This window comes from Mycobacterium sp. IEC1808 (assembly GCF_002101935.1).
Lineage (GTDB): Bacteria > Actinomycetota > Actinomycetes > Mycobacteriales > Mycobacteriaceae > Mycobacterium.
Genome location: NZ_LQPV01000031.1, coordinates 1 through 113656, shown reverse-complemented (window position 1 = coordinate 113656; position 113656 = coordinate 1). Strand labels below are relative to the sequence as shown.

Here is a 113656-nt window from a genome sequence, read left to right as displayed (position 1 = left end):
CGGCGGACGTCACCATGTTCGATCTGGCACCGGAGGCGGTGGCGGGTATTTTGGGCGACCGGCTGCCGCGTCGAGTCTCGCGCGCCTTCACCAGGTTTCGCCGCGGGCCGGGCGCGTTCAAGGTCGACTTCGCCGTCGAGGGCGGCGTGCCATGGACCAACCCCGACGCCCGTCGGGCGGGCACCGTCCACCTCGTCGGCACCTACGCCGAACTGGCGGCGACCGAGCGGGACATCCATGCCGGACGCATGCCCGAGCGGCCGTTCGTGTTGGTGGGCCAGCAGTACCTGGCGGATCCGCAACGCTCGGTGGGCAATACGCATCCCGTGTGGAGCTACGCCCACGTGCCCAACGGCTATGCGGGCGACGCGACCGAGGCGATCATCGCCCAGATCGAGCGCTTCGCACCCGGCTTCCGGGAGCGCATCGTCGGCCAGGCGGTGCGCTCGACGACGCAGATGGCGTCCTACAACGCAAACTATGCCGGCGGCGACATCATGACCGGGGCCAAGGACATTCGCCAGCTGACGTTCGGGCCGCGAATAACGTTGTCTCCCTATACTATTGGCGTACCCGGCATGTACATCTGCTCGGCCGCCACCCCACCGGGGCCCGGAGCGCACGGAATGTGCGGCGCCAACGCCGCCGCGCAGGCCCTCGGCTACGTGCGCGCCGTCGCCTGATCGCCGCCCCGCCAGACGAGCTGTCGCCGGGCGACAAACGCGGCGGCATTCTTCGTCGATCCGCGACGATGGAATCGACGGGCCGCGACCTTAACGTCGTCACGACGTTTCATTCCTCTCCCAACGAAGGGACCTCGCCATGGCATCGCCCGGCAAATCGGATTTCGAGCTGTTCAAGCTTCCCGACGAGCACCACGAGCTGCGCGTCGCGCTGAGGGACATCTGCGAGGCCGAGATCGCGCCGTATGCGGCCGACGTCGACGAGCACGCGCGTTTCCCGGAGGAGGCGCTCAAAGTTCTGAACGACACCGGCTTTTCGGCGGTCCACGTCCCGGAGGCCTACGGCGGGCCGGGCGCCGACTCGGTCGCCACCTGCATCGTGATCGAAGAGGTTGCCCGCGTGTGCGTCTCGTCGTCGCTGATCCCCGGGGTCAACAAGCTCGGCACCATCGGGCTGATCCTGAACGGCTCGGAGGAACTGAAGCAGCAGGTGCTGCCGACGCTGGCATCGGGCGACGCGATGGCGTCGTACGCGCTTTCCGAGCGGGAGGCCGGCAGTGACCCGGCGTCGATGCGCACCCGTGCGCGCGCCGCCGGCGACGACTGGGTGCTCAACGGCACCAAGTGCTGGATTACCAACGGCGGCAAGTCAACCTGGTACACCGTCATGGCGGTAACCGACCCGGACAAGGGCGCGAACGGGATCTCGGCGTTCGTCGTGCACAAGGACGATCCCGGTTTCACCGTCGGCCCCTCCGAACGAAAGATGGGCATCAAGGGGTCACCGACCACCGAACTCTACTTCGAGGACTGCCGCATCCCGGGTGACCGGATCATCGGCGAGCCCGGCACCGGCCTGAAGACCGCGTTCGCCAGCCTCGACCACACACGGCCGACGATCGGCGCGCAGGCCGTCGGTATCGCCCAGGGCGCCCTCGATGCCGCCATCGCGTACACGAAGGAGCGCAAGCAGTTTCGCCGCGCGATCAGCGACTTCCAGGGCGTGCAATTCATGCTCGCGGACATGGCCATGCGGGTGGAAGCCGCGCGGCTGCTGGTCTACACGGCCGCCGCGCGGGCGGAACGCGGCGAAAAGGGTTTGGGATTCATCTCATCGGCCGCCAAGTGCTTCGCCTCCGACGTTGCCATGGAAGTCACCACCAACGCCGTGCAACTGTTCGGCGGCGCGGGCTACACCCGCGATTTCCCGGTCGAACGGATGATGCGCGACGCCAAGATCACCCAGATCTACGAGGGCACCAACCAAATTCAGCGCGTCGTCATGGCGCGCGCGTTGCTGGCGTGACGCTTCATCGGGCGGACCCTTGCGCTACTGTAGTCGATTGACTACAGTAGCGCAATACGGTGCCATCTGAGGCATCACAGGAGGATTCGATGGATACGTTTGTCAATGCGGCCGCCAAGATGGTCGCCGCGGGCGTGCTGGCTTTCGCGGGTTTGATGACGGTCGGCGTCGGTGTCGGCTACGCGGACACCATCCAGACCGAGGGCAGCTATCCGACCCGGGAGGCCTGCCAGGACGCCGGCCCGGGCGTGAAGGCCTCGACGCCGGGGAACTGGAACAACTTCTGGTGCGTCCCGGACCATACGGCCGCCGGCCAGTGGCGCTTGGTGCTGAGCAACTGACGTCACGCGGCCATTCTCAGGGATCGCCCGGGCGGCTCGTCGTGCTGACCGGGCCGCCCGGAGCTGGGAAGACGACCGTCGCCGCGCTCCTCGTCCAGCGCCACCCCCTTGCCGTGCACTTGCACGCCGACGACTTTTGGCACTTCATCCGTAGCGGTGCCATCCCGCCGTATCTTCCGGAGGCACACGGGCAAAACACCGTTGTCATCACGGCGCTTGCGCGCGCGGCAGCCGAGTATGCCGCCGGGGGTTACCACGTAATCGTGGACGGCATCGTCGGCCCCTGGTTCATCGAACGCTTTTGCGCCGCCTTGGATCCCGCGCTCGCCCAAATCCACTACGTGGTCCTGCGCCCGGACGAGTCCACCACCTTGCAGCGCGCGGTAAACCGCGGTCCTGATGCGCTAACCGCCTCCGAACCGATCCGGAGCATGTATCGCCAATTCACCGACCTCGAACGCTACGAGCGCCACGTCATCGACACGACCGACCTCGATCCGACGACGACCGCCGATCGTATCGAGCAGGCTTTGGATACAAGACAATTCATCGTCGGCACTACGAATACCGATAGAAGCCCTCACCGGTCTTGAGGCCGAGCTTGCCGGCGTCGACATAGGACTGCAGCAACTCGCGCACGTGCTTCGGTAGGTGCGGAAACTCTTGGGCGTAATGGTTTTCGATGTCGAGCACCACGTCGAGCCCCACCAGGTCCATCATCTGGAACGGCCCGGCGGGCACGCCCCAGTTGACCCGAAACATCCCGTCGACGTCCTCCGGCCGGGCGACGCCCTCGGCGACCACGGCCAGCGACTCGCGCTTGATGGCCGCCCAGATCCGGTTGAAGATGAAGCCGGTGGACTCCTTGCGCGCCTCGAAGGGGAAGACGCCGAATTCCGGCAGCACGGCCAGCAGCGTGTCGAGGAGCCCGCGGTCGGTCTGACCGTCGGACATCAGGTCGACCGCGTTGACCTCCGGTGGCATGTAGAAGTGCACGTTGCACAACCGGGTTTTGTCGCGGACGCCGGCGGCCATCAGGCGCGAGGGGTACGACGAGGAATTGGTGCCGAAGATGGTGTCGGGGGGGGCCGCTTGATCAATCTGGTCCCATGTCGCGATTTTGATCTCGAGCTTCTCCGGGACGGATTCGATGACGAGCCAGGCGTCGGCCAATGCCTCCTCGAGCGATCCCGCGCCGGCCGCGCTGCCCACTTCGCCGAAGCCCCGGTCGGCCACTACCTTCGGCACCGTCTCGGTCACGTATTGCACGGCGGCGGCGCGCTGTTCGGCGCGGGGCGCGAAGATCCGAACGGTGCCGCCGCGGGTGGCGAACATCAGCGCGATGCGCCGGCCCAATGTTCCGGCTCCGATCACCGCGACCGGGCGGTGCTGGATGTCCTCGAACGTGTACGTGTACGAACCACTCACACGAACACACTAAGCCGCGCTCGCACGCGAAGCTCCGTCGCCGAAACACAAACGATGCGCCGAGGATTGTCGCGCGAAGACAGCCGATTACTACAGCACGATCCCGGCGGCGTTGCCCAGGATGATCTGCTGGCCGCCGGGCGGCAGGTAGCCGCCGGTCGGCCCGTAGACGCCGTAGATCGGGTCGGTGGGGCCGGCCCCGGCGTAGATGTCGTTGATCCAGCCGGTGGCCAGGGTGTACACGGCCGCGGTGTTTCCGGGCGGGGAGAACCGGGTGATCAGCTGGGCGGCGAAGTCGACAAGGGGATGTCCGCCGATCATCGAATCGACGTGCGAGCCGTTGACGAGCTCGACGCCGACGAACTGCCCCGGATACAGGCTGATCAGTTGGTTGGTGGTGGCGCCGAACGCGTTCCACGGCTGGGGCGGCGCGGCCACCACGTAGTCGGGAATGTGCAACGCCTGCAGGTTGGCCACCGACGTGGCGAAGGCCGAGGAATCCATCGCGACGCCGTCGAACATGATCACGCCGAGGAGGTGATTGTTGGCGGTGTTGGTCCCGAGGTCGGCGATGTAGTCGCCGGCGGCGATGGTGGCGAGGCCCCCGCCGGCCGAGTGTCCGGTGAGGATGAAGTCCGCCGGCAGCGTGCCCTGATAACCGGCGTGGTTGGCGCTGATGTTCAGCGCCGTCTCGCTGCCGAGGAACAGCGAGGCGACGCCCTGCTGCAGCTGCGGGCCGCCCAACCAGGCGCCGAACGGCAACGGCAGCGACGGCACGGTGGGCACCACCACGATGCTGTCGGTTTGCTGGGCCAGCTGCATGGCCAGCGGGTCGTAGAACCACCCGATCGCCCCGAAGCCGTGCTGCAGGTAGATGACGCCGTTGGCGTGCACGGAGCCGTCGGCCTGGGTCGGGAAGTACCAGTGCGCCGGGGCGGGCAGGCTGAGCTGACCAAGCGGAATTCCGAAGATCGAGGCTTCACCAAGCGGAATCTGCAGGAAGGAGAACCCCGTCTTGACCCCGGTCACCCCGTTGGTGGTCGGCGCGGTGGTCACCGCCCCGCCGGTGGGCGTCGTGGCGAGCAGCGACTCGGTTTGACCGGTGCCGGTGGCGCTGGCGAACAGCGGGTGCCCGAGCAGCCGTTCGATGGGCGACAGGACTCCCAGGCTCTCCACCTGTTGCTCCAGCGCCTGCAGCGGCGGCACGTTCGCGGCCTCGGCCGCCGCATACGCGGCGCCGGCCGCGCTCAACGCCCGCACGAACTGGGTCTGCAATGCCATCGTCCGCGCGGTCAACGTCTGAAACTCTTTGGCGCAGCTGCCGAAAACGTTCGCGACGGCCGCCGACACCTCGTCGCCGGCCGCGGCGACGATCCCCGTCGTCGGCGGCGCCGCCCCGGCGGCGGCCCCCTTGACCGCCTCCACGATCCCGGTCAGGTCCTGCGACGCGTCGACGAGGGCCACGGGCGCTGCGATCACGTACGACATCGGTGGCTCCCATCTCCTGCGGCGCGCCAGGCTCAGGACTGCAGCAGATGGTAGCGAGGTCGCGCGCTACAGGAGCTTCATTTGCTCCGACTGCTCTTCGACCGGATCCAGCAGCTGCGGCCCGTTGTTGCGCACGCTGTTGACCAGCGTCGACACCTCGCGCATGCGGATGTCCCGCACGTCGGGTGGTCGGGTGAGCAGCTCCTCGTCGATGGGGGCGTCCGGGTCCAGCCAGCGGTCCCAGTCGCGTTCGGGCAGCGCCAGCGGCATGCGGTCGTGGATCTCGGCGAGTTCGCCCGGCGCGTCGGTGGTGATGATCGTGCAGCTCAGCAGCGGCGAGCCGTCTTTGGCCGGTTTCCAAACCGACCACAACCCCGCCATGAACAGCGGCTCGCCGTCTTCGCGGAACATGAAGAACGGCGTCTTGGCCGACTTCTTGCCGGTGCCGTCGGAGTTGACGCGCCACTCGTAGTAGCCGTCCATCGGGATCAGGCAACGCTTCGACTTGGCGCTCGAGCGAAAGGCGGGCGAGCTGGTCACCTTGTCGGCGCGGGCGTTGATCAGCAGCGGGCCCTTGCTCTCCGGCGCCCCGTCGGGGCCGGCCTTAGCCCACGGCGGGATCAGGCCCCAGCGCATCAGCCGGACCCGCCGCGTGGGGTCGTCGTCGGGCTCGGTGTGCCGGGTGACGACGGTCGCGATGGTCGCGGTCGGGGCCACGTTGTAGTTGGGCTCGCCCGCGCGTTCAGACGCCCCGGTCGCCTCGTCGATCGCCTTGATCTTCTCGGCCAGCTTGGCCGGATCGGTCGTCACGGCAAAACGTCCGCACATAACACCCATGGTGCCCGGTACGGCAGGATGAAGCACGTGAGCTCGTGGACGGCCCCCCAGGCGACCGCACCGGTGCGCGCGACCGTCACGGTTCCGGGCTCGAAGTCGCAGACCAACCGGGCGCTGGTGCTGGCGGGACTGGCGGCCGCGCAGGGGCAGGGCACCTCGACGATCACGGGCGCGCTGCGCAGCCGCGACACCGACCTGATGATCGGGGCGCTGCGCACGCTGGGCCTGCGCGTCGACGGGCCCGGCTCCGAGCTGACGGTGAGCGGTGCGATCGCCCCGGTGCCCGGCGCCACGGTGGATTGCGGCCTGGCGGGCACGGTCCTGCGCTTCGTTCCGCCGCTCGCGGCGCTGGCCGATTCGGTCGTCGAGTTCGACGGCGACGAGCAGGCCCGCGCCCGGCCCATCGCGCCGCTGCTCGACGCCCTGCGGGGCCTGGGCGTGAAGATCGACGGGAACGGTCTGCCCTTCCGGGTCCACGGCGGCGGGTCCGTCGCGGGCGGCACCGTGGCCATCGACGCCTCAGCGTCCTCGCAGTTCGTTTCGGGCCTGCTGTTGTCCGCGGCGTCGTTCACCGACGGCCTGACCGTCCAGCACACCGGGGCGGCGGTGCCGTCCGCCCCGCACATCGCGATGACGATCGTGATGCTGCGCCAGGCCGGGGTCGACGTCGACGACTCCGTCGCCAACCGCTGGCGGGTAGCCGCAGGCGCGGTCGCGGCCCGGCACTGGGAAGTGGAACCCGACCTGACCAACGCCGTCCCGTTCCTGGCGGCGGCCGTGGTGAGCGGCGGAACGGTGCGCATCACCGGCTGGCCGTCGACCAGCGTGCAACCCGCCGGCGACATCCTGAGTGTCCTGGGCAAGATGAATGCCGTTGTGACGCAAACAGATTCGTTTCTCGAGGTGAGCGGGTCGGCCGATTACGCCGGCTTTGACGTCGACCTGCGCGCGGTCGGGGAGCTGACGCCGTCGGTGGCGGCGCTGGCCGCCCTGGCCACCCCGGGATCGGTGTCACGCCTGTCCGGCATCGCCCATCTGCGCGGCCACGAGACCGACCGGCTGGCCGCGCTGAGCGCCGAGATCAACCGCCTGGGCGGCGACTGCGCCGAGACGCCCGACGGTCTGGTGATCACCGCGAAACCGCTGCACGCCGGGACCTGGCGCGCCTACGCCGACCACCGGATGGCGATGGCCGGCGCGATCGTCGGGCTGCGCGTCACCGGGGTGGAGGTGGACGACATCGGCTCGACCGGCAAGACGCTGCCGGAGTTCCCACAGCTGTGGGCGCGCATGTTGGAGCCCGGTGACGATGCGGGCCGCAACGGGGGCCCGAGGAGGAGGCGGGCAATCGAGCCGGAGCCCGGCGGTTGAGGCCCGGCGACTACGACGAGTCCGACGTCAAGGTCCGCTCCGGCAGGGGCTCGCGACCGCGAACGAAGACCCGTCCGGAGCACGCCGACGCCGAGGCCGCGATGGTGGTCAGCGTCGACCGCGGACGCTGGGGGTGCGTGCTGGGGGGCCGGCCCGATCGCCGGGTCACGGCCATGCGGGCGCGCGAGCTGGGCCGCACCCCGATCGTCGTCGGCGACGACGTCGACCTGGTCGGCGACCTGTCCGGGCGAACCGACACCCTGGCCCGCATCGTGCGGCGCGGCGAGCGGCGAACGGTGTTGCGGCGCACCGCCGATGACACCGATCCCACCGAACGCGTGGTGGTCGCCAACGCCGACCAGCTGCTGATCGTCGTCGCGCTCGCCGACCCGCCGCCGCGCACCGGGCTGGTCGACCGGGCGCTGATCGCTGCCTACGCCGGCGGTCTCACGCCGATCCTGTGCCTGACCAAGACCGACCTCGCGCCGCCGGGGCCGTTCGCCGAGCAGTTCGTGGACCTGGACCTGACGGTGGTCGCCGCCGGCGTCGACGATCCGCTCCTGGCGGTGGCCGGCCTGATCGCCGGGAAGATCACCGTGCTGCTCGGGCATTCCGGCGTCGGCAAGTCGACGCTGGTGAATCGCCTTGTGCCGGAAGCGGATCGGGCCGTCGGAGAGGTCACCGAGATCGGCAGGGGCCGGCACACGTCCACCCAGTCGGTCGCCCTGCCGCTGGAAGGCTCCGGGTGGGTGATCGACACGCCGGGGATCCGCTCCTTCGGCCTGGCCCACATCCGGCCAGACGACGTGCTGGACGCGTTTTCGGATCTGGCCGAGGCGATCGACGACTGCCCACGGGGCTGCGGGCACATGGGGCCGCCGGCCGACCCGGAATGCGCACTGGACACCCTGTCCGGGCCGGCGCTGCGCCGCGTGGCCGCGGCCCGCCGGCTGCTCGCGGTGCTCAGGGAGACCTGACGGCCTATCGAGCGCGCGTGTTTGTACGGCGACACGCCGCGAAAGCCGCACGCTTGCGGACCCTCGCTGCTCGCGATGCTCAACCAGACTTAGCCAGCCGCATGCCGAGCTCGCCCGGCGGCACCAGATGCCCCTCGGCGCAGCGGATTTCGACGCTCACCTCGGCGCCGCAGCCCACGTGCGTGAGCCGCAGCCGGTGACGGCCCGGCAGATGACGCCGGCCCCACTCGAACATCGCCCAGACCACGGGCATGAAATCGACGCCGGCCTGGGTCAGCACGTACTCTTCTCGGGCGCGCTGCCCGGGCTCGCGGTAGGGCCGCCGCTCCAGTAGGCCGAGTTCGACGAGTTCGGCAAGCCGCGCCGACGTGGCCGCCTTGGTGATGCCGACCCGGCGGGCGAAGTCGTCGAAGCGGGTGGTGCCGTAATACGCCTCGCGCATGATCAGCATCGCGGACTTGGTGCCGACCACGGCCATGGTCTTCTCGATCGCGCATTCACCGACCGGCGACCACTTCTCGCGGTCCGCCAGAGCGCCTTGAAGGAATGTCATGTAGATCACCTCCCGGTCTGGGTTGATTTTAGTGTACCCAGATGTTTACCTGGGTACAGCTAGCAATACCTAGCTATTAGGCCTCAAGGAGGAGCCATGGTTCAAGGTCGCGACGCCGTCATCGTCGGTGCCGTACGCACCCCGATCGGCAAGGGCAAGGCCAGCGGCGCGCTGCACGACGTGCTGCCCGCCGACCTGCTGGCACACAGCCTGCGCGAACTGGTAGCCCGCACGGGCGTCGACCCGGAGCGCATCGACGACGTCATCGCCGGCGCCGTCACGCAGGTCGGCGACCAGGCCGTCAACATCGCGCGCAACGCGCTGCTGGGCGCGGGATTCCCTGAGTCGGTTCCCGGCGTCACCATCGACCGGCAATGCGGCAGTAGCCAGCAGGCGATCAGTTTCGCCGCGCAGGGCGTGCTCGCCGGCGCCTACGACCTCGTCGTCGCGGGTGGCGTCGAGTCGATGAGCCGCGTCCCGATGGGTAGCTCGGTGCTGCCCGGCAGCAACCCGTTCGGTCACGACATGGCGCAGCGCTACCCCGACGGGCTTGTCCCGCAGGGCATCAGCGCCGAGCTGATCGCCGCGAAGTGGGGCTTCTCGCGCACCCAGCTCGACGAGTTCTCCGCCGGCAGCCACGACAAGGCCGCCCGCGCCACCAAGGACGGGCTGTTCGACAACGAGCTGATCCCGATCGCGGGGTTGGCCACCGACGAGATCATCCGGCCCGGCACCACGGTCGAGACGCTGGCCGCGCTGCAGCCGGCGTTCTACAGCGACGCGATGAACGAGCGCTTCCCGCAGATCAAGTGGGAGATCACGCCCGGCAACTCGTCGCCGCTGTCCGACGGCAGCGCCGCAGTGCTGATCACCACGAGCGAGGTCGCCAAGCAACTCGGGCTGCGTCCGCTGGCGCGCATCCACACCACCACCGTGGTGGGCTCCGACCCGCTGTACATGCTGACCGGGGTCATCCCGGCCACCGAGAAGGTGCTGCGTCGCGCCGGGCTGACGCTGGCCGACATCGACCTGTTCGAGGTGAACGAGGCGTTCGCGCCCGTCGTCCTCGCCTGGGCGCACGACACGGGGGCCGACCTGGCCAAGACCAACGTCAACGGCGGCGCCATCGCGATCGGCCACCCGCTGGGCGCCAGCGGCGCGCGCATCATGACCACGCTGGTCAACGCGCTCGAGCAGCGCGGCGGACGGTACGGGCTGCAGACGATGTGCGAGGGCGGCGGCATGGCCAACGCCACCATCATCGAGCGGCTAGGCTAGGCCGGTGACCGAGGCCCGGTTCGACGGCGTGCGCGTGCGGTACGACAGCTCCAAGAGCTACGACGAGGTGCTCGCCGCGCTGCTGGCCGACATCGGTGACAAGTCGGTGCCGGTCAACGACATCGCGACCACGTCCGGCGAGTGGGATTCCTTCCGGGAGCGGATCGAATCCCACGTCGGCCCAAGCGGATTCATGCTTTTCGGTTTGTTCGACCATGGGGCGTGGATCACCAAGACCGGCATCGACCGCAGAGTGCTGCGCGTGATCCTCGGCAACCCGCTGATCGCCATCACGATGCTGCGCCACGACGTGAGCGCCGGGTTGTTCGCCCCGGTCGAGCTGCTCCTGACCGACGAAGGCGAGGGAAGCAGCCTGACCTACGTCAAGCCGTCATCGCTGATGGTCGTCGAACCCAACGCCGAATTACTGAGCGCGGCAGAAGAACTCGACGCCAAGCTGGCGGCACTGGCCGAGAAGGTGACCCAATAGACGTTGAATTTGCCCGAGTTCAGCGAGTGAACATGCCGCGGACATAGGGCAGCGTCGTCGACAAGTAGTACTGCAGGCCCGTCTGTAGGTCACGTTCCCATTGGCGATAGACCGCCTCGGGAAATTCAGCGATCCAGAAGGTGTCCGGTATCGCATCAGGCTCGTCCGATACGGGACCGAGCTTGACTTCGGCGGTGATGACGCCCTCGCCTTCTTCGCGAGACATCCGCGCGAGAATGCGGCCGTTACCGTCGACGATCTGAGCCTCGCCCAGGTAACGAGACGGGTAGCTCTCGGCCGAATCGGGCCAAGACCGCCCCACAAATCGTCCCGCGTGCGCGGCGTGAACCACCGGCACCCCAAGCATTTTCGCGAATCGGCTCGGCGCGGCTTTCATAACTTCAAGGCCGAACTCGGCCGAAGGGCCGTCTGCCGGTCCGGTGTCCTTTCCGCCCCACCATCCCGAACCGCCGACCACGATGTCCACTTTTCCCTTTAACCGCGCGGCCGTCCTGGATCGGATGAACTCCCAACACAGCGCCGCGCCTATGTTGCCTTGCGGGGTGGAGAGCACTCCGTCGTCGTTTCCTCCGACGTAGTAGCAATTCTCCCAGAACGTCGGGTCGTCCTTGTCATGTCGGTGGGTGCGTCCGTCCGGCAGCGCCAGCACAAAGGTGTTATAGACGTGGCCTTCGCGCCATGCCAGAAACGAGCCGCCGACAACGGCATTGCCTTCGCGCGCCAAGTCCAAGAGCAGCCGGGCCGGAGGTCCGTCGATCGCCCGAGTCGTCGACGCCATATCGGGGGAGAACGCATTGCCGGACGCAAACAGCTCGGGCAGGATGACCAACTTTGCGCCGCGTTCGAAAGCCACCCGCACGAGGCGTCGCGCCATCGCCAGGTTGACGTCGACATTCCCCAATTCGGCGAGCATCTGAATCGCCGCGACACGAATCGTCGGCTTGGGGACGGTGGCGGCCTCGTCCTTCGCCATCGCCCGGATATTACTCGTGCTGCATGCTCCCGACCAGGGTAAGGGCTTGCCGGACGGCCCTGCATGGCAGGAACGCTTGGTCCAGCCGCGAAACCGAGTCGAGCTTCCTTGCGCCCCTTACGGTGTGCCTTGCCAATGTTTGGCAAGCGGGCTACCGGAATACTTTTCGAGCATCAGACGGGAGAAGGACAGCAACGCACTGCGAGGCCGGTGGTTCACGACGACTTGCCGCGTCTGTCCCGCCGCGTTGAAGGTGACCCAGACGATAACGTTGGTGCGCACGCCGCGGATCTCCGTCGTGTAGTCCTCGACGAAGCCATAATCGCCAACGGGCCCGGCGAAGTTGAACTCCTGGTTGTCGTACACCTCGCGCGCCGTCACCACGATTGAGCGAACGTCTTCCGCGCCGTGCGCAGCGCCGTCCATTGCCGCGGCTTCCAAGGTGACGTCCTCGGCGAGGTTGTCCAGCCATACCGGGTAATAGGGCTTGCCCATGTAGGTCACGGTGCGTCTCCCTCGAAACCCGGTCAGCCGGAAGGCCGCTAACGGCCTGGGGAATCAGTCGAACTTGCTGGAGTACTGCGGGCAGTAAACGCCGGTCGCCGCACCCATGATCTTGGCCAGCGAGGTGTCCTGCAACTGCGGGAGCCCCTGTTTCGCATCGGCGAAGGTCTGCTCGAAGGTGAACCCGTGAGACCAGTCCGTGCAAACGGCGTGCCCGATCTGGACCATCGTCTGGTCCCCGCTGCTCGGCCAGGTGATTCCCTTGTCCTTCAGCGTTTGCAGGTAGGCGTCATCCATTGAGTCGGCGCTCGCGATCGCGGCGGTCAAGATTACGACACCGCCCAGGACGGCAGCGAGCGGGGCGGTCAATCGTGCGGCCTTCTTCATTCGTCGACTCCTCGGTGTGGCCCCCCTGGTGCCTACGCGGCAGCAAATAGATTATCTGCATCCCGCCGGCTGGCAAATCGGGGCGGTGCACCGCGCCGAAGTGATCTGCGATGACCTTGAATGTGCGTGTTCAGCTCGGTTGGGCCAGACCACAAACCCGGTACACCGCACCCAGCCCTTGTGGCGTGCCAGGCCAATGTTTTTGCAGCATCTGCGGGCCGGCGGTACGCACGACGATGCGCAGCATGACCGCGACGACAACGGCGTCGTCAAGGAACCCGATGACTGGGATGAAATCCGGTATCAGATCGATGGGCGAGATCAGATACCCCAGCAACAGCATCAGCTCGACGCGGACCATCCGCGGCACCGCGCCGTCGGTGGCCACGCGCTTGAACAGCCGCAGTAGGTCGGGCAGCAACCGGATCATGTCGCCGACGCCGAGGTCGTCGGGTTTGGTCAGCCAGATTGCGGCAATAAGGACGAACCAGGCCAGCACGATGCCGCTGAGGACACCGATCAGAATCGACCACACCGCCGAACCCCAGAAGCCTCTAGCGCTTTGCCGAGCGTCCCGCGCGTGATCTTGCTGCCGTGCGTGGCCGCCTCGATGGCCGGGAGCCGGTGCGCCCTTTGGCTCCGGAGCGCGACGCGACGCGCCGCGTCGGCCCGCCATCGGAGCGATGCGTCAGATAGTGCACACCCAAAAGCGTTCCGCCGACTGGCAATAACAGCGGCCACTCCACCAGACCAGCCGCTCCGACGGCGGCCACCGTGAGTGCCGCCGCGGGAATGGACCGACTGCCGGTGCTCAGGCCACTTTGGACACCGCCGACCACACCCTGGACACCACCGACCACTCCATTGACGGCCGCACCACCAATTGCGCCGGCCGCGGCAACGCTGGCGTCAACAGTGCGACTGGCCGCGCGCAGCGTGCCCCTCAAGACGTCCATCTCTGCTCCTTTGTACTTTCAATTCAGCAGCCCCCCAACGGGATTCGCTACTGGTATGGAGCTGAATCGCCTACCGGCCCGATGTCGACCTCGCCAGTTCTTCCCCCGCGCGGCGCTCGACTAGCAGTGGAACGAAATTGCGCAGAGTGCACTGGTCAAACCGCCCATAGGTGTGTTCGACGACCGCCGCAACGTGAGTGTGCGGAAGTTGCGCGTACTTCTGGGCAAGACGACGCTGAACCGCCTCGATCTGTGCCCGCTCTTCTTGAGGCACGCCAGCAACCCCATACACCGAAGAAGCTTAACCTAGTGGTCGCCGCAAATAAACGCGGTGTTCACCAAGCCCGGCGGCTCGTTTTCGGTTGCCGCCAAAGGGCAGCGCAGAGTTGCGGCCGCGCACCGGGAAAAAGCCCGCAGGTGCGGAAGCCGCAGCGTGCCGCACCTGGCTGCGGGTCATTTTCCGAATTTTTATCGCCATAAGCTGCCAGGCAGCGAGTGGCGCGGGGGAAGATCACTCGGTGGATAGGTGGCAGGTTGCACAGGCTGTCGAGTTCGTCCGAGCCTTGCGCGTCCAGCTGGGCGAGATGACGAGCCAGCTATCTTGGGTAGAACGCCAGGATCTCACGGCCACCAACGCCCGATCGTGCGCACTCCGGGCGGAAGCGGCCACGTTGCGCCGAGACATCAAAGAGGCACAATCGATCGTCGATCGACTCGAACGGCGCTACCTCGAGCGGCATGTCGCCCCCAGGATTGCGCGGGCCGCGCCAAGGCCCGTTCCGCGTTAAGAGCGCAGCCGCAGATTTCCAACAAAGGTTCTGCCTCAGAGCCAGCCGGTGCGGGCGGCGGCAACCGGCTCGGCGGGGGCGGGGGCCAGCGTCCCGTCCCGCACGCCGTCGAGCATCCGTTTCACCGCGGCGACGATCTCCGGGGCCGCCGCGACGAGCCCCGCCAGATCGGCCTCGCTGACCTCGTCCAGGGCGACGCCCGCCCGCTCCAGCACAGTGGCCGGGTCGGCCAGCTGGCCGGCCAGCCAGGCCACCGGGTCGGCCGACAGCTCGGGGACGAAGTGCCGGCGACCCGGCTCCCAGCCGTCGAAACGGGGGTGGTGATGGGCCCGATCCAGCGTCCCGGGCGGGCTCTCGGTGGACCCAAAAAGGTCCACCCGCCAAACCGGGCGGGCAAAGGCGATCGGGACGCCGGCGTAGATCGATCCCTGCGGCTCGGCCTTGTCGACGAGCCGCAGTTCCACCCGCACTCCCCGTTCCGGGGTTTCCTGACCGGCTAGCGGACTCGGGTCGACGAAATACATGTCGCCGACGACGACACCCAGGTTTTCAAACCCGAACGCTGCGAACATTCCTCGAGCGTAGACCTAAGCCGGTGGCCCGCGCCGAACGTGAAGCCAGCGCGAAATCTCGCAACCAGTTCACGCTCGGCGCAGGCGGAGAGCTACGCGGCCTCGCGGTACCCCTGCTTCGCCTGCTTCTTCGCGCGCCGCCAATCCCGCACGGTGGCGATGGCGGTCTTCAGGCCGCGCCGGCGTCCGGTCGCCGGATCGGTGCCGGCGAAACCGGGCTCCAGTTCGGCGAACATCCGCTCGCTGCGCGTCTCCGGCGCGTTGTCGGCGTCGTCGCGCAGGTACTTGTTCGGCAGCGACAGCTTGGCCAGCGTGCGCCACGTCTTGGCGTACTGCACCAGGAAAGAGCCCGTGGTGTAAGGCAAGTCGTACTTGTCGCACAGCGCGCGCACCCGCACCGAGATCTCGTGCAGCCGATTGCTCGGCAGATCGGGATACAGGTGGTGCTCGATCTGGTGGCACAGGTTGCCGCTCATGAACCGCAGCGCGGGGCCGGCCTCGAAGTTGGCGCTGCCCAGCATCTGGCGCAGGTACCACTGGCCCTTGGTCTCGCCGATCATGTCGGTCTTGGTGAATTTCTCTGCGCCATCGGGGAAGTGGCCGCAGAAGATCACGGCGTTCGCCCAGACGTTGCGGATGATGTTGGCGACCGCGTTGGCCGTCAGCGTGGACCGATAGGTCGCGCCGGGCGACAGCGCGGTCAGCGCCGGGAACGCGACGTAATCCTTGACGACCTGCCGGCCGGCCTTGGCGAGAAACTCGTCGATGCGTTGCCGGGCGTCATCGTTGTCCATCCGCTTCTTGACGATCTTGCCCAATTCCACGTGCTGCAGGCCGACGCCCCATTCGAAGAGCAGCGCCAGCATGGTGTTGTAGAACAGGTTCAAGACGTTGAAGCGCTTCCAGCGCTGATCCCGGGTGACGCGCAGCAAGCCGTAGCCGACGTCGTCGTCCATCCCGAGGATGTTGGTGTACTTGTGGTGCACGAAGTTGTGTGTGTAGCGCCAGTGCTTGGACGACCCGCTCATGTCCCACTCCCACGTCGAGGAGTGGATCTCCGGGTCGTTCATCCAGTCCCACTGGCCGTGCATGACGTTGTGGCCGATCTCCATGTTCTCGACGATCTTGGCCACGCCCAAGGTCACGGTGCCGGCCCACCACGCCGAGCGGCGCGAACTGGCGGCCAGCAGCACGCGGCCGGCCACCTCCAGCGCGCGCTGCGCGGCGATGGTGCGACGGATGTAGCGGGCGTCGCGCGCCCCTCGAGAGTCTTCGATGTCCTGGCGGATGGCATCCAGCTCAACGGCCAGGCTTTCGATGTCAGCGTCCGTCAGATGGGCGAATACGTCGACGTCTGTGATTGCCACTCGTCGTCATCTCCCTGCGGTCGTCTCGTCGGTGCAATACCTACGCTATCGTAACCTACGAATCCGTAGGTTACCTGTGAGTAGCCTTTAGATGTCGACCACGCAATCGCCGGAGGCGGCCGACACACAGGTCTGGATCCGGGTTCCGGGTTCGTGCTCGGCCCCGGTTCGCAGATCGCGGACGTGCCCATCCACCAGGCTAACCACGCAGGACTGGCAGATGCCCATCCGGCAGCCGAAGGGCATCTGCACGCCGGCGCCTTCGCCGGCATCCATCAACGGCGTCGCCGCGTCGGCCGCGACGGAGCGCCCGGTGCGCGCGAACGTGACCGTCCCGCCGGCCCCGGCGGGCGCGGCCTTCGACACGGCGAACCGCTCCAGGTGCAGCCGGTCGCCGACGCCCGCCGACGACCACACCTTCTGCGCCTGGTTGAGCATGCCCTCCGGCCCGCACGCCCAGGTCTGGCGCTCGCGCCAGTCCGCGACCTGTTGATCCAGGGCGGCCAGGTCGAGCCGGCCCTGCTTGCGGGTCTCTCGCACCTGCAAGCGGTAGCCCGGCTGGTTGGCGGCCAGCGCGGCCAGCTCGGCGCGGAACATCACGTCGGATTCGGTGGGCGCCGAATGCAAATGCGTGACGTCGCCAATCTGGTTGCGGCGCACCAACGTTCGCAGCATCGACATCACCGGAGTTATCCCCGAACCGGCGGTCAGGAACAGGATCGACGACGGCGCCGGGTCCGGAAGGACGAAGTTGCCCTGGGGTGCGGCCAGCCGCACGATGGTCCCGGGCTCGACGCCGGCCACCAGGTGGGTGGACAGGAAACCCTCGGGCATCGCCTTGACGGTGATGGTCACCGTGCGGGGCGAGCCGCTGGTCTCGGCCGGGCTCGAGGTCAGCGAATACGACCGCCACCGCCAGCGCCCGTCGACGAGCAACCCGATCCCTATGTACTGGCCGGGCTGATAGTCGAAGCTGAATCCCCAGCCCGGTTTGATCACCAGGGTCGCGGAATCCTCGGTCTCGCGGCGGACCTCGAGGACGCGGCCCCGCAGTTCCCGCGCGGACCACAGCGGGTTGGCCAGATGCAGGTAGTCATCGGGCAACAGCGGCGTCGTGATCCGCGCCGCGAGCTTGCGTAGCGCGTGCCAGCCGGGGTGCCGCTCGGCGCCGGCCACAACGGGTCGCTTGGTGTCGACGACGTTGCCCCTGATCGATGGGTTACGTCTGCCCAGCGGAAGCTCCTGCTCACTAGCCGGCGTCTGGCTTACGCCCAACATTGTCGCCGATTCTGTGCGCTCCACGAAACCTACGGTAGCGTAACCTACGGTGTCGTAGCTAGTCGGAATCCGTCACATTCGGCGCGTCAGAGCAGGTCAAGCAGGAACGGCAACTCCTGGTTCGCATACCAGGCCAGGTCGTGGTCCAGCGCGTCGCCGACGATCAGCTCGGCGTCCTCGTCGCCCAGGTCGGCGGCGTCGATGATCTCGATGGCCCGGATGACGTCCGGCTCGGCGGCGGCGTTGTCGACGTAGGCGGCGACGACCTGGTCGAGCGTGACCGGGGCGCCGAGGCGCACGACGGCGTCGTCGAGATCGGGACGGAACTTGGCCTCCTCAACCTCGGCGGCCAACACCGCGCGCCGGGGCGGCAGGCCGGTGTCGGCCCCGGCCGCGAGCAGTCGCAGCGACCCCAGCGCCGCCTCGCGCAGCGCCACGTCGGCGAGCTCGTCGTCGTCGCCCTCGGCGTAGGCCTCACGCAACGTCGGCGTCACCGCGAACGCGGTGCCGTTGACCGGCCAGAGGGACCCCTCGGCGACGAGCCGCCGCAACATCTCCAGCGTGGCCGGGATGTAGACCTGAATCATCAGCCCCCGACCAACGTGGCCGCGTAGTCGTCGACGTAGTTCGACAGCTCGCGCGGCGGGCGCTGGTAGTTCTCGGCCACCACCGGCTCCTTGGGCAGCTTGACCTTGGGCCGGCCCACGTCGTAGTACTCGATGGTGGACAGCAGGTGAGCCATCATGTTCAGCCGCGCGTGCTTCTTGATGTCGGATTCCACTATGTACCAAGGGCTTACCGGGGTGTCGGTGTGGACCATCATCTCGTCCTTGGCGCGCGAATAGTCCTCCCACCGATACAGCGATTCCATGTCCATTGGGCTGAGTTTCCATTGGCGGACAGGGTCATTCAGTCGCGCCCTAAACCGGTGCAGCTGTTCGGCCTCGGACACGGAGAACCAGTACTTGCGCAACAGGATCCCGTCGTCGATCAGCATCTGCTCGAAGATGGGCGTCTGGCGCAAGAAGAGCACATACTCCTGCGGCGTGCAGAACCCCATGACCCGTTCCACGCCGGCGCGGTTGTACCACGACCGGTCGAAGAGCACGATTTCGCCCCTGGCGGGCAGGTGCGCGATGTAGCGCTGGTAGTACCACTGGCCCCGCTCCCGGTCGCTCGGCGCGGGTAGTGCCGCGATCCGCGCGACGCGCGGGTTCAGGTATTCGGTGATGCGTTTGATCGTTCCGCCCTTGCCGGCCCCGTCCCGGCCCTCGAAAATGATCACTATGCGCGCGCCGACGTGGCGCGCCCACTCCTGCAACTTCACGAATTCCGTTTGCAGCCGGTATATTTCGTTTCGGTAGACATCATCGGAGATTTTGCGCACGGACGCGGTGCTCGATTTCTTCCCGCTCGCCTTCGCCGATGCCCCGTCATTTATCGCGGTGCTCACAATTACGAATCATAGAACCACGCACCGATTTTCACCCCGACTAATCAGCGGGAAGCTTCGAGTAATTCCTCGAGGGATTGGGCCAACAGCCCCGGCAGCAAGTCGACGTCGCTCATCGCCTCGCGGTCGGCGTTGATCCCGAAATACAACATGCCGTTGTAGGACGTCACGCTGATCGCCAGCGCCTGATTGTGCAGCAGCGGTGGGACGGCGTAGGTCTCCAGCAGCTTGGCGCCGGCGATGTACATCTGCGACTGGGCGCCCGGGGCGTTGGTGATCAAGAGGTTGAACGTCCGCTTGGAAAAGCTCGGGAAGCCGGTCGCGACTCGGATGCCCATGGCGTGCAGCGTCGGTGGCGCGAAACCCGACAGGGTCACGATGGTCCGGGCATCCACCAGGCTGCCGGCGGTCGGGTTGGACTCGGTGGCGTGGGCGATCTGCGACAGCCGCACCACCGGGTTGGCCTCCCCCACCGGCAGATCCACCAGGAACGGCGTCACCTGACTGATCGTCTGGCCCGGGCCGGTCGAGTCGAGGTCGTCGTCGGCGTAGATGGACAGCGGCGCCATCGCGCGGATCGTCGCGGTCGGAGACACCGCCACGCCGCGGGACAACAGCCAGTTGCCCAGCGCGCCGGCCACGACGGCGAGCACCACGTCGTTGATGTCGCAGTCGTAGCGCGCGCGCACGGCGCGGTAGTCCTCGAGGTTGCCGCGGGCGACGGTGAACCTGCGGTGCCGCGAAACGGTCGCGTTCAGCGGGCTGCTGGGCGCGGTGCCCCGCGCCACGGCTCGCGCGATGTCGACGGCGCGGCGGCCCGCTTCGAGCAGCTCGTCATAGTTCGTGACCAGTCCGGCCACCGCGGACCCGACGGCCTGCAGCTGCGCACCCGGCCTCGCGATCCAGTCGCCGATCGCGCCCAAGGCCAACCGCGTGTTACCGGGGTCGCGTTCCGGTATCCAGATGTCTTCGGGGAACGGCGGCGGGCGGCGCGTCCGGTCGGCGATCACGTGGCCGATCTCCACCGCCGTCATACCGTTGATCAGCGCCTGATGCGACTTCGTGTACAGCGCAATCCGGTTCTTGGACAGGCCCTCGACCAGGTACATCTCCCACAGCGGCCGCGACTTGTCCAGCGGCCGCGCGGCCAGTCGCGCGATCAGCTCGTGCAGCTGCTCGTCACTGCCCGGGGACGGGAGCGCCGACCGCCGCACGTGATAGGTGATGTCGAAGTCGTTGTCGTCCAGCCACACCGGCCTGGCCGTGCCGATCCGCACCTCCCGGACCTTCTGCCGGTACCGCGGTATCTGGGCCAGTCGCTGTTCGATGGTGGCCAGCAGCGTCTCGTAGCTCAACCCCGCGCGCGGACGCTGCAGGATGGACAGCGATCCCACATACATGGGGGTGGCGGTGTTCTCCAGCCGATAGAAGGACGCGTCCGTGGGGGACAACCGGGTCACCATTACGGCGCGTCCCTCCTGGTCAACTCGTCCTCGGTTCCTTGGGTGAACGGATGTACCCGCCCACGGTAATCGAGCGGATACGCGCCGGATCGAGCTGTGCCATGATGACCACTTACCAGCCCCCGTCTGCCACTCTCCAGCAGGCCAATCCATGGAGAGTGCCCGTTGACCGTTTTCGCCGTGACACCCGTCGTCGACTACGAGCCGCCCAGGCGGGATGTCCCGCAGTGCTGCCAGCCACCCCATCCGACGCCGCGCCGCCGAGCGCGTGCGCCCCGCCGCCCCCTGGCCGGCCAGCCCGTCAGACCACCCAATCCGTCCGCGCCGATGCGCCAGGCGGCCGCCTTCGCCGACGCCGCGCTGCGCCGGGTGCTGGAGGTCGTCGACCGCCGCCGTCCCGCGGCGCAGCTGCGCCCGATGCTGGCGCCCGGCCTGGTGGACTCGGTGGTCGCGATCGGCGCTTCGGCGGCCGGCCGCGCGCGCGGGCGGGAGGGGACGGCGGTGCTGCGCCGGATGCGGCTGCAGCCCTCCGGGCGCCATGACCCCGAGGCCGCGGCCGAGGTCTTCGGGTCCTACAGCCGCGGCGACCGGATCCACGCCATCGCGTGCCGCGTGGAACGGATGCCCTCCAGCGGCCGCTGGCAGATGGTGGCCCTGCACATCGGTTAGTTGGCGGTTAGTTGGGGGCCGCGACCCCCCGCGTACCGGGCCGCCACCGGGCCCATGATCGCCATGACGAAGACGTAGGACGTTGCCAGCGCGGCGACGGCGGGGATCGAGCTGCCCACCAGGCCGATGATGATCAGCGAGAACTCGCCCCTGGCGATGAGCGCGGCGCCCGCGCGCAGCTGGCCGCGCCGCGCCACGCCGTCGCGACGGGCGGCGAGCATTCCGGTGGCCACCTTCGTGGCCGCGGTGACGGCGGCCAGGGCCAGCGCCGCCGGGAGCATCGGCAAGAGCTCGTGCGGGTCGACGGAGAGGCCGATCGCGAGGAAGAAGATCGCGGCGAACAGGTCTCGGAGCGGGCCGAGCACCTGGCGGGCCCGGTCGGCCGTCGCGCCAGTCAGGGTCAGGCCCACCAGGAAGGCGCCGACGGCGGCCGACGCGTGCAGGACCTCCGCCACCGCCGCCACCATCAGGGTGATGCCCAAGACCCGCAGCAACAGCTGCTCGGAATCGGGGTGTTCGACCAGCCGGCCGACGTGGTGGCCCCAGCGGTAGGAGGCGGCGAACGCTGCCAGCAGCGCGCCGACCGCCGCGGCCATGCCGACGACGGCGTGCACCCAGCCCCCACCCGACGCCAGCACCGCGAACAGCGGCAGGTAGGCCGCCATCGCGAAGTCCTCGAGCACGAGCACCGAGAGCACCGCCGGCGTTTCCCGGTTGCCGAGCCGGCCCAGGTCGACCAGCACGCGCGCGATGACGCCCGACGACGAGATGTAGGTGACCCCGGCCAGGGCCAGGATGGCGACGCCGTCCAACCCCAGCAGCCAGCCGGCCACCGCGCCGGGAGTGGCGTTGAGGACGATGTCGACACCGGCGGACGGCAGGTGGTGCCGCAGGCTGGCCGCGAATTCGGTCGCCGAGAATTCCAGGCCCAGGGTCAGCAGCAACAGCACGATGCCGATGGGCGCGGCCGTCGCGATGAACTCGCCGGCCGCGGCCACCGGCAGCAAGCCACCCTTGCCCAGCGACAGACCCGCCAACAGGTAGACCGGTATGGGGGACAACGCGAAACGCCTTGCCAGGGCGCCCAATACGGCAAGTGTGGCCAGGAGGGCGCCGAGTTGAAACAGCAGCGCCCCCGAAACCTGCATCGGCTCAACCCTTGTCGATGATCCGCTCGACACCGGCGATGCCGTCTTCGGTGCCGATCACGATCAAAACGTCTCGCGCGCGCAGCATTTCGGCCGGGCCGGGCGAGGCGAGCACTTCCTCGTTGCGCACGATGGCGACGATCGATGCCCCGGTGCGGGTGCGGGCGTGGGTGTCGCCCAGCGGATGTCCGACGAACGGGCTGCCGGCCACGATGTGGACCTGTCCCGTCTCGATGCCCGGCAGCCCCCGGGAAAGCTCGGTGAACCGCTCGGCGATGCGGGGCGCGCCCAGGATCTGGGCCACCGCCTCGGCCTCGGCGTCGGTCAGGTGCAGGACGGGTCTGGCCTGGTCGGGATCGTCGGGGCCATACAGGACGACGTCGAAATCGCCGCCGCGGCGGGCGATGATCCCGATGCGGTCACCGGTGTGGCTGGTGAATTCGTACCGAAGACCGACCCCGGGCAGCAACACCTCCTTGACATCCATGCCGTCCATCCTTCCAGCCGGACGGCCCCTGCCACATCCGAGTTACACCTGAATCCGCGCGCCCATGACCACCGTCCGGTCGATGGGCAGGCCGAAGTATTCGGCGGCGTCGGCGGCGATGTAGGCGGTGGCGATGAAGAGGCGCTTGCGCCACGGCGCCATGGTCGGCGCGGGCCCGGCCCTCAGCTCCAGCTTCGACAGGAAATACGAGGCCTCGTCGACGGCGATCCGACCCTCGGTCTGCTTCGGGTCGAGCAGGCGCAGCGCGGCCGGGATGTTGGGCCGTTCCATGTAGCCGAACTTCGCGGTGACGTGCACGACCCCGTCTTCGGCATAGCCCAGGGAATCGACCTCGATTCGATCCTCGTCCGCCACCCGGGGCGCCGGCAGCGTCTCGATCGACATGAGCACCGAATGCTCGTGCAGCACCCGGTTGTGTTCGACGTTGGCGCGCATCGCCAGTGGCGCGGTCTCCTTGCCGCGGTTGAGGAACACAGCGGTCCCGGGCGTCCGCACCAGCGGTGGCTTGCAGCCGGCCAGCTGGTCGACAAATTCGCGCAGCGGTCCCTCCGCTTTCGCCCGCGCTTGAGTGACGAGATCGCTGCCCCGCTGCCATGTCGTCATCACGGTGAAAGCCGTGGCCGCGATCAGAAGCGGCAGCCAGGCCCCGTGCACCAGCTTGGTCAGGTTCGCCGCCAAGAACAGGAGGTCGACCGTCAACAACGCGCCGGCGCCTGTCACGATCAGCCACAGGGGGGTCTTCCACCGTTCGCGGGCGACGAAGAAAAAGAGCAGGGTTGTAATGGTGATCGTCCCGGTCACTGCCATGCCGTATGCGAACGCGAGTGCCGCCGAACTGCGGAACGCGAAAACGAGGATGAGCACCGCGACCATCAGCAGCCCGTTGATCCACGGCACGTAGATCTGGCCGATCGTCGACTCGGACGTGTGGACGACCCGCACCCGGGGCAGGTAGCCAAGCTGAGCGGCCTGCGACGCCACCGAGTAGGCCCCGGTGATCACCGCCTGGGAGGCGATCACCGTTGCCGCGGTCGCAAGCAGCACCATCGGCAACCGCGCCCAGCCCGGTGCGAGGAGGAAGAAGGGCGCATCGGTGACACTGTTGTTGCCCAGCAACAGCGCGGCCTGGCCAAAGTAACTGAGCATGCACGCTGGAAGGACTACAAGCAGCCACGCCCGGGTGATTGCCGGTCGGCCGAAGTGGCCCATGTCCGCGTAGAGCGCTTCGGCGCCCGTCACCGCCAGCACGACCGCGGCCAGCGCAAAAAATGCCGTGCGGGGGTAGGTGACCATGAACGTCAGCGCATATTCGGGTGACAATGCCTTGAGGATTACCGGATGCGTGGATATGCCCTCGATGCCGCAAACCCCGATCGCGATGAACCACACGACCATGACCGGCCCGAACAAGCGTCCGATGGCGGCGGTGCCGCGGCTCTGAAAGGCGAAGAGAATAACGATGATCACCGCGGTGATCGGCACGACCCAGTCACCCAGTCGCGGCTCGACAACCTTGAGACCCTCCACCGACGAGATCACCGAGATGGCTGGAGTAATCATGCTGTCGCCGAAAAACAGTGAGGCGCCGAAGATGCCGAGCGCCGCCAGAATCACGACCATGCGACGACTCCGGTTGACGCCCAGCCGGCGCACGAGGGTGATGAGCGCCATGATGCCGCCCTCGCCGTCGTTGTCGGCACGCATCACCAGGGTGACGTAAGTGAGGGTGACGATGACCATCACCGACCAAAAGACCAGGGACACAACGCCGTACAGATTGGCCGTGGTGATCGGTATCGGGTGCGGGTCGCGCGGGTCGAAGATCGTCTGGATCGTGTAGATCGGGCTGGTCCCGAGGTCGCCGAACACGACCCCGAGCGCGCCGATCACGAGCGACGAGCGGGCCTTCTCGGTGCCGAAGACGGCGCGAAGCGGCGACGCGGGCTTGGCTTGCGTGGGCATGGCGCGGTTCCTCCACCGAGGGCTAGCCGGAGGTTGATCGTAAGGCCGTCAACGGCGGAAGACCACCCATCGCATCGCGCAGTACATGTACACGGCTTCGCAGACACCCGCCAGCACTCGGGACAGCTGGTATTGCACCCCGATCGCGGTCAGCGCGCTGGAGACCCCGAGGATCAGCGCCAGGTAGTTGACGACGACCACCACGACGTACACAGCGACCTGCTTCCCGACCGGCGCGTGGGACTGAAAGTTGAAGGTGCGGTTGAGCACGTAGCTGAGCGCGAAGGCGCACGAGTAGGCCACGGTGACGGCGATCGGCACCGGAAGACCGAGACCGCCGCGCAGGCCCGTGAGGATCGCCAGATCGAGGCCGAAGGTGAGCCCGTTGATCAGGCAGAAGCCGAGAAACGTGGGCGCAACGACCGATCCGAGCCCGAACGGAAGCCGATTGACCACCGCCTCGCACCACTGGTGGAATCGGTCCACCCAGCGCGATTGGACGACCCGCGACCCGGTTTGCACACCGGTACGGTGGCATGTCCAGGTATCCGGCACGTGATCAATTGGCCAACGCCGGGCAGAGCGTTGAGATGACCTCTCAACGCCCTGCCGCGAGAGCTAGTGCTGGCCAAGCGCTTCCGCCGCGCGCCGGCGCGGCCGGTGCTTGATCGGGACCAGCATCGGGACCTCGCGACGGTACTGGCGATAGTCGCTGCCCAGCGCCGCGACGAGGCCGCGCTCTTCGATGTGCACGGCGATCAGGATGTATGTCGTCATCGCGATCGAGAAGAGCAGGTGCCCGGCCGTCATGGTGGGGGCCGCCCAGAACGAGATGAGGAAGCCCAGCATGAGCGGGTGACGCACCAACCGATAGAACAAATGAGTGCGGAAATGCAGCTCGGTGTAAGGCTTTTGGCGCCACGCCAAATACGCCTGCCGCAGCCCGAACAGGTCGAAGTGGTTGATCATGAACGTCGCGCCCAGCGCGATCACCCAACCCAGCCAGAACAATCCCCAGAGCAGCACGCGCGCCGCCGGCTGCCGCACGTCCCAAACGACCGCCGGCACCGTGCGCCACTGCCAATAGAGCAGCAGCAGCACGGCGCTCGACAGCACCACGTAGGTGCTGCGCTCTATCGACGGCGGCACGAACCGGGTCCACCACGCCTTGAACGCCGGGCGCGCCATGACGCTGTGCTGGATTCCGAACGCCCCGACCAGCAACACGTTGACCACGATGGCCTCAACGATGGGCGACGACAGCCCGTGATCGACCGTCCGCGGCACCCACAGGTTCGCCACGAACGCAACGAGATAGAGAAAGGCGACGAGGAACAGCAGGTAAGCCGCCGCGCCGTAGGCAAGAGTCAAGTAACGCTTCATGGCCCAAGTGTCGACCGCATCGGCAGCCGGGTATATAGGTCATCTGCCTCATCTTTGCGCGGCGGCGCCCTAGTTATTTCTGACTAGTCGGCCCCCGCTTGACGATTTGAGGCAAACGCCTCATGCGGCCGGCGCAGCGGCGGACCGATGATCGCCCGTGACAAGGCCACTTCGAGAAAGCACGGAGCCCAGATCATGAGCGAATCGACATGTGACACATCAGCCATCGAGTTACTCGGTACTCGGGACGCCGAACCGCCGGGCGGCGCACGGATCGACGCGATCGATGTCAGCAGGCGCGTCGGCGGCCGGCAGATCCTCGACAAGCTATCGCTCTCAGTGGAACCCGGCGAATTGGTCGCGATCGCCGGCGGCAGCGGAGCCGGCAAGACCACATTGCTGGAGATCCTTGCGGGGCTGCGAGCGCCGTCCGCCGGTGAGGTTCGGCACGACGGCGTCGTTCGTCGCGGCAAAGCGCTCGGGGGCAGCGCCGACGCGAAAGTCGGCTTCGTGCCCCAGGACGACATCATTCACCTCGAGATGCCCCTGCGCCGGACGCTGCGCTACGCCGCGCGGCTTCGGCTCCCGGCGGGCACGCCCGCGGTCGAAGCGGAGCGGATCGTCGAGGAGACCATGCGCGACCTCGACTTGGCCGATCGGGCCGACGTGCCGGTGCGTTCCCTGTCCGGCGGCCAGCGCAAGCGGGCCAGCATCGCCGTGGAGCTCCTGACCCGGCCCCGCCTTTTCTTCCTCGACGAACCCACCTCCGGGCTCGACCCGTCGACTGCGGCCGACGTGATGCGCCTGCTGCGCCGGCTCAGCCAGCGCGGGGTCACCGTCGTTCTCACCACCCACGAGCCGGCCGGCATCGACTTGTGCGACCGGGTCGTCTTCCTGGCCCGCGACGGCCACCTGGCCTTCACCGGCAGTCCGGCCGCCGCGCGGCACTACTTCGGCGTGGCGAACCTCACCGAGGTCTACGAGCGCCTGGCCGCCGAGCACACGCCGCGGATCTGGGCCGAGCGGTTCACGCAGAGCCGCGCGAAGTCAAACGCCCGGCCCGGCTTCAGCCGCCAGGCCGTCTCGGCAACCAAATCCGACGTCAGGCGAACCGGCATGGTCCGGCAATGGTGGCTGCTCACCCGCCGCAACGTCGACGTACTCGCCCGCAACCGGCTGACCCTTGCGATCCTGCTGGGATCACCGGTGCTTGTGACGGCGATGATGGCGACGCTGTTCAGGCGCGGCGCGTTCGATCCCGGTGGCGCGGCGGGCGTCGGCCCGGCCCAGATCGTCTTCTGGATCGCTTTCGACGGCTTCTTCTTCGGGCTGACGTACGGCCTGCTGCAGATCGTCGGCGAGATGGCCGTCTTCCGGCGCGAACGCCTGGCCGGGCTCAGCGTGGGCGCGTACGTGGCGTCAAAGGTGACGGCGCTGCTTCCGGTTCTGGCGGGCGTGAGCGCGGTGTTGCTGCTTGTGTTGCGGGCGCTCGGGCGGCTGCCCGCGGCGGGATGGGACGTCTACGCCTCGCTGTTCGCGACGATTGTGATCGAAGCGATCTCGGCGCTGGCCCTGGGCCTGTTCGCCTCGGCGGCCGTTTCCAACGCCGCGCAGGCGGCCCTCGCCCTGCCGATGTTGTGCTTCCCTCAGGTGCTATTCGGTGGTGCGATCGTGCCGACCGACCAGATGGCCACCCCCGGGCGCCTGATGAGCCTGGCGCTGTCCAACCGCCACGCCTTCGATGCGTTGGGGCGCGACCTGGGACTCGACCGCTACACCGCCACGCTGCCGGCCATGTCCGTATACCGCGAGACCTTCCAGGGCGGGAACGCCGCCAGTCTCATCGCGCTCGCCTCGTTCGCAATCGCCCTCACGGTGGCCACCGCCTGGCTGTTGGACCGGCGATCCCGGCCCGGCGCGTCCATGCGGTGACGGGAGCGAGCCGAACGAACGCTCAAAACTTGTGGACGAAGACGTTGATCGGCTCATCCTGCCCCCGCAGAATCAGCGTGCGCCGCTGCATGCCGGCCGTCAGTTCGTCGGCGACCCCACTGGCGACGAGCAACTCCCCGCCCGCGGCGCGTTGTTGCATCCGGGCCGCGGCGTTGACCGGGCGGCCCAGGGCGGTGAAGTCGACGACGGCGCCGCCGACGTTGCCGACGTATGCGACGCCCGCGTGCACGGCGACGCCGGCGTCCAGCCAAGGTCCGTTCGGCGTGCCGTAGCCGACGGCCCGGAGCAACTCGATTCCCGCCTCGACGGCTCGTTGCCGATACCGCGGGCCGCTGATGCCCCGCACGAAAAACGCCATCACCTCGTCACCGATGAGCTTGTCGATCACGGCGTCATGGCGCAGCAGGGTCTGCGTCGCGGCGCCGTAGAACCGGTTGAGCAACGCGGCGAAGTCGGCGGCGGCCTGACGGTGACCCAACGCCGTGGAGCCTCGAACGTCGACGAACAGCACCGCGATATCGACCTCAGCGCCTCCGCGCGGCAGCGCATCGCAACATCGCGTGCACAGGTTGGGGTTCTTGCGGGACCGGCGGAAGCCGGCAACGGCAAAGAGCCGGCCGACGGGGCCGCCGAACGGGTTGTTGCACAGCTTGCATCGCGGCGCCGACGGTAGGTAGCGGAAAGCGTGCCGCGCCCGGACCAGCGATGAGTGGCCCTCGGTCAGCACCGCGTCCCACAACCGCGGCGAGAGCCCCGGGTGCGATTCGTAGAGTTGGCTTCGCCCAGTGCTAAACATGCAGAAATGGTCGCCTCGATTTCCCGCGTGCACATGAGGCATTCGCCCCAAACATTCGAACCAAGGGGCTGGGTTTTCAGCCGGGCGCGCCGCCGGTCAGGCCGTGCCGGGTCGCATACAGGCTGGCCCCGATCCGGTTCGAGACCCCGATCTTGGCATAGATGTGCTCAACATGATTGCGCACGGTCTTCTCGGAAATCCAAAGCGCCGAGGCGATTTCGCGGTTGGACCGCCCCTGGGCCACATGGAGCAAGACCTCGGCCTCGCGCCGGGTCAGGCCCGACGGCCTGGTGGCTCTGCGCGACGGCTGGTGACCCGCGGCCTCCAGCACGGCTTCAACCGCGTCGCCGTCCAGGCGACCCCGCGCGGCTTCGCTACGCAATCGCGTGGCCGCGGCGGCCCCATCCAGCGCATCGCGATACGGTCGCGGCTCGGTTGAGCCGCAATAGCTTTCGGCCGCGGCGAGTACCCGCTCGCGCATCGACAGATCGTCGCCACGGAGCCCGTTCGGGTACCCCGACCCGTCCAGCCGTTCGTGGTGGTTGACCGCGACCTCCCGGACGGCCTTGAGCCCACCGACGCGGGCCAAGATCCTGCCGGTCAGATACGGATGCAAGTGCACACGCTCGCGTTCGGCGGGGGTCAACCCGCGCGGCTTTTCCCACACCCGGTTGGACACACCGATCCGGCCGAGATCGTGAACGTAGCCGGCCCGGCGCAGCGTGTCGATCTCGTCCGTCGCCAGCCCGGCGCACTTGCCTGCTTTCTCCGCCAGGTCGGCCACTGCTCGCGAATGGCCAAGGGTGAAGGGGCATTTCAGGTCCACGAAATCGCCCATCGCACACAAGAGCCGGTCCAGCGACGAACCACTCAGCGTTTCCCCGGGATCCGGCGCCAAGCCGGCGGCCGTCTCCCACGCGTCTTCGTCGTCGCGCAGCAGCTCGTCGGCGACGTCGCAAAACACCGCGACTATGTCGGGGTCGAACTGTTTGCCGCTGCGACGGCGAACCTCCGCGATCGCGCGGCTCGCGCCGAAGGCGCGATAGTGCACTTCGGCGATGTCGGTGAGCTGCGCCACCCGCATGGTCACGGGTATCTGGCTCCCCGCGGCACCAGTGGGAAGGCCGCTGCCGTCCCACCGCTCGTATGCGAAGGGCAGGGCTTCGCACACGTCCTCGCCGAGGCCGATCTCCTCGGCGAGCAGCGCGGCCGACAGGCAATGTGAGTGCATCAACGTGCCGAGGTTGCCGCGTGCGTCCAAAAACAGCTTCGCCGCCAGCTGGGCCCGTTTCGGCAACGTCGACCCGCGACCCAGGTTGCTGACAAGGAATCGCCGGAACTCAGCGCCGGACCAGTCGATGAAGTGGCTGTCATGTCGCGCCGCGATGTCGTCGCCGAACCACCGCGCGTACTCGTGCGAGTCGGCATGACACCCGATCCACATCACCAGGCCCGTGTAGAAAACCGTCCCGCGCTCACGCTCGCCGAGGCCGAGGCGCTCGGCAAGCCTCGTTCCCATCGCCGCCGACCGCAGCATGTGATCCATGGGCTGGCCGAGCCCGAGGTCGATCGCCAAAGACAGCGCCGCCAATACCTCGGTCCGCGACACCGCTCCGTCGAAGGGCATAAATTCGCCCCTTCCCGGCCCGTCACGGTGGCGACGCCGGTGTAGCCAGACAGAAGCCGACGCCTGATAAGCCTATGGCATCGGCGTTGCCAGGTGGCCGATTGTGCGGCTAGCCGCACACTGGCTACCGAGCGTGCGGCCAGCCGCACACTCGGCGCCAGGGCTAGCGGCGCTTGACCGACTTCGGCGGCTTGGCGCCGCGCCCCTGCTGGCGCGCGGCCGCACGACGCTCGCGGCGGCTGCCGCCGCCGGGTACACCGGCCGGCGCCTTCTGGGCGCCACCGCCATTGCGCTGCACTTGCGCCGAACCGTCCTCGGACGGGCCGGAATACGTGAGTGCGGGCGCCTCGTCATCAATGCCCTTGGCGCGCAACACGCTTGGGGCCTCCTCGCGAGCCGCGGCGGGCGCTTCGCCTTGGTCATCGGGCTGCCCGCCGGCGCCGGTCCCCAGTTCCGCCAGGCCCTCGGGCGTCGGCTGCGGGGCGACCTGCGGGGTCGGCACCGCTTCCACGGTGACGTTGAACAGGAAGCCGACCGACTCCTCCTTCATGCCGTCGAGCATGGCCATGAACATGTCGTAGCCCTCGCGCTGGTACTCCACCAGCGGATCGCGCTGCGCCATCGCCCGCAGCCCGATGCCCTCCTTGAGGTAGTCCATCTCGTAGAGGTGCTCACGCCACTTGCGGTCGATGACGTTGAGCAACACGTTGCGTTCCAGCTGACGCATCGCGCCCTCGCCGGCGATCTCCTCGAGCTCGGCTTCCCTTGCGGCGTAAGCCCTTTCGGCGTCCTTGATCAGCGCGTCGAGCAGCTCGTCGCGAGTGAGGTCGTCGCGGTCGGAGTCGGCGTCGGGGTGGGTCAGCGTCTCGTGCGCAATGCCGACCGGGTACAGCGTCTTCAGCGCCGTCCACAGCGCGTCCAGGTCCCAGTCCTCGGCGTAGCCCTCGGCGGTCGCGCCGTCGACGTAGGCGGTGATGACGTCGCGGACCATGTCCAGCGCCTGGTCCTTGAGGTTCTCACCCTCCAGGATGCGGCGGCGCTCGGCGTAGACCACCTTGCGCTGCTGGTTCATCACCTCGTCGTACTTGAGGACGTTCTTTCTGACCTCGAAGTTCTGCTGCTCGACCTGGGTCTGGGCGCTCTTGATGGCGCGGGTCACCATCTTGTTCTCGATCGGCACGTCGTCGGGCAGGTTCAGCCGGTTGAGCATCGCCTCCAGCGCGGCGCCGTTGAAGCGGCGCATCAGCTCGTCGCTCAGCGACAGGTAGAAGCGCGACTCCCCCGGGTCGCCCTGCCGGCCGGACCGGCCGCGCAGCTGGTTGTCGATGCGCCGCGACTCGTGGCGCTCGGTGCCCAGCACGTACAGGCCGCCGGCCTCGATCACCTCTTCGGCCTCCGCGCTGGCCTCCTCCTTGACGATGGGCAGCTCCTCGTGCCAGGCCGCCTCGTACTCGTCGGGCGTCTCGACAGGGTCGAGGCCGCGGGCCCGCAGCCGCTGGTCGGTGAGGAAGTCGACGTTGCCGCCCAGCACGATGTCGGTGCCGCGGCCGGCCATGTTGGTGGCGACGGTGATGCCGCCGCGGCGGCCCGCCACGGCGATGATGCCCGCCTCCTGCTCGTGGTACTTGGCGTTGAGCACGTTGTGCGGGATGCGGCGCTTCTGGAACTGCCGCGATAGGTACTCCGAGCGCTCGACGCTGGTGGTGCCGATCAGGACCGGCTGGCCCTTCTCATAGCGCTCCTCGACGTCGTCGACCACCGCGATGTACTTGGCCTCCTCGGTCTTGTAGATGAGGTCGGACTGGTCGGTGCGGATCATCGGCTTGTTGGTCGGGATCGAGACCACGCCCAGCTTGTAGATCTCGTGCAGCTCGGCCGCCTCGGTCTGGGCGGTACCGGTCATGCCGGCCAGCTTGTCGTAGAGACGGAAGTAGTTCTGCAGCGTGATGGTGGCCAGCGTCTGGTTCTCGGCCTTGATCTCGACGTGCTCCTTGGCCTCGATGGCCTGGTGCATGCCCTCGTTGTAGCGGCGGCCGATCAGCACGCGGCCGGTGAACTCGTCGACGATGAGCACCTCGCCGTCGCGCACGATGTAGTCCTTGTCGCGGTTGAACAGCTCCTTGGCCTTCAGCGCGTTGTTGAGGTAGCTGACCAGCGGCGAGTTGGCCGCCTCGTAGAGGTTGTCGATGCCGAGCTGGTCCTCGACGAACTCGACGCCTTTCTCGTGCACGCCGACGGTCCGTTTGCGCAGGTCGACCTCGTAGTGGACGTCCTTTTGCATCAGCGGCGCGATGCGGGCGAACTCGGTGTACCAGTTGGAGGCGCCGTCGGCCGGGCCGGAGATGATCAGCGGGGTGCGGGCCTCGTCGATGAGGATGGAGTCGACCTCGTCGACGATGGCGAAGTTGTGCCCGCGCTGCACCAGGTCGTCGAGCGAATGCGCCATGTTGTCGCGCAGGTAGTCGAAGCCGAACTCGTTGTTGGTGCCGTAGGTGATGTCGGCGTTGTAGGCCACCCGCCGCTCGTCGGGCGTCATCTGCGCCAGGATCACGCCGACGTCCAGGCCGAGGAAGCGGTGCACGCGGCCCATCCACTCGCTGTCGCGTTTGGCCAGGTAGTCGTTGACCGTGACGACGTGCACGCCCTTGCCGGCCAGCGCGTTGAGGTAGGCGGGCAACACGCAGGTCAGGGTCTTGCCTTCACCGGTCTTCATCTCGGCGACGTTGCCCAGGTGCAGCGCGGCCGCGCCCATCACCTGCACGTCGAAGGGGCGCTGGTCCAGGACCCGCCACGCGGCCTCGCGGGCCACGGCGAACGCCTCGGGCAGCAGGTCGTCCAGGGTTTCGGGGTTTTTCTCGTCGTTGAGGCGCTGCCGGAACTCGTCGGTCTTGGCCCTCAGCTCGGCGTCGGTGAGCTTCTCGACGTCGTCGGACAACGTGTTGACATAGTCGGCCACCCGCTTGAGGCGCTTGACCATGCGACCTTCACCAAGGCGCAGCAACTTCGACAGCACAGCTATATCCCCTGTGGGTTGGAGTCTTCCTCTTTTTGCGAGGCGGCATCCATCCTAGGTGAAGAGGCAGTTAAGCCCCTCAAACGTCGCTGAACGTCAGGCCAGCCTGATCAGCCCGTAGTCGTACGCGTGCCGGCGGTACACGACGGACGGCCGTTCGGTCTCCTTGTCGTAGAACAAGAAGAAGTTGTGCCCGACCAGCTCCATCTCGTAGAGCGCCTCGTCGACCGTCATGGGCGTGGCCTGGTGTTCCTTGGTGCGGACCACCCGGCCCGGCTCGTGGTCTTGCAGCTCGCCGTGGTCGACCCCCGCGCCGTCGTGTTGATGCGGCTCGACGGGTTCGGAGTTGAAGGCCTTCGCGGGAAGCGGCGCCACCGCGGTGGCGGCGGCCAGCGACACCGGCGTCTTGTCGCCGTAGTGCACCTTGCGGCGGTCTTTGGCGCGGCGCAGCCGGTTCTCCAGCTTGTCGACCGCGGACTCGAAGGCGGCGTAGAAGCTGTCGGCGCAGGCCTCCGCGCGGCTGACCGGGCCGCGCCCGCGCGCGGTGATCTCGACGCGCTGACAGGACTTGCGCTGACGGCGGTTGGGCGCGTGTTTGAGCTCGACGTCGAAGAGATAGATGGACCGATCGAATCGTTCGAGGCGGGCGAGTTTTTGCGAGACGTAGAAGCGGTAATGATCGGGGATTTCGACGTTGCGGCCCTTGAACACGACTTCGGCGTTGAGGGTCGGCTCGGCCGGCTCGCTGCTTTCCGCCGGCGCTTGGTCGAGAGTCTGACCGGAATCCACGGTAAGCCTTGACATACGTGTCAACTCGTTTCCTTTTCCACGTCGCACGCTGTGCGTGCCGGCTTCCTACATGAGCGCCGACGGGGGGTTGGGAGCGGTTTCTTCAGGTCACCGCCGCAGGCTGCCCGCCGATGCAAGGTGTCGGATTCTCACCCCCTTCCACATGTGGCGTATCAACCCGGAAATCGACGACTGCGTTGCGCCGGGTCAAAGATGTTCCTGAAGGTTGTCCTCGACGTTAGCTCGTGTTCGCCTTGGGATGCCACCAATTCCGGGCAGCTGTTGCGAGTTCTTCACATGCGCTTGGCGCCGCGCGGCTTCACGCGGCCGCGATCGCCAGCACCGCGGCCACGCGGACCCCGGCGGCGCGCAGCGTCCGCACCGACTCGCGGGCCGTCGCCCCGGTGGTGACGACGTCGTCGACGACGATGACTTCTGTTTTCGGCCGCCCGCGCAGCACCACCCGGCCGGCGATGTTGCGCTCGCGCGCCGAGGTGCCGAGGCCGACGGAGTCGCGGGCCAGGGCCTTCATCCGCAGCACCGGCGCGACGGCGATGTCGGGGTGCCCGGCCACCGCGGCCCGCGCCAGCCGGGTGACGGGGTCGCCGCCGCGTGCCCGCGCCGCCGAACGCCTCGTCGGCGCGGGCACGATCGTCAGCGGCGTCTCGACCATCCCCCAGGTCAACAGCCGGTGGATCCCGACGGCCAGCGCCCGGGCCAGCGGGCTGACCAGGTCGCCGCGCCCGTTCTCCTTCAGCGCGAGGATCGCCGCGCGCCGCGCGCCGGCGTAGCGACCCAGCGCGAACACCGGCGCCTCGGGTTCGATGTGGGGGCTGACGACGTGCGGCTCGTCGGCCCTGACGTCAAGTTCCGCCGCGCAGGCGTCGCACCAGCGGGTCGACGGCGCCCCGCAGCCGCCGCATTCCAGCGGCAGGATGAGATCGAGCACGGAGTCAGTGTGGCGGGCACGGCCGACAACTACTACTGGCCGGCGCTCACGACGGCGCTCGGTGCGGCTTCGACGAATCGCCGACGCGCCGGCTTCAACACGAAGACGGCCAGCGCCGCGGTTCCCAGATCGAGCGCAATCGCACACCCGAACACCGGAATCCAGCTCCCGGCGTGCTGATGCAGCAGCGCCGCGAGCGGACCACCGAAGACCGAACCGATCCCGAACGAGATGTAGAGCCAGCCGTAGTTCGCTGTCGCGTAACGGGCCCCGAAAGTATCGGTCAAGGTGGATGGGAACAGCGAGAAGATCTCACCCCACCCGAAGAACACCAAACCGGACAGGAGGACGAACAGCGTGGCGTCGTGTCGCGTCAGCAACCAGAGCGTCATGGCAACAGCCTCCAGCGCGAAGGCAAACGCCATGGTGTTTTCCCGGCCCAGTCGGTCCGATACCCAACCGAAAAACGGCCGCGTCAGCCCGTTCGTGAAGCGGTCGATGGTCAAGGCCAGCGGCAGCGCGGCGAGCCCGAACACCAGCACCTTGCTCACACCGAAGTCGGTCGCGAATGTAGCCATCTGCGACGTGACCATCAGGCCCGAAGTGGCCATCATGGTCATCATGAAGAACATCAGCCAGAAGAGCGGCCGCTTGAGCATCTCGGCGGGCCGGTAATCACGCCGAGCGGCGGACGGCCGGGCGCTCGGTAGGTTCAACCCGAGATCCGCCGGCGGCACCCGCAACCCCTGCGCGGCAACGAAACCGACTGCGGCGAACACGATGCCGAAGAGCCACAACGTCGACTCGACGCCATGCGCGGCCAGCGACGAGGCGATCGGAAAAGTCGTCAAAATCGCGCCCATCCCGTAGCCGGCCGCCACCACACCGGCGGCGAATCCGCGTCGATCGGGAAACCACCGGACCACCAGCCCCACGACGCCGACATACACAATCCCCGTGCCTAGACCACCGACGCCGCCATAGGTGAGATACAGCATCGACACGGTGTGCGCGTAAGAAGCGAGCACCCAGCTCGCGCCCGCCAGCAGCGTGCCGATCGAGATCAACCGGCGGGGCCCGAAGCGGTCGACCAGCGCACCCTGGAACGGCGAGAAAAACGCCTGTAACAGCACCAGAATCGAGAACGTAACCTGCAATTCGGGCAAGGCAATCCCGAGTTTGGTGGCGAGTGGCTTGGTCATCAGCGTCCACACATACTGGGGACTCGATATCGCCATCATGCACACCAGCCCAAGGCCGAGCTGAAGCCAGCGAGTCTGCGCCACGGTCGGCGCACTGGGTACAGCCGTGCCGCCCATGGTGTCCGCGTGAACAATCAACGTGTTCCTCCGTTTCGATTGCGTCGCGGCCCGCCCACCATTGAGCCACTCGCGAACCTACATTGCCCGCACCAATCCGCCCGACGAAAAATCGGAAACCGGCTTCCTGCAGGAGTTTTCAACTGAAATCGATTAATGCGACGCCAATGTGCGGTCCTGACAGTAATTTTCGCTTGTTACCCAGGCGTTACTCCCAGTAGCGGGCTTATCAACATCCACTCACAGAAAGCAACAGCCTGGAGTGCGAAACATGAACAGTATTGTCAGATAACGACATACATTGATAAATCTTACATATCCGACGATAAGCGGTGTGTATCAGCCCCGCAGAATAGCGGGTCACCAATTAACCCTTTCGTCGCTGTGGGGCCGCGCGAACAAGCTCGGGTGTGAGCTGGCGTGGGGCTGGTCAGCACTGACACGTCGAGGCGCGCTTACGATCCGATCAGCACGGCGCTGGACGTCAGCGTCTTCCGAAACGATATGTGGCACAAGGCATGAGCCACGGCAGACGTCGCTAGCCCGGCAGCACCGGCAGTGCGCCGGGCACCAACAGCCCGGATACCTCCGACCAGCTCTGCTGGCTTTCGGGGGCCGACGCCGAATACTGCAGCACCCCTTCGGGGGCCGCGACGTAGACGGCCGACGGGTTGGCCGCGACCGTCGTGACCGGCATCTGCAGGCCGCGAGCCGGCGCATCGGAGTTCACCCCGTCGAGGTTGACGTAGGACACCGGGTGGCTGGCGTCGGTGCGGGTCACCACGATGTCATCGCCGGTCCGCCACGACAGCGAGACCACCGAGTTGCCGAGGCCGAAACCCAGCCGCCGCGGGTAGGTCAGCGCGTACTGCCCGGCCTGGGTCTGCTCCACACCGGCGAGGATCACCTGGCCGTTGATCACCATCGCGGCGCGCGTGCTGTCGCGAGACAGCTGCAGGTCGGTGATCGGCCCGGGGAAGGTGGAGGCCACCACCGCGGAATCCACCGGGATGCGCGCGGGCTGCCCCGACGCCGGTTCCTGAATCGCGCGCAGCACGTTGTTGTTGTCGACCACCACCCACACCGCGTCGTCCAGCGACCAGCTGGGCCGCGTCAGGCTGTGCCCGTCGGCGGCCTGGACCGCCTCGCCGCCGAGGTCGCCGATCCACAGCGACGCCGCCTGGTCCGGGGCGCCGCGGCGCAGTGTCACCACCGACGCCACCTGCCGCCCGCTGCGCGACAGCGCGGCGCCGGTCTGGTCGCCCACCCGCCCGAACGCCCCGGGGACGGTGTTGGCGTGCTGGCCGTCCAGCCCGACCAGCGACCCGTTGACCAGGGCGTGCAAGCCCGCCCCCGCGCCGTCGGCCACACCGGGGTCGGTGGCGGCGACGTCGGAGGTGGTCCACCCTTCGGCGAACCGGTCGTCCAGCGGCGCGCCGTCGGCGTTGATCACGTACGGGCCCCGGATGTCGGCCCGGGCCAGCGTCCAGATGATCTGTGCCGCAAGCAATTGCCTGCTGTGCGGATCGGTGGTGGACAACTTCTCCAGCTCGATGCGGGCGCCGCCGTAGCCCTTGCCGATGCCGTTCTTGCCGCCGTCGGCCCGGGTCACCGGGCCGCGCAGCCGCAGCGGCGGGGCCAGCAGGTTGCGCACGGTGTGGGCCATCTCGGGCCGCGGCCCGGCCAGCATCTTGGACACCAGCTCGGTGGCCAGCTGGTCGTGGTCGGACACCGCGACGTAGCGGGGATCGGGCACCACGGTCTTGCCGGTGGGGTCGGCGAAGTACAGCGTGTTGCGTTTGTAGGTGGACTGGAACTGCTGCCAGTCCAGGAACACGCCGTTGGGCAGCCGGTCGATGCGCCAGCCCCCCGACGTCTTGACCAGCTCGATCGGACCCGGGTCGGGCAGCACGCCCTCGGCGGTTTCGAACACGCCCACGTCGGACAGCGAGCCCAGGATGTCGGCGCGCATGGTCGCCGAAACCCGTTCGGCGCCACGGGTTTCCACGAACACCACGTGGTCGATCAGCAGGGCGCTACCGGCGTCGTCCCACGCGTTGGATGCCGACTGGGTGAGAAATTGCCGGGCCGCCAGGTGCCGGTTCGCGGGATCGGCTGTGGCCTTGAGGAATTCGCGCAGCAACACGTCGGGGTCCATGCCCGGGGTTGGCTTGGGCAGGTTGGACGGCGCCGGCCGCTCGACCGTGCCGATGGCCTGCGGGGCCGACGAGCTGGGCACCCCCGCGCAGCCGGCGAGGACGAACGCCGTCGACGACACGGCCAACAAAGCGAGCAGCCGTCGCATCAGACGCTCCGCTCGGCGTGCTCGCGTGGGCGCTGCGGGTCGGGGCGCGGCGGCGCGGGCGGCTCCGGGATCGGCTTCAGCGGCAGCGGGCTGGTGGTGACCTTGTGACCTCGAATCAGGGGCAGCGTCAGCCGGAAGCACGCGCCCTCGCCGGGCTCGCCCCACGCCTCCAGCCGGCCCTGGTGCAGCCTCGCGTCCTCGACGCTGATCGCCAGACCCAGCCCGGTGCCGCCGGAGCGACGCACCCGCGACGGGTCCGAGCGCCAGAACCGGCTGAACACCAGTTTCTCCTCGCCGGGCCGCAGGCCCACCCCGTAGTCGCGGACGGTGACGGCGACGGTGTCCTCGTCGACGCCCATCCGGATCTGCACCGGCTTGCGCTCGGCGTGGTCGATGGCGTTGGCGATCAGGTTGCGCAGGATCCGCTCCACGCGGCGCGGGTCGACCTCGGCGATCACCTCCTCGTCGGGCAGGTCGACGAGCAGCTCGATGCCGGCGTCCTCGGCCAGGTGTCCCACGTTGCCCAGCGCGCTTTGCACGGTGGTGCGCAGGTCCACCGCCTCGACGGACAGCTCGGCCACGCCGGCGTCGTGCCGGGAGATCTCGAGCAGGTCGTTGAGCAGCGTCTCGAACCGGTCCAGCTCGTTGACCATCAGCTCGGTGGACCGGGCCAGCGTGGGGTCGAGGTCGGCGCTGTGGTCGTAGATCAGATCGGCGGCCATCCGCACCGTGGTCAGCGGGGTGCGAAGTTCGTGGCTGACGTCGGAGGTGAACCGGCGCTGCAGGTTGCCGAACTCCTCGAGCTGGGTGATCTGCCGGGACAGGCTCTCGGCCATGTCGTTGAACGACACGGCCAGCCGCGCCATGTCGTCCTCGCCGCGCACCGGCATCCGTTCGGACAGATGCCCCTCGGCGAATCGCTCGGCGATCCGCGACGCCGACCGGACCGGCACCACCACCTGGCGGGACACCAGCAGCGCGATCCCCGCGAGCAGCACCAGCAGCACCGCGCCGCCGGTGATCATCGTGCCGCGCACCAGCTGGATGGTGGCCTGCTCGTTCTTCAACGGGAAGATCAGGTAGAGCTCGAGGTTGGCCACCTGCGACGACGTCGGCGTGCCGATGACCAGCGCCGGCCCGGAGAACCCGTCGGTGTGCACGGTGGCGTACTGATACGCCGCCTGCCCGGCCTTGACGAAGCCGCGCAATGCGTTGGGCACCTGGTCGACGGGTCCGGCCGTGGTGGCGGCGCGCGGACCGTCGCCCGGCACCATCAGCGCCGCGTCGAACGCGCCGGCCAGCCCGGCGCCCGAGGCGGGGTCGGTCTTGGACGTCAGCGTGTTGCGGGCCAGCTGGAGGCTGCTGTCCAGCGAGCGGGTCTCCTCGCCGTTGACGATCCCGGCGACGGTGGTGCGCGCGCGCTCGATCTGCTCCATGGCGGCCCGGACCTTCACGTCCAGCACCCGGTTGGTCACCTGGCTGGTCAGCACGAAGCCGAGCGCGAGGATGACGGCGAGCGACAGGCCCAGGGTCAGTGCGACTACCCGCAATTGCAGCGATCGGCGCCAGGCAGCGCCGACGGCCCGACTCACCGCACCCATGCCCCGCGTCATGGGGCCGGAGCGCCCCCAGCGACTTCTAGTGCGTTGCCGAGACCCCCAGATCAATGACGCCGCTCCTCAGCACTGGCGCCGCTCATGCGGCGCACTGGCCGGTCGCCGGCGTGGCAACGAACCTCCCGGATCACGGAGGTCCGGCCTTGTATCCCACTCCTCGAACGGTCAACACCACGGTCGGGTTCTCAGGGTCTTTCTCGACCTTGGCCCGCAGACGCTGGACGTGCACGTTCACCAGGCGGGTGTCCGCCGGGTGCCGATACCCCCACACCTGTTCGAGCAGCACATCACGAGTAAACACCTGGCGCGGTTTGCGTGCCAGCGCGACCAACAGGTCGAACTCCAGCGGTGTGAGGGAGATCTGCTCGCCGTTGCGGGTGACCTTGTGCGCCGGCACGTCGATGTCGACGTCGGCGATGGAAAGCATCTCGGCGGGCTCGTCGTCGTTGCGCCGCAGCCGCGCGCGCACCCGGGCGACCAGCTCCTTGGGCTTGAACGGCTTCATGATGTAGTCGTCGGCGCCCGACTCCAGGCCGAGCACCACGTCCACGGTGTCGGTCTTGGCGGTCAGCATCACGATGGGCACGCCGGAGTCGGCGCGCAGCACCCGGCACACGTCGATGCCGTTCATGCCCGGCAGCATCAGGTCCAGCAGCACCAGATCCGGGCGCAACTCGCGCACCGCGGTCAGCGCCTGAGTGCCGTCGCCGATGACCGCGGTGTCGAAGCCCTCCCCACGCAGCACGATGGTGAGCATCTCGGCCAGCGAAGCGTCGTCGTCGACGACCAAAATCCTTTGCCTCATGGAGTCCATGGTGTCACCAGATCGGGACAAATTCGGCGCACCACACGGGCGTTTCTTATTCGATACGGCCAAATCGTGACAATTTTGTGCTAGCCGGCGGTCAAAGACGCCGCCAACCGCCCCGGATCGACGTCGGCGTCGACGACCAGCCACCGCCCGCCCCAGCCCGCCGCGGCCAGCTCGGCGTAGACCGCGCCGGTGCGCTGCTGCAGCCCGTCGTCGCGCTCATAACTGTCCCGCGCGCGGCCCGGCTCGTGCTCGGCCCGGTGCCGGGCCCGCCGCGCGGCGAGTTCGGAGGGCACCGCGAGCAGCACCTGCCAGTCGGGCGCGGGCAGCCTTAACCGCTCGTATTCGAGCCGGTGCACCCACGCCGCCGCCTCCCCTGCCGCGTCCTGGTGCAGGCGCGCCGCGCTGTAGGCCGCGTTGGAGGCGACGTAGCGATCCAGGATCACCACGTCGTGGTCGCGGCCCAGCGCCGCGATCTGCCCGATCGCCCCGGCGCGGTCGAGCGCGAACAGCGTGGCCATCGCGTATACCGACGACGCCAGGTCGCCGTGCCCGCCGTGCAACGCTTCGGCCGCGATGTCGGCGGTCACCGACTGCCCGTAACGCGGGAACGCCAGGGTGGCAACCGACTTCCCGGCGGCTTCGAAGGCCTTGCGCAGGCCGTCGGACAGCGTCCGCTTGCCGGAGCCGTCGACCCCTTCGATCGCGATCAGCACGGCGCGAGCCTATCCCGGCCCTCGAGCGCCACGCTGGCGTGACGCTCGAGGCCGAACGCCGCGCTGGCGCGACGCTCGGCGATTCAGCGCCTCAGTAGCGGTAGTGGTCGGCCTTGTACGGGCCGTCGACGTCGACGCCAATGTACTCGGCCTGCTCCTTGGTCAGCTTGGTCAGCTGGCCACCGAGCGCCTCGACGTGGATGCGAGCCACCTTCTCGTCGAGGTGCTTGGGCAGCCGGTACACCTCGTTGTCGTACTCGTCGTTCTTGGTCCACAGCTCGATCTGGGCGATCACCTGGTTGGAGAAGCTGTTGCTCATCACGAACGACGGGTGCCCGGTGGCGTTGCCCAGGTTCAGCAGCCGGCCCTCGGAGAGCAGGATGATCGACTTGCCGCTGTCCGGGAACGTCCACACGTCGACCTGCGGGCGGATGTTCACCTTGGTGGCGCCGGACTTCTCCAGCTGGGCGACCTGGATCTCGTTGTCGAAGTGCCCGATGTTGCCCAGCACGGCGTGGTCTTTCATCGCCTTCATGTGCTCGAGCGTGATGATGTCCTTGTTGCCGGTGGCGGTGATGACGATGTCGGCCTCGCCGATCGCGTCCTCGACCGTCTTGACGTCGTAGCCCTCCATCAGCGCCTGCAGCGCGTTGATCGGGTCGATCTCGGTGACGACGACGCGCGCGCCCTGGCCCTTGACCGACTCGGCGCAGCCCTTGCCGACGTCGCCGTAGCCGCAGATCAGCACCTTCTTGCCGCCGATCAGCACGTCGGTGCCGCGGTTGATGCCGTCGATCAGGGAGTGCCGGCAGCCGTACTTGTTGTCGAACTTGGACTTGGTGACCGAGTCGTTGACGTTGATCGCCGGGAAGGCCAGGTCACCGGCCGCGGCGAACTGGTACAGCCGCAGCACGCCGGTGGTGGTCTCCTCTGTGACGCCCTTGACCGACTCGGAGATCTTCGTCCACTTGTCCTTGTCGGTCTCGAAGCGGTTGCGCAGCAGCTCCAGGAAGACCTTCCACTCGGTGGGGTCGTCGTCCTCGGCGGGCGGCACCACGCCAGCCTTCTCGTACTGCGCGCCGCGCAGCACCAGCATGGTGGCATCCCCGCCGTCGTCGAGGATCATGTTGGCCGGCTCGTCGGGCCAGGTCAGCATCTGCTCGGCGGCCCACCAGTACTCCTCCAGCGTCTCGCCCTTCCAGGCGAACACCGGCACACCCTTGGGCTCCTCCGGGGTGCCGTACGGGCCGACGACCACCGCGGCGGCGGCGTGGTCCTGGGTGGAGAAGATGTTGCACGACGCCCACCGCACCTGCGCGCCCAGCGAGACCAGGGTTTCGATCAGCACGGCGGTCTGCACGGTCATGTGCAGCGAGCCCGAGATCCGTGCCCCCTTGAGCGGTTGCACGTCGGCGTACTCGCGGCGCAGCGACATCAGGCCCGGCATCTCCTGCTCGGAGAGCTCGATGTCGCGGCGGCCGTAATCGGCCAACGACAGGTCGGCGACCTTGAAATCGATGCCGTTGCGGACGTCGGCGGTCAGGGAGCTTTCGGTCGTCGTCATAGCGTGGTCTTCCTTCTTCGACGTTTGGGGGGCTCGCTCGAGCCAAGCGGTACTTAGCTTAGGTATGTTCTTCCGCCACTGTAGCCGCGACCCCATGACGCTCCGCGAACGGCGTCATCAGCCGGGCCAGGTCCGCCGCCACGTCGTGATCGGCCTCCGGCGGCATGGACACGTAGCTCAGCGCCAGCCGCACGATGGCGCGGGCGAGCACCCCGGCGTCCTCGTCGCTGGTCGCCACCCAGCTCTGGGTCAGCGCCGTGGTCAGCCGCGCCGACGCCCGGTTGATGATGGGCCCGCTGTCGGTGGTGATGATCTGCAGCAGGTCGGGCTTGGCGACGCCGGTGAGCAACGAGATCACCAGCGGGTCGGCGGCCGACTCCGCGAAGAAGGAGCGAAAACCCTGCAGGAACGCCTCGTGTATGTTGCCGACGTTTGCGTCGATCGCGGATCCGACCGCGTCGACCAGCCGATCGGCCAGGCGCAGGGCGTACCCCTGCGCCAGGCCCTGGCGCGAGCCGAACTCGTTATAGATGGTCTGCCGGCTGATGCCCGCGGCGCGGGCCACATCCGACAGCGTGATCGCCGACCAGTCCCGGGCCAGCAGCAGGTCGCGCATCGCGTCGAGCACCGAGTCGCGCAACAGGACGCGTGACGCCTCGGCATACGGCATCCGCTTCACAGGCGCGACAGTAGTAGTCGAGGCGTTCACGGTCTGGCCACTTCCACCATTTCGAAGTCGGATTTCGCGGCGCCGCAGTCCGGGCAGCTCCAGTCGTCGGGGATGTCGTCCCAGCGGGTGCCGGGCGCGATGCCGTCCTCCGGCCAACCCAGCGCCTCGTCGTACTCGAAGCCGCACTGGATGCAGCGGAACAGCTTGTAGTCGCTCATGCCGTCACACCTTCCTTCTCGAAGTCCGCCTTCTCGCGCACCGCGCAATCGGGGCAGCACCAGTCGTCGGGGATGTCGCTGAAGGGCGTGCCCGCGGGAAAGCCTTCCCGCGGAGCGCCTTTGGCCTCGTCATAAAGGTAGCCGCAACCCGGGCAGCGGTAGGCGATCATGCCGCCACCTCGTAGCGGGCCAGCAGCTTTTCGCGCAGTCGCGGCTGGACATTGACGCGGGTGATGTCGCCGTCGTAGTGCGCCAGCACGCGGTGGTCCATCACCCGGCGCCACAGCGGCGGGAAGTAGGTCAGCGAGATCATCGACGCGTACCCGCTCGGCAGGTTGGGCGAGCCCTGCAGGCTGCGCAGCGTCTGGTAGCGGCGGGTCGGGTTGGCGTGGTGATCGCTGTGCCGCTGCAGGTGATACAGGAACAGGTTGGTCACCACGTGATCGGAGTTCCAGCTGTGCACCGGCGCGCAGCGCTCGTAGCGACCGTTCGTGCCCTTTTGCCGCAGCAGCCCGTAGTGCTCGAGGTAGTTGACCGCCTCGAGCAGGCTGAACCCGAAGACCGCCTGGATGACCACGAACGGGATCAGGCCCGGGCCGAAGACCGCGATCAGCGCGCCCCACAGCACCACCGACATCAGCCACGCGTTGAGCACGTCGTTGGACAGGTAGGTCCGGGGGTCCCACGGGCTCTTGCCGAGCCGGCGCAGCCGCTGCGCCTCCAGCCCCAGCGCCGAGCGCAGGCTGCCGAACACGCTGCGCGGCAAGAACTCCCAGAAGGTCTCGCCGAAGCGCGCCGACGCCGGGTCTTCCGGGGTCGAGACGCGCACGTGGTGGCCGCGGTTGTGCTCGATGTAGAAGTGGCCGTAGCAGGACTGCGCCAGGGTGACCTTGGAAAGCCAGCGCTCCAGGGAGTCCTTCTTGTGCCCCATCTCGTGGGCCGTGTTGATCCCCACCCCGCCGAGGACCCCGACCGACAGCGCCACACCCAGCTTGCCCGCCCAGCCCAAGCCGCCGTCAAAGCCGAGCCAGCCCAGGTTCGACGCGGTGAACAGGTAGGCCCCCAGGACCACACTGAGGTACTGGAACGGGATATAGACGTAGGTGCAGTAGCGGTAGTACTTGTCGTTCTCCAGCCGTTCCATCACCTCGTCGGGCGGGTTCTGCCCGTCGGGCCCAAACCGCAGGTCGAGGATCGGCAGCAGCACGTAGAGCAGGATCGGCCCGATCCACAGCGGTACCTGCGCGGCGGCGTGCCAGCCGAGCCGGTTGAGCGCCCAGATGATCGGCAGCATCACGAACAGCGCCGTCGGGGCGATCAGCCCCATCAGCCACAGGTGGCGCTTCTTGTCCCGCCAGACCGGCGATTCCTCGGGCCGCAGTGTGGTCATATGCCAAACCTCCTTGATGTCATGGACATTCGCCGAGCCTGTAAATCTGCAGACAAAGTGCGAGTAAAGACCTGCGGAATTACAGGCTCGGCGAACCGGTCGCATCTCGAGGTTGGACAATACGGAAGTTTGCGTCTTGTGTCTAGACAAAAACCGCTATTTTGTAAACCACGAAGATCAGCCGGGCGGGCCCGCCTCCGCCGGGGCCACCGAGGCGAGCTCCCCGGATTGCCGGCGCCCCTGAACGGAGTGCCGGTACCCGTAGCCCACGTATATCGCCGTGCCCACCACCAGCCAGACGCCGAACCGCACCCAGGTCAGGGCGCTGAGGTTCAGCATCAGCCACGCGCAGGCGACGATCGACGCGATGGGCAGCAGCGGCACCCACGGCGCCCGGAAGCCCCGCTCCAGGTCCGGACGGGTGCGCCGCAGGACCATGACGCCCGCCGACACCAGGACGAACGCGAACAGCGTGCCGACGTTGACCATCTCCTCGAGCTTGGCGATCGGAAAGACCGAGGCCGTCGCCGCGATCACGACGGCGACCAGCACGGTGATCCGGACCGGGGTCCCGCGCGCGCCGGTCTTGGCCAGCGACCGCGGCAGCAGCCCGTCGCGCGCCATCGCGAACAGCACCCGGCACTGTCCGAGCACCAGCACCATCACCACCGTGGTCAACCCGGCCAGCGCGCCGACGGCGATGATCTTGCTGGCCCAGTCGATCCCGTTGGCCGCGAAGGCCGTGGCGAGGTTGGCCGGCTTGTGGCCGGGCACGGTCTTGAGCTCGGTGTAGGAGACCATGCCGGACAGCACGACCGACACCGCGACGTAGAGGACGGTCACGATCGCCAGCGACGCAAGGATGCCCCTGGGCACGTCGCGCTGCGGCTTCTTGGTTTCCTCGGCCATGGTGGCCACGATGTCGAATCCGATGAACGCGAAGAACACGATCGAGGCCCCCGCCAGCACGCCGTAGAGGCCGTAGTGGCTGCTGTGCGCCCCGGTCAGCAGCGAGAGCACGGACTGGTTGATGCCCGACGACTCGTGCCCGGCCTCCGGCTTCGGGATGAACGGCGAGTAGTTGGAGCCCTTGATGTAGAAGACCCCGACCAGCACGACGAAAATCACCACCGACACCTTGATGCCGGTGACCAGGGCGGAGAATCGGGACGACAGCTTGGTGCCCAGGCCGACCAGGGTCGCGACCACCGCGACGATCAGCAGGGCGCCCCAGTCGAGGTTGACCGATCCGAGTTGGACTGTGCCACCGGCGAATCCGAACACGTTACCCAGGTAGCTCGACCAGCCCTTGGACACCACGGCGGCCCCGATCGCCAACTCCAGCACCAGGTTCCAGCCGATGATCCAGGCCAGGAACTCACCGAAGGTGGCATAGGAGAACGTGTAGGCGCTGCCCGCCACCGGCAGGGTCGAGGCGAATTCGGCGTAGCACAGGGCCGCCAGCGCGCAGGTGACCGCGGCGATCACGAACGAGATCCAGATGGCCGGTCCGGTGATGTCACCGGTGGTCGACGCGGTGACCGTGAAGATGCCGGCGCCGATCACCACCGCGACGCCGAACACGACCAGGTCCCACCAGGTCAACTCCCTGCGCAGCCGGGTCTCCGGCTCGTCGGTGTCGGCGATCGATTGCTCGACCGATTTCGTGCGCCATCGATTTGCCATTCGTCCGCCTTCTGGGCTTGCTGGGACCTGCTGGGGCCCTTGGACCGCACAGTACTGGGTAGTCTGCGGGCATAGCGGAGAGCGGGGGAAACATGCGCGACCATGCCGTGGTCATCGGGGGGAGCATCGCCGGGCTGTGCGCCGCGCGGGTGCTGTCGGACTTCTACGCGCGGGTAAGCGTGTACGAGCGCGACGAGTTGCCGAGCGCGCCGGCGAACCGCGCGACGGTCCCCCAGGACCGGCACCTGCACATGCTGATGGCGCGCGGCGCGGCGGAGTTCGAGGACCTGTTCCCCGGCCTGCTCGACGACATGGTCGACGCGGGCGTGCCCATCCTGGAGAACCGGCCGGATTGCATTCACCTGGGCGCCGCGGGCCACGTCCTGGGAACGGGGCACACGCTGCGCGACGAGTTCACCGCCTACGTGCCCAGCCGCCCACACCTGGAGTGGCAGGTGCGCCGGCGCGTCCAGGACATCGAGAACGTCGAGATCATCCGCCGCTCGGTGGCCGAGCCGCGGTTCGACCGCGCGCACCAGCGCGTGACCGGCGTGCTGCTCGACCCACAGGGGGACGCGGAGCCGGAGTTCGTGCCGGCCGATCTCGTCGTCGACGCCGCCGGCCGGGGCACCCGCCTGCCGGTGTGGTTGGAGCAGTGGGGATTCGAGCGCCCGGTCGAGGCCACCATCGACATCGGCATCAACTACGCCACCCAGCAGTTCCGGATGCCGGAGGGCCTGATCGCCGAGAAGGTGGTGGTGGCCGGGGCGTCCCACGACGAGTCGCTGGGTCTGGGCATGCTGCACTATGAGGACCGGGTTTGGGTGCTGACCACGTTCGGGGTGGCGGGCGCCAAGCCGCCCGCGACGTTCCCGGAGATGCTGGCGCTGGCCGGCAAGCTGCTGCCCGCGCACTTCAATTCCGCTCTGGCGCAGGCCGAACCCGTCGGCGAGCCGGCGTATCACGCGTTTCCGGCCAGCCGGTGGCGCCGCTACCACAGGCTGGACCGCTTCCCGGACGGCATCGTCCCGCTCGGTGACGCCGTCGCGAGCTTCAACCCGACCTTCGGGCAGGGCATGACGATGACGGTGCTGCAGGCCGGTCATCTGCGCCGGGCACTGCAATCGAATGACCTTGCCCGCGAACTGAATCGGGCCACCGCCCGGACGACCTACCCGGTATGGATGATGAACGCGATCGGCGACATCACCTTCCACCACGCCCGGCCCAAAGGGCGGGTGCCCTGGTGGTGGCGGCCGTCCGGCGCGCTGTTCGACCAGTTCCTCGGGGCGGCCGAGACGGATCCCGTTCTGGCCGAATGGTTTTTGCGCCGGTTCTCGCTGCTGGACAGCCTGTACATGGTCCCGCCCCCGCGGATCGTGGGCCGCGCCATGGCGCACAACATGCGGCTGTGGCTGCGCGAGCGCCGGGAAGCCCGGCAGCGCCCGCTCACAGCCCTACGGTCGCCCTGAACAGTTTGGAGGGCTCGCGCGCGACGAGGCGGATCGGTCCGTCGTCGGCTGCCACCCAGGCCGCCATTCCGCGCTCCAGCGTGAGCGATCCGGACTTCGCGTGCACCGTCGTGCAGCCCTGGGTGCTCAGCAGGATCTGCGGGCCCTCGTGCGCGCAGCCCGCGTCGACCTCGTGGCCGAGGTACTCGCCGTCGAGTCCCAGCAGCGCGACGGCGAACTCGTCGGTCGGCGTCTGGTAGATCTGGCCGAACCCCTCGCGGCGGATGGGCGGGCGCAGCTGCGCCTCGGTGGTGGGCGTGAAGTCCAGCACCCGCAGCAGCTCGGGCACGTCGACGTGCTTGGGGGTGAGCCCGCCGCGTAACACGTTGTCGGAGTTGGCCATCACCTCGACGGCGAAGCCGCGCAGATAGGTGTGCAGGTTGCCGGCCGACACGAAGATGGCCTCCCCCGGGGCCAGGGTGATCCGGTTGAGCAACAACGCCGCCAGCACACCGGCGTCACCGGGATAGCGTTCGCCCAGTTCCAGCACCGTCTTGGCCTCGGCCGCGAATTCCGTTGCCCCGGAACTGACGTACTGGATCGCGCCGTCCAGCACGGCGGGCACCAGCACGTCGATGTCGGGCTGCGGAGCGGTGATCCAGGTGGTGAACAGCGCGCGCAGGCCGTCGGCGTCGGACTGGTCGTTCAGCAGGTCGATGTACGGGTCGAGGTCGGAGACGTTCAGCGCGCGGAGCAGCTCGACGGTCCGCGACGCCTGGCGAAACCCTGCCAGCGCCTCGAACGACTGCAGCGCCACCAACAGCTCCGGTTTGTGGGAAGTGTCGCGGTAGTTGCGGACCGGCGAGTTGACCGGGATGCCCAGGCGCTCCTCGCGCAGGTACCCCTCGACCGCCTGCTCCGTGCTCGGGTGCGCCTGCAGCGACAGCGGCTCGTCGGCGGCGAGCACCTTCACCAGGAACGGCAACACGTCCCCGAACCGGGCGCGCGACCCCGGGCCGAGCTGTCCCTCCGGGTCGGCGACGACGGCCTCCAGCAACGACACCTCGCCCTTGTCGGTCTCCAGCCAGGCCGGGTCGCCGGGATGGGCCCCGAACCACAGCTCGGCCTCCGGATGAGCCGCCGGAACCGCCCGCCCGGTGAATTCCGCCAGGGCGGTGCGCGATCCCCAGGCGTACGTCCTCAAGGCCCCGCGAAGCAGTTCCACTTGTCTATTTATCCCCGCACCAGTCGCATGTAAACCGCGGCCATCTCCAGCCGAACGGCCAATACTGCCAGTTGCTGCTCGGCGCTGACGGCGCCCCCCAACGCCGGCGCAACCGTGGAGCCGGCCGAGCCACCCGGCCCGTCCGGCACGTCCTCGGCGGCCAGCAAGTACACGTTTTCCAGGCCCGCGGTCCGCGCGGCCACCACCGTCTGCTCGTCGCGCAGCGTCAGGGCCAGCACCCGAAGCCGGTCGGGCCGGGGCCCGTCGATCTCCTCATCGTGAAACAGGTCCTCGACCGAGGACGCGGCGCCCCCGGGGCCATCGGTCGCCGTCCGCAACGCCACCACCGCGTCAGCCAGCCCGGTGGCGGCGACGACCTCGTGGGCGAGCCGCAGCAGCACCGAACTGCCGTGCCGGGCCAGCGCCAGCGTCGCGGCGCAGTCGCCGGCCAGCACCGCCCGGCGACCGACCAGCCGCTCGGCGATGTGCTTGGCCGGGTTGGTGAACAGCTCGCGGCCGGCGCTGTTGCGCAGCGCCTCGGCGTCCAACTCGTCGGCCAGCGGCCCCAGCTCGACACCGGGTCGCGGGTCGACGGCTTGCAGCACGGCCAGTCCGGCGGCCAGGTATCGGCACAGGCCGAACTCGGCGGGTACCCGGACCCGCGGTTCGAGGACCGCGGCCCGCCCCGCCGTCGAGTCGCGCAGCGGACCCTCGTACGGCGCCGCGACGACGACGCGCGAGCCCCGGCGCACCCCGGTCGCGGCGGCGCTCACCAGCGCGGGATCGCCGGGGTCGTCGCCGGCGACGATCAGCACGTCCAGCGGGCCGACCCACGGCGGCGCCTCGCCGACGACCGTGATCGGCTGGGAGGCCGCCCCGCCCAGCGTCGCGGCGAGCAGCGCCCCGGCCGTCTCGGCGGTCCCGCGGCTCGCCACCCAGATCACGCTGCGCGCGCGGTCGTCGGTCCGCAGCGCGTCCAGCGCGCCCTCGTCGGCCGCGGCGCCGATCGCGCGCACCTGCGCGCCGGCCGACGACGCCGCCCGCAGCAGACCCTGCCGGTCGGCTTCCAGCAGGCCGTCGGTGTCTTCCAGGTCGATCGCCCGGGTGGTGCTCACGGGGCGGCCTCTTGGGCCGCGATCTGGGTGCTGATCGCGGCGACCAGCGCGTCGACGTCGTCGACAGTGCGGCCCTCCACGTTGAGCCGCAACAGCGGCTCGGTGTTGGAGCTGCGCAGGTTGAACCAGCTGCCGTCGCCCAAGTCGACCGTCACCCCGTCCAGATGATCGATGGACTGAATCCGGGTGCCGAACGACTTCAGCACCGCGTCCACACAATACGACGCGTCGGCGACCTTGAAGTTGATCTCGCCGGACGATTCGTAGCGCTGGTAGTCGGCGGTCAGTTCCGAGAGCGGCCGGTCCTGTTCGCCGAGGGCGGCCAGCACGTAGAGCGCCGCCAGCATCCCCGAGTCCGCGCCCCAGAAGTCGCGGAAGTAGTAGTGCGCGGAATGCTCACCCCCGAAGATCGCGCCGGTGTCGGCCATCAGCCCCTTGATATAGGAGTGGCCGACCCGCGAGCGCAGCGGAGTGCCGCCGCGCTCGGTGACCAGCTCGGGCACCGCCCGCGAGGTGATCACGTTGTGGATGATCGTGGCGCCGATCTCGCGGCCCAGCTCGCGCGCGGCCACCAAACTCGTCACCGTCGACGGCGAGACCACGTGGCCGCCCTCGTCGACCACGAAGCAGCGGTCGGCGTCGCCGTCGAAGGCCAGCCCGATATCGGCCCCGCTGTCGCGGACGAACTTCTGCAGGTCCACCAGGTTGGCCGGGTCCAGCGGGTTGGCCTCGTGATTGGGGAACGAGCCGTCGAGTTCGAAGTACAACGGCAACACGGTGATCGAGTCGATCGGTCCGAGGACCGCCGGGGCGGTGTGGCCGGCCATGCCGTTGCCGGCGTCCACCGCCACCCGCAGCGGGCGCAGCCCGGCGGTGTTCACCAGCGAACGCAGGAACGTCCCGTAGTCCGCGAGCACGTCCTGATCGGTGACCGTTCCGGGCGGCCCGTCGTACGCCGCGACCCCGGCGATCAGGTCCTCGGTGATGACGCCCAGCCCGGTGTCGGCGCCCACCGGTTTGGCGCCGGCGCGGCACAGCTTGACGCCGTTATAGGCCGCCGGGTTGTGGCTCGCGGTGAACATCGCGCCGGGGCAGTCCAACAACCCCGAGGCGAAATAGAGCTGGTCGGTGGACGCCAGGCCGATCCGCACCACGTCCAGTCCCTGGCTGCGCACCCCGTCCGCGAACGCGGCGGCCAGCGCCGGCGAACTGTCCCGCATGTCGTGGCCGATCGCCACCCGCCCGGCACCCTCGCCGCGCATCAGCCTGGCGAACGCCGCGCCCAGGTCGGTGACGAGCGACTCGTCGAGCTCCTCGCCGACCAGCCCGCGCACGTCGTACGCCTTGACGACCCGGTGAACGGTCGCAGCGGACCGGGGCATGCGAAACTCCTGACGCTCCTGACTGTGGACTCTTGGCGCCAGCCTATCGGCCCGAGGAAAAGCTGTGGCGCGTTAGACCTGGGTGGACCGGCCTAGTCCCGGCCTAGTCTGAGGGGTCGGGCAACACCCGCAGATGCCCGCGGCGCCGACCGGAACGATGCTCGGGAGGCGCGAGCAGCCCGCTGCTCGGCGCGGTGGCATGGGCCCCCGCGTGCTGGATGTGCGGATCGGCAAACCCGTTGACCGGCGTGGCCCCGTAGGGCACGGCCGCGTCGCCCGGGCGGCCCTCACGCACCGCGTCGGCCAGGGCGACCAGGTCGTCCTCGTCGGGATGGACGGGCTCGGCGAGCAGCGGTCCGGCATGGCGCACCAGCTCCCAGCCGCGGGGAGCGGTGATCCGGCCGGCATGGCCGACGCACAGGTCCCAGGAGTGCGGTTCCCGCGCGGTGGCCAACGGGCCCACCACTGCCGTCGAGTCCGAGTAGACGAACGTCAAGGTCGCCACGGCATAGTGCGGACACCCGGGCCGGCAACAGCGACGGGGAACGTTCACGACCGAAAGGCTATCGTGCGCAAACGCCACGGAAGCGCCGGACACGCGCATCCGCCGGACCCGCGATTCCCAACCGTTACCATCGGCCCGATGAGTGATTCCCGCGGCTCCCCGCAAAGCGATCGGTCGCGGCGTCGTTCGGCTTCCTACCGTGCGACGCGCCGGGGCCGCGACATGCGCGGCCCGTTGCTGCCGCCGACGGTGCCGGGGTGGCGCAGTCGGGCCGAGCGGTTCGACATGGCGGTGCTGGAGGCCTACGAACCGATCGAGCGGCGCTGGCAAGAGCGGGTGTCCGAGCTCGACGTGGCGGTCGACGAAATCCCGCGCATCGCAGCCAAGGACCCCGACAGCGTGCAGTGGCCGCCCGAGGTGATCGCCGACGGGCCGATCGCGCTCGCCCGCCTGATTCCGGCCGGCGTCGACGTCCGAGGCAACTCCACGCGGGCACGAATTGTCTTGTTCCGCAAGCCGATTGAGAGGCGGGCCAAGGACACGGAAGAACTTGGCGAGTTGCTGCACGAAATCCTCGTGGCCCAGGTCGCCATCTACTTGGACGTCGAGCCCTCGGTCATCGACCCCACGATCGACGACGAATGAGGTTGCGCGGGCGTCAGATGATGCCGCGCTTGAGGCGGCGGCGCTCGCGCTCCGAGAGGCCGCCCCAGATGCCGAAGCGCTCGTCATGGGCCAGGGCGTACTCGAGGCACTCGTGGCGCACCTCGCAGCCGAGGCAGATCTTCTTGGCCTCGCGGGTCGAGCCGCCCTTCTCCGGGAAGAAGGCTTCGGGATCGGTCTGCGCGCACAGCGCGCGGTCCTGCCACTGATCCGGCGTCGGCAGCGGCTCGGGCTCGGGCTCGAAAGCGACTGGGGCATCGGGAACCACAGTCAGATGCGGGCGGACGGATGCCGCCGGCAACGAGCCGATGGTGTTGTGCGGTGTGCTTGTCATGACGCCCCGAAGGTGCTCATAAGACATGCTTCGTCCGCCTCCTCAGGTTTGATTTGAGAGAGTGAGTGAGTTCCCACTGTTCTGATGTACAGACAATTCGAACATGTGATCGAATCTCGGTCTGCGACACCGGAATCGGCCGGCCAACCGGGAAATGACACTGATGTGATTAGACACTCGTTAACCTGCCTGGTCAAGCGTAATGGCGAATTTCCATATCATCTCGTGACCAAATTCCGGCGTTTCCGTTGTTTTGCGCGTTCCGGCGTGTCGATCACAGTCCCGACACGGGCAGTACTGTCGAGCCCTGTGAAGGTCAAGTGAAGGTCACCGTTCTGGTCGGTGGGGTTGGCGGCGCCCGGTTCCTGCTGGGTGTTCAACAGCTGCTCGGGCTGGGTCAGTTTTCGCAACAGGGCCAAGCCGCCAACGAACACGAACTGACCGCGGTCGTCAACATCGGCGACGATGCGTGGATCCACGGGGTGCGCGTCTGTCCGGATTTGGACACCTGCATGTACACCTTAGGTGGAGGTGTCGACCCGGAGCGAGGGTGGGGTCATCGCGACGAAACCTGGCACGCCAAAGAGGAATTGGCGCGCTACGGCGTGCAGCCGGACTGGTTCGGACTCGGCGACCGCGACCTGGGCACCCACCTGGTGCGCACCCAGATGCTGAACGCGGGCTACCCGCTGTCGCAGATCACCACCGCGCTGTGCGACCGCTGGCAACCGGGCGCGCGGTTGCTGCCGGCGAGCGACGACCGCTGCGAGACGCACGTGGTCATCACCGATCCCGCCGACGACAGCCGCCGCGCCATTCACTTCCAGGAGTGGTGGGTGCGCTACCGGGCCCGGGTGCCCACGCACAGCTTCGCGTTCGTCGGCGCCGAAAAAGCCAGCGCCACAGCCGAAGCGGTGGCGGCCATCGGCGAAGCCGACGTGATCCTGCTGGCGCCGTCCAACCCGGTGGTCAGCGTCGGCGCCATCCTGGCGGTCCCCGGCATTCGCGGGGCGCTGCGCGCGGCCAAGGCCCCGGTCGTCGGCTACTCCCCGATCATCGGCGGAAAGCCGTTGCGCGGCATGGCCGATGCGTGTCTCTCGGTGATCGGGGTCGAGTCCACCGCGGAGGCGGTCGGCCGGCATTTCGGGGCACGACGCGCCACCGGGATCCTGGATTGCTGGCTGATCCACGAGGGCGATGGGGCCGACATCGAGGGGGTGGCGGTGCGCGCGGTGCCGCTCATCATGCGCGACCCCAAGGCGACGGCCGAGATGGTCGCCGCGGGGCTGGAGCTCGCGGGCGTGACGGCGTGACCGACCCTTCGACCGAGCACGGCACCGGCTCGGCGATCGAGATCATTCCCGTCACCGGGCTCCCTGAGTTCCGGCCCGGCGACGACCTCGCCGCCGCCGTCGCCGCGGCCGCCCCCTGGCTGCGCGACGGCGACGTCGTGGTGGTGACCAGCAAGGTGGTGTCCAAGTGCGAGGGGCGCCTGGTGCCCGCCCCGCGGGATGCCGAGGAGCGCGACCGGCTGCGCCGCAAGCTGGTCGACGACGAGGCGGTGCGCGTGCTGGCACGCAAGGGCCAGACCCTGATCACCGAGAACCGGCTCGGCCTCGTCCAGGCGGCCGCCGGGGTGGACGGCTCCAACGTCGACCACGACGAGCTGGCGCTGCTGCCGGTCGACCCCGACGCCAGCGCCGCAGCGCTGCGCTCCGCCCTGCGCGAGCGGCTCGACGTCCGCGTGGCCGTGGTCATCACCGACACGATGGGCCGCGCCTGGCGCAACGGTCAGACCGACGCGGCCATCGGCGCGGCGGGTCTTCGTGTGCTGCACAGCTATTCGGGGGCCGTCGACCAGCACGGCAACGAGCTGCTCGTCACCGAGATCGCCGTCGCCGACGAGGTCGCGGCCGCCGCCGATCTGGTCAAGGGCAAGCTCACCGCGATGCCGGTGGCCGTGGTGCGCGGCCTGCCGGTGACCGACGATGGCTCCACCGCGCGGCAGCTGCTGCGGCCCGGCGAGGAGGACCTGTTCTGGCTCGGCACCGCCGAAGCCCTCGACCAGGGCCGCCGGGAGGCGCAACTGCTGCGCCGGTCGGTGCGCCGGTTCAGCGCCGAGCCGGTGCCGCCCGAGCTGATCGAGGCCGCCGTCGCCGAGGCGCTCACCGCGCCGGCCCCCCACCACACCCGGCCCGTCCGGTTCGTATGGCTGCGCACCGCGGGCACCCGCACCCGGCTGCTGGACCGGATGAAGGACAAGTGGCGCGCGGACCTGGCCGGCGACGGCCGGCCCGCCGACTCGGTCGAGCGGCGGGTGGCGCGCGGCCAGATCCTCTACGACGCGCCGGAGGTCGTCATCCCGTTCCTGGTCCCCGAGGGCGCCCACGCCTACCCCGACGCCGCCCGCACCGCCGCCGAGCGCACCATGTTCACGGTCGCGGTCGGGGCGGCCGTGCAGGCGCTGCTGGTCGCGCTGGCGGTGCGCGGCGTGGGCAGCTGCTGGATCGGCTCGACGATCTTCGCCGCCGACCTGGTCCGCGCCGAGCTGGAGCTCCCGGCCGACTGGGAGCCGTTGGGCGCCATCGCGATCGGCTACGCCTCCGACGCCGCCGGGGTGCCGCCCGGGCCGCGCGCCGCGCCGGACCCCGGGGATTTGCTCCTCCGCAAGTAATACTGGGCCCATGCATTTCGCGGGCAAGCCGGCTGCGTCGGCCGACAAGGTCCGCGGCGGCTACTACACCCCCGCCCCCGTCGCGCGGTTTCTGGCCCGCTGGGTCCGCGAGGCCGGCCCGCGGATCGTCGAACCGTCCTGCGGCGACGGCGCGATCCTGCGCGAGCTGGCCAGCCTCGGCGGTCGGGTGCGCGGGGTGGAGCTCATCGCCGACGAGGCGGCCAAGGCCCGGCGATTCGGCCCCGTGGACGCCGAGAGCCTGTTCACCTGGCTGGCCGGCGTCGAGGCCGGCGGGTGGGACGGCGTCGCCGGCAATCCGCCCTACATCCGCTTCGGCAACTGGGCATCCGACGAGCGCGACCCGGCGCTGGAGCTGATGCGCCGCCAGGGGCTGCGGCCCAGCCGGCTGACCAACGCCTGGGTCCCGTTCGTCGTCGCCGCCACGGTCCTGGTGCGCGACGGCGGGCGGGTGGGCCTGGTGCTGCCCGCAGAGCTGCTGCAGGTCGGCTACGCCGCGCAGCTGCGTGAGTTTCTGCTCGGCCGGTTTTCCGAGATCACGTTGGTGACGTTCGAGCGGTTGGTGTTCGACGGCGTCCTGCAGGAGGTCGTCTTGTTCTGCGGCGTGGCCGGGCGGGGCCCGGCGCGCATGCGCACGGTCCACCTGGCCGACGCCGCCGCGCTGGCGCACGCCGACCTCGACACCGACTGGGCGCCCGCGCTGCTGCACGAGAACGAGAAGTGGACCAAGTACTTCCTGGACCCCGCCGCGATCGAGTTGTTGCGCGCGCTCAAGGCGTCGCCGGCCATGACCCGGCTCGGGTCGCTCGCCGACGTGGACGTCGGGATCGTGACGGGCCGCAACAGCTTCTTCACCTTCACCGACGAGCGGGCCCGCGAACTGGCGCTGACGCCGCACTGTGTCCCGCTCGTCTCGCGTAGCGCGCAGTTGACCGGGCTGGTATACGACAGTGACTGCCGCGCAACCGATCTCGCCGCCGGACACCGGACCTGGCTGCTCGACGCGCCGCCCGAGCCGGCCGACGCCGCGCTGCTCGCGCACGTGCGGGCCGGCGAGGCCGCCGGCGTGCACCGCGGCTACAAGTGCTCGATCCGCACCCCGTGGTGGATCACCCCGTCGCTGTGGATGCCCGACCTGTTCCTGCTGCGCCAGATTCACCGGGCGCCACGGCTGACCGTCAACGCCGCCGCGGCGACGAGCACCGACACCGTGCACCGGGTCCGGCTGGTGCCCGGTGTCGACGCGAGCTCGCTGGCCGCGGTGTTTCACAACAGCGTGACGTTCGCGTTCGCCGAGATCGTGGGCCGCAGCTACGGTGGGGGCATCTTGGAGCTGGAACCGAGGGAAGCCGAGCAGCTGCCCATTCCCCCACCCGCGTATGCCGGAGCCGACCTCGCCTGCGACGTCGACCTGTTGTTGAAGGCGGGCGAGGTCGACAAGGCGCTCGACGTCGTCGACCGCCAGGTGCTGATCGACGGGCTCGGCCTGTCCCCCGACGTCGCGACACAGTGCCGCGCGGCCTGGGCCTCGCTGCGGGATCGCCGAACCGGGCGGGCCCGTTGAGCCTTCGCGAGTCGGCGATCTCAATCCTCGGCGACTGGCGCGCCCCCGACCCGGCGCAGGACTCGCTGCGGCACGCGGTGCTGGCCTTCGTGCACGGCCGCCCCGACGCCTGCCGCCGGGAGTGCGCCGCGGGCCACGTCACCGCGTCCGCGCTGGTGCTCGACCACACCGGCGCGCAGGTGCTGCTGACCCTGCACCCGCGGTTGGGCCGCTGGGTACAACTCGGCGGGCACTGCGACGAGGACGACGCCGACGTCGTCGCCGCCGCGCTGCGCGAGGCCACGGAGGAATCCGGGATCGACGGCCTGCGCATCGAGCCCGAGCTGGCCGCCGTGCACGTGCACCCGGTCACCTGCTCGCTGGGCGTGCCGACCCGCCACCTCGACCTGCAATTCGTCGCGCACGCGCCGGCCGCCGCGCAGATCGCGATCAGCGACGAGTCGGACGATTTGCGGTGGTGGCCCGCCGACGCGCTGCCGGACGGCACCGATCACGCGCTCGCGTATTTGGTCTCGCGAGCGTCGCGCTAGCGTGGCCGCCGGCGTCGAGCGCCACGCTGGCGTGACGCTCGGCGCAAACAGCGCCCTCAGACGTCGGACGAGTAGCGGATCCCGCCGTCGGGAATAGCGACGCCGGGCCACACCCGCGCGCCGCGCAGCAACTCGCAGCGGGCGCCGATGTCGGCGCCGTCGCCGATCACCCCGTCGCGGATCAGCGCACGCGGGCCGATGCGGACGCCGAAGCCCAGGATCGAGCGCTCGATCACGCTGCCCGCCTCCACCTTGACCCCATCGAAGATCACCGCGCCGTCCAGCCGGACACCGGGGCCGATCTCGGCGCCGCGCCCGACGACCGTGCCGCCGATCAGCACCGCACCGGGGGACACTGCCGCGCCGTCATGCACCAGCTGCTCGCCGCGGTGGCCGCGCAGGGCCGGCGACGGCGCGATCCCGCGGACCAGGTCGGCCGAGCCGCGCACGAAGTCCTCCGGGGTGCCCATGTCCCGCCAATAAGTGGCGTCGACGTAGCCGCACACCTTGACTCCCGCGTCGGACAGCAGCGCCGGGAACACCTCGCGTTCGACCGAAACCTGGCGGCCGCGCGGGATCCGGTCGATGATGGCGCGCTTGAAGACATACGTTCCGGCGTTGATCTGGTCGGTCGGCGGGTCCTGCGTCTTTTCGAGGAAGGCGACGACGCGGTTGTGCTCGTCGGTGGTCACGCAGCCGAACGCCCGCGGATCGCCCACCCGCACCAGGTGCAGCGTGACGTCGGCCTCGTTGGTCTGGTGGAAGTCCAGCAGCTGGCCCAGATCGGCGCCGGACAGCACGTCGCCGTTGAACACCATGACGGTGTCGTTGCGCAGGTGGTCGGCGACGTTGCCGATGCCGCCGCCCGTTCCCAGCGGCTGCTCCTCGGTGACGTATTCCAGCTGCAGACCCAGTTTGGAGCCGTCGCCGAACTCGGCCTCGAAGACCTGGGCCTGATACGACGTGCTCAGGATGACGTGCTCGATGCCGGCCGCGGCGATCCGCGACAGCAGGTGGTTCAGAAACGGCAACCCGGCGGTGGGCAGCATGGGCTTGGGCGCGGACAGCGTCAGCGGGCGCAGCCGGGTGCCCTTGCCGCCGACCAGCACCACCGCATCGACCTGAGATGTTCCCATTTCAGCGCCGCCCTTCCACCACATTCCGTCTACTCAGGCGCCGCGCACTGCGCACCATCAGCCGCGAACGCACCACCAGCGAAACCCGCAGCGTCCAGCGCAGTGGCGCCCGCCACCATCCAGGATGCCGATCGGCAAGGAACATGTAGGTGCTTTTGTGATGAGCGGCCAGGTGGAGTCCCGGGTCGTGGCCGGTGGAGTGGCCCTTGTCGTGCAGCACTTCGGCCGTCGGCACATAGACGTTCAGCCAGCCGGCCTTGCCCAGCCGGTCACCGAGGTCGACGTCCTCCATGTACATGAAGTAGCGCTCGTCGAACCCGCCGACCTGGTCGAAGGCCGACCGACGCACCAGCAGGCAGGACCCCGAGAGCCAGCCCACCGCCCGCTCGCTGGGCTCCAGCCGTTCCTGGCGATAGGCCGCCGTCCACGGGTTGCGCTTCCAGAACGGGCCGACCACCGCGTGCATGCTCCCGCGGATCAGGCTCGGCAGGTGCCGCGCCGATGGGTACACCGAGCCGTCGGGGTCGCGGATGAGCGGCCCCAGGGCGCCGGCATGCGGCCAGCGGGTGGCGGCGTCCAGCAGGGCGTCGATGCTGCCCGGGCCCCACTGCACGTCGGGGTTGGCCACGATCAACCAGTCCCCGTTCTCGTCGTCGTCCAGCCGCGCGACCGCGCGATTCACCGCAGTCCCGTATCCGAGGTTGGCGCCGGTGTCGATGAGCCGGACGTTCGGGTAGCGCTCGACGGCCTCCTGCGGGGCCCCGTCGGTGGAGCCGTTGTCGGCCAGCAGCACACTGACCGGGCGCTCGGTGGCGATCGACAGGGAGGCCAAAAACCTCTCAAGGTGGGGGCCCGGTGAGTAGGTCACCGTCACGACCGGCAGGACGTCAGTCACGCGTCGAGGGTAACGGTCGATCGCCGGTTGACGCGGCCAGCGCCGCGACAAGCGCAGGGCGCCAGGGCCTTAACGGTGTCAGGCCCGCCGCCGCGGACTCGCGGCTGCCCAGCGCGGAATAGCTCGGGCGCGGCGCCGGGCGCGGGAAGTCGTCGGTCTTGACGGGTCGCACCCGGTCCGGGTCGGCGCCGCATTCACTGAACACCGCGCGGGCCTGCTCGAAGCGCGACACCGCACCCTCGTTGGCGGCGTGCAGGATGGGCCCGGCCACCCGCTCGTCGGCGACCTGCAGCAGCGCGACGGCCAGGTCGGCGACGTACGTCGGCGACCCGACCTGGTCGTCGACGACGTTTACCGGGCCGTCCCCGCCGGCCAGGCGGCGCATGACGGCGACGAAGTCCTTGCCGGTTCCGCCGGTGTAGAGCCAGGCGGTCCTGACCACGACCGCCTCCGGCAGCGCGGACAAGACCTCCTCCTCGCCGGCCAGCTTGCTGCGCGCGTACACGCCGCGCGCGTCGGTCTTGTCGCTGGGCTCATACGGGTGCGGCCCGGTTTCCGGGGGAGGGCCGGTGAACATGTAGTCGGTGGAGACGTGGATCAGCCGGGCGCCGACCTTCGCGCAAGCCCGCGCCAGGTGGCCCGGGCCGGTCGCGTTGACGGCGTAGGCCGCGGCCTCGTCGCTCTCCGCGCCGTCGACGTTGGTGTACGCGGCGCAGTTGACCACCACGTCGCCGGCCCGGATGATCCGTTCCGCCGCGGCGGGGTCGGTGATGTCCCATTGCGACGACGTGAACGCCAGCACGTCGCGGCCCCTGTCGGCGGCCAGCGCCGTCAGAGAAGTGCCCAATTGCCCGCCCCCGCCGCTGATCACAAGCCTTTCCGACATGCGTCGAGTCTGGCATGGCCCGGGCACGCCGCTTTCAGCTACCCGCGAAACGGCTGTGTCACAAGTAATCTGTTGTGATGCCTGTGCAACGTGTGGTTCGTGTGGTTGCCACTGTGCTGGCCGTCGCGGTCGTTTTCGGCACCGGAATCGCCTGGAGCAACGTCCGGTCCTTCGAGGACGGCATCTTCCACATGTCCGCCCCGTCGCTGGGCAAGGGCGGCGACGACGGCGCCATCGACATCCTGCTCGTCGGCCTGGACAGCCGCACGGACGCGCACGGCAACCCGCTGTCGGCCGAGGAGCTCGCGACGCTGCGGGCCGGCGACGAAGAGGCCACCAACACCGACACGATCATCCTGGTCCGGATACCGAACAACGGAAAGTCGGCGACCGCGATCTCGATCCCGCGGGACTCTTACGTCGCGGCCCCGGGGCTGGGCAAGACGAAGATCAACGGCGTCTACGGCCAGACCCGGGAGGCGAAGCGGGCCAGCCTGGTCAAGGCCGGCGCGTCGGCCGCCGAGGCCGAGGCGGCTGGCACCGAGGCCGGCCGCGAGGCCCTCATCAAGACGGTCGCCGACCTGACCGGGGTCACCGTCGACCACTACGCCGAGATCGGGTTGCTGGGCTTCGCGCTGATCACCGACGCGCTCGGCGGCGTCGAGGTCTGCCTCAAAGAGCCGGTGTACGAACCGCTTTCGGGCGCCGACTTCCCGGCCGGCCGGCAGAAGCTCGACGGCCCGCAGGCGCTCAGCTTCGTCCGCCAGCGCCACGACCTGCCGCGCGGCGACCTGGACCGGGTGGTGCGCCAGCAAGCGGTGATGGCCTCGTTGGCCCACCGGGTCATCTCAGGCAAGACGCTGTCCAGTCCTTCCACGCTGGGCCGGTTAGAGGCGGCCGTCCAGCGCTCGATGGTGATCTCCTCGGGATGGGACGTGATGGATTTTCTGCAGCAGCTGCAAAAGCTGGCCGGCGGTAAGGTCGCGTTCGCAACCATCCCGGTGCTCGACGGGGCCGGCTGGAGCGACGACGGGATGCAGAGCGTGGTCCGGGTGGACCCGCACCAGGTGGCCGAGTGGGTGGGCAGCCTGCTGCAAGACCAGGCGCAGGGCAAGACCGAGGAACTGGCCTACACGCCGGCCAAGACCACCGTCGACGTGGTCAACGACACCGACATCAACGGGCTGGCCGCGGCGGTGTCGGATGTGTTGAGCGCCAAAGGATTCGGCGCCGGAACCGTCGGCAACAACGACGGCGGCCACGTGAAGGGCAGCCAGGTGCGCGCCGCCAAGACCGACGACCTGGGCGCGCAGCAGGTCGGCAAGGAGCTGGGCGGGTTGCCCGTCGTCGCCGACCCGGCGCTGCCGGCCGGGTCCGTCAAGGTGGTGCTCGCCAACGACTACACCGGCCCGGGCTCCGGCCTCTCCGGTGGCCCGAGCACCCAGGTGCTGCCCGCGCGGGCGTCCAACGCGGGCGCCACCGGCCCCAACACGCCCCCGCCGTCGCCGATCCTGACCGCCGGCTCCGACAAGCCCGAGTGCATCAACTGAGCACGCTCTCCGGCGCGATCCTGGATCCGATGCTGCGGGCCGACCCGGTCGGCCCGCGGATCACCTACTACGACGATGCGACCGGCGAGCGCATCGAATTGTCCGGTGTGACGCTGGCCAACTGGGCGGCCAAGACCGGCAACCTGTTGCGCGACGAGCTGGGCGCCGGACCGGCCAGCCGGGTCGCGATCCTGCTGCCGGCGCACTGGCAGACGGCGGCGGTGCTGTTCGGGGTGTGGTGGATCGGCGGCGAGGCCGTGCTCGAATCGGGCGCCGCCGCGGATGTGGCGCTGTGCACCGCCGAGCGGCTGGACGAGGCGGACGCTTCGGTGACCGGCGGTGAGGTCGCGGTGCTCTCGCTGGACCCGTTCGGCCGCCCCGCACAGGACCTGCCGATCGGGGTCACCGACTACGCCACCGCCGTCCGCGTGCACGGCGACCAGATCGTCCCCGAGCGCCACCCCGGCCCGGCGCTGGCCGGCCGATCGGTCGAAGAGGTCCTGGCCGATTGCGAAAGATCGGCCGCCGCAAGGGGATTGACGTCCGGCGACCGCGTCCTGTCCACTGCGTTCTGGTCCGGTCCCGACGAACTGGTCGACGGGCTGTTGTCGATCCTGGCGGTCGGCGCATCGCTGGTGCAGGTCACCAACCCCGACCCCGCGGCGCTGCCGCGCCGGATCGCGGCCGAAAAGGTCACCAGGGTCCTATCGACAAGTTAGCTTACCCTGGGCTAAGTTTACGAGGTTAACTCAGCTCGGGTGGGGGCAACGGCTTGGCTGACGGGGGCATCGGCATGCGTACGGCTCGTATCGGCTCCGGCGAGGCGCGCGGCCCATGACGGCGCCCATTTGGATCGCCGCACCGCCGGAGGTGCATTCGGCCGCACTCAGCACCGGCCCCGGTCCGGCGTCGCTGCTGGCGGCCGCGGCGTCGTGGAACGCCTTGAGCGCCGAATACGCTTCTGCAGCAGCGGAACTCACCGCGGTGCTGGCCGATGTGCGGGCCGGGCTCTGGGACGGGCCGAGCGCGGAGTCGTTCGAGGCCGCCCACGCGCCGTATCTGGCGTGGTTGATGCAGGCCAGCGCCGACAGCGCCGCGACGTCGGCCCAGCACGAGGCCGCGGCCGCCGCCTACACGGCCGCGCTGGCGGCCATGCCGACGCTGGCCGAGCTCGCCGCCAACCACATCGTCCACGGGGTGTTGGTGGCCACCAATTTCTTCGGGCTCAACACCATTCCGATCGCGCTCAACGAAGCCGACTACGTGCGAATGTGGATCCAGGCCGCCACAACGATGAGCGTCTATCAAGCGACGTCCAGCGCGGCGGTCGCATCATCGCCACAAACCACCGCCGCGCCGGTGATCGTGAACCCGGTGTCGACGTGGGTCAACTCCGTGGTTAGCGCTATCAATACCGTCGAGCAACTCGGCCAGGACGCGTCCACGCTGAACCTGTTCGACCTGCAATCGGCGTTGCTGAACGCGATCCAGAACTTCAGCGTCGCGGCCTTCATGGCGGACCCGGTCGGCTACACCCAGCAGACCGTCGAGTCCTTCGTGGGACAGTTCCCCCTGCTGTCGGACCTCTATTTCGGGTTTGGCGGCGACCACGTTTTTGAATTCCTGGCGAACCCGGTGGGGTACGTCGAGAACATCGTCAACAAGTTCGTTTCGGATCCGGTGCTGTATCTGAGTAACCCGTTCCTGCTGTTCCTCAGCCCCGACGATTTCGCTTCCATCGGCTACAGCGCGGTTTCCCCGTTCATCGCGCCCGCCACCCTGGCGGTCGCCCCCGTCGGAGCCCTCGGCGGCTTGGCCGGGCTGGCCCAGGCGACCGACGTGGCCGGTCTGCCCGCGCCGGCCATCGCGCCGGCGTTGGCACCGGTGGCGCACGCGCCCGATTTGTTGCCGGTCGCCGGGGCGGCGCCGACCGCGCTCGGCTCGGCCATCGCCGCCGGCACCGGCCCCGCGCCCGCACCCGCGGCGAGTGCCGTCACCAGTGCGCCGCCGTCGCCGCCGGCCGCGCCGGCGGCGAGTTTCGCGCCGCCTTACGCGGTGGCGCCTCCCGGGATCGACGTCGGTTCGGGGCGTCGCACCGGTGCCAGCTCCAGCGCCAAGAGGACGGCGCCACAACCGGATAGCGCCGCGGCGGCAAGCGCGGCGGCCGCGCGGGCGCGGGCGCGGCGACGCCAGCGCGCGAAGCAGCGCGGGCACGACGACGAGTTCATGGACATGGACGTCGAGGTCGACCCGGACTGGGCGGCGGTGCCGGCTGCCTCGGATCGGGGGGCGGGGGCCCTCGGGTTCGCCGGGACGGTGTCGAAAGGCACCGCCGACCCGACCGGGCTGACGGCGCTTTTCGGCGACGAGTTCGGCGGCGGCCCGACGATGCCGATGCTGCCCAACACCTGGAATCCCGAAGCACCCGGATGACGCCGCACGATTCATATTGATATCGCAATATTCGCATCCCAGTGTTAACGTCGTCTCAAGCATTGACCGACGCTGTTACGACAGGAAGGGTGAGGCGATGGCGGTCTACGGGCTCCTGGCAAAGGCGGCGGGGACGGTGGTCACCGGCCTGGTCGGCGTGACGGCCTACGAGGTGGTGCGCAAGGCCGTGGCGAAGGCGCCGCTGCACGAGACCGCCGTGTCGGCGGCGGAGCTGGGCCTGCGCGGCACCCGCAAGGCCGAGGAGGCCGCCGAGTCGGCGCGCCTGAAGATCGCCGACGTCATGGCCGAGGCCCGCGAGCGCATCGGCGAGGAGGCGCCCACGCCGTCCGTCACCGACGCCCATGAGCACGATCACTGATCGGCCGCCGCAACCCGAAGACCCTGCCCTACAACTCATTTCGGATGCGGCCGGGCGCATGCGGGTCGCGGTCGAGTGGGTGCGCGCCAACTCGCGGCGCGCCGTGGCGGTCGAGGAGGCCGTCGCCAAGGTGCCGGGGGTGCGCGCGGTGCACGCCTACCCGCGCACCGGCTCGGTGGTGGTCTGGTATTCGCCGCGGCGCGCCGACCGCGCCGCGATATTGGACGCGATCATCGGCGCCGGCGGGGTCGCCGCCGAGCTGATCCCGGCACGCGCGCCGCACTCGTCGGAGATCCGCAACACCGACGTGCTGCGCATGGTCATCGGCGGCGCGGCGCTGGGGTTGCTCGGCGTGCGCCGCTACGTGTTCGCGCGGCCACCGCTGCTGGGCCCGAGTGGGCGGCTGTTCGCCACCGGCGTCACCGTCTTCACCGGCTACCCCTTCCTGCGCGGCGCGCTGCGCTCGCTGCGCTCCGGCCGGGCCGGCACCGACGCGCTGGTCTCGGCGGCCACCGTGGCGAGCCTGGTGCTGCGGGAGAACGTCGTGGCCCTCACCGTGCTGTGGCTGCTCAACATCGGCGAGTACCTGCAGGACCTCACGCTGCGCCGGACCCGCCGTGCCATCTCCGAGTTGCTGCGCGGCAACCAGGACACGGCGTGGATCCGCTTGCCGGACGGCGAGATTCAGGTGCCGATCGACAGCGTCGAAATCGGCGACGAGGTGGTGGTGCACGACCACGTCGCGATACCGGTGGACGGCGATGTGATCGACGGCGAGGCGATCGTCGATCAGTCGGCGATCACCGGGGAGAACCTGCCCGTCAGCGTCATCGTCGGCGCTCGCGTGCACGCCGGCTCGGTCGTGGTGCGCGGGCGGCTGGTGGTGCGCGCGGTCGCGGTCGGCAACCAGACCACCATCGGGCGCATCATCGCGCGGGTCGAAGAGGCGCAGCACGACCGGGCGCCGATCCAGACGGTTGGCGAAAACTTCTCCCGCCGTTTCGTTCCCACGTCGTTCATCGTCTCGGCCATCACGCTGGCCGTCACCGGGGACGTCCGCCGGGCGATGACCATGCTGCTGATCGCGTGCCCGTGCGCGGTGGGCCTGGCGACCCCGACCGCGATCAGCGCGGCGATCGGCAACGGCGCGCGCCGGGGCATCCTGATCAAGGGCGGCTCCCATCTGGAGCAGGCGGGCCAGGTCGACGCGATCGTGTTCGACAAGACCGGCACTTTGACGGTAGGCCGCCCGGTGGTCACCAATATCGTTGCGATGCATAAGGATTGGGAGCCCGAGCAGGTGCTGGCCTATGCGGCCAGCTCGGAGATCCACTCCCGCCATCCGCTGGCCGAGGCGGTGATCCGCTCGACCGAGGAACGCCACATCAGCATCCCGCCGCACGAGGAGTGCGAGGTGCTGGTGGGCATGGGCATGCGGACCTGGGCCGACGGGCGGACCCTGCTGCTGGGCAGCCCGTCGCTGCTGCAGTCCGAAAAGGTCAAGGTGTCCAAGAAAGCGAAGGAATGGGTCGACCGGCTGCGCCGCCAGGCGGAGACGCCGTTGCTGCTCGCGGTGGACGGCACCCTGGTGGGGCTGATCAGCCTGCGCGACGAGGTGCGGCCCGAGGCGGCCGAGGTGCTGGCCAAGTTGCGCGCCAACGGGATTCGCCGGATCGTCATGCTCACCGGCGATCATCCCGAGATCGCCGAGGTGGTGGCGGCCGAGCTCGGGATCGACGAGTGGCGCGCCGAGGTGATGCCGGAGGACAAGCTCGAGGTGGTGCGCGAGCTGCAGGGCGACGGCTTCGTGGTGGGCATGGTCGGCGACGGCATCAACGACGCCCCGGCACTGGCCGCCGCCGACATTGGGATCGCGATGGGCCTGGCGGGAACCGACGTCGCCGTCGAGACCGCCGACGTGGCGCTGGCCAACGACGACCTGCATCGCCTGCTCGACGTGCGCGACCTCGGCGCCCGCGCGGTCGACGTGATCCGCGAGAACTACGGCATGTCGATCGCCGTCAACGCCGCCGGGCTGATCATCGGCGCGGGCGGCGCGCTCTCCCCCGTGCTGGCCGCGATCCTGCACAACGCGTCGTCGGTTGCGGTGGTGGCCAACAGCTCCCGGCTGATCCGGTACCGCTTGGACTGAATCCGCAGCCGAACCACGGCGAACCACGTATCTTCTGCTCCAAACGCGCCGAGCATCGGAACTCGCAAAATGACAAGTCTGAGCAGCGATAGCGTCGCCGCCGTCATGGACGTCGCGCTGACGGCGTACGCGTTTGACGGGCTGGAGAGCTTTCGCCGCGGGCTGTTGCCTTGTGTGCGACGTCTGATTCCCGGTGACGTGCATGGTTACAACGAACTGGACCTGGAGACAGGGCAGCTACTCGTGTTCGTCGAGTCCCCGGAGGCGACCTACGCGGGGCTTGTCGAGGCGTTCGGTGCGACCTCGCACCAGCATCCTGGAGTGCAGTTGTGTCAACGCGGCGACTTCCGCGCGCACTTCCTCTCGGACCTGGTGACCGCCGGCGAGTTGCACCGCCTAGAGCTCTACCAGGAGGTCTATCGGCACCTGGGTGTGGAAGACCAGCTTTACTTCAACCTCACCGAGTCAGCAGATTTGGCCACCGTCGCCATCGGGCGATCCCGGCGCAGCTTCACCGGGCGTGACCGCGCGATGGTCGAGCTGCTGGAACCACATTTGCGCCGCGCCTACCTTCAAGCACACCAACGCGATCTGGCCAAGGCCGTCATCGCGGCACAGGAGGCAGGCCTGGAAGAGACTGATACGGCTGTGATCCTTGTCGATGACCGTGGCCACGTGATGCACGCATCGGGTTTGAGCCGACAGCTGCTCGAGGCGTATTGCCCCGGGCGGCACGACATCGACGGCGTTCTGCCCGACTCGTTCGCCAACTGGCTGCAGACCAGCAACCGCGACGTCCTCAACAGCATGTGCCTCACCCGTCCGCAGGGCCGGCTGCGGGTGCGTGCCTTGTCCGGTCGCACCGCCGACGGATGGCGCACCCTACTGCTCGATGAGCTGCCTGCCGACCACCTGCCCTCAGTCGAATCACTACTCGCCCTGGGACTTACGAACCGTCAGGCGGAGGTGCTACGCCTACTTGCCGGCGGGAACAGTACCCAGACGATTGCCGACCAGCTGTACCTCAGCCCCGCCACGATCCGCAAACACCTCGAAAACATCTACACCCGACTCGGGGCGCGATCACGGACCGAAGCCGTTGCACTGGCCATGCGACAGGCGAAGATACGCGCTTTGCCGTATGTCTAGCGGCCTAGCGGCGAAGTAAATTACCGTTCGTCCACGCCCACGGCGCGGTCAAGCCACTGACCTGATCCGGTGAAAGGCCAGCCATGACCTACCTGATCGCAGTCCCGGACCTACTGGGCCAGACGGCAACCGAGGTCGCCGGTATCGGATCGAGTCTCACCGCGGCCCGCGCCGCGGCGGCGTCCTCGACGACGACGGTGACCGCGATGGCCGCCGACGAAATCTCGGCCGCCGTCGCCGCGCTGTTTGGCGGTCACGGCCAGCAGTTCGCCGCACTGGGCAGGCAGGCCGGGGCGTTTCACGATCAGTTCGTGCAGGCGCTACAGGCGGCTGGAAGCGCATATGCGAGCGCCGAGGCCGCCAGCGTGGCGCCGCTGCAAGCCCCCGCGCAGGCGCTGCAGGACCTGCTGGCCACCCTGCCCAACCTGGGTGCGGGCAATCGAGGCAACGCGAACGTGGGCAGCGGAAACACCGGTAATCAAAACCTCGGCAGCGGAAACACCGGCAACTCGAACGTCGGTGGCGGAAACATCGGCAGCGGAAATGTCGGCCCCGGGAACTTCGGCAACTTCAACGTCGGCGGCGGCAACGCGGGCAACCACAACATTGGCTTCGGCAACACCGGCACCAGCTTCCTCACGTTCACCAACGGCGCCGACAACAACGTCGGCATGGGCAACACCGGCAACAACAATGTCGGCTTCGGAAACACCGGCGCCTTCAACCGCGGTGGTGGGAACACCGGCATCGGAAACATGGGCGCCGGCAACACCGGGAACAACAACATCGGCTTCGGGCTGACCGGCAACAACGAAATCGGCATCGGCAACACGTATTTCAACACCGCGACCAATCAGTTCAACCTCGGCGGGCTGAACTCGGGCAGCGGCAACATCGGCCTGTTCAATTCGGGCAACAACAACATCGGCTTCTTCAACTCCGGTGACGGCAACGTCGGCCTGTTCAACACCGGCAGCAATACCTATAACGCGGGCATTCCCAACAACTTCGGCTTCGGGAACTCGGGCGCCGTCAGCACCGGCATCGGGAACTCCGGCGGCTACGACACCGGCTTCGGGAACTCGGGCGCGCAAGACACCGGTTTCGTGAACGCGGGACCGGTGAACACGGGCGCCGGCAACGGGGGCTTCGCCAACACCGGCTTTGGGAACTCGGGCAACTTCAACACGGGCAACGGGAATTCGGGCAGCAGCAACACGGGCTACTGGAACTCGGGCGGTGTCAACACCGGCTTCGGGTTCAGCACGGACAGCGGGGCGGTGAACTCGGGCTTCGGCAATACCGGTACCGGGGTCTCGGGTTTCTTCAACTCGACCACCGGCGGGTCCGGCGGCGACGGCTCGGTCTCGGGTTTCGGCAACAACTTCAGCGGTTCGGACCCCAATTTTGGTTTCGACGGCTTCGCCTCGGGCTTCTTCAACTCGGCGAGCGGACCGTCATTCATCAACGGCGAGACGTCGGGCTTCTTCAACTCGGCCACCGGCGGGACCATCGTCAACGGCGACAACTCGGGCTTCTTCAACGTCGGCATCCCGGGCGCCCTGGCGGGCCCCAACGTCAGCGGCCAGATCTCCGGCCTGCTGAACTTCGGCACCGTCGTGTCCGGGATCTTCAGCCTCAGCCGGCTGCTGCCGTAACGCGCCCCGGATCAGCAGCCGCAGGCGTGGCCGCGCCAGGTCCGCACACCCTGCCAAGCGGCGGCGCCGGCGACCCCGAGCCCCACCACCGGGTCGACCCACCACGCGCCCGACCACAGCCCCGTCAGCGCGAGCGTGATCAGCACCGCCGCGGCCTGGATGCCGCACAGGTAGTTCTGCGTGCCTTCGCCCTCGGTGGCCTCCGAACCGAGCCGCACCCCCAGCCGGTGGTTGGCCCGGCCGAGGACCGGCATCAGCACCAGGCCGAGGGCGGCCAACGCGATGCCGATCAACGACATCTCGGCGTGGTGCTCCTCGGTCAGGTCCCGGAGGGATTCCGCGGCGATGTAGGGCGCGGTCAGCCAGAACGACACCGCCACACCGCGCCGGGCACGCCGCTCGGCCGTCTCGGAAAACGCCCGCGCGCCGCTGAATCGCCAGATCACCATCGCGCTGGCCAGCGCCTCGGCCGCGCCGCCGAGCGCCCACCCGGTGAGCGCGATCGACCCGACCGCCAGTCCCTGCCACAAGCCGACCGCGCCCTCGACGAGCACGACGACCATGCCGAGCCAGGCCAACCGGCGCGCCCACCCGGCGGCGGCCCGCCAGCCGGCATCCCCGCTCCCGGCGACGTGGCATTCGGCGACGACGACGGGCGAAGTGGTCATTGCGCGAGGCTAGCGACGGCGGGGCGATGCCGCGAACCGGCACGCACCGACGTAACACAACCGTGTCCGGGCCCTTACACACCGCACCCGCGGGCGGCCGGCAGTAGAGCCGCGTCGTTATTGTGGCTAACCAGTAGCGGGGGAGAAGGGACGACATGGCGCGCACCGACAACGACACCTGGGACCTGGCGACGAGCGTGGGAGCCACCGCCACCATGGTGGCCGCGGGGCGGGCCCGGGCCACCCGCGACGGGCTGATCGACGACCCGTTCGCCGAGCCGCTGGTGCGCGCGGTCGGCATCGACTTCTTCACCAGGTGGGCCGCCGGCGAGCTCGACTCCGCCGTCGTCGACGTGCCCGGCGCCCCGTGGGGAATGCAGCGCATGACCGACATCCAGGCGGCGCGCACCCGCTACATCGACGGGTTCTTCGCCGAAGCGCAAAGCGCGGGCATCCGCCAGGTGGTCATCCTGGCCGCCGGCCTGGACGCCCGCGCCTACCGGCTGCCGTGGGCGGCGGGAACGACGCTGTTCGAGATCGACCAGCCGCAAGTCATCGAGTTCAAGACGGCGACGATCGCCGAACTCGGCGCCAAGCCGACCGCCGAGGTACGGGCGGTGCCGATCGACTTGCGCCAGGACTGGCCGTCGGCGCTGCGCGCGGCCGGGTTCGACACCGCGCGCCCGGCGGCGTGGGCGGCCGAGGGCCTGCTGGGGTTCCTGCCGGGCGACGCGCAGGATCGGTTGCTGGACAACGCCACCGCGCTGTCCGCCGGCGGCAGCCGGCTGGTGGCCGAGGTGTTCATGAATTCCGGGACCAACCTGCAGGCGCTCAACGCGGCCACCCGCAAGTGGCAGGAGAACGGCCTCGACGTCGAGCTGCAGAACCTGGGCTTCCCCGGCGAGCGCAACGACGTGGCGAGCTACCTCGCCGACCGCGGCTGGCGCCCGGTGCGCACATCGCTGAATCAGCTGTTGGGCGACAACGGATTACCGCTGCAGTCGACCGACGAGAATTCGCCGTTTTCCAGCAACTACTACTGCACCGCGGTGCTGGACCGGGCAGCTTAGAGGAAGGCCGCACATGCCGAACAGCAAGCCCGCCAAGCCACTTGACGGGTATCGGGTCCTGGACTTCACCCAGAACATCGCCGGGCCGCTGGCCGGACAGGTGCTGGCCGACCTGGGCGCCGAGGTGATCAAGGTGGAGGCCCCCGGCGGCGAGGCGGCCCGGCACATCACCGCCGTCCTGCCCGGGCGCCCGCCCCTGCCCACGCTGTTCCTGCCGCACAACCGGGGCAAGAAATCGGTGGCGGTGGACCTCACCGACGACGAGAGCAAGCAGCGGATTCTGCGGCTCGTCGACACCGCCGACGTTGTGCTGGAAGGCTTTCGGCCCGGGGTCATGGAGCGGATGGGGCTCGGGCCCGACGAGCTGCGGGCGCGCAACCCGAAGCTGATCTACGCGCGGCTGTCGGCCTACGGCGGCAACGGCCCGCAGGGCAACCGGCCCGGCGTCGACCTGATGGTCGCCGCCGAATCGGGCATGACCACCGGGATGCCCACCCCGACCGGCAAGCCGCAGATCATCCCCTTCCAGCTCGTCGACGCCGCCAGCGGTCACGTGCTGGCCCAGGCGGTGCTGGCCGCGCTCCTCAACCGTGAGCGCCACGGGGTGGCCGACGTCGTGCGCGTCGCGATGTACGACGTCGCGGTCAACCTGCAGGCCAGCCAGCTGACCATCCACCTCAACAAGCCGAGCGAGCCGAAGCCCGACGCGGAGCCAAAACCCAAGAAGCGCAAGGGAGTTGGCTTCGCCACCCAACCGTCCGACGCGTTCAAGGCCGCCGACGGCTACCTGGTGATCAGCGCGTACGTGCCCAAGCACTGGGCGAAGCTGTGCGCGATCATCGGCCGCACCGACCTGCTGACCGACGAGCGGTTCATCGACCAGCGCGCCCGAGCGCTCAACTACCCGGAGCTCACCGAGGAACTCGAGTCGGCGCTGGCGGCCAAGACCGCGGCCGAATGGGTCGAGCTGCTGCAGGAAGGCGGCCTGATGGCCTGCCACGCATACACCTGGAAGCAGGTGGTCGGCACCCCGCTGTTCGCCGAGAACGAGCTCGCCCTGCGGGTCGGCAGCGGCGAGGACGCGATCACTGTCGTTCGCATGCCGGCGCGCTACGCCAGCTTCGACGCCGCGTCGGCCGGTTGGGCCACCGAACCCCCACCCGCGCCCGGGCAACACAACGAGGAGTTCCTCACCGGTTAGAGCCCCGGGAGCCGCACCACCTGAATGAAGAACTCGTCGATCTGGCGAACCGCGGTGATGAACGCGTCGAGGTCGACCGGCTTGGTGACGTAGGCGTTGGCGTGCAGTTGGTAGCTGCGCAGGATGTCCTCCTCCGCCGAGGAGGTGGTGAGCACGACGACCGGGATGCGCGCCAGGTCCGGGTCGGACTTGACCTTCTCCAGCAGCTGTCGGCCGTCGTATTTCGGCAGGTTCAGGTCGAGGAGGATGAGGTCCGGTCGCGGCGCGTCGGCGTATGGACCGCGCCGGTAAAGGAAGTCCAGGCCCTCCTCCCCGTCGTGGGCGACATGCAGGTTGTTCTTGAGCTTGTTGTGCTCGAACGCTTCTCGCGTGATCAGCTCGTCGCCCGGATCGTCCTCGACGAGCAGGATCTCGATCGCTCTACCGGCCGATGATGGCGATGTCATCATGTCCTTCTTTCGTCACGATGGGCAGGGTGAACTGAAGCCGCGTCCCGTCGGTGTAGGTCGAGTCGACCCAGACGGTGCCGCCGTGCTGCTCGACGATCTTCTTGCACAGCGCCAGGCCCACCCCGGTTCCGGAGTACACGTCCCGCCCGTGCAGCCGCTGGAAAATGACGAATACCTTCTCGGTGAATTCTTCGGCGATGCCAATGCCGTTGTCCGACACGGACAAAAGCCACTCGTCGGCGCGTCGTTCGCAGTCGATGACCACGCGGGGCCGGCGGTCCTTGTGCCGGAACTTCACCGCGTTGCCGATCAGGTTCTGCCACAGCATGGTCAGCAGCGTGGGATCCCCGATGATGACCGGCAGCGGCTGCGTGGGCCGCACGATTTCGGCGTCCGTCTCCTCGACGGCGGCGGCGAGGTTGGCCAGGCCGGCGTCGAGCGCCGTGCCGAGGTCGACCTCGGTTTCCATGGTGGCCAGGCGGCCCACGCGGGAGAACGTGAGCAGGTCGTTGATCAGCACCTGCATGCGCTTTGCCCCGTCGACCGCGTAGCCGATGTATTCGATCCCGCGCTCGTCGAGCTGGTCGCCGTAACGCTTCTCGAGCAGCTGGCAGAACGAGGCGACCTTGCGCAGCGGCTCCTGCAGGTCGTGCGACGCGACGTAGGCGAACTGCTCGAGTTCGGCGTTGGAACGCCGCAACTCGACCGCCTGCTCGTCCAAAAGCGCACGGGCCGAACGCGATACCTCGAGCTCCTCGACGAGGCGCTCCCGCATGTTCTCCACGTCGATCGCCATGTTGCGAATGTCCTTGGGCCGCTTGGGCGGGGCGATGCTCTCGCCAAAGTCGCCCTGCGTGATCCGCCGGCAGACCGCGGCCAGCGTCGCGATCGGGCGGGTGACCGCGTCCCGTACCAGGATTCCCAGCGCGGCCGCCGTGCCGAAGAACAGCAGCACCATGGTGATTAGCACCCGGTCCCGCCAGGCGTCGGTGCGCTTGAGTTCGTCGGCCGCCTGGTTGCGCGCCGCCGTCAGGTTCGCGTTCTGCCTGTCGAAAAGGGCACGCAGGTGGTCGAATTGGGCCTTGCCGCGTTCGGCCGCGGGCCGGCTCATGACGTTGCGGGCGTCGGGGACCACGCTCGCGATCGCGGGCTCGGCGTAGTTGGCGCGCCAGTTGGCGGCCGCCTGTTCGATCGCGTCCAGGTCGGCGAGCAGGTCCGGACGCTCGGCCAACCGTCGCCGGATGTCATCGGCGGCCTCGCGTTCGGCGTGCTGCCCGTCATAGTACGGCGTGAGGAACTGGCGATCGGCCGCGATCAGGTAGCCGCGCACGCCGGTCTCCTGGTCGCGCAGCGCCGATTGCAGCTGATAGGCGGCCACCCGCGACGGCTGGATTCCGTCGACCAGCGCGCGCAGCATGTGGTCGGAGCGCTGCAGCAGCACGGCCCCGACCACCGCGCCGGCGAGCACCATCACGCCCATGGTGGACAGGACCAGGAACTGCCAGCCGCGCACGGTCAGCTGGTTGAGGCGCGGCACCCGGAGGGCGGGGCTCACGTCGTGGTCCGCTCGACGCGCACCACCGCGATGTCGTCGCTGAGCCCGCCGCGCGGGCGGGCGAGTTCCTCGGCGCCGTCGATGAGCGCGTCGACGAACGCCGGTCCGGGCAGCCGCGCATGCTTGCGGGCCAGCGCGAGCAGACCGTCCTCGCCCAGGCGCCGGTTACCTTCCCCGGAATACCCCTCGAAGAGCCCGTCGGTCAGCAGCAGCAGCCCCTGCCCCGCGGGCAGGCGCAGCTCGTGCCGCGGCCAGTGGTCGCCGCCCAGGCCCAGCGCCGGGCCGCCCGGCGGCTCCACCCATTCGACGCCCTCGCCGTCTTGCACCAGCATCCCCGGATGGCCGGCCCGGACGGCGGTGACGCCGGTGCCGTCGGGGTGGATCTCCAGGCTGAGCACCGTCGCGAAGATGCCGTTGCCGGTGCGTTCGGACTGCAGCACCCGCTCGAGCTTCGGCATCAGCTCGACGCCGTGCACCCCGGCGAAGGTGAGCGCGCGAAACGCGATGCGCAGCGCCGCCCCCAGCGCCGCCTCGTCCGGCCCGTGCCCGGCGACGTCGCCGATCAGGACGTGCACGACCCGGTCGGGCGTCTGCACGACGTCGTAGAAGTCCCCGCACAACAGGGCGTCCTCGCGGCTCGGCCGATACCGGGCCACGATGTCGATGCCGGGCTCGTCGAGCAGCAGCGGCGACGGCAGCAGGCCGCGTTCCAGCAGAGCGTTCTCGCGGGCCCGAAGCCGGCTCGCGTGCAGGTCGGCGGCGATGAGCTCGGCCCGTTTGCGCTCGATCGCGTAGAGCAGCGCGCGCCGCAGCATCTCGGGCTCGACGCGCCCCTTGACGAGGTAGTCCTGCGCGCCCGCGGCAACCGCGGAGGCCCCGAAGTATTCGTCGTTCAACCCGGTCAGCACGACGATGGGGACCGCGGCGTCGCGCTGGGCGATGCGGTCCAGCGCGTCGATCCCGCTGGCGTCGGGCAGGTTCAGGTCCAGCAGCACGCAGTCGGGCCGCACCGATGCGAGCTCCTCTTCGGCCTGCGCGATCGACTGCGCCCAAGTCAGCCGGATGTCGGCGACCGCTTCGGCGATCAGCTCCTCCACCAGCAACGCGTCGGCCCGGTCGTCCTCGACCAACAGCAGCGAGAGTGGCTTGACTGAAGAGCGCATGCACGTCAATTCCCGGTCAACCATGGAAACCCATGGGAAGCCATGTTAAGCAATTGGACGCTCCCGGGGCCGCGATAAGACTTTGCTCTTGCACGACGGTCGGAGTGGATGGCCGGTGCCTGTTTACCGACGCTGGGGCCGGACTTACCGGCCTATCTCGTTGCTGTCGGAGATCCTATTCGGTGCGCCGACGCCTTCGGAAACAGAGTCCCGCATTCAGCGCAGCAGCGCCCGCGACATCACCACGCGCTGAATCTGGTTGGTGCCCTCGTAGATCTGGGTGATCTTGGCGTCGCGCATCATCCGCTCGACGGGGAAGTCGGTGGTGTAGCCGGCGCCGCCGAACAATTGCACGGCGTCGGTCGTCACCTCCATCGCGACGTCGGAGGCGAAGCACTTGGACGCGGCCGAGATGAAGCCGAGGTCGGGTTCGCCGCGCTCGGCCCGGGCGGCGGCCTGGTACACCAGCAGCCGCGCGGCCTCGACCTTCATCGCCATGTCGGCCAGCATGAACTGCACGGCCTGGAAGCTGCTGATCGACTCCCCGAACTGCTTGCGGTCCTTGGTGTAGGCGATCGCGGCGTCCAGCGCACCTTGGGCGATGCCCACGGCCTGGGCCCCGATGGTGGGACGGGTGTGGTCCAGCGTGGCCAGGGCGGTCTTGAAGCCGGTGCCCGGCTCGCCGATGATCCGGTCGCCCGGGATGCGGCAGTTCTCGAAGTACAGCTCGGTGGTCGGCGAGCCCTTGATGCCGAGCTTGCGCTCCTTGGGGCCGACGGTGAAGCCCTCGTCGTCGATGTGCACGATGAACGCCGAGATGCCGTTGGCGCCCTTGTCGGGGTCGGTGACGGCCATGACCGTGTACCAGGTCGACTTGCCGCCGTTGGTGATCCAGGCCTTGGCGCCGTTCAGGATCCAGTCGTCGCCGTCGGCCTTGGCGCGGGTGCGCATCGACGCCGCGTCGCTGCCGGCCTCCCGCTCGGACAGCGCGTAGGACGCCAGCGCGCCGTCCTCCGCGAGCGAGGGCAGCACCTGCTTTTTCAGCTCCTCCGAGCCGCGCAGGATCAGGCCCATGGTGCCCAGCTTGTTCACCGCCGGGATCAACGAGGCGGACGCGTCGACGCGGGCCACTTCCTCGATGACGATGCACGCCGCGACCGAGTCCGCGCCCTGCCCGCCGTACTCCTCCGGCACGTGCACCGCGTTGAACCCCGACGCGTTCAGCGCCTCTAGCGCCTCCTGCGGGAACCGCGCGTTCTCGTCCACGTCGGCCGCATGCGGCGCGATCTCCTTCTCCGCCAGCGCGCGGATCGCCGCCCGCAGCTCCCGGTGTTCCTCGGGCAGTTGGAACAGATCGAAGGTGGGGTGTCCGGCCCACTGAGCCATCTTGGCCTCCTAGCTACTCGCCGGTAACTTTACCGTGGCGCTGTTGCAGCGCCGAATCCTTGGCACGCACGCTCTCGGCCAGCTCGTCGGAGAACGCGACGAGTCGCGCCCGCAGCGCCGCGTCGGACGACGCCAGGATGCGCACCGCGAGCAGGCCCGCGTTGCGGGCGCCGCCGATCGAGACCGTGGCGACCGGAACCCCGGCCGGCATCTGCACGATCGACAGCAGCGAGTCCAGGCCGTCGAGGCGGGCCAGCGGCACCGGCACCCCGATCACCGGCAGCGGCGTGGCGGAGGCGACCATTCCGGGCAGGTGCGCGGCGCCGCCGGCGCCGGCGATGATCACCTGCAGACCGCGGTCGGCCGCCGTGCGCGCGTAGTCGAACATCACCTGCGGCGTGCGGTGCGCCGAGACAACCCGGACCTCGGCCGGGACGTCGAACTCGGCCAGCGCCTCGGCAGCGTCGGCCATCACCGACCAGTCGCTGTCGCTGCCCATGATGACGCCGACGCGCGGAGCGTTAGCCATGTGGATCCCATCCGTCCGTCCACTGCCCGTGTGACAACCAGTGTGCCGCCAGGTCGGCACGTTCACGCAGCTGGACCAGCCCGGCCGGGTCCGCGCCCAGGAAGTTGACGTGCCCGATCTTGCGGCCGGGCCGCTCCTCTTTGCCGTAGAGGTGAACCCGCGCGTCGGGCATCCGCGCGAACAGGTGGTGCAGCCGCTCGTCCATGCTCATCGCCGGGGTCTGCGGGGCGCCCAGCACGTTCGCCATCACGGTCACCGGCGCGATGGCGTCGGTGTCGCCGAGCGGATAGTCCAGCACCGCGCGCAGGTGCTGCTCGAACTGGCTGGTCCGCGCCCCGTCCATGGTCCAGTGCCCGGAGTTGTGCGGCCGCATCGCGAGCTCGTTGACCAGCAGCGCACCGTCGGTCGTCTCGAACAGCTCGACCGCCAGCACGCCGACGACACCGAGTTCGGCGGCCAACCGCAACGCCAGCTGCTGGGCCCCGGAGGCCACGCCGTCGTCCAGGTCCGGCGCCGGCGCGATCACCTGCACGCAGATCCCGTCCCGCTGCACCGTCTCCACCACGGGCCAGGCCGCGCCCTGCCCGAACGGGGAGCGCGCCACCAGGGCGGACAGTTCGCGGCGCAGGTTCACCTGCTCCTCGGCCATCACCGGCACGCCGGCGGGCAGGAAGCTGGCCGCGATTTCCCGGGCGTGCAAGGGGTCGCGGGCCATCCGCACCCCGCGCCCGTCGTAGCCGCCGCGGACGGCTTTGACGACGACGGGGCCGCCCACCCGCGCGGCGAACGCCTCGAGCTCGTCCAGGTTGCGGATGCCGGCATACCGCGGCACCGGTGCGCCCAACGCCTCCAACCGCCGCCGCATCACCAGCTTGTCCTGGGCGTGCACCAGGGCGTGCGGCGGCGGCGCCACGTTGACGCCCTCGGCGACCAGCTTCTCCAGCAGCTCGGTCGGGACGTGCTCGTGGTCGAAGGTCAGCACGTCGGCCCCGGCCGCGACCCGGCGCAGGTCCTCGAGATCGGTGTGCGAGCCGATCATCACGTCGGCGCTGACCTGCGCGGCCGATTCGCCGGGGGCGGTCGCCAGCACCCGCAGCGTCTGCCCCAGCGCGATCGCGGACTGGTGGGTCATGCGGGCGAGCTGACCGCCGCCGACCATCGCCACGACGGGGGCGGCCTTGGGTGAGCGCTTGTTCGGCACGGCCATCATGGTGTCACGGCCCGCGGCGAAGCAGATTTTGCGTCGTTTTCGCGTCCGTCCGTACACTGACGTGTTGTGTCCTTCGCCGATGCCGTAATTTCGCGCCTGCCAGAGGCCGTTCAGCCTCATTTGCTGCGCCATCACGAGCTGATCAAATTCGCGATCGTCGGCGGCACCACGTTCGTCATCGACTCGGCGATCTTCTACACCCTCAAGCTGACGATCCTCGAACCCAAGCCGGTGACCGCCAAGGTGATCGCGGGCATCGTCGCGGTCATCGCCTCCTATGTCTTGAACCGGGAGTGGAGCTTCCGCGACCGCGGCGGCCGCGAGCGCCACCACGAGGCGTTCTTGTTCTTCGCCTTCAGCGGCGTGGGCGTGCTGCTTTCCATGGCGCCGCTGTGGTTTTCGCACTACGTGCTGCACCTTCGGGTGCCCGAGGTGTCGCTGACGCTGGAGAACATCACCGACTTCATCTCGGCCTACATCATCGGCAACCTGTTGCAGATGGCGTTCCGCTTCTGGGCGTTCCGGCGCTGGGTGTTTCCCGACGAGTTCGCCCGCAACCCCGACAAGGCGATCGAATCCGCCCTTACCGCAGGCGGTTTCGCCGAGGTCCTGGAGGACGAGCTGGAGAAGAGCAACGTCACCCTGTTGCGGTCGTGGCGGAAAAAGGCGAGCCGATTCGGTCAGCTCGGCGACTCCTCGGAACCGAGGGTGTCGAAGACTTCGTGATACAGCAGCGCGTGCACCTCGCGCAGCCGCGGAATGTTGTAGAACTCCAACGGATCTTGTGACGCCGACTCGATGATCAGCGTTCCGGTGCGAAACATGCGCTCGCTCAAGCGGTCCCGGAACTCCACGCTATTGATGCGCGCCAGCGGGATGTCGATGCCGCTGCGCGTGAGCACTCCGTGCCGAAACATCACCCGGCGATTGGTGACAACGAAATGCGTGGTCAGCCAGCCCAGGAACGGCCACAGCGTGAGCCAGCCGACGATCACCAGCCAGATGCCCCAGATGACGCCGTAGATGATGTTCTTGGCGAGCTGCTCCCAGTGCGTCGAGTTGAGGTAGCCGGAGCCGAACGCGGCCAGCGCGGTCGCCAGCACCAGCACCACGACGGGCCAGATCAACCGCTTCCAGTGCGGGTGGCGGTGCAGGACGACCTGCTCGCCGGCGGCCAGGGCGTTGTCCGGATAGCTCACGTGAAAAAGCTACCGCTGCTGGCGCAGATGCACGACGTCACCGGCGGAAACCACGACGGTTTGGCCGCCGGCCTCCACACATAACCGGCCCTGGTCGTCGACCGCGGTCGCGGTGCCCACGACCTCCTTGTCGCCGGGCAGCACGGCGCGCACCGGGCGCCCGATGGTCAGGCTGCGCGCCCGGTAGTCGGCCGCCAGCGCCCAGTCGGCGCCCCGCGCGGCCCGCCAGGCCACGATCCGCCTGCCCAGTTCGGTCAGCACCGCGCCGACCAGCCGGCCGCGGTCCGGCTCGGGCACGCCGAGGTCGAACAGCGACGTGGCGCCGGGCCCGTCGACCTCGTCGGGGGCCTGGGTCACGTTGAGCCCCAAGCCGATCACCACGACCGGGCGGGCCACCTCGGCGAGGATGCCGGCCAGCTTGCCCGCGGAGTCCGGCGGGCCGGCCAGCACGTCGTTGGGCCACTTGAGGCCCGCCTGCACCCCGGTGACGGCCAGCACCGCGTCGACGATCGCCACCCCGGTGGCCAGCGACAGCCAGCCCCAGCCCTCGGTGGGCACGTCGACGACGCTGACGCCCACCGACATCGTGATCTGGGCCCGTGGGCTGGCCGTCCAGCCGCGCCCGTGGCGCCCGCGGCCGGCCGTCTGATGCTCGGCGATCAGCACCGCCCCGGCGACGTCGTCGCCCGCCGCCGCGCGCGCCAAGAGGTCGGCGTTGGTGGAGCCGGTCTGCTCGACGACGTCGAGCCGGCGCCAGCCCAGCCCGGTGCCGATCAGCTCGGCGCGCAGCGCGGCCTGATCCAGCGGTTGCCGAAGCGAATCGCGGTCCGTCACTCCACCCAGCCTAAGCACCGGCGCGGGGCCTGCCGATACCATCGAGTCCCATGACAAGCGTTACCGACCACACCGCCGAGCCCGCCGCCGAGCACACCATCGACATCCACACCACCGCGGGCAAGCTGGCCGAGCTGCACAAGCGGCGGGAGGAGTCGCTGCACCCGGTCGGCGAAGAGGCCGTCGAGAAGGTGCACGCCAAGGGCAAGCTGACCGCCCGCGAGCGCATCCTGGCCCTGCTCGACGAGGACTCGTTCGTCGAGCTCGACGCCCTGGCCCGCCACCGCAGCACCAACTTCGGCCTGGACAAGAACCGCCCGCTGGGCGACGGCGTGATCACCGGCTACGGCACCATCGACGGCCGCGACGTGTGCATCTTCAGCCAGGACGCCACGGTGTTCGGCGGCAGCCTCGGCGAGGTGTACGGCGAGAAGATCGTCAAGGTGCAGGAGCTGGCGATCAAGACCGGCCGCCCGCTCATCGGCATCAACGACGGCGCCGGCGCGCGCATCCAGGAGGGCGTCGTCTCGCTGGGCCTGTACAGCCGGATCTTCCGCAACAACATCATCGCGTCGGGGGTGATCCCGCAGATCTCGCTGATCATGGGCGCGGCCGCCGGCGGCCACGTCTACTCCCCCGCCCTGACCGACTTCGTGGTCATGGTCGACCAGACCAGCCAGATGTTCATCACCGGCCCCGACGTCATCAAGACGGTCACCGGTGAGGACGTCACCATGGAGGAGCTCGGCGGCGCCCACACCCACATGGCCAAGTCGGGCACGCTGCACTACGTGGCCTCCGGCGAGCAGGACGCCTTCGACTGGGTTCGCGACCTGCTGAGCTACCTGCCGCCGAACAACGCCACCGACCCGCCCCGGTACGCCGAGCCCGCCCCCGCGGGGCCCATCGAGGAGAACCTCACCGAGGAGGACCTCGAGCTGGACACCCTGATCCCGGACTCGCCCAACCAGCCCTACGACATGCACGAGGTGATCACCCGGATCCTCGACGACGACGAGTTCCTGGAGATCCAGGGCGGTTACGCGCAGAACATCGTCGTCGGGTTCGGCCGCATCGACGGCCGGCCGGTCGGGATCGTGGCCAACCAGCCCACCCAGTTCGCCGGCTGCCTGGACATCAACGCCTCGGAGAAGGCGGCCCGCTTCGTGCGGACCTGCGACTGCTTCAACATCCCGATCGTCATGCTGGTCGACGTGCCGGGCTTCCTGCCGGGCACCGGCCAGGAGTACAACGGCATCATCCGGCGCGGGGCCAAGCTGCTGTACGCCTACGGCGAGGCGACCGTGCCCAAGATCACGGTCATCACCCGCAAGGCCTACGGCGGCGCCTACTGCGTCATGGGTTCCAAGGACATGGGCTGCGACGTCAACCTGGCCTGGCCGACGGCCCAGATCGCGGTGATGGGCGCCTCCGGCGCGGTCGGCTTCGTGTACCGCCAGCAGCTGGCCGAGGCCGCGCGCAACGGCGAGGACGTGGACGCGCTGCGCCTGCAGCTGCAGCAGGAGTACGAGGACACGCTGGTCAACCCCTACGTCGCGGCCGAGCGCGGCTACGTCGACGCGGTGATCCCGCCGTCGTACACCCGCGGCTACATCGGCACGGCGCTGCGCCTGCTGGAACGCAAGATCAGCCACCTGCCGCCCAAGAAGCACGGGAACATTCCGCTATGACAGACGACACGCCGCAGCAGCACGATCCGCACATCCAGGTACTCAAAGGGAACCCGACCGACGCGGAGCTGGCGGCGCTGGTGGCCGTGCTGGGCGGCGTGGGCGCCGCCTCGCCCGAGCCCAGCCAGCCGGAGAGCACCCGCTGGGGCTTGCCGGTCGACCGGCTGCGCTACGCGATGTCGAACTACCAGCGGCTGACGATGCAGCAGATGACACACATGCGGCATTGACCCGGCTGGTGCTGGGGTCGGCCTCGCCCGGCCGCCTCAAGGTGCTGCGCCAGGCCGGCCTCGATCCGCTCGTCGTGGTGTCCGGCGTCGACGAGGACCTAATCGCCGCGGGCCTGGCGCCCGACGCCCCGCCCGACCAGGTGGTCTGCGCGCTGGCCACGGCCAAGGCCAACGACGTCGCCGGGCGGCTCGACGGCGCCACCGCGGCCGATTGCGTTGTGCTGGGCTGTGATTCGATGCTGGCCATCGACGGCCGGCTGTGCGGCAAGCCGGGATCGGCCGAGGCCGCGGTGAGCCAGTGGCGGCTGATGGGCGGCCGCTCGGGCCGGCTGCACACCGGGCACTGCCTGCTGCGGCTGCGCGACGGCGCGATCACCCACCGCGAGGTCCAATCCGCCTGCACCACAGTGCATTTCGCCGCGCCTGCCGAGGCGGATCTGCGGGCGTACATAGCCGACGGCGAACCTTTGCGGGTGGCCGGCGGCTTCACCCTGGACGGGCTGGGCGGCTGGTTCGTCGACGGGATCGAGGGCGATCCGTCGAACGTGATCGGCGTGAGCCTGCCGCTGCTGCGTGAGCTGCTGGGCCGGGCCGGGCTGTCCGTGGCCTCGCTGTGGGAGACCCGGCGGTAGGCTCGAAGTCGTGTCCTTACCCCCCGATCCACACCCGTCCCTGGCCGAATACGCCCACCCCGAACGACTGGTCACCGCCGACTGGCTGTCCGCCAACATGGGCGCCCCGGGCCTGGCGATCGTCGAGTCCGACGAGGACGTGTTGCTCTACGACGTCGGCCACATCCCCGGCGCGGTCAAGATCGACTGGCACACCGACCTCAACGACCCGCGGGTGCGCGACTACATCAACGGCGAGCAGTTCGCCGAGCTGATGGACCGCAAGGGCATCGCCCGCGACGACACGGTGGTGATCTACGGCGACAAGAGCAACTGGTGGGCGGCCTACGCACTGTGGGTCTTCACGCTATTCGGCCACCCCGACGTGCGCCTGCTCAACGGCGGGCGCGACCTGTGGCTGGCCGAGCGCCGCGACACCACCCTGGACGTCCCGACCACGACGTCGAGCGGCTATCCGGTCGTGCAGCGCAACGACGCGCCCATCCGCGCGTACAAGGACGACGTCCTGGCCATCCTCGGTTCCGAGCCGCTGATCGACGTGCGCTCGCCGGACGAGTACACCGGCAAGCGCACCCACATGCCCGACTACCCCGAGGAGGGGGCGCTGCGGGCCGGGCACATCCCCACCGCCGTGTCGATCCCGTGGGGCAAGGCGGTCGACGAGAGCGGCCGCTTCCGCCCCCGCGCCGAGCTCGAGGAGCTCTACGGCTTCCTGCAGCCGGACGACAAGACCGTCGTCTACTGCCGCATCGGCGAGCGGTCCAGCCACACCTGGTTCGTGCTCACCCACCTGCTGGGCAAGCCCGGGGTCCGCAACTACGACGGATCGTGGACCGAGTGGGGCAACACCGTGCGGGTGCCGATCGTCGCGGGCGAGCAGCCGGGAGCCGTTCCGGTCTGATGAGCATGCCCGCCCCCCTGGCCGAGGTGGTGTCCGACTTCGCCGAAGTCCAGGGCCAGGACAAGCTGACGCTGCTGCTGGAGTTCGCCAACGACCTTCCCGCGCTGCCGGCCGACCTCGAGGAGGCGGCGATGGAGCCGGTGCCCGAGTGCCAGTCGCCGCTGTTCCTGCACGTCGACGCCAGCGACCGCAACCGGGTGCGGCTGCACTTCAGCGCGCCCGCCGAGGCGCCCACCACCCGGGGGTTCGCGTCGATCCTGGCCGCCGGTTTGGACGAGCAACCGGCCGCCGACATCCTCGCGGTGCCCGAGGACTTCTACACCGAGCTGGGCCTGGCCGCTCTGATCAGCCCGCTGCGGCTGCGCGGCATGTCGGCGATGCTGGCCCGCATCAAGCGGCGATTGCGCGAGACGACCTGATCAGGAACGGATTTGGAGACCGGGTATCAGCCCCTACGGCGCGCCGCATAAACTTCCCCGGGACAAGACTTGTAAGAATTTCTCTTAGAGACGCATATGACGTCCAGCCGAACAGGAGGCGAAGTGGCTAGTCACGCCAGCTCGAGGATCTCCAAGGTGCTCGTCGCCAATCGCGGTGAGATCGCCGTCCGGGTGATCCGTGCGGCCCGCGACGCGGGCCTGCCCAGCGTGGCGGTGTATGCCGAGCCCGACGCCGACGCGCCGCACGTGCGGCTGGCCGACGAGGCGTTCGCCCTGGGGGGGCAGACGTCTGCGGAGTCCTACCTGGACTTCGGCAAGCTCCTCGACGCCGCGGAGAAGTCCGGCGCCAACGCCGTCCACCCCGGCTACGGCTTCCTCTCCGAGAACGCCGACTTCGCGCAGGCGGTCATCGACGCCGGCCTGATCTGGATCGGCCCCAGCCCGCAGTCGATCCGCGACCTCGGCGACAAGGTCACCGCCCGCCACATCGCCGCGCGCGCCCAGGCGCCGCTGGTGCCCGGCACCCCGGACCCGGTCAAGGACGCCGACGAGGTGGTGGCCTTCGCCAAGGAGTACGGCGTGCCGATCGCCATCAAGGCCGCCTTCGGCGGCGGCGGGCGCGGCATGAAGGTCGCCCGCACCCTCGAGGAGATCCCGCACCTGTACGAGTCGGCGGTGCGCGAAGCCGTCGCGGCGTTCGGCCGGGGCGAGTGCTTCGTCGAGCGCTACCTGGACAAGCCCCGCCACGTCGAGGCGCAGGTGATCGCCGACCAGCACGGCAACGTCGTCGTCGCCGGCACCCGCGACTGCTCGCTGCAGCGCCGCTTCCAGAAGCTGGTCGAGGAGGCGCCGGCGCCGTTCTTGACCGACGCGCAGCGCAAGGAGATCCACGAGTCGGCCAAGCGGATCTGCAAGGAGGCGCACTACTACGGCGCCGGCACCGTCGAGTACCTGGTCGGCCAGGACGGCCTGATCTCCTTCCTGGAGGTGAACACCCGCCTGCAGGTCGAGCACCCCGTCACCGAGGAGACCGCGGGCATCGACCTGGTGTTGCAGCAGTTCAAGATCGCCAACGGCGAGAAGCTCGACATCACCGAGGACCCAACCCCGCGCGGGCACGCCCTCGAGTTCCGGATCAACGGCGAGGACGCCGGGCGCGGCTTCCTGCCCGCCCCGGGGCCCGTCACCAAGTACGAGACACCCAGCGGGCCGGGCGTCCGGCTGGACTCCGGCGTCGAGGCGGGATCGGTGATCGGCGGCCAGTTCGACTCGATGCTGGCCAAGCTGATCGTCTACGGCGCCACCCGCGAGGAGGCCCTGGCCCGCTCCCGCCGGGCCCTCGACGAGTTCCACGTCGAAGGCTTGGCGACCGTTATCCCGTTCCACCGCGCCGTGGTGAGAGACCCGGCGTTCATCGGTGACGAGAATGGCTTCTCGGTGCACACCCGCTGGATCGAGACCGAGTGGAACAACACCATCGAGCCCTTCACCGGCGGCGAGCCGATCGACGAAGAGGACGCCCGGCCCCGGCAGACGGTGGTCGTCGAGGTCGGCGGGCGCCGGCTCGAAGTCTCGCTGCCCGGCGACCTGGCCCTGGCCAACGGTTCGGCCGACCCGGCCGGGGTGATCCGCAAGAAGCCCAAGCCGCGCAAGCGCGGATCGCACGCGGGGGTGGCCGCCTCCGGCGACGCGGTGACGGCGCCCATGCAGGGCACCGTGGTCAAGGTCGCGGTGGAGGAGGGTCAGGAGGTCGCCGCCGGCGACCTGGTCGTAGTCCTCGAGGCGATGAAAATGGAAAACCCGGTCACCGCGCACAAGGACGGCACCATCACCGGACTCGCCGTCGAGGCCGGCGCGGCCATCACCCAGGGCACCGTCCTCGCCGAGATCAAATAACACGAAGAAACTCAGAAGAAACGTCAATAGCGTTGTCCGACCCGCCCCGGCGCGGGTAGGGTCGGTTTCAGGTTGAGTTCACAGCCGCCCGGATCACGTCAGGCAAGCGGGAAGGCAAACTCCCCGATCTCGAGCTTCACGGCCACCTGGCGTCGTCCGCAGCAACACCCTCCAAATGACGGAGACACGCATGTCTGTGGCCCAATCTTGGCAACAAAGCCGAACCGCACAATTCACGTCCCGCTTGAGCGCGCTGGGGGCGGTGATCACCGTCGACGGTGAGCTCGACGCCGCCAACGCCGATCAGCTCGCCATCTACGCGCAACGCAGCGTCCGGCGCGCGCGCCGGATCATCGTCGACCTGCGCGGCCTGGAATTCATTGGTACCGCTGGCTTTTCGGCCCTGCACCGGATCAACGTCACGTGCTCGGCCGCCCAGTTGCACTGGGCCATGGTGCCGAGCCCGGCCGTAGCGCGGTTGTTGAGGATCTGCGACCCCGACGGCACCCTGCCCGTGACGACGCCGCAAGCCGAGCCGCTGCTGCGCCCCACCAAGAGCGAGCGCGACGAGTCGCGGCCGCTACTTCAGTTGGTCCCGCAGCCGCGTTAGCGACTTCGCCAGCAGGCGCGACACGTGCATCTGTGAGATGCCGACCCGCTCGGCGATCTGCGTCTGCGTCATCGACTCAAAAAACCTGAGCACCAACACCATTCGTTCCCGCTCGGGCAGCGCCTCGAGCAACGGGCGCAACGCCTCGCGATCCTCGATGCGGTCGAGGCCGGCGTCCACGTCGCCCAACGTGTCGGCGATGGCGCGGGCGTCGTCGTCGTCGCTGCCGCCGCCGGTGTCGATGGACAGCGTGTTGTACGAGCTGCCCGCCACCAGGCCCTCGACCACCTCGTCGCGCTCCATGCCGAGTTCGACGGCGAGTTCGGACGCCGTCGGCGCCCGGCCGAGCCGCTGGGACAGATCGGCGGTGGCGGTGCCCAGCCGCAGGTGCAGTTCCTTCAGGCGGCGCGGGACCTTGACCGACCAGCTGTTGTCGCGGAAGTGGCGGCGGACCTCGCCCATGATCGTGGGCACCGCGAACGAGACGAAGTCCGACCCGGTCTCGACGTCGAAGCGGACGACGGCGTTGACCAGGCCGACCCGCGCAACCTGGACCAGGTCGTCGCGCGGTTCGCCGCGGCCTTCGAACCGGCGGGCGATGTGGTCGGCCAGCGGCAGGCACCGCTCCACGATCTTGTCCCGCTGGCGCTGGAATTCCATCGAGTCTGGGGGGACGCCGGCCAGCTCCCGGAACATGTCCGGGACGTCCGCATACTCGTTCGGCCGCGAAACCGAACCGCCGGCAGCTCGCGCTGTCACCTGCTAGAGGCCGCCCGTCGCGCGGTCAGCGTGATACCGAAGACACTGCCGGTCTCATCGGGTTCGCGACCGTCGTGGAAGGTCTGGACTTCGTCGGCCAGGGAGGTCAAGACGTGCCAGCTGAAGCTGCCGGGCGCCACCACGTCGTGGGTGTCGCACGCCGCGGAGGCCTCGACCACCAACTCGTCATCGTGCGGGTCGACCACCACCACCAGCGTCGCGCCCGGCGTGGCCGAGCGGATGAGGCGGGTGCACACCTCGTCGACCGCGAGGCGCAGGTCGGCGACCGCGTCGAAGTCCAGGTCCTCGAAGGTGCCGATGGCACCGACCAGCGTGCGCAGCATCGCCAGGTTCTCGAGGCGTGCCGCAACGTGCAGCTCGACGGCGCGGTGGCCGCGTTGACGCGTGTTCGCGCGAACTCCCGGATCGGTCATATGGTCTCCCGGCAATGTCTGCTTGACATTACTATTGCCGCGCAGCCCGCCGTCGACCGTGGGTTCCAATCGATTAGTCACAATCGCCGCCGCTGGTCACGTCTATGGCAGTGGGCATCGATGTCGGCGTCGCTGACGCAACCCTTCCGGCACTCATCATGGTTTACAGCTGATACCCAATTGCGGCGGCGAATAACCCCCGCCGGCGGACCCTTAACACCGTCTACCCCGCGACCTACACTTGTTGACATGAAGCAGGCTCTGCTTCGTGCGGTTGTGTTTCTCGCGTCGTGGGCCGTCGGCCTGCTGGCGGCGGCCTGGGTCGTGCCCGGCGTTTCGGTGTCGGCGTCGGGGTTTATCGTCGCCGTGCTGTTGTTCTCGGTGGCGCAGGCAAGCCTGTCGCTGCTGATCGTGAAGTTGCCGCGGGCATACGCGTCGCTGCTGCTCGGGGGCGCCGGGCTGGTGCTGACCCTGGTCGCGTTGAGCGTGGCCGCGGCGTTCACCCACGGCCTGTCCATCCGCGGCGCCGCCTCCTGGCTCGCCGCGACGATCATCGTGTGGCTGGTGACCACGATCGGGGCGATTCTGCTGCCAGAGGCGCCGGTTCGCGACACGGCCGACTCGACGACCTGAAAACGACCGAAGGAGGGGTGATGAGCGACAGGCATCGCGATCCGACGGACCACTTCCGGACGACGCAACCGCACGCCGGTTTCTCGATGAAGGACAACCTGTACTGGCCCGGGTTCATCCTGTTCCTGGTCGCGGTGGGCGGGATGATCAGCACGACGGCTGCGGCCGCCTACGGCCACTACGAATGGGTCGCCACCACGAGCCTGGTGGCCGTGCTCGGGACGATTGCCGGGGCGTTGTGGTTCGTCGCGGAGCATCGCCGCGTGGGCCGCATCGACGAGCAATGGCACTTCATCCCACGAACCGAGATCCCGCGAACCGAGACGGAGAGCCCCGCGCTGCCCGACTCGCGCGTCTAGTCGGCGCAGGTCACAGGGCCAGCACCGGCCCGGCGATCGGGGATACGCCCAGACCCAGGGCCACCACCATCAAGGTCAGGAGGAACCAGCCCGCGCCGTGCCATCCCCACCAGGTGCCGTGGGCCTTCCATACCCGGTAGGTGCGCAGGAACGCCCAGAGCGCCCCGGCCAGCAGAATCAGCGGACCGCCCAGCGCCAGGATCGTGCGCTGGGGCGTGCCACAGGCCGCGGTGTCGACGCCGGTCCCGGGGCAGGTGCTGACCCACAGCGCGGCAAGAACTAAGAAGCCCATGCCCGCGACCGCGGCCAGGGCGGCAAACCGGATGGCCGCGTGCACCTCGCGGTCCTCCTGCCCTAAGCGGTCACCCGGCGACCGCTGATCCGCCGTTTGCATAGTCGTCCCCCGTGTGCCGGCCCTGATTTATTGGTTAATCGTTCGCTGCGCCGCATTGGTTACGCGCCACGATGATGCAGATCCGGATACCCTGCGCCCTATCAGGGTAAACCGCCCTCAGGCCCACGTCACGGCCGTCAAAGCGCCGCTCAGGGCGCAAACCAGGGCATCGATCTCCCCCCGGGTGACCGTCAGCGCGGGCCGGAACCGGACGCCGTCCTCCCCGCAGCGCAGCGCGATCACGCGGCGTTGCCAGAGCTGGGCGATCACCGCCTCACGGGCCCCGGTGCTCGGCAGGCTGAACGCGCACATCAGGCCGCGGCCGCGGGGGTCGAGAACCAAGGCCGGGAAGTCGTGGGCCAGTTCGACCAGCCGGCCCAGCAGGTAGCGCCCCAACTCGGCGGCGCGATCGAACAACCCGTCGGCCTCGATCACCTCCAGGATGCGGCGGGCCCGCACCATGTCGGCCAGGCTGCCGCCCCAGGTCGAGCTGAGCCGGGAGGCGACCGCGAACACGTTGTCGGGGACCTCATCGACCCGGCGGCCGGCCATCACCCCACACACCTGGGTCTTCTTGCCGAACGCCACCACATCGGGTTGCACGCCCAGTTGCTGGTAGGCCCACGGGGTTCCGGTCAGCCCGCAGCCGGTCTGGACCTCGTCGAAGATCAACAAGGCGTCGTGTTCGTCGCACAGCCGGCGCATCGCCGCGAAGAAGGCGGGACGGAAGTGGCGGTCGCCGCCCTCCCCCTGGATGGGCTCGGCCACGAAGCACGCGACGTCGCGCGGGTGCGCGTCGAACGCCGCCCGGGCCTGCCGCAACGACTCGGCCTCGAGCGCGTCCATGTCGGTCGCCGGCCGGATATAGGGCGCGTCGATGCGCGGCCAGTCGAACTTCGGGAAGCGGGCCACGGTGAGCGGCTTGGTGTTGGTCAGTGACAACGTGTAGCCGCTGCGACCGTGGAACGCGCCGCGCAGGTGCAGGACCCGCGTGCCCAGCGCCGGGTCGATCCCGCGCGCCTGGTTGTGGCGGCTCTTCCAGTCGAACGCGACCTTCAGCGCGTTCTCCACCGCCAGCGCGCCGCCCTCGATGAAGAACAGGTGCGGCAGCGCGGGATCACCCAGCACCCGGACGAAGGTCTCGACGAACCCGGCCATCGCCGCCGTGGCCACGTCGGGGTTGCTCGGCTTGTTCAGCGCGGCCGCGAGGAGCTCCGCGCGGAACTCCTCGTCGTCGGCCAGCGCCGGGTGGTTCATGCCCAGCGCCGACGACGCGACGAACGTGAACATGTCGAGGTAGCGGCGGCCGTCCCGGGCGTCGACCAGGTAGGAGCCGGCCGACCGCGTCAGGTCAAGCACCAAGTCGAACCCGTCAACCAGCATGCTGCGCGACAACGTCTCGGGAACCCGGTCGGAAACGGCGGCGGTCATGCCGCTCATGTTAGCGTGATTCTTACGGTGCTATGACATATTGACAGGAAATATTATGGTATGTATTGCCGATCACTGTAAAAAGTATTGAGGATGATGGTGCTTCGCGTCTGGACGTCGGCCGCCGTGCGGATCCGCTGCAGCAGGTCCTCGAGCGCCCGGGCGGACTCGACGCGGACCAGCAGGACATAGCTCTCCTCGCCCGCCACCGAGTGACACGACTCGATCTCCGCGATGTGTTCCAGGCGGGCGGGCGCATCATCGGGTTGAGAAGGATCCAAGGGAGTGATGGCCACGAACGCCGAGAGCAGGTGCCCGACCGCCTCCGGGTTGATCCGCGCGGAATACCCCGCCACCACGCCGCGCGACTCCAGCCGGCGCACCCGGGACTGCACCGCGGAGACCGACAGGCCCGCCTTCGCGGCCAGCTCCGCCAGGGTCGCGCGACCGTTGGCGACCAGCTCGCGCACCAGGGTCCGGTCAATCTCGTCGAGCGCGTCACCCATGGGCGGAGATTATCGCAGCAAAGCCGAAATCGACGGCGCGCCATGAGCCCCCGGGAAGGCACGCTGGCGGCGTGGCAGCTGCGCGCCCGATTCGCGGCCGGGCTGTCCGCCATGTACGCCGGGGAGGTTCCCGCGTACGGCACGCTGGTCGAGGTGAGCGGCCAGGTCAACGCCGCCCACGTGGCGCGACATCCCGACGCCGAACGGCTTGGGTCGATGGATCGGGTCACCGCGGAGCGGCACGGCGCGATCCGGGTGGGCAGCCCCGCTGAACTGGCCGCCGTCGCCGACCTGTTCGCCGCCTTCGGCATGTACCCGGTGGGCTACTACGACCTGCGCCGCGCCGCCTCGCCGATTCCGGTGGTGTCCACGGCCTTTCGTCCCCTCGACGCGAATGAGTTGGCGCGCAACCCGTTTCGGGTGTTCACCTCGATGCTCGCCACGCGTGACGCGCGCTACTTCGGCCCCGAGCTGCGGGCCCGGGTGGAGACGTTCGTCGCGCGCCGGCGGCTCTTCGACCCCGCATTGGTCGAGCGGGCGCGAACAATTGCGGCCGACGGCGGCTGCGCCGCCGACGAGGCGGGCGCGTTCGTCTCGGCGGCGGTGGCGGCGTTCGCGCTGTCGCGCGAGCCGGTTGACAAGGCCTGGTACGACGAGCTGTCGCGGGTGTCGGCGGTGGCCGCCGACGTCGCCGGGGTGGGCTCCACCCACATCAACCACCTCACGCCGCGGGTGCTCGACATCGACGAGCTGTATCGGCGGATGACCGCGCGCGGCATCACCATGATCGACGCCATCCAGGGGCCGCCCCGCACCGACGGGCCCGCGGTCCTGTTGCGCCAGACCTCTTTTCGCGCGCTGGCCGAGCCCTGCCTGTTTCGCGGCCGGGACGGCCGCGTCACCGCGGGTAGCGTGCGGGTGCGCTTCGGCGAGGTCGAGGCGCGCGGGGTCGCGCTGACGCGCAAGGGCCGGGAACGCTACGACGCCGCGATGGGCGCGCCCGACCCGGCGGCGGCGTGGCACCGGCACTTCCCGCCGACCGACGCGGAAATGGCCGCCGAGGGGCTGGCCTACTATCGCGGCGGCGACCCGTCGGCGCCGGTCGTCTACGAAGACTTCCTGCCGGCGTCGGCGGCGGGCATCTTCCGCTCCAACCTGGACCGCGAAACCCGGGCGCGGGCGGCGGCCGACGACTCGGGCTACGACGCTCAGTGGCTGGCCGGGGCAATCGGCCGCGAGATCCGCGACCCGTACGCACTTTACGAGGAGGCAGCCCGATGAAGACCGAACGTACCGAGGAGTTGCGGTCCCGGGTGCGCGCGGCCTATCAAGCGATGGACGTCGGCGTCACGCTCGGCGACCCCGCCGGGCACGGGCTGCCGGCCAGCACGCCCATCACCGGCGAGGTGCTGTTCACCGTCGGCCACACCACGCCCGAGCAGGCCCGGGCGATCATCGCCGACGCCGCCGAGGCGTTCTCGGCGTGGCGCGCCACGCCGGCCCCGGTGCGCGGCGCGCTGGTGGCCCGCCTCGGCGAGCTGCTCACCCGCCACAAGGACGACCTGGCGACGTTGGTGACCGTCGAGGTGGGCAAGATCGGCTCCGAGGCGCTCGGTGAGGTGCAGGAAATGATCGACGTCTGCCAGTTCGCGGTGGGCCTGTCGCGCCAGCTGTACGGCCGCACCATCGCGTCCGAGCGCCCCGGGCACCGCCTGCTGGAGACCTGGCACCCGCTCGGTGTGGTCGGGGTGATCACCGCGTTCAACTTCCCGGTCGCCGTGTGGGCGTGGAACGCCGCCGTGGCGCTGGTGTGCGGCGACACCGTCGTGTGGAAGCCGTCGGAGCTGACGCCGCTGACGGCGCTGGCCTGCCAGGCGCTGATCGGCCGCGCGGCCGCGGACGTCGGCGCCCCCGCCGCGGTCAGCGGCCTGGTCTTGGGCGAGCGCGACCTCGGCGAGCTGCTGGTGGACGACGACCGGATCGCGTTGGTGTCCGCCACCGGTTCGGTGCGCATGGGCCAGGCCGTCGGCCCCCGGGTCGCCGCGCGCTTCGGGCGGCCCCTGCTGGAGCTGGGCGGCAACAACGCAGCCGTCGTCACGCCGTCGGCCGACCTGGACCTGGCTGTGCGGGCCATCGTGTTCGCCGCCGCCGGCACCGCCGGGCAACGCTGCACCAGCCTGCGCCGGCTGATCGTGCACCGCAGCGTGGCCGACGACGTGGTCGCCCGGGTCGTGGACGCGTGCGGGCGGCTGGCGATCGGCGACCCGTCGGCGCCGGGCACGCTCGTCGGCCCGCTCATCCACGAGACCGCCTACCGCGACATGGTCGGGGCCCTCGAGCAGGCGCGAGCCGACGGCGGCGAGGTCTTCGGCGGCGAGCGCTTCCATCTCGCCAGCCCTGACGGGCAAGAGGCCCACCCGAGCGCCTACTACGTCGAGCCGGCCGTCGTCCGCATGCCGGCACAGACCGACATCGTGGCCACCGAGACGTTCGCGCCGATCCTCTACGTGCTGACCTATGACGACCTGGGCGAGGCGATCGCGCTCAACAACGCCGTGCCGCAAGGACTTTCGTCGGCGATCTTCACCACCGACCTGCGCGAGGCCGAGCGCTTCCTGGACGAATCCGATTGCGGCATCGCCAATGTCAACATCGGCACGTCGGGCGCCGAGATCGGCGGCGCGTTCGGCGGCGAGAAGCAAACCGGCGGCGGGCGGGAGTCCGGCTCGGACGCGTGGAAGGCCTACATGCGCCGAAGTACCAATACCGTCAATTATTCCGACGCGTTACCGCTGGCCCAGGGCGTGACGTTTGGTTGAGCCAATGTGGCGGGCGTCTCATACCGTGTGAGTACTATCTGACACATGCCGACAGCTAGAAGGCGGTTATCCCCTGAGGATCGCCGCGCAGAGCTGCTCGCTTTGGGGGCAGAGGTCTTTGGGAAGCGACCCTATGACGAGGTCCGCATTGACGAGATAGCCGAACGCGCGGGCGTGTCCCGCGCGCTGATGTACCACTACTTCCCGGACAAGCGAGCGTTCTTCGCCGCGGTGGTCAAGGACGAGGCGGACCGGCTCTACGACGCCACCAACAACCCGCCCGAGCCCGGCATGACGATGTTCGAGGAGATCCGGACCGGCGTGCTGGCCTACATGGCCTATCACCAGTCGAACCCGGAGGCCGCCTGGGCCGCGTACGTCGGGCTGGGCCGGTCGGACCCGGTCCTGCTCGGCATCGACGACGAGGCCAAGAACCGCCAGATGGAACACATCATGTCGCGGATCGGCGAGGTCGTGAGCGGGATGCCGGACACCAGCGCGCTGGAACCGAACGTCGAGCGGGACCTGCGGGTGATCATCCAAGGCTGGCTCGCGTTCACCTTCGAGATCTGCCGGCAGCGGATCATGGACCCCACCACCGACGCCGACCGGCTCGCCGACGCCTGCGCGCACACGCTGCTCGACTCCATCGCCCGGGTGCCGGAGATCCCGCCGGAGCTGGCGCACGCGATGGCGACAGCGAGGCTGTGAGAAGGCGCTCACCGACCAATTTGTCGGTGCCCGTTGGCACCATGGTTGGGTGAGCACTCGCACCGACTCCCGGTCACCCGACCCGTTGGGCCGGTTCAGCGCGGCCACCCGCGAGTGGTTCACCGGCACGTTCGCCGCCCCGACCACCGCGCAGGCGCAGGCCTGGGAGGCCATCGCCGACGGCGACAACACCCTGGTGATCGCGCCGACGGGCTCCGGCAAGACCCTCGCGGCGTTCCTGTGGGCCCTGGACTCCCTGGCCAACCCCGCTTCCCCCGCCGGGGCGGCGGAGCGGCCGGCCGGCACCCGCGTGCTCTACGTGTCGCCGCTCAAGGCGCTGGCGGTCGACGTCGAACGCAACCTGCGCACCCCGCTGGCCGGGCTCACCCGCATCGCCGAGCGGCACGGCTTGCCCCCGCCGGACATCAGCGTCGGGGTCCGCTCCGGCGACACCCCGCCCGCCGCCCGCCGGCAGCTCATCGCGCACCCGCCCGACGTGCTGATCACCACCCCGGAATCGCTGTTCCTGATGCTGACGTCGGCGGCCCGGGAAACCCTCGCGAGCGTTCAGACGGTGATCGTCGACGAGATCCACGCCATCGCCGGCGGCAAGCGCGGCGCCCACCTGGCCCTGTCCCTGGAGCGCCTGGACGACCTGCGCCTCGCCTCGTCGCAAGCGCCGCCCGCGCAGCGCATCGGGCTGTCGGCCACCGTGCGCCCGCCCGAGGAGCTGGCGCGCTTCCTGTCGGGCGCCAGCCCCGCCACGCGGACACGGGTGGTGGCGCCGCCGTCGGCCAAGACCATCGAGCTCACGGTGCAGGTCCCGGTGCCCGACATGGCCAACCTCGCCAACAACTCGATCTGGCCCGACGTCGAGGCCCGGCTGGTGGACCTGATCGAGTCGCACGGCTCGACCATCGTGTTCGCGAACTCGCGGCGGCTGGCCGAGCGGCTGACCTCCCGGCTCAACGAGATCCACGCCGAACGCGCCGGGATCTCGCTGGACACCGACCCCAACCCGAAAGTGGCCGGCGGCGCCCCGGCGCACCTGATGGGGAGCGGCCAGAGCTTCGGCGCGCCGCCGCTGCTGGCGCGCGCCCACCACGGCTCGGTCAGCAAGGAGCAGCGCGCCCTGGTCGAGGAGGACCTCAAGCGCGGGCTGCTCAAGGCGGTGGTGGCGACCTCGAGCCTGGAGCTGGGCATCGACATGGGCGCCGTCGACCTGGTGATCCAGGTGGAGGCGCCGCCGTCGGTGGCCAGCGGGCTGCAACGGATCGGGCGGGCGGGCCACCAGGTCGGCGAGGTCTCGCGCGGCGTGCTGTTCCCCAAGCACCGCACTGACCTGATCGGGTGCGCGGTGACGGTGCAGCGCATGCTCGACGGGCAGATCGAGACGATGCGGGTGCCCGCCAACCCGCTGGACATCCTGGCGCAGCAGACCGTCGCGGCCGCCGCGCTGGAGCCGCTGGATGCCGACCGGTGGTTCGACACCGTGCGGCGGGCCGCCCCCTTCGCGACGCTGCCCCGCAGCGTGTTCGAGGCCACCCTGGACCTGCTGGCCGGCAAGTACCCGTCCACCGAGTTCGCCGAGCTGCGCCCGCGCCTGGTCTACGACCGCGACACCGGCACGCTGACCGCGCGGCCCGGTGCGCAGCGGCTGGCCGTCACGTCCGGCGGCGCCATCCCGGACCGCGGGCTGTTCACCGTGTATCTGGCGTCCGAGGCCGAAAAGCCTTCGCGGGTCGGCGAACTCGACGAGGAGATGGTGTACGAGTCCCGACCGGGCGACGTGATCTCGCTGGGCGCCACCAGCTGGCGGATCACCGAGATCACCCACGACCGGGTGCTGGTGATCCCCGCGCCGGGACAGCCGGCCCGGCTGCCGTTCTGGCGCGGCGACGACGTGGGCCGCCCGGCCGAGCTGGGCGCCGCGCTCGGCGCGTTCACCGGGGAGCTGGCCGGCCTCGACCGCGAAGCCTTCGACAAGCGTTGCGCCGCTTTGGGTTTCGATGCCTACGCGACCGACAACCTGTGGGGGCTGCTGGACGAGCAGCGGACCGCCGCGGGGGTGGTCCCCACCGACACCACCCTTTTGGTCGAACGGTTCCGCGACGAGCTCGGCGATTGGCGGGTGATCCTGCATTCGCCGTACGGGCTGCGGGTGCACGGGCCGCTCGCGCTGGCGGTGGGCCGGCGGCTGCGCGAGCGCTACGGCCTCGACGAGAAGCCGACCGCCTCCGACGACGGCATCGTGGTGCGCCTGCCCGACACTTTGGACGAAACCCCGCCGGGCGCAGAACTTTTCGTCTTCGACGCCGACGAGATCGACCCCGTCGTCACCGCCGAGGTGGGCGGCTCGGCGCTGTTCGCGTCGCGGTTCCGGGAGTGCGCGGCGCGCGCGCTGCTGCTGCCCCGCCGCCACCCCGGCCGCCGCTCGCCGCTGTGGCACCAGCGCCAGCGCGCGGCCCAGCTGCTGGACGTGGCGCGCAAGTACCCCGACTTCCCGGTGGTGCTCGAGGCCATCCGCGAATGCCTGCAGGACGTCTACGACGTCCCGGCGCTGACCGCGCTGATGGCCGGCATCGCCCAGCGCAAGGTGCGGGTGCTCGAGGCGGAAACCGCGCGGCCCTCCCCGTTCGCGGCGTCGCTGTTGTTCGGCTACGTCGGCGCCTTCATGTACGAGGGCGACACCCCCCTGGCCGAGCGCCGGGCCGCCGCGCTGTCCTTGGACAGCACGCTGCTGGCCGAGCTGCTGGGCCGCGTGGAGCTGCGGGAGTTGCTCGACCCGGACGTCATCGCCGCGACGGGCCGGCAGCTGCAGCACCTGTCGGCCGACCGGGCCGCCCGCGACGCCGAAGGGGTGGCGGACCTGTTGCGGCTGCTGGGCCCGCTGACCGAGGACGAGGTCTCCGCCCGGGCCGGCGGCGCCGATGTCGGGGGGTGGCTGGAGGGGTTGCGCGGCGCCAGGCGCGCGCTGACCGTGCCGTTCGCGGGCCGCAGCTGGTGGGTGGCCGTCGAGGACATCGGGCGGCTGCGCGACGGGGTCGGGGCGGCGGTTCCGCTGGGCGTCCCGGCCGCGTTCACCGAGGCGGTGGCCGACCCGCTGGGCGAGCTGCTGGGCCGCTACGCGCGCACGCACACCCCGTTCACCACGGCCGAGGCCGCCGGCAGGTTCGGCCTCGGGTTACGCGTCACGGCCGACGTGCTGGGCCGGCTGGCGGCCGACGGCCGGCTGGTGCGCGGCGAGTTCGTCGCCGCCGAACCGCCCGGGGGCGCCGGCGGCGAGCAGTGGTGCGACGCCGATGTGTTGCGCATCCTGCGGCGGCGTTCGCTGGCGGCGCTGCGCGCGCAGGTGGAGCCGGTGAGCACCGCCGCGTACGGGCGGTTCCTGCCGGCCTGGCACCACGTGTCGTCGCCGCAGTCGGGTCTCGACGGCCTGGTCGCCGTGATCGATCAGCTGGCCGGCGTGCGGATGCCGGCTTCGGCAATCGAACCGCTCGTGCTAGCCCCGCGGGTGCGCGACTACTCCCCCGCGATGCTCGACGAACTGCTCGCCGCAGGCGAGGTGACCTGGTCGGGCGCCGGGTCGATCTCGGCGGGCGACGGCTGGATCGCGCTGCACGCCAGCGATTCCGCTCCGCTGACGCTGGCCGGCCCCGCCGAGCTCGACTTCACCGACGCGCACCGCGCGATCCTGGACACGCTGGCCGGGGGCGGCGCCTACTTCTTCCGCCAGCTGGCCCAGGACGCGATCGGTGAGTCGGAGCTGAAAACCGCGCTGTGGGAGCTGATCTGGGCCGGCTGGGTCACCGGCGACACGTTCGCCCCGGTGCGCGCCCTGCTGACCGGCGCCGGGGCCCGTAAGCGATCCGTCCCCGCGCACCGCACCCGCCGCCCGCCGCGGCTGAGCCGCTACAGCGTCGCGCACGCCCAGCACCGCAGCACCGACCCGGCGGTGGCCGGGAGATGGTCGGCCCTGCCAACACCCGAGCCGGATTCCACGCTGCGGGCTCACTACCAGGCCGAGCTGCTGCTGGGCCGCCACGGCGTGCTGACCCGGGGCGCGGTGGCGGCCGAGGGCGTGCCGGGCGGGTTCGCGACCCTCTACAAGGTGCTGAGCACGTTCGAGGAGGCCGGCAGGTGCCAGCGCGGCTACTTCGTCGAGTCGCTGGGCGGCGCCCAGTTCGCCGTCGCGTCCACCGTCGACCGGCTGCGCAGCTACACCGACGACGTCGATCAGGAGCGCCCCGAGTACCGGGCGGTCGCGCTGGCCGCCGCCGATCCCGCCAACCCCTACGGCGCCGCCCTGCCCTGGCCCGCCTCCAGCGCGGAGGGCGCGCGCCCCGGCCGCAAGGCCGGTGCCCTCGTCGTGCTGGTGGACGGCGAGCTGGCCTGGTTCTTAGAGCGCGGCGGCCGATCGCTGCTGACGTTCACCGACGACCCCGCGGCCGCCCATGCGGCGGCGGCGGCGCTGGCCGACCTGGTCGCCGCCCGGCGCGTCGCGTCGATCCTGGTCGAACGCATCGACGGCACGCCGGCGCTGCAACCCCACGCCGGGGGACCGAACCCGGCCGCCGAGGCGCTGGCCGATGCGGGGTTCGCCCGCACCCCACGCGGAATGCGGCTGCGATAGCCCATGCCCGAGGGCGACACCGTCTGGCACACCGCGGCCGTGCTGCGTGAGCACCTGGCCGGGCGCACGCTGACGCGCTGCGACGTGCGGGTGCCGCGGTTCGCCACGGTCGACCTGACGGGGCAGGCGGTCGACGAGGTGCTCAGCCGCGGCAAGCACCTGTTCATCCGGGTGGGGCGGGCCAGCATTCACTCGCACCTGAAGATGGACGGCAGTTGGCGGGTCGGCGGCCGCCCGGTGCGGGTGGATCACCGCGCCCGGATCATCTTGGAAGCCAACGGCGTTCGTGCGGTCGGCGTGGACCTGGGCGTGCTGGAGATCCTGAATCGGGACGCCGACCAGGACGCGGTCGCGCACCTGGGACCCGACCTGCTGGGCCCGGACTGGGACGCCGACCGCGCCGCCGCCAACCTGGCGGCGCAACCCGACCGGCCGATCGCCGAGGCGCTGCTGGACCAGCGGGTGCTGGCCGGCATCGGCAACGTCTATTGCAACGAACTGTGTTTCGTCAGCGGGCGGGTGCCCACCGCGCCGGTCTCCGCCGTCGCCGACCCGCGCCGGCTCGTCGCCCGCGCCCGAGACATGCTGTGGGCCAACCGCTTCCGCTGGAACCGCTGCACCACCGGCGATACCCGGCCGGGCCGGCAGCTGTGGGTCTACGGGCGCGCCGGGCAACCCTGCCGTCGCTGCGGCACCCGCATCCGCTACGACGACGGCGGCGATCGGGTCAGGTATTGGTGCCCCTCCTGCCAGGTCGGCATGCAATGATCTCTGTGCACCGCGGGCCGGACGGGCCCCATCACTACCGGGCGGGAGGTCCCAGCGATGACGACCACCCGAACGCGCCTATCGGTCGGCCTCGCCCTGGCCATGCTCAGCCTCGCGGTGGCGGTCTCGCCGGCCGCGCGCGCCGACGCGGTCGACAACCTCTTCGTCACGGCGGTGAAGAACAAGGGCATCGAGTTCGCCACCCCACAGGCCGCGATCGTCGCCGGTCACGAGGTCTGCGACGAGCTCGATCTCGGTAAGCAGAAGTCCGACATCGCCTCCGAGGTGATGACGAACAGCAACCTGGACGGCTACCGCGCCGGCTTCTTCATCGGCGCGAGCGTCGCCGCGTACTGCCCCCGCTACCGCGGGTCATGAGATGGCTCATGAGATGGCGTCGACCGCGGTCGACAACCGGGACTTGAACTCCTGCGGGATGGGGATGTACCCGTTGTCGGCGAGGCCGTCCTGGCCGGCGCCGATCGTGCTCTGCAGGAAGGCCTTTACCGCCGCGCCGACCTGCGGGTCGGGGTATTTCGAGCACACGATCTCATAGGTCGCCAGCACGATCGGGTACGCGCCGGGCTGGTTGGGCCGATAGAACGAGATGGTGTCGAGGGCAAGGTCGTTGCCCTTGGCGATGAAGAAGGCCGACGAGATGGTCTTGCCCACGGATTCCGCGCTGATCGTCACGGGGTCCGGGCCGGCCGACGTGAGGACCTTGGCGGTGTTCAGTTGTTGCGCCTGGGCGAACGACCATTCGACGTAGGTGATCGCCCCCTCGGTGGTCTTGACGGCGGCCGCGGCGCCGTCGTTGCCCTTGGCGCCCTCGCCGACACCGCCGTTGAACGTCTTGCCGGCGCCCTTGCCCCACGCGCCGTTGGAGGCGCTGTCGAGATATCGCTGGAAGTTGTCGGTGGTGCCCGACTCGTCGTTGCGGAACACGACGCGAATCGGCTCGGCCGGCAAGGTGACGCCCGGGTTGAGCGCCGCGATCGCCGGATCGTTCCAGCCGGTGATGCCGCCGCTGAAGATCCGGGCCGCGGTCGCGCCGTCGAGGTTCAGGGCGCTCACGCCGTTGACGTTGTAGCCGATGACGATCGGGCCGAACACCACCGGCAGGTTCCACGCGGGCGAGCCGCAGCGCTGCTGCGCGCGTCCGTACTCGTCCTTGCTCAGCGGCGAGTCCGAGCCGGCGAAATCGGTTTGATTGCCCACGAATTCGCCGATGCCGGCGCCGGAGCCGTTGGGCGTGTAATTGAGGGACTGGCCTCCGCAGGCCTGTTCGAAGGCCTTGACGAAACGGGTCATCGCGTTCGCCTGGGCGGTGGAGCCGCTGGCCCGCAGGGTCGGCTTGCCGCCGCAGGCCACCTTCACCGGCGGGCTGCTCGTGCCGCTTGGACCGGTGGCGTGGTGGTCGCTGCCGCACGCCGACAGGATCACCGCACCGGCGGCCAGGACCGCCACCGCTGCACCAAATCGATTGAGTTTCAAAGGGATGCCCTCGTCACGGCCATGAGGCATACTAACCGCTTCCGCTAGTTCCGGCCGTGCGCCAGGAAAAACTGGGCGATGACTTCCGAGGCGTCCAGGGCGCGCGAGGTGCGCCCGATGATCGCCTGGGGCAGATACTGCTTGCCCCCCGGCCAGGTGTGCCCGCCGTTGTCGATCCGGTAGAAGATCACCTCGGTGGACGCCGCGCAGGCCGCGGAATCGAAGCGGTGCACGACGGTGCCGTCGCCCACGCCGGGCAGCACCTGCGCCGACGGATCGCCCTGGCACCCATCGGCCGAACGCCAGGTGTCGACCATGGTGTTCGCCGAGATGGAATGGCTGACCCCGCCCCGTCCGCGCACGTTCCCGCCGTCGAATGGCACCAGCGGGTCGGCGGTTCCGTGGGCCGCCAGCACGGACACCGGACGCGACGGGTGGCAGACGATGCCGGCGCCCAGCGTGCCGGCCACCGGCGCGATCGCCGCGAACACGTCGGCGCGGTCACAAGCGAGCCGGTTGGACATGAAGCCGCCGTTGGACATGCCGGTCGCGAAGACGTGCCCGGGCGCGATGTTGTAGTCGCTTTGCAGCTTGCCCGCCAGCGCGACCAGGAACCCGACGTCGTCGATGTGGTGACGATCGGCCGGGGACGCCCCCCGCCCGTCGGCCCAGCTCTTGTCGTAACCGTCGGGATAGGCCACCAGCAGGTTGTTGGCGTCGGCGACGGCGTCGAAGTCGGTCAGGCCCTGCTGGCCGGTTCCGGTGCCGCCCCCGCCGTGCAGGCTGAGCACCAGGGCGACGGGCTCGCCGGGCGGCACGTGCAACGTGTAGGTGCGGTCGATGCCGCCGGAACGCAAGGTGCCGGCCAGATCCCGGGCGCTGGCCGCCGAGACGTGGCGCACGTCACAGCCCGCGACGCCGACCGCGCAGGCCGCCAGGACGAGGAGCGAAAACCAGCGCGGGTACGGCCGGCGGGAACCATTGTTGCGTTGTTCGCAATATCCGCGATGATTAGATGATGGCGAGCTGTAACCTGCTTGCAACGTTGGCGGCCGAACCTTCAGTCGTCAAACAACGGAACTTCAGAACCTTGGGGGTATTAGAAATGACGAGTACCGGTACCCGCAAGCCTCGCCGGCTGCTCCCGCTGTTGGCTGCCGGCTTCATTCCGGCGGTCGCGCTGCTCGGTCCGGTGACGGCTGCCCCGCCGGCATACGCCGACGGCACCGACGACGCGTTCATCACGGCGCTGCACAACCACGGCATCGAGCACGAGTCGCCCAAATCCGCGATCGCAGCGGGTCATTTGGTGTGCCACCAACTCGATATGGGCAAGACGCAGGAACAGATCGCGACCGACGTGATGAACAGCAGCGGCATCGACGGCGACGACGCCGGCTACTTCGTGGCCCTGGCCGAACGCGCGTACTGCCCGCAATACGCGGACGTGCCGTCGTAGCGGCATAACGCCGGTTTAAATCGCGGAATCCGGTCGCCCGAACGCCTTTCGTGTCGCGCTGATTTCAATTCGGCGATCGCCGCACTGTGCAAAGCTGTATGTGCGAAATTCGCGGCTGGGGCCAATGGCGCTGACAGGGAGGAGGCGAAATGACGATCACCCGCATCGTCCAGCTGGTCGTGCTAGCCGCGTTCGCTCCCCTGGCGGCCACGGCCGCGGTCGCCCGCGCCGACGCCGCCGACGACGCGTTCCTCGCGGCGCTCAGCGCCAAGGGCATCCATTTCGGTTCGCCCGACAAGGCCTTGATCGCGGGCCACGAGGTCTGCGACGAGCTGGACACCGGCCGGACGGTGAACCAGGTCGCGTCGACCGTCATGAGCAACAGCAGCCTCGACGGTTATCACGCCGGGTATTTCGTCGGCGCCAGCATTCGGGCGTACTGCCCCAAGTACGCGTCCTGACCTCACAGCGAACGTGCTTTTTTCTTAACCTGACGGCAACGCGCACGGCCGCTCTTGCGAGATCTGCCGGCCCTACACTCCCGATATCACCTACCAGCTCGGAGAACTGATTACGTGGTATCGAGAATTTTAGTTGGCGCCGCAGTCGCAGTCGGGATGGCGATTTCGATAGCGGCACCGGCCGGCGCCGACCCCAGCGTGTTCAACGATCTGTCCTGCAGTTGCCCGCAGACGGTCTCGAACGGCGGCTCCTCCCTCGCCGACCAGATCAACCGGGGCATCCAGTCCGGCCTCGCCGGCGGGAACGTCGCCCGCGCCCAGCAGTAGCGGCCTTCAGCCGGCGGCACCGCGCCCGACGGCCTGCACGGCTGCGTGCTCGTGCAGCGCCTGTTCGGCGTCCGGGTGAACGGGTTTGAGGTCGAACACGACGTCCTTGACGGTCCCGGTGAACGCGTACGGCGCCCTGTCCTCGTAATCGCGGTCCACGACGAGGCCGTTGTCGCGCCCGATGTCCATCCCCGCGTATGACGTGAAGGCCAGCGGCACCGTGTTGGCCATCGAGCCCTCACCGATCAGCCGGTCGTCGGCCCAGAGCGTCACCCGCCCACCCGAACCCGGGACGGGTTGATCGGATTCGAAGAGCATGCGCACCGTCACGTCGCCGGTGGGAATCGGCTCGGTGGACACCTGCTTGTAGGTGTCCACGCCGAGGAACGAGTACGTGTGGCGCAGCCGCCGGCGCTCGTCGACCCATAGCGCGAACCCGCCGATGAAGTCGGCGTCGGCGACGATCACGCCCTGCGCGCCGTCGTCGGGAACGACCAGCCGCGCCTCGATCGCGTAGGAGCGCCCGAAGATCCGGGGCACCATGCCGCGCTGGATGTTCTGCACGCCGCCCTTGAAGGTGAACCGGGTGGTGGTCGGCAGCGGCGGCAGGCTGCCGAACATCACCGCGAGGCCACCCAGCAGCGGCAGCACCCGGTTTCGTTCGGCCTCCTGCCACCACAGCCGGGTGAGCTCGGCAACCTTATCGGGATGCTCGGCGGCGACGTTGCGCGCCTGGGAGAAGTCGTCGGGCAGGTAGTACAGCTCCCAGACGTCGCTGTCCGGGTCGTACGTTCCGGGCGCGAACCGCGCCAGCGTCTGGGGTGAGAGGTCCCACGGCGCCTTGTCGAGCCGGGTGCACGCCCACCATCCGTCCTGGTAAATGGCGCGGCTGCCGAACATTTCGAAGTACTGCACCGTGTGGCGCTCTTCCGCCCCCGGGTCGTCGAAGGTGTGAACGAAACTGGTTCCGTCCATCGCTTCCTGCTCGAAGCCGTCGACGCTGACCGGCTGCGGTAAACCGATGGCCTCCAACACCGTTGGCGCGATGTCGATGCAGTGGGTGAACTGGCCGCGGATCGCGGCGTCGGGACGGATCCGGCTCGGCCAGGCGACCACCATCGGGTCGCGGGTGCCGCCGAGGTGGCTGGCCATCTGCTTGCCCCACTGGAACGGGGTGTTGTTTGCGTGCGCCCAGGCGCTCGCGAAATGCGGTGCGGTGAACTCGTTTCCGAGCGCCTCGATTCCCCCGTACTGCTCGATGAGCTCGAGTTGACGGTCGGCGTCGAGCAGCACCCCGTTCAGGAACGTCATCTCGTTGAACGAGCCGGTGACGGTGCCCTCCATGCTGGCGCCGTTGTCGCCCCAGATGTAGAAGACCAGCGTGTTGTCGGATTCGCCGAGATCCTCGATCGCGTCGAGCAGTCGGCCGACGTTCCAGTCCGCGTTCTCGGAGAACCCGGCGAACACCTCCATCTGGCGGGCGAAGAGCTTCTTCTGGTTGTCCGAAAGGCCGTCCCACGCCGGGAACAAATCGGGCCGCTCGGTCAGCTCGGCGTCGGGCGGTATCACGCCGAGCTGCTTTTGGCGTTCGAATGTCTTGCGCCGGTAGACATCCCAGCCCTCGTCGAATTGGCCCAGGTATTTGTCGGCCCATTCGGCGAACACGTGGTGCGGGGCGTGGGTGGCGCCGGTCGAGTAGTACATCAGCCAGGGCTTCTCGGCGTCCTGCGCCCGCACGGCGTGCAGCCATTCGACGGCCTTGTCGGTGAGGTCGTCGGGGAAGTAGTAGGGGCGGCCGTCCTTACCCTGAGGCACGCCGATGACGGAGTTGTCCTGGGTGATGATCGGGTCGTACTGGCCGGCGGCGCCGGACAGGAAGCCCCAGAAGTGGTCGAAGCCCCAGCCCACCGGCCAGTTGTCGAACGGGCCCGCCGCGCCCTGGACATTGTCCGGGGTGAGGTGCCACTTGCCGAAACCGCCCGTCACGTAACCGTTGTCGCGCAGGATGCGGGGCAGCGCGGCGCAACTGCGCGGCCGGACCGACGAATAGCCCGGGAAGGGGCCGGGGAACTCGGTGACCGAACCGAAGCCGACCCGGTGGTGGTTACGCCCGGTCAGCAGCGCCGCGCGGGTCGGCGAGCAGACCGCGGTGACGTGAAAGCGGTTGTAGGTCAATCCGTTCTGAGCCACCCGGGTCAGGGTCGGGGTCCGGATGGCGCCGCCGAAGGTGTCCGGGCCGCCGAACCCGGCGTCGTCGATGAGCACGATCAGCACGTTGGGTGCGCCGTCGGGTGCCTTGGCCCCCGGGACGATCGTCCAGTCGCCGACCGAGTCGGCCATGGTGCGGCCGATTGTGCCGCCGAAAGCTCGCTGCGGCAACGGCAGCCGGGTGCGGTCGGGGTTGAACTTGCCCATCGCCTCTTCCAGCGCCGCGCCCAGGCTGCGCAGCGTCGAACGGCTCAGCTCCGCAACGGATTTCATCGGAGAGCCGGCGCAGGCCTGCTCAACGCCCAGGCGGCCCTCCGCCGGTGTCACGGCGATGATCAGGCCGCTGCCCGCGGCCAGCGCCTGCCCGATCTTGTCGGCCAGCCCGCTCTTGATCCGGTGGTCGGCGAACGTTCCCGCCAGCGCCCCGGCCGCCGCACCGACCGCGGCTGTGGCGAGCAGGGCCGGCGAAAACAGGCCGACCGCCAGGCCGGCGCCGGCCCCCCACGCCGCGCCCCGGCGACCCAGCCGGTTGCCCGTGTCGAGCAGCACGGGATTGCCGTCGGCGTCCTTGCCGACGAGCACCGCGCCGCGCAGCGCGACCTCCTTGGCCTTGGTTCGCTCGGCCAGGGTTTCGAAGTCGTGGCGAGCCGCATCGAGGTCCTGATAACCGGCGACAATGACCAGCGCCTGATCTTCGCTCATGATCTCGGAGCGTAGTGGAAGCGCGCGGCGCGGCGGCGGATTCGGTGCTCGTCTCCGCGGGTGCGGTGCGGCTGCCCGTTGTGGTTCAGCGGCTCGCTGTAGAACATCAGCTTGGCGAGCTCCACCAGGACCAGGTAGACGACGACGAAGCCACCCAGCACGGCGAAGAACTGCCACGGCAACGGTGTGAAACCCAGGGTGTGGGCCAGCGGCGAGATGGTCAGCGCCACCCCGACGGCGACCACGGTGAGGCTGGTGACGGTCAGCGGGACGCTGGCTCGGCTGCGGAAGAACGGCACCTTGCGGGTGCGGATCGCGAAGATGATCAGCGTCTGCGTCGCAAGCGATTCCACGAACCAGCCGGTGCGGAATTCGACGACGCCGGCGTGCAGCACGCCCAGCATCAACCCGAACGTCAGGAAGTCGAACAGGGAGCTGATCGGCCCGAAGATCAGCATGAACCGGCGGATGAAGGCGACGTTCCAGTGCGACGGCGCGTGCAGCTGTTCCTCGTCGACCCGGTCGGTGGGGATGGCGAGCTGGGAGCTGTCGTAGAGCAGGTTGTTGAGCAGGATCTGGCTGGGCAGCATCGGCAGGAACGGCAGCAGCGCCGACGCGGCGGCCGCGCTGAACATGTTGCCGAAGTTGCTCGATGTGCCCATCAGCACGTACTTGATGGTGTTGGCGAATATCCGCCGGCCCTCGGCGACACCGGTGGCCAGCACGCCGAGGTCCTTCTCCAGCAGCACCACGTCGGCCGCATCCTTGGCGACGTCGGTGGCGCTGTCGACGGAGATCCCCACGTCGGCGGCATGCAGGGCCAGCGCGTCGTTCACACCGTCGCCGAGGAAGCCCACCGATCGCCCGTGCCGGCGCAGCGAGACGATCAACCGTGCCTTCTGCTCGGGCGAGATTCGGGCGAAGATCGTGTTGTTGCGGGCGGCCTCGGCGAAGGCATCGTCGTCGAGGGGATCGAGGTCCGCCCCGGTGGCGGTACCCTTGGACGCCAAATCTAGCTCGGCGCACACCTTTTCGGCGACACGCGGATTGTCGCCGGTCGCGATCTTGAGTTCGATGCCCAACGCGGCCAGCTGTGAAAGAGATTGGCGCGCAGCGGGTTTGGGTTCATCGGCGAAGACCAGAAAGCCGGCCAGCGCGAGGTCGCGTTCGTCGTCGGCGGTGACGGCGCTCAGCTCGCCCGCGGGCCGCAGCGCCACGGCCACCACCCGGCGCCCGGCGGCGAACAGCGCCGCGAGGGTCTCGTCGGCCGCCGGCGACGCCGCCCGGCATCGGGCCAGCACCTGCTCCGGCGCGCCCTTGACCACGAGGAGGCGTTTCCCTCCGTCGTCGACCAGGACCGACGTCGCACGGCGCTCGTGGTCGAACGGCAGGATCGCGACGCGACGCACCGCATCGCCCACCAAGTCCTGCGCCCCCGCGGATTTCCAGAGCGCGGCGTCGAGCGGATTGGCGCTGACGCCACCGGAATCCGGGTCGACGTCGGTGGCCAGCAACCCCAGCCGCCGGACCGGGTCGGCGTGCGCGCCGGCGGGGTCGATCGCGTCGACCAGGCGGATCTGGCCCTCCGTCAGGGTGCCGGTCTTGTCGGTGATCAGGATGTCGATGTCGCCCAGGTCCTCGATGCACACCAGCCGTTTGACGAGCACCTTCGACTTGGCCAGTTGCCGCGATCCGGTCGCGAGGCTGGTGCTGACCACCGCGGGCAGCAGCTGGGGCGTGATGCCCACCGCGATGGCCAGCGAGAACAGCACCGAATCGATGATCGGCTTGGACAGCAGCAGGTTGCTGGCCAGGATGATCACCATCAGCGCGATCGCGACCTGCAGCAGCAGGTAGGAGAACTTGCGCAGCCCGAACTGGAAGTCCGTTTCCGGCTGACGCTGGTCCAAACCCGCCGCGATGCGGCCGAATTCGGCGTCTTTGCCGGTGGCGTACACCACGCCGACGCCCTCCCCGGCGCTGACGATGGTGCCCATGAAGGCCAGGTCGGCCGACTCCGCCAGCGCGGCGCCGGGCGGCGTCGGCAGGGGCGACTTCTCCGAGCCGGTCGACTCCCCGGTCAGGATGCTTTCGTTGCATTCCAGGCCGGTGACCTCGATCAGCCGGACATCGGCGGGCACGGCCTCGCCCAGCGAAAGCCGGATCACGTCGCCGGGCACCAGGTCGGTGACGCTGACCGTCACGAACTTCGAGTCGCGGCGCGCCAGGGCGTTGTGGTGCACCCGCCCGTGCAGGTCGGCGGCGGCCCGCTCGGCGCGGTATTCGTTGACGAAGCCCAGACCGATGCTGGCGGCCAGGATGATGCCGATGATGACCGCCTGCATGCTGTCGCCGAGGAAGTACGACACAACCGCGGTGCCGGCCAACAGGATCAGCACCGCGCTACGCAGTTGGCGACCGAGCACCGCGAGCGCGTTGACGTGATGGGTCCGCACGGCGTTGGGGCCGTGCTGCGCCAGGCGGGCGGCCGCCTCGGCGCTGGACAGCCCGGCGGCCGAGCTGCCCAGCCATTCCAGGACCGCCTCGACGGGGGCTTCGGCGACCCGCTTGGCGGTCAGCGGCGCCGCGACGGCCGCAGTGGTGGCGGTCATCGCGTTCCATCCTCGGCGGGCAGCACGCCGGTGCGCATGAAGATGACGCGGCGGCCGATTTCCACGGCGTGGTCGCCGAAGCGCTCGTAGAAGCGGCCCAGCAACGCCGCCTCCACGCCCACCGAGATGCTGTGCTTCCACTCGCGATCCAGCAGCACGGAGAACAACCGGCTGTACAGGTCGTCCATCGCCTGGTCTTGTTCGCGAAGCTGGGCGGCCTGCTGCGGGTCACGGGCAATCAGCACCTGTTTTGCGCTGGCGCCCAACTCGATTGCCACCTTGCCCATCTCGGCGAAGCAGCCGCGGACTTCGTCGGGGAGCACCTGCCTGGGGTACTCGCGCCGGGCGATGTCGGCCACGTGCACGGCCAGCGCGCCCATTCGCTCGGTGTCGGCGATGATCTGTATCGAGCTGAAGATATCCCGCAGGTCGCCCGCCACCGGCTGCTGCAGGGCCAGCAGCCCGAACGCCTCCTTTTCGGCCGTCGCCCGCATCGACACGATCCGCTCCTGGCCGCGGATCACCTGCTCGGCGGCGTCCAGGTCCGCCTCCAGCAGGGCCTGGGTCGCGCGCTTCATCGCCACCCCGGCCAGGCCGCACATCTCGCCCAGTTGTGCCGCCAGATTGTCGAGCTGCTCGTGGTAGGCGGTTCGCATGCGGTACATCATCACCAGGGCGGCGCGACGGCGACAGGGGCTTAAGTCGTCTTGGTGAAGTTGTCGATCGCCAAACCGGTTGGCGCTACCCGCCGTTCACGTCCGGTACACGTCGCGGTTACCTGCGGCGCCCGAGTCGCGGGCGGGTCGCTTTGGTCGTACCGTGGTCGCGTGGAGCACGAGAATCGCTTGCAGCTCAAGCCCTATCGGTCGGCGTCGGAGCATCTCGACGGCGCCTGGTGGCCGCGGTCGACCCGGTTGGTCGACGAGTTGCCGGCCTTGCTGGCGTCGGTGTCCGACCGACTCGGGCGCGTCGTGATGGTGGGCTACCGCCGCAACGGCTGGCACGAGACGCCGGAATTGGTCGAGATCGGCGGCCACACAGTCGAATTGCTTGGCTTCACCAGCGACGAGCCGACCAGTGTGATCCTGTTCGGCGAGGACGGCCACCACCTCACGCTGCACGTCATCCGGCCCGACGCCGCCGAGGAGGCAGCCCGTCGGGAACTGCAGCAGGCCGGGGTCGCCGACCCCGACGCCGTGCCCGCCAGCACTTCCGCCGTCGCGCGGTCGGTGGCCGAGGTCGCCGACAAGCTGGCCCGCCACGAGGGGCTCGGCGACGAGCAGCGCACCGCGCAGATCAAAGAGTGGTGCGAGCAGGCCGCCCAGCAATTCGTCGACGCCCCCGTGCAGACGTTCGTTCCGATCCTCGTCGAACACATCGTTCGCAACCGCATGATCGAGTCCCGCGCGGGCGCGGCGACCGGCTAGGTGTACTGACCTGAGAGGTTAGGTACGCGGCTGGCGGGTGGTTGGCCGCCGAGTGCGGTGTGGCCGCGGTGGTGATTGTAGGTGTGGAGCCAGATGGCGAATTCCGCGCATCGTTCAGCGTCACTGCGGTAGAGCCGGGCGTAGGCCCATTCGTCGGCCAGGGTGCGGTGGAATCTCTCCACTTTGCCGTTCGTCTGGGGGCGATACGGTCGGGTGCGGCGGTGCTCGATCCCGCCAAGAGCGTCGCGGAACACATAGGATCGATAGCAGGATCCGTTGTCGGTCAATATTTTTCGAACGCAGATGCCGCACTGTGCGAACCAGGCGTTGGCGCGTAGCCAAAACGCTGCTGCGGTCTCTTTGCGCTCATCGGTCAGCAGCTCGCTATAGGCCAGCCGCGAGTGCGCATCGATAGCGGTGTGCAGGAAGTGATAGCCGCGCACGGGCCGGTAGTGCTTGTCGAGGACGCCGGTGCTGCGATCGGCCCGGGCGTTGTGCTTGCCTGCGCTGCGACCCAGCATGCGCCAACCGCCGCCGGCAGGGATCTTGC

Annotated in this window: 108 protein-coding genes (1 of these 108 cut by a window edge); 45 read left to right on the top strand and 63 right to left on the bottom strand. The window is 69.2% G+C overall.

Going from position 1 to position 113656, the window contains the following annotated elements; genetic code table 11:
* From AWB92_RS18680 to AWB92_RS18665, 4 genes are all read left to right on the top strand, one after another.
* Positions 1–683 carry the 3' end of an NAD(P)/FAD-dependent oxidoreductase gene (locus tag AWB92_RS18680; protein ID WP_085188286.1) on the top strand. Its footprint begins 739 nt before the window's first position, so the window shows 683 of its 1422 coding nt (coding positions 740–1422); its start codon lies off the left edge, out of view; it ends in the stop codon at positions 681–683.
* A 139-nt stretch (positions 684–822) separates the two neighbouring features.
* Positions 823–1989 carry an acyl-CoA dehydrogenase gene (locus tag AWB92_RS18675; RefSeq protein ID WP_085188284.1) on the top strand — a complete coding sequence of 389 codons (1167 nt, stop codon included), beginning with the start codon at positions 823–825 and terminating at the stop codon, positions 1987–1989.
* Between the two features lie 89 nt (positions 1990–2078).
* Entirely contained in the window at positions 2079–2330 is a 252-nt protein-coding gene (locus AWB92_RS18670; RefSeq protein ID WP_085188282.1) for a hypothetical protein, read from the top strand.
* Positions 2306–2923: an AAA family ATPase gene (locus AWB92_RS18665; RefSeq protein WP_241523512.1), complete on the top strand. Its 618-nt coding sequence runs from the start codon at positions 2306–2308 to the stop codon at positions 2921–2923. Before AWB92_RS18670 ends, AWB92_RS18665 begins: the two co-directional genes overlap by 25 nt.
* Here the strand turns inward: AWB92_RS18665 and AWB92_RS18660 are convergent.
* From AWB92_RS18660 to AWB92_RS18650, 3 genes are all read right to left on the bottom strand, one after another.
* Positions 2889–3758, bottom strand: coding sequence for a 3-hydroxyacyl-CoA dehydrogenase family protein (locus AWB92_RS18660; RefSeq protein WP_085188280.1), 870 nt, complete (start codon positions 3756–3758; stop codon positions 2889–2891). The two genes, AWB92_RS18665 and AWB92_RS18660, sit on opposite strands and share 35 nt — an antisense overlap.
* Before the next feature lie 90 nt (positions 3759–3848).
* The gene (locus AWB92_RS18655) at positions 3849–5246 is read right to left on the bottom strand and encodes a PE domain-containing protein (RefSeq protein WP_085188277.1); all 1398 of its coding nucleotides are present in this window, start codon (positions 5244–5246) and stop codon (positions 3849–3851) included.
* A gap of 66 nt (positions 5247–5312) precedes the next feature.
* Positions 5313–6074 (bottom strand): SOS response-associated peptidase, encoded by a 762-nt coding sequence (locus tag AWB92_RS18650; RefSeq protein WP_085188275.1) that lies wholly within the window; start codon positions 6072–6074, stop codon positions 5313–5315.
* 36 nt (positions 6075–6110) lie between these two features.
* Here AWB92_RS18650 and aroA point away from each other — a divergent pair, with 36 nt between their 5' ends.
* The gene (gene aroA, locus AWB92_RS18645) at positions 6111–7454 is read left to right on the top strand and encodes a 3-phosphoshikimate 1-carboxyvinyltransferase (RefSeq protein WP_085188332.1); all 1344 of its coding nucleotides are present in this window, start codon (positions 6111–6113) and stop codon (positions 7452–7454) included.
* Positions 7451–8431 carry a ribosome small subunit-dependent GTPase A gene (gene rsgA, locus AWB92_RS18640; RefSeq protein WP_085188273.1) on the top strand — a complete coding sequence of 327 codons (981 nt, stop codon included), beginning with the start codon at positions 7451–7453 and terminating at the stop codon, positions 8429–8431. Before aroA ends, rsgA begins: the two co-directional genes overlap by 4 nt.
* Positions 8432–8510: 79 nt before the next feature.
* On the opposite strand, the gene AWB92_RS18635 is transcribed toward rsgA, so the two are convergent.
* On the bottom strand, positions 8511–8984 hold the full coding sequence (locus AWB92_RS18635; protein ID WP_068182008.1) for a helix-turn-helix domain-containing protein: 474 nt from the start codon (positions 8982–8984) through the stop codon (positions 8511–8513).
* A 96-nt stretch (positions 8985–9080) separates the two neighbouring features.
* Between AWB92_RS18635 and AWB92_RS18630 the strand changes: the two genes are divergently transcribed.
* Both AWB92_RS18630 and AWB92_RS18625 read left to right on the top strand, forming a co-directional pair.
* Entirely contained in the window at positions 9081–10262 is a 1182-nt protein-coding gene (locus AWB92_RS18630) for a thiolase family protein (protein WP_085188271.1), read from the top strand.
* A 4-nt stretch (positions 10263–10266) separates the two neighbouring features.
* Positions 10267–10752 (top strand): DUF302 domain-containing protein, encoded by a 486-nt coding sequence (locus AWB92_RS18625; RefSeq protein ID WP_085188269.1) that lies wholly within the window; start codon positions 10267–10269, stop codon positions 10750–10752.
* Between the two features lie 19 nt (positions 10753–10771).
* Here the strand turns inward: AWB92_RS18625 and AWB92_RS18620 are convergent, their stop codons facing one another.
* The 10 genes from AWB92_RS18620 to AWB92_RS18565 form a co-directional block, all read right to left on the bottom strand.
* The gene (locus tag AWB92_RS18620) at positions 10772–11746 is read right to left on the bottom strand and encodes a carbon-nitrogen hydrolase family protein (RefSeq protein WP_085188267.1); all 975 of its coding nucleotides are present in this window, start codon (positions 11744–11746) and stop codon (positions 10772–10774) included.
* A 117-nt stretch (positions 11747–11863) separates the two neighbouring features.
* Positions 11864–12250, bottom strand: coding sequence for a hypothetical protein (locus AWB92_RS18615; protein ID WP_085188265.1), 387 nt, complete (start codon positions 12248–12250; stop codon positions 11864–11866).
* 54 nt (positions 12251–12304) lie between these two features.
* Positions 12305–12637, bottom strand: a complete 333-nt coding sequence (locus AWB92_RS18610) for a DUF732 domain-containing protein (RefSeq protein WP_085188263.1) — start codon at positions 12635–12637, stop codon at positions 12305–12307.
* Positions 12638–12767: 130 nt separating this feature from the next.
* On the bottom strand, positions 12768–13172 hold the full coding sequence (locus AWB92_RS18605) for a YkvA family protein (protein ID WP_085188261.1): 405 nt from the start codon (positions 13170–13172) through the stop codon (positions 12768–12770).
* A gap of 1244 nt (positions 13173–14416) precedes the next feature.
* A complete protein-coding gene (locus AWB92_RS18590) occupies positions 14417–14953 on the bottom strand; it encodes a hypothetical protein (RefSeq protein WP_085188254.1) in 537 nt (178 codons plus the stop codon).
* Positions 14954–15045: 92 nt separating this feature from the next.
* The gene (locus AWB92_RS18585; RefSeq protein ID WP_085188252.1) at positions 15046–16320 is read right to left on the bottom strand and encodes a fatty acid desaturase; all 1275 of its coding nucleotides are present in this window, start codon (positions 16318–16320) and stop codon (positions 15046–15048) included.
* An 87-nt stretch (positions 16321–16407) separates the two neighbouring features.
* Entirely contained in the window at positions 16408–17553 is a 1146-nt protein-coding gene (locus AWB92_RS18580) for a ferredoxin reductase (RefSeq protein WP_142282167.1), read from the bottom strand.
* Positions 17554–17684: 131 nt separating this feature from the next.
* Complete coding sequence (locus AWB92_RS18575; RefSeq protein WP_085188248.1) at positions 17685–18185, bottom strand: hypothetical protein; 501 nt, start codon at positions 18183–18185, stop codon at positions 17685–17687.
* Complete coding sequence (gene ppk2, locus AWB92_RS18570) at positions 18185–19051, bottom strand: polyphosphate kinase 2 (RefSeq protein ID WP_085188246.1); 867 nt, start codon at positions 19049–19051, stop codon at positions 18185–18187. Before ppk2 ends, AWB92_RS18575 begins: the two co-directional genes overlap by 1 nt.
* A gap of 44 nt (positions 19052–19095) precedes the next feature.
* Positions 19096–20514, bottom strand: a complete 1419-nt coding sequence (locus AWB92_RS18565; protein WP_085188244.1) for a wax ester/triacylglycerol synthase family O-acyltransferase — start codon at positions 20512–20514, stop codon at positions 19096–19098.
* A gap of 165 nt (positions 20515–20679) precedes the next feature.
* Between AWB92_RS18565 and AWB92_RS18560 the strand changes: the two genes are divergently transcribed.
* Positions 20680–21183, top strand: coding sequence for an Rv3235 family protein (locus tag AWB92_RS18560; protein ID WP_085188242.1), 504 nt, complete (start codon positions 20680–20682; stop codon positions 21181–21183).
* Here the strand turns inward: AWB92_RS18560 and AWB92_RS18555 are convergent.
* The 5 genes from AWB92_RS18555 to mddA form a co-directional block, all read right to left on the bottom strand.
* The gene (locus AWB92_RS18555; RefSeq protein WP_085188240.1) at positions 21180–22331 is read right to left on the bottom strand and encodes a cation:proton antiporter; all 1152 of its coding nucleotides are present in this window, start codon (positions 22329–22331) and stop codon (positions 21180–21182) included. The genes AWB92_RS18560 and AWB92_RS18555 overlap by 4 nt on opposite strands.
* 4 nt (positions 22332–22335) lie before the next feature.
* Positions 22336–22818 (bottom strand): cation:proton antiporter regulatory subunit, encoded by a 483-nt coding sequence (locus AWB92_RS18550; protein WP_085188329.1) that lies wholly within the window; start codon positions 22816–22818, stop codon positions 22336–22338.
* Between the two features lie 42 nt (positions 22819–22860).
* The gene (locus AWB92_RS18545; RefSeq protein WP_085188238.1) at positions 22861–24801 is read right to left on the bottom strand and encodes a KUP/HAK/KT family potassium transporter; all 1941 of its coding nucleotides are present in this window, start codon (positions 24799–24801) and stop codon (positions 22861–22863) included.
* A gap of 48 nt (positions 24802–24849) precedes the next feature.
* Complete coding sequence (locus AWB92_RS18540; protein WP_085188236.1) at positions 24850–25323, bottom strand: GtrA family protein; 474 nt, start codon at positions 25321–25323, stop codon at positions 24850–24852.
* A gap of 96 nt (positions 25324–25419) precedes the next feature.
* Positions 25420–26184 carry a methanethiol S-methyltransferase gene (gene mddA / locus AWB92_RS18535; RefSeq protein WP_085188234.1) on the bottom strand — a complete coding sequence of 255 codons (765 nt, stop codon included), beginning with the start codon at positions 26182–26184 and terminating at the stop codon, positions 25420–25422.
* Positions 26185–26379: 195 nt separating this feature from the next.
* On the opposite strand from mddA, the gene AWB92_RS18530 reads away from it, so the two are divergent.
* A complete protein-coding gene (locus AWB92_RS18530) occupies positions 26380–28116 on the top strand; it encodes an ATP-binding cassette domain-containing protein (RefSeq protein WP_085188232.1) in 1737 nt (578 codons plus the stop codon).
* A 22-nt stretch (positions 28117–28138) separates the two neighbouring features.
* Here the strand turns inward: AWB92_RS18530 and AWB92_RS18525 are convergent, their stop codons facing one another.
* The 16 genes from AWB92_RS18525 to AWB92_RS18450 all read right to left on the bottom strand — a co-directional run bounded on the left by AWB92_RS18525 (position 28139) and on the right by AWB92_RS18450 (position 47606).
* Positions 28139–28933, bottom strand: a complete 795-nt coding sequence (locus tag AWB92_RS18525) for an adenylate/guanylate cyclase domain-containing protein (RefSeq protein WP_085188230.1) — start codon at positions 28931–28933, stop codon at positions 28139–28141.
* A gap of 76 nt (positions 28934–29009) precedes the next feature.
* Entirely contained in the window at positions 29010–30560 is a 1551-nt protein-coding gene (locus tag AWB92_RS18520; RefSeq protein WP_085188228.1) for an HD domain-containing phosphohydrolase, read from the bottom strand.
* Between the two features lie 163 nt (positions 30561–30723).
* Positions 30724–33573 carry a preprotein translocase subunit SecA gene (secA, locus tag AWB92_RS18515; protein WP_068181955.1) on the bottom strand — a complete coding sequence of 950 codons (2850 nt, stop codon included), beginning with the start codon at positions 33571–33573 and terminating at the stop codon, positions 30724–30726.
* A 96-nt stretch (positions 33574–33669) separates the two neighbouring features.
* Positions 33670–34362 carry a ribosome-associated translation inhibitor RaiA gene (raiA, locus tag AWB92_RS18510; protein ID WP_085188226.1) on the bottom strand — a complete coding sequence of 231 codons (693 nt, stop codon included), beginning with the start codon at positions 34360–34362 and terminating at the stop codon, positions 33670–33672.
* A 319-nt stretch (positions 34363–34681) separates the two neighbouring features.
* Positions 34682–35311 (bottom strand): ComF family protein, encoded by a 630-nt coding sequence (locus AWB92_RS18505; protein ID WP_085188223.1) that lies wholly within the window; start codon positions 35309–35311, stop codon positions 34682–34684.
* Positions 35312–35343: 32 nt separating this feature from the next.
* On the bottom strand, positions 35344–36597 hold the full coding sequence (gene oxlT / locus AWB92_RS18500; protein WP_206601302.1) for an oxalate/formate MFS antiporter: 1254 nt from the start codon (positions 36595–36597) through the stop codon (positions 35344–35346).
* Between the two features lie 571 nt (positions 36598–37168).
* Positions 37169–38935 carry an MtrAB system accessory lipoprotein LpqB gene (gene lpqB / locus AWB92_RS18495; RefSeq protein WP_142282159.1) on the bottom strand — a complete coding sequence of 589 codons (1767 nt, stop codon included), beginning with the start codon at positions 38933–38935 and terminating at the stop codon, positions 37169–37171.
* Positions 38935–40602, bottom strand: coding sequence for an MtrAB system histidine kinase MtrB (gene mtrB, locus AWB92_RS18490; protein ID WP_085188219.1), 1668 nt, complete (start codon positions 40600–40602; stop codon positions 38935–38937). Before mtrB ends, lpqB begins: the two co-directional genes overlap by 1 nt.
* Before the next feature lie 76 nt (positions 40603–40678).
* Positions 40679–41365 carry a two-component system response regulator MtrA gene (gene mtrA / locus AWB92_RS18485; protein ID WP_055576516.1) on the bottom strand — a complete coding sequence of 229 codons (687 nt, stop codon included), beginning with the start codon at positions 41363–41365 and terminating at the stop codon, positions 40679–40681.
* Between the two features lie 80 nt (positions 41366–41445).
* The gene (locus tag AWB92_RS18480; RefSeq protein WP_085188217.1) at positions 41446–42078 is read right to left on the bottom strand and encodes a dTMP kinase; all 633 of its coding nucleotides are present in this window, start codon (positions 42076–42078) and stop codon (positions 41446–41448) included.
* 91 nt (positions 42079–42169) lie between these two features.
* On the bottom strand, positions 42170–43642 hold the full coding sequence (gene ahcY, locus AWB92_RS18475; protein ID WP_068181970.1) for an adenosylhomocysteinase: 1473 nt from the start codon (positions 43640–43642) through the stop codon (positions 42170–42172).
* 58 nt (positions 43643–43700) lie between these two features.
* Positions 43701–44351 carry a TetR family transcriptional regulator gene (locus AWB92_RS18470; protein WP_142282158.1) on the bottom strand — a complete coding sequence of 217 codons (651 nt, stop codon included), beginning with the start codon at positions 44349–44351 and terminating at the stop codon, positions 43701–43703.
* On the bottom strand, positions 44348–44530 hold the full coding sequence (gene rubB / locus AWB92_RS18465) for a rubredoxin RubB (RefSeq protein WP_068100530.1): 183 nt from the start codon (positions 44528–44530) through the stop codon (positions 44348–44350). Before rubB ends, AWB92_RS18470 begins: the two co-directional genes overlap by 4 nt.
* Positions 44527–44700: a rubredoxin gene (locus tag AWB92_RS18460; protein ID WP_068100532.1), complete on the bottom strand. Its 174-nt coding sequence runs from the start codon at positions 44698–44700 to the stop codon at positions 44527–44529. The genes rubB and AWB92_RS18460 overlap by 4 nt, the downstream gene beginning before the upstream one ends.
* Entirely contained in the window at positions 44697–45920 is a 1224-nt protein-coding gene (locus tag AWB92_RS18455; RefSeq protein WP_085188213.1) for an alkane 1-monooxygenase, read from the bottom strand. Before AWB92_RS18455 ends, AWB92_RS18460 begins: the two co-directional genes overlap by 4 nt.
* A gap of 177 nt (positions 45921–46097) precedes the next feature.
* The gene (locus AWB92_RS18450) at positions 46098–47606 is read right to left on the bottom strand and encodes an amino acid permease (protein ID WP_085188211.1); all 1509 of its coding nucleotides are present in this window, start codon (positions 47604–47606) and stop codon (positions 46098–46100) included.
* Positions 47607–47713: 107 nt separating this feature from the next.
* Between AWB92_RS18450 and AWB92_RS18445 the strand changes: the two genes are divergently transcribed.
* Complete coding sequence (locus tag AWB92_RS18445; protein ID WP_142282166.1) at positions 47714–49078, top strand: oxidoreductase; 1365 nt, start codon at positions 47714–47716, stop codon at positions 49076–49078.
* Here AWB92_RS18445 and manA read toward each other — a convergent pair.
* From manA to AWB92_RS18425, 4 genes are all read right to left on the bottom strand, one after another.
* Complete coding sequence (gene manA, locus AWB92_RS18440; protein ID WP_085188207.1) at positions 49056–50282, bottom strand: mannose-6-phosphate isomerase, class I; 1227 nt, start codon at positions 50280–50282, stop codon at positions 49056–49058. The two genes, AWB92_RS18445 and manA, sit on opposite strands and share 23 nt — an antisense overlap.
* A gap of 8 nt (positions 50283–50290) precedes the next feature.
* The gene (locus AWB92_RS18435) at positions 50291–51397 is read right to left on the bottom strand and encodes a TobH protein (protein WP_085188205.1); all 1107 of its coding nucleotides are present in this window, start codon (positions 51395–51397) and stop codon (positions 50291–50293) included.
* Complete coding sequence (locus AWB92_RS18430) at positions 51394–52779, bottom strand: phosphomannomutase/phosphoglucomutase (RefSeq protein WP_085188203.1); 1386 nt, start codon at positions 52777–52779, stop codon at positions 51394–51396. Before AWB92_RS18430 ends, AWB92_RS18435 begins: the two co-directional genes overlap by 4 nt.
* Positions 52780–52882: 103 nt before the next feature.
* Positions 52883–53332 (bottom strand): DUF3499 domain-containing protein, encoded by a 450-nt coding sequence (locus AWB92_RS18425; protein WP_193791409.1) that lies wholly within the window; start codon positions 53330–53332, stop codon positions 52883–52885.
* Between the two features lie 174 nt (positions 53333–53506).
* Between AWB92_RS18425 and AWB92_RS18420 the strand changes: the two genes are divergently transcribed.
* Positions 53507–53929, top strand: coding sequence for a metallopeptidase family protein (locus AWB92_RS18420; protein WP_068100554.1), 423 nt, complete (start codon positions 53507–53509; stop codon positions 53927–53929).
* A gap of 13 nt (positions 53930–53942) precedes the next feature.
* On the opposite strand, the gene AWB92_RS18415 is transcribed toward AWB92_RS18420, so the two are convergent.
* Positions 53943–54281: a WhiB family transcriptional regulator gene (locus AWB92_RS18415; RefSeq protein WP_068100556.1), complete on the bottom strand. Its 339-nt coding sequence runs from the start codon at positions 54279–54281 to the stop codon at positions 53943–53945.
* Between the two features lie 320 nt (positions 54282–54601).
* Between AWB92_RS18415 and cofD the strand changes: the two genes are divergently transcribed.
* The 4 genes from cofD to AWB92_RS18390 are packed head-to-tail and all read left to right on the top strand — an operon-like array spanning position 54602 to position 59067.
* On the top strand, positions 54602–55594 hold the full coding sequence (gene cofD / locus AWB92_RS18405) for a 2-phospho-L-lactate transferase (RefSeq protein ID WP_085188198.1): 993 nt from the start codon (positions 54602–54604) through the stop codon (positions 55592–55594).
* Positions 55591–56955 carry a coenzyme F420-0:L-glutamate ligase gene (locus tag AWB92_RS18400; RefSeq protein ID WP_085188196.1) on the top strand — a complete coding sequence of 455 codons (1365 nt, stop codon included), beginning with the start codon at positions 55591–55593 and terminating at the stop codon, positions 56953–56955. The genes cofD and AWB92_RS18400 overlap by 4 nt, the downstream gene beginning before the upstream one ends.
* Positions 56956–56965: 10 nt before the next feature.
* Positions 56966–58537, top strand: a complete 1572-nt coding sequence (locus AWB92_RS18395) for a class I SAM-dependent methyltransferase (RefSeq protein WP_085188194.1) — start codon at positions 56966–56968, stop codon at positions 58535–58537.
* On the top strand, positions 58534–59067 hold the full coding sequence (locus tag AWB92_RS18390; RefSeq protein ID WP_085188325.1) for an NUDIX domain-containing protein: 534 nt from the start codon (positions 58534–58536) through the stop codon (positions 59065–59067). The genes AWB92_RS18395 and AWB92_RS18390 overlap by 4 nt, the downstream gene beginning before the upstream one ends.
* A 56-nt stretch (positions 59068–59123) precedes the next feature.
* Here AWB92_RS18390 and AWB92_RS18385 read toward each other — a convergent pair whose 3' ends face one another.
* The 3 genes from AWB92_RS18385 to rfbD are packed head-to-tail and all read right to left on the bottom strand — an operon-like array spanning position 59124 to position 61984.
* A complete protein-coding gene (locus AWB92_RS18385; protein ID WP_085188192.1) occupies positions 59124–60203 on the bottom strand; it encodes an NDP-sugar synthase in 1080 nt (359 codons plus the stop codon).
* A 1-nt stretch (position 60204) separates the two neighbouring features.
* Positions 60205–61098, bottom strand: coding sequence for a glycosyltransferase family 2 protein (locus AWB92_RS18380; protein WP_085188190.1), 894 nt, complete (start codon positions 61096–61098; stop codon positions 60205–60207).
* Positions 61091–61984: a dTDP-4-dehydrorhamnose reductase gene (gene rfbD / locus AWB92_RS18375; RefSeq protein ID WP_085188188.1), complete on the bottom strand. Its 894-nt coding sequence runs from the start codon at positions 61982–61984 to the stop codon at positions 61091–61093. Before rfbD ends, AWB92_RS18380 begins: the two co-directional genes overlap by 8 nt.
* 77 nt (positions 61985–62061) lie before the next feature.
* Between rfbD and AWB92_RS18370 the strand changes: the two genes are divergently transcribed.
* The 7 genes from AWB92_RS18370 to AWB92_RS18340 all read left to right on the top strand — a co-directional run bounded on the left by AWB92_RS18370 (position 62062) and on the right by AWB92_RS18340 (position 71305).
* Positions 62062–63534 carry an LCP family protein gene (locus AWB92_RS18370; RefSeq protein WP_085188186.1) on the top strand — a complete coding sequence of 491 codons (1473 nt, stop codon included), beginning with the start codon at positions 62062–62064 and terminating at the stop codon, positions 63532–63534.
* On the top strand, positions 63522–64253 hold the full coding sequence (locus AWB92_RS18365; protein ID WP_206601301.1) for a TIGR03089 family protein: 732 nt from the start codon (positions 63522–63524) through the stop codon (positions 64251–64253). The genes AWB92_RS18370 and AWB92_RS18365 overlap by 13 nt, the downstream gene beginning before the upstream one ends.
* 115 nt (positions 64254–64368) lie before the next feature.
* A complete protein-coding gene (locus AWB92_RS18360) occupies positions 64369–65967 on the top strand; it encodes a PPE family protein (RefSeq protein ID WP_085188184.1) in 1599 nt (532 codons plus the stop codon).
* A 97-nt stretch (positions 65968–66064) separates the two neighbouring features.
* Positions 66065–66346 (top strand): DUF1490 family protein, encoded by a 282-nt coding sequence (locus tag AWB92_RS18355; protein ID WP_085188182.1) that lies wholly within the window; start codon positions 66065–66067, stop codon positions 66344–66346.
* Positions 66330–68498, top strand: a complete 2169-nt coding sequence (ctpC, locus tag AWB92_RS18350; RefSeq protein WP_085188180.1) for a manganese-exporting P-type ATPase CtpC — start codon at positions 66330–66332, stop codon at positions 68496–68498. The genes AWB92_RS18355 and ctpC overlap by 17 nt, the downstream gene beginning before the upstream one ends.
* 105 nt (positions 68499–68603) lie before the next feature.
* Entirely contained in the window at positions 68604–69647 is a 1044-nt protein-coding gene (locus tag AWB92_RS18345; protein WP_158090386.1) for a LuxR C-terminal-related transcriptional regulator, read from the top strand.
* Positions 69648–69730: 83 nt separating this feature from the next.
* Entirely contained in the window at positions 69731–71305 is a 1575-nt protein-coding gene (locus AWB92_RS18340; RefSeq protein WP_085188176.1) for a PE family protein, read from the top strand.
* An 11-nt stretch (positions 71306–71316) separates the two neighbouring features.
* On the opposite strand, the gene AWB92_RS18335 is transcribed toward AWB92_RS18340, so the two are convergent.
* On the bottom strand, positions 71317–71973 hold the full coding sequence (locus AWB92_RS18335; RefSeq protein WP_085188174.1) for a cation transporter: 657 nt from the start codon (positions 71971–71973) through the stop codon (positions 71317–71319).
* 155 nt (positions 71974–72128) lie between these two features.
* Here AWB92_RS18335 and AWB92_RS18330 point away from each other — a divergent pair, with 155 nt between their 5' ends.
* A complete protein-coding gene (locus AWB92_RS18330; RefSeq protein WP_085188173.1) occupies positions 72129–73043 on the top strand; it encodes a class I SAM-dependent methyltransferase in 915 nt (304 codons plus the stop codon).
* 13 nt (positions 73044–73056) lie between these two features.
* A complete protein-coding gene (locus tag AWB92_RS18325; RefSeq protein WP_085188171.1) occupies positions 73057–74244 on the top strand; it encodes a CoA transferase in 1188 nt (395 codons plus the stop codon).
* Here AWB92_RS18325 and AWB92_RS18320 read toward each other — a convergent pair.
* From AWB92_RS18320 to AWB92_RS18295, 6 genes are all read right to left on the bottom strand, one after another.
* Entirely contained in the window at positions 74241–74690 is a 450-nt protein-coding gene (locus tag AWB92_RS18320; RefSeq protein WP_068112478.1) for a response regulator, read from the bottom strand. The two genes, AWB92_RS18325 and AWB92_RS18320, sit on opposite strands and share 4 nt — an antisense overlap.
* Entirely contained in the window at positions 74665–76173 is a 1509-nt protein-coding gene (locus AWB92_RS18315) for a CHASE3 domain-containing protein (RefSeq protein ID WP_085188321.1), read from the bottom strand. Before AWB92_RS18315 ends, AWB92_RS18320 begins: the two co-directional genes overlap by 26 nt.
* 71 nt (positions 76174–76244) lie before the next feature.
* Positions 76245–77411 (bottom strand): fused response regulator/phosphatase, encoded by a 1167-nt coding sequence (locus AWB92_RS18310; protein ID WP_241523511.1) that lies wholly within the window; start codon positions 77409–77411, stop codon positions 76245–76247.
* A 216-nt stretch (positions 77412–77627) separates the two neighbouring features.
* Positions 77628–78797, bottom strand: a complete 1170-nt coding sequence (locus AWB92_RS18305) for an acyl-CoA dehydrogenase (protein WP_085188167.1) — start codon at positions 78795–78797, stop codon at positions 77628–77630.
* A 13-nt stretch (positions 78798–78810) separates the two neighbouring features.
* Positions 78811–79326 carry a 5-(carboxyamino)imidazole ribonucleotide mutase gene (purE, locus tag AWB92_RS18300; protein ID WP_085188165.1) on the bottom strand — a complete coding sequence of 172 codons (516 nt, stop codon included), beginning with the start codon at positions 79324–79326 and terminating at the stop codon, positions 78811–78813.
* Entirely contained in the window at positions 79319–80536 is a 1218-nt protein-coding gene (locus AWB92_RS18295) for a 5-(carboxyamino)imidazole ribonucleotide synthase (protein WP_085188318.1), read from the bottom strand. Before AWB92_RS18295 ends, purE begins: the two co-directional genes overlap by 8 nt.
* Positions 80537–80602: 66 nt before the next feature.
* On the opposite strand from AWB92_RS18295, the gene AWB92_RS18290 reads away from it, so the two are divergent.
* Positions 80603–81262, top strand: coding sequence for a GtrA family protein (locus AWB92_RS18290; RefSeq protein WP_085188163.1), 660 nt, complete (start codon positions 80603–80605; stop codon positions 81260–81262).
* On the opposite strand, the gene AWB92_RS18285 is transcribed toward AWB92_RS18290, so the two are convergent.
* Both AWB92_RS18285 and AWB92_RS18280 read right to left on the bottom strand, forming a co-directional pair.
* Positions 81217–81735, bottom strand: coding sequence for a PH domain-containing protein (locus AWB92_RS18285; protein ID WP_068112498.1), 519 nt, complete (start codon positions 81733–81735; stop codon positions 81217–81219). The genes AWB92_RS18290 and AWB92_RS18285 overlap by 46 nt on opposite strands.
* 9 nt (positions 81736–81744) lie before the next feature.
* Entirely contained in the window at positions 81745–82569 is an 825-nt protein-coding gene (locus AWB92_RS18280; protein ID WP_085188161.1) for a biotin--[acetyl-CoA-carboxylase] ligase, read from the bottom strand.
* Positions 82570–82619: 50 nt separating this feature from the next.
* Between AWB92_RS18280 and AWB92_RS18275 the strand changes: the two genes are divergently transcribed.
* The 7 genes from AWB92_RS18275 (at position 82620) to AWB92_RS18245 (ending at position 88969) form a co-directional block, all read left to right on the top strand.
* Entirely contained in the window at positions 82620–84260 is a 1641-nt protein-coding gene (locus tag AWB92_RS18275; protein WP_085188158.1) for an acyl-CoA carboxylase subunit beta, read from the top strand.
* Positions 84257–84490: an acyl-CoA carboxylase subunit epsilon gene (locus AWB92_RS18270; RefSeq protein ID WP_085188156.1), complete on the top strand. Its 234-nt coding sequence runs from the start codon at positions 84257–84259 to the stop codon at positions 84488–84490. The genes AWB92_RS18275 and AWB92_RS18270 overlap by 4 nt, the downstream gene beginning before the upstream one ends.
* Positions 84487–85122, top strand: a complete 636-nt coding sequence (locus AWB92_RS18265) for a nucleoside triphosphate pyrophosphatase (protein WP_085188154.1) — start codon at positions 84487–84489, stop codon at positions 85120–85122. Before AWB92_RS18270 ends, AWB92_RS18265 begins: the two co-directional genes overlap by 4 nt.
* 10 nt (positions 85123–85132) lie before the next feature.
* Positions 85133–86023, top strand: a complete 891-nt coding sequence (locus AWB92_RS18260) for a sulfurtransferase (RefSeq protein WP_085188152.1) — start codon at positions 85133–85135, stop codon at positions 86021–86023.
* Entirely contained in the window at positions 86023–86442 is a 420-nt protein-coding gene (locus AWB92_RS18255; RefSeq protein WP_068186894.1) for a SufE family protein, read from the top strand. Before AWB92_RS18260 ends, AWB92_RS18255 begins: the two co-directional genes overlap by 1 nt.
* 123 nt (positions 86443–86565) lie before the next feature.
* The gene (locus tag AWB92_RS18250; RefSeq protein WP_085188150.1) at positions 86566–88359 is read left to right on the top strand and encodes an acetyl/propionyl/methylcrotonyl-CoA carboxylase subunit alpha; all 1794 of its coding nucleotides are present in this window, start codon (positions 86566–86568) and stop codon (positions 88357–88359) included.
* A 190-nt stretch (positions 88360–88549) separates the two neighbouring features.
* A complete protein-coding gene (locus AWB92_RS18245; protein ID WP_068186927.1) occupies positions 88550–88969 on the top strand; it encodes an STAS domain-containing protein in 420 nt (139 codons plus the stop codon).
* On the opposite strand, the gene AWB92_RS18240 is transcribed toward AWB92_RS18245, so the two are convergent.
* Positions 88940–89728, bottom strand: a complete 789-nt coding sequence (locus AWB92_RS18240) for an RNA polymerase sigma factor SigF (protein ID WP_068186897.1) — start codon at positions 89726–89728, stop codon at positions 88940–88942. The two genes, AWB92_RS18245 and AWB92_RS18240, sit on opposite strands and share 30 nt — an antisense overlap.
* On the bottom strand, positions 89725–90162 hold the full coding sequence (locus tag AWB92_RS18235) for an anti-sigma factor (RefSeq protein ID WP_068186899.1): 438 nt from the start codon (positions 90160–90162) through the stop codon (positions 89725–89727). The genes AWB92_RS18240 and AWB92_RS18235 overlap by 4 nt, the downstream gene beginning before the upstream one ends.
* A gap of 249 nt (positions 90163–90411) precedes the next feature.
* On the opposite strand from AWB92_RS18235, the gene AWB92_RS18230 reads away from it, so the two are divergent.
* Together AWB92_RS18230 and usfY are read left to right on the top strand one after the other, a co-directional pair.
* A complete protein-coding gene (locus tag AWB92_RS18230; protein ID WP_085188148.1) occupies positions 90412–90795 on the top strand; it encodes a phage holin family protein in 384 nt (127 codons plus the stop codon).
* A gap of 20 nt (positions 90796–90815) precedes the next feature.
* A complete protein-coding gene (usfY, locus tag AWB92_RS18225; RefSeq protein ID WP_085188146.1) occupies positions 90816–91154 on the top strand; it encodes a protein UsfY in 339 nt (112 codons plus the stop codon).
* 10 nt (positions 91155–91164) lie between these two features.
* Here usfY and AWB92_RS18220 read toward each other — a convergent pair whose 3' ends face one another.
* From AWB92_RS18220 to AWB92_RS18210, 3 genes are all read right to left on the bottom strand, one after another.
* The gene (locus tag AWB92_RS18220) at positions 91165–91548 is read right to left on the bottom strand and encodes a hypothetical protein (RefSeq protein ID WP_085188144.1); all 384 of its coding nucleotides are present in this window, start codon (positions 91546–91548) and stop codon (positions 91165–91167) included.
* Between the two features lie 117 nt (positions 91549–91665).
* Positions 91666–92979, bottom strand: coding sequence for an L-lysine 6-transaminase (gene lat, locus AWB92_RS18215; RefSeq protein ID WP_241523510.1), 1314 nt, complete (start codon positions 92977–92979; stop codon positions 91666–91668).
* A 53-nt stretch (positions 92980–93032) separates the two neighbouring features.
* Positions 93033–93485: an Lrp/AsnC family transcriptional regulator gene (locus tag AWB92_RS18210; protein WP_068112540.1), complete on the bottom strand. Its 453-nt coding sequence runs from the start codon at positions 93483–93485 to the stop codon at positions 93033–93035.
* 42 nt (positions 93486–93527) lie between these two features.
* Between AWB92_RS18210 and AWB92_RS18205 the strand changes: the two genes are divergently transcribed.
* The 6 genes from AWB92_RS18205 to AWB92_RS18180 are packed head-to-tail and all read left to right on the top strand — an operon-like array spanning position 93528 to position 102794.
* Positions 93528–94766 carry a VOC family protein gene (locus AWB92_RS18205; RefSeq protein WP_085188140.1) on the top strand — a complete coding sequence of 413 codons (1239 nt, stop codon included), beginning with the start codon at positions 93528–93530 and terminating at the stop codon, positions 94764–94766.
* 32 nt (positions 94767–94798) lie between these two features.
* Entirely contained in the window at positions 94799–96304 is a 1506-nt protein-coding gene (locus AWB92_RS18200) for an aldehyde dehydrogenase family protein (protein ID WP_142282165.1), read from the top strand.
* Positions 96305–96349: 45 nt separating this feature from the next.
* Positions 96350–97015 carry a TetR/AcrR family transcriptional regulator gene (locus AWB92_RS18195; protein WP_085188136.1) on the top strand — a complete coding sequence of 222 codons (666 nt, stop codon included), beginning with the start codon at positions 96350–96352 and terminating at the stop codon, positions 97013–97015.
* 49 nt (positions 97016–97064) lie between these two features.
* The gene (locus AWB92_RS18190; RefSeq protein WP_085188134.1) at positions 97065–101648 is read left to right on the top strand and encodes an ATP-dependent helicase; all 4584 of its coding nucleotides are present in this window, start codon (positions 97065–97067) and stop codon (positions 101646–101648) included.
* A gap of 3 nt (positions 101649–101651) precedes the next feature.
* Positions 101652–102416, top strand: a complete 765-nt coding sequence (gene nei2, locus AWB92_RS18185; RefSeq protein WP_085188132.1) for an endonuclease VIII Nei2 — start codon at positions 101652–101654, stop codon at positions 102414–102416.
* A gap of 57 nt (positions 102417–102473) precedes the next feature.
* A complete protein-coding gene (locus AWB92_RS18180) occupies positions 102474–102794 on the top strand; it encodes a DUF732 domain-containing protein (RefSeq protein WP_085188130.1) in 321 nt (106 codons plus the stop codon).
* Positions 102795–102800: 6 nt separating this feature from the next.
* Here the strand turns inward: AWB92_RS18180 and pstS are convergent, their stop codons facing one another.
* Both pstS and AWB92_RS18170 read right to left on the bottom strand, forming a co-directional pair.
* Positions 102801–103910 carry a phosphate ABC transporter substrate-binding protein PstS gene (gene pstS / locus AWB92_RS18175; RefSeq protein WP_085188128.1) on the bottom strand — a complete coding sequence of 370 codons (1110 nt, stop codon included), beginning with the start codon at positions 103908–103910 and terminating at the stop codon, positions 102801–102803.
* Positions 103911–103954: 44 nt separating this feature from the next.
* A complete protein-coding gene (locus AWB92_RS18170) occupies positions 103955–104848 on the bottom strand; it encodes a PHB depolymerase family esterase (protein WP_241523514.1) in 894 nt (297 codons plus the stop codon).
* 167 nt (positions 104849–105015) lie between these two features.
* Here AWB92_RS18170 and AWB92_RS18165 point away from each other — a divergent pair, with 167 nt between their 5' ends.
* The 3 genes from AWB92_RS18165 to AWB92_RS29465 all read left to right on the top strand — a co-directional run bounded on the left by AWB92_RS18165 (position 105016) and on the right by AWB92_RS29465 (position 106157).
* Complete coding sequence (locus AWB92_RS18165; RefSeq protein WP_068112563.1) at positions 105016–105369, top strand: DUF732 domain-containing protein; 354 nt, start codon at positions 105016–105018, stop codon at positions 105367–105369.
* Positions 105370–105518: 149 nt separating this feature from the next.
* Positions 105519–105830, top strand: coding sequence for a DUF732 domain-containing protein (locus tag AWB92_RS18160; RefSeq protein ID WP_085188124.1), 312 nt, complete (start codon positions 105519–105521; stop codon positions 105828–105830).
* A gap of 156 nt (positions 105831–105986) precedes the next feature.
* A complete protein-coding gene (locus AWB92_RS29465; RefSeq protein WP_241523509.1) occupies positions 105987–106157 on the top strand; it encodes a hypothetical protein in 171 nt (56 codons plus the stop codon).
* Between the two features lie 6 nt (positions 106158–106163).
* Here AWB92_RS29465 and AWB92_RS18155 read toward each other — a convergent pair whose 3' ends face one another.
* From AWB92_RS18155 to phoU, 3 genes are read right to left on the bottom strand one after another with little or no spacing between them, the layout of a single operon-like run.
* Positions 106164–109070, bottom strand: a complete 2907-nt coding sequence (locus AWB92_RS18155; protein ID WP_142282164.1) for an arylsulfatase — start codon at positions 109068–109070, stop codon at positions 106164–106166.
* On the bottom strand, positions 109064–111679 hold the full coding sequence (gene mgtA / locus AWB92_RS18150) for a magnesium-translocating P-type ATPase (protein ID WP_085188120.1): 2616 nt from the start codon (positions 111677–111679) through the stop codon (positions 109064–109066). Before mgtA ends, AWB92_RS18155 begins: the two co-directional genes overlap by 7 nt.
* Positions 111676–112335, bottom strand: coding sequence for a phosphate signaling complex protein PhoU (gene phoU / locus AWB92_RS18145; protein WP_085188316.1), 660 nt, complete (start codon positions 112333–112335; stop codon positions 111676–111678). Before phoU ends, mgtA begins: the two co-directional genes overlap by 4 nt.
* Positions 112336–112506: 171 nt before the next feature.
* Here phoU and AWB92_RS18140 point away from each other — a divergent pair, with 171 nt between their 5' ends.
* Entirely contained in the window at positions 112507–113106 is a 600-nt protein-coding gene (locus tag AWB92_RS18140; RefSeq protein WP_085188118.1) for a DUF5994 family protein, read from the top strand.
* Here AWB92_RS18140 and AWB92_RS18135 read toward each other — a convergent pair.
* Positions 113103–113656 (bottom strand): integrase core domain-containing protein (locus AWB92_RS18135; protein ID WP_142282155.1); only part of this gene is annotated, 554 nt, incomplete at its 5' end. The two genes, AWB92_RS18140 and AWB92_RS18135, sit on opposite strands and share 4 nt — an antisense overlap.

What these genes read in the sequence shown, in the direction of transcription:
- usfY (WP_085188146.1), top strand. Translation starts at nt 90,816, where the DNA reads ATGAGCGACAGGCATCGCGATCCGACGGACCACTTCCGGACGACGCAA.
- mtrA (WP_055576516.1), bottom strand. Translation starts at nt 41,365, where the DNA reads ATGGACTCCATGAGGCAAAGGATTTTGGTCGTCGACGACGACGCTTCG.
- AWB92_RS18370 (WP_085188186.1), top strand. Translation starts at nt 62,062, where the DNA reads ATGCCTGTGCAACGTGTGGTTCGTGTGGTTGCCACTGTGCTGGCCGTC.
- mgtA (WP_085188120.1), bottom strand. Translation starts at nt 111,679, where the DNA reads ATGACCGCCACCACTGCGGCCGTCGCGGCGCCGCTGACCGCCAAGCGG.
- AWB92_RS18430 (WP_085188203.1), bottom strand. Translation starts at nt 52,779, where the DNA reads ATGCCCCGGTCCGCTGCGACCGTTCACCGGGTCGTCAAGGCGTACGAC.
- AWB92_RS18610 (WP_085188263.1), bottom strand. Translation starts at nt 12,637, where the DNA reads ATGAAGAAGGCCGCACGATTGACCGCCCCGCTCGCTGCCGTCCTGGGC.
- lat (WP_241523510.1), bottom strand. Translation starts at nt 92,979, where the DNA reads ATGACCGCCGCCGTTTCCGACCGGGTTCCCGAGACGTTGTCGCGCAGC.
- rubB (WP_068100530.1), bottom strand. Translation starts at nt 44,530, where the DNA reads ATGAGCGACTACAAGCTGTTCCGCTGCATCCAGTGCGGCTTCGAGTAC.
- AWB92_RS18230 (WP_085188148.1), top strand. Translation starts at nt 90,412, where the DNA reads ATGAAGCAGGCTCTGCTTCGTGCGGTTGTGTTTCTCGCGTCGTGGGCC.
- AWB92_RS18650 (WP_085188275.1), bottom strand. Translation starts at nt 6,074, where the DNA reads ATGTGCGGACGTTTTGCCGTGACGACCGATCCGGCCAAGCTGGCCGAG.
- AWB92_RS18565 (WP_085188244.1), bottom strand. Translation starts at nt 20,514, where the DNA reads ATGGTGACCCGGTTGTCCCCCACGGACGCGTCCTTCTATCGGCTGGAG.
- AWB92_RS18295 (WP_085188318.1), bottom strand. Translation starts at nt 80,536, where the DNA reads ATGATGGCCGTGCCGAACAAGCGCTCACCCAAGGCCGCCCCCGTCGTG.
- AWB92_RS18420 (WP_068100554.1), top strand. Translation starts at nt 53,507, where the DNA reads ATGCGCGGCCCGTTGCTGCCGCCGACGGTGCCGGGGTGGCGCAGTCGG.
- AWB92_RS18245 (WP_068186927.1), top strand. Translation starts at nt 88,550, where the DNA reads ATGTCTGTGGCCCAATCTTGGCAACAAAGCCGAACCGCACAATTCACG.
- lpqB (WP_142282159.1), bottom strand. Translation starts at nt 38,935, where the DNA reads ATGCGACGGCTGCTCGCTTTGTTGGCCGTGTCGTCGACGGCGTTCGTC.
- AWB92_RS18220 (WP_085188144.1), bottom strand. Translation starts at nt 91,548, where the DNA reads ATGCAAACGGCGGATCAGCGGTCGCCGGGTGACCGCTTAGGGCAGGAG.
- AWB92_RS18320 (WP_068112478.1), bottom strand. Translation starts at nt 74,690, where the DNA reads ATGACATCGCCATCATCGGCCGGTAGAGCGATCGAGATCCTGCTCGTC.
- AWB92_RS18385 (WP_085188192.1), bottom strand. Translation starts at nt 60,203, where the DNA reads ATGGGAACATCTCAGGTCGATGCGGTGGTGCTGGTCGGCGGCAAGGGC.
- AWB92_RS18360 (WP_085188184.1), top strand. Translation starts at nt 64,369, where the DNA reads ATGACGGCGCCCATTTGGATCGCCGCACCGCCGGAGGTGCATTCGGCC.
- AWB92_RS18305 (WP_085188167.1), bottom strand. Translation starts at nt 78,797, where the DNA reads ATGGCTCAGTGGGCCGGACACCCCACCTTCGATCTGTTCCAACTGCCC.
- AWB92_RS18160 (WP_085188124.1), top strand. Translation starts at nt 105,519, where the DNA reads ATGACGATCACCCGCATCGTCCAGCTGGTCGTGCTAGCCGCGTTCGCT.
- AWB92_RS18550 (WP_085188329.1), bottom strand. Translation starts at nt 22,818, where the DNA reads ATGGATGTCAAGGAGGTGTTGCTGCCCGGGGTCGGTCTTCGGTACGAA.
- AWB92_RS18460 (WP_068100532.1), bottom strand. Translation starts at nt 44,700, where the DNA reads ATGATCGCCTACCGCTGCCCGGGTTGCGGCTACCTTTATGACGAGGCC.
- AWB92_RS18630 (WP_085188271.1), top strand. Translation starts at nt 9,081, where the DNA reads ATGGTTCAAGGTCGCGACGCCGTCATCGTCGGTGCCGTACGCACCCCG.
- AWB92_RS18590 (WP_085188254.1), bottom strand. Translation starts at nt 14,953, where the DNA reads ATGTTCGCAGCGTTCGGGTTTGAAAACCTGGGTGTCGTCGTCGGCGAC.
- AWB92_RS18395 (WP_085188194.1), top strand. Translation starts at nt 56,966, where the DNA reads ATGCATTTCGCGGGCAAGCCGGCTGCGTCGGCCGACAAGGTCCGCGGC.
- purE (WP_085188165.1), bottom strand. Translation starts at nt 79,326, where the DNA reads ATGGCTAACGCTCCGCGCGTCGGCGTCATCATGGGCAGCGACAGCGAC.
- AWB92_RS18275 (WP_085188158.1), top strand. Translation starts at nt 82,620, where the DNA reads ATGACAAGCGTTACCGACCACACCGCCGAGCCCGCCGCCGAGCACACC.
- AWB92_RS18530 (WP_085188232.1), top strand. Translation starts at nt 26,380, where the DNA reads ATGAGCGAATCGACATGTGACACATCAGCCATCGAGTTACTCGGTACT.
- AWB92_RS18340 (WP_085188176.1), top strand. Translation starts at nt 69,731, where the DNA reads ATGACCTACCTGATCGCAGTCCCGGACCTACTGGGCCAGACGGCAACC.
- AWB92_RS18555 (WP_085188240.1), bottom strand. Translation starts at nt 22,331, where the DNA reads ATGCAGGTTTCGGGGGCGCTGCTGTTTCAACTCGGCGCCCTCCTGGCC.
- AWB92_RS18355 (WP_085188182.1), top strand. Translation starts at nt 66,065, where the DNA reads ATGGCGGTCTACGGGCTCCTGGCAAAGGCGGCGGGGACGGTGGTCACC.
- AWB92_RS18675 (WP_085188284.1), top strand. Translation starts at nt 823, where the DNA reads ATGGCATCGCCCGGCAAATCGGATTTCGAGCTGTTCAAGCTTCCCGAC.
- rfbD (WP_085188188.1), bottom strand. Translation starts at nt 61,984, where the DNA reads ATGTCGGAAAGGCTTGTGATCAGCGGCGGGGGCGGGCAATTGGGCACT.
- AWB92_RS18335 (WP_085188174.1), bottom strand. Translation starts at nt 71,973, where the DNA reads ATGACCACTTCGCCCGTCGTCGTCGCCGAATGCCACGTCGCCGGGAGC.
- AWB92_RS18315 (WP_085188321.1), bottom strand. Translation starts at nt 76,173, where the DNA reads ATGGGCGTGATGGTGCTCGCCGGCGCGGTGGTCGGGGCCGTGCTGCTG.
- AWB92_RS18330 (WP_085188173.1), top strand. Translation starts at nt 72,129, where the DNA reads ATGGCGCGCACCGACAACGACACCTGGGACCTGGCGACGAGCGTGGGA.
- AWB92_RS18205 (WP_085188140.1), top strand. Translation starts at nt 93,528, where the DNA reads ATGAGCCCCCGGGAAGGCACGCTGGCGGCGTGGCAGCTGCGCGCCCGA.
- AWB92_RS18195 (WP_085188136.1), top strand. Translation starts at nt 96,350, where the DNA reads ATGCCGACAGCTAGAAGGCGGTTATCCCCTGAGGATCGCCGCGCAGAG.
- nei2 (WP_085188132.1), top strand. Translation starts at nt 101,652, where the DNA reads ATGCCCGAGGGCGACACCGTCTGGCACACCGCGGCCGTGCTGCGTGAG.
- AWB92_RS18635 (WP_068182008.1), bottom strand. Translation starts at nt 8,984, where the DNA reads ATGACATTCCTTCAAGGCGCTCTGGCGGACCGCGAGAAGTGGTCGCCG.
- AWB92_RS18620 (WP_085188267.1), bottom strand. Translation starts at nt 11,746, where the DNA reads ATGGCGAAGGACGAGGCCGCCACCGTCCCCAAGCCGACGATTCGTGTC.
- AWB92_RS18210 (WP_068112540.1), bottom strand. Translation starts at nt 93,485, where the DNA reads ATGGGTGACGCGCTCGACGAGATTGACCGGACCCTGGTGCGCGAGCTG.
- AWB92_RS18325 (WP_085188171.1), top strand. Translation starts at nt 73,057, where the DNA reads ATGCCGAACAGCAAGCCCGCCAAGCCACTTGACGGGTATCGGGTCCTG.
- ahcY (WP_068181970.1), bottom strand. Translation starts at nt 43,642, where the DNA reads ATGACGACGACCGAAAGCTCCCTGACCGCCGACGTCCGCAACGGCATC.
- AWB92_RS18450 (WP_085188211.1), bottom strand. Translation starts at nt 47,606, where the DNA reads ATGGCAAATCGATGGCGCACGAAATCGGTCGAGCAATCGATCGCCGAC.
- AWB92_RS18670 (WP_085188282.1), top strand. Translation starts at nt 2,079, where the DNA reads ATGGATACGTTTGTCAATGCGGCCGCCAAGATGGTCGCCGCGGGCGTG.
- AWB92_RS18525 (WP_085188230.1), bottom strand. Translation starts at nt 28,933, where the DNA reads ATGTTTAGCACTGGGCGAAGCCAACTCTACGAATCGCACCCGGGGCTC.
- AWB92_RS18415 (WP_068100556.1), bottom strand. Translation starts at nt 54,281, where the DNA reads ATGACAAGCACACCGCACAACACCATCGGCTCGTTGCCGGCGGCATCC.
- AWB92_RS18575 (WP_085188248.1), bottom strand. Translation starts at nt 18,185, where the DNA reads ATGATTCAGGTCTACATCCCGGCCACGCTGGAGATGTTGCGGCGGCTC.
- AWB92_RS29465 (WP_241523509.1), top strand. Translation starts at nt 105,987, where the DNA reads ATGGCGATTTCGATAGCGGCACCGGCCGGCGCCGACCCCAGCGTGTTC.
- AWB92_RS18255 (WP_068186894.1), top strand. Translation starts at nt 86,023, where the DNA reads ATGAGCATGCCCGCCCCCCTGGCCGAGGTGGTGTCCGACTTCGCCGAA.
- AWB92_RS18345 (WP_158090386.1), top strand. Translation starts at nt 68,604, where the DNA reads ATGGACGTCGCGCTGACGGCGTACGCGTTTGACGGGCTGGAGAGCTTT.
- AWB92_RS18545 (WP_085188238.1), bottom strand. Translation starts at nt 24,801, where the DNA reads ATGCCCACGCAAGCCAAGCCCGCGTCGCCGCTTCGCGCCGTCTTCGGC.
- AWB92_RS18655 (WP_085188277.1), bottom strand. Translation starts at nt 5,246, where the DNA reads ATGTCGTACGTGATCGCAGCGCCCGTGGCCCTCGTCGACGCGTCGCAG.
- AWB92_RS18165 (WP_068112563.1), top strand. Translation starts at nt 105,016, where the DNA reads ATGACGAGTACCGGTACCCGCAAGCCTCGCCGGCTGCTCCCGCTGTTG.
- AWB92_RS18235 (WP_068186899.1), bottom strand. Translation starts at nt 90,162, where the DNA reads ATGACCGATCCGGGAGTTCGCGCGAACACGCGTCAACGCGGCCACCGC.
- AWB92_RS18455 (WP_085188213.1), bottom strand. Translation starts at nt 45,920, where the DNA reads ATGACCACACTGCGGCCCGAGGAATCGCCGGTCTGGCGGGACAAGAAG.
- AWB92_RS18180 (WP_085188130.1), top strand. Translation starts at nt 102,474, where the DNA reads ATGACGACCACCCGAACGCGCCTATCGGTCGGCCTCGCCCTGGCCATG.
- AWB92_RS18270 (WP_085188156.1), top strand. Translation starts at nt 84,257, where the DNA reads ATGACAGACGACACGCCGCAGCAGCACGATCCGCACATCCAGGTACTC.
- ctpC (WP_085188180.1), top strand. Translation starts at nt 66,330, where the DNA reads ATGAGCACGATCACTGATCGGCCGCCGCAACCCGAAGACCCTGCCCTA.
- AWB92_RS18310 (WP_241523511.1), bottom strand. Translation starts at nt 77,411, where the DNA reads ATGCGCTCTTCAGTCAAGCCACTCTCGCTGCTGTTGGTCGAGGACGAC.
- mddA (WP_085188234.1), bottom strand. Translation starts at nt 26,184, where the DNA reads ATGAAGCGTTACTTGACTCTTGCCTACGGCGCGGCGGCTTACCTGCTG.
- phoU (WP_085188316.1), bottom strand. Translation starts at nt 112,335, where the DNA reads ATGCGAACCGCCTACCACGAGCAGCTCGACAATCTGGCGGCACAACTG.
- AWB92_RS18520 (WP_085188228.1), bottom strand. Translation starts at nt 30,560, where the DNA reads ATGCCCTTCGACGGAGCGGTGTCGCGGACCGAGGTATTGGCGGCGCTG.